This is a genomic window from Pseudonocardia sp., from assembly GCF_050250275.1.
Taxonomy (GTDB): domain Bacteria; phylum Actinomycetota; class Actinomycetes; order Mycobacteriales; family Pseudonocardiaceae; genus Pseudonocardia.
The window spans coordinates 1-113893 of sequence record NZ_JBFWOY010000022.1; the positions used below are offsets into that span (position 1 = coordinate 1).

At 72.9% G+C, this 113893-nt stretch carries 105 protein-coding genes, 4 tRNA genes and 3 pseudogenes (1 of these 112 cut by a window edge); 52 read left to right on the top strand and 60 right to left on the bottom strand.

What is annotated here, in order from left to right; all coding sequences use genetic code 11:
- Window positions 1–334 precede the first annotated feature (334 nt).
- Window positions 335–829 (bottom strand): N-acetyltransferase family protein, encoded by a 495-nt coding sequence (locus AB7F12_RS19760; RefSeq protein WP_428500001.1) that lies wholly within the window; start codon window positions 827–829, stop codon window positions 335–337.
- Window positions 830–1022: 193 nt separating this feature from the next.
- Between AB7F12_RS19760 and AB7F12_RS19765 the strand changes: the two genes are divergently transcribed.
- The 4 genes from AB7F12_RS19765 to AB7F12_RS19780 all read left to right on the top strand — a co-directional run bounded on the left by AB7F12_RS19765 (window position 1023) and on the right by AB7F12_RS19780 (window position 4965).
- Complete coding sequence (locus AB7F12_RS19765) at window positions 1023–2195, top strand: serine hydrolase domain-containing protein (protein WP_428500000.1); 1173 nt, start codon at window positions 1023–1025, stop codon at window positions 2193–2195.
- A gap of 23 nt (window positions 2196–2218) precedes the next feature.
- Window positions 2219–3178: an alpha/beta hydrolase gene (locus AB7F12_RS19770; RefSeq protein WP_428499999.1), complete on the top strand. Its 960-nt coding sequence runs from the start codon at window positions 2219–2221 to the stop codon at window positions 3176–3178.
- Window positions 3179–3217: 39 nt separating this feature from the next.
- Window positions 3218–4276, top strand: coding sequence for a helix-turn-helix domain-containing protein (locus tag AB7F12_RS19775; RefSeq protein ID WP_428499998.1), 1059 nt, complete (start codon window positions 3218–3220; stop codon window positions 4274–4276).
- A 74-nt stretch (window positions 4277–4350) separates the two neighbouring features.
- Window positions 4351–4965 (top strand): GNAT family N-acetyltransferase, encoded by a 615-nt coding sequence (locus tag AB7F12_RS19780; RefSeq protein ID WP_428499997.1) that lies wholly within the window; start codon window positions 4351–4353, stop codon window positions 4963–4965.
- Window positions 4966–5260: 295 nt separating this feature from the next.
- Here AB7F12_RS19780 and AB7F12_RS19785 read toward each other — a convergent pair whose 3' ends face one another.
- Window positions 5261–5611: an MmcQ/YjbR family DNA-binding protein gene (locus AB7F12_RS19785; RefSeq protein ID WP_428499996.1), complete on the bottom strand. Its 351-nt coding sequence runs from the start codon at window positions 5609–5611 to the stop codon at window positions 5261–5263.
- Window positions 5612–5649: 38 nt separating this feature from the next.
- Here AB7F12_RS19785 and AB7F12_RS19790 point away from each other — a divergent pair, with 38 nt between their 5' ends.
- From AB7F12_RS19790 to AB7F12_RS19800, 3 genes are all read left to right on the top strand, one after another.
- Window positions 5650–6390 carry a metallophosphoesterase gene (locus tag AB7F12_RS19790; RefSeq protein ID WP_428499995.1) on the top strand — a complete coding sequence of 247 codons (741 nt, stop codon included), beginning with the start codon at window positions 5650–5652 and terminating at the stop codon, window positions 6388–6390.
- 160 nt (window positions 6391–6550) lie between these two features.
- The gene (locus AB7F12_RS19795; protein WP_428499994.1) at window positions 6551–6745 is read left to right on the top strand and encodes a hypothetical protein; all 195 of its coding nucleotides are present in this window, start codon (window positions 6551–6553) and stop codon (window positions 6743–6745) included.
- Window positions 6746–7012: 267 nt separating this feature from the next.
- Window positions 7013–8005 carry an LLM class flavin-dependent oxidoreductase gene (locus AB7F12_RS19800; protein WP_428499993.1) on the top strand — a complete coding sequence of 331 codons (993 nt, stop codon included), beginning with the start codon at window positions 7013–7015 and terminating at the stop codon, window positions 8003–8005.
- Window positions 8006–8068: 63 nt separating this feature from the next.
- Here AB7F12_RS19800 and AB7F12_RS19805 read toward each other — a convergent pair whose 3' ends face one another.
- A complete protein-coding gene (locus AB7F12_RS19805) occupies window positions 8069–8467 on the bottom strand; it encodes a nuclear transport factor 2 family protein (protein WP_428499992.1) in 399 nt (132 codons plus the stop codon).
- A gap of 208 nt (window positions 8468–8675) precedes the next feature.
- Here AB7F12_RS19805 and AB7F12_RS19810 point away from each other — a divergent pair, with 208 nt between their 5' ends.
- From AB7F12_RS19810 to AB7F12_RS19820, 3 genes are all read left to right on the top strand, one after another.
- The gene (locus tag AB7F12_RS19810; RefSeq protein WP_428499991.1) at window positions 8676–9692 is read left to right on the top strand and encodes an alpha/beta fold hydrolase; all 1017 of its coding nucleotides are present in this window, start codon (window positions 8676–8678) and stop codon (window positions 9690–9692) included.
- Window positions 9693–9755: 63 nt separating this feature from the next.
- Window positions 9756–10418 carry a class I SAM-dependent methyltransferase gene (locus tag AB7F12_RS19815; RefSeq protein WP_428499990.1) on the top strand — a complete coding sequence of 221 codons (663 nt, stop codon included), beginning with the start codon at window positions 9756–9758 and terminating at the stop codon, window positions 10416–10418.
- Window positions 10419–10792: 374 nt separating this feature from the next.
- Window positions 10793–12070: an APC family permease gene (locus tag AB7F12_RS19820; RefSeq protein ID WP_428499989.1), complete on the top strand. Its 1278-nt coding sequence runs from the start codon at window positions 10793–10795 to the stop codon at window positions 12068–12070.
- A gap of 311 nt (window positions 12071–12381) precedes the next feature.
- Here AB7F12_RS19820 and AB7F12_RS19825 read toward each other — a convergent pair whose 3' ends face one another.
- A complete protein-coding gene (locus AB7F12_RS19825; RefSeq protein WP_428499988.1) occupies window positions 12382–13086 on the bottom strand; it encodes a FadR/GntR family transcriptional regulator in 705 nt (234 codons plus the stop codon).
- A gap of 64 nt (window positions 13087–13150) precedes the next feature.
- Here AB7F12_RS19825 and AB7F12_RS19830 point away from each other — a divergent pair, with 64 nt between their 5' ends.
- From AB7F12_RS19830 to AB7F12_RS19840, 3 genes are read left to right on the top strand one after another with little or no spacing between them, the layout of a single operon-like run.
- Window positions 13151–13888, top strand: a complete 738-nt coding sequence (locus AB7F12_RS19830; protein ID WP_428499987.1) for a (Fe-S)-binding protein — start codon at window positions 13151–13153, stop codon at window positions 13886–13888.
- A complete protein-coding gene (locus AB7F12_RS19835; protein ID WP_428516759.1) occupies window positions 13885–15351 on the top strand; it encodes a LutB/LldF family L-lactate oxidation iron-sulfur protein in 1467 nt (488 codons plus the stop codon). The genes AB7F12_RS19830 and AB7F12_RS19835 overlap by 4 nt, the downstream gene beginning before the upstream one ends.
- Window positions 15348–15965, top strand: coding sequence for a LutC/YkgG family protein (locus tag AB7F12_RS19840; protein WP_428499985.1), 618 nt, complete (start codon window positions 15348–15350; stop codon window positions 15963–15965). Before AB7F12_RS19835 ends, AB7F12_RS19840 begins: the two co-directional genes overlap by 4 nt.
- A 53-nt stretch (window positions 15966–16018) precedes the next feature.
- Here the strand turns inward: AB7F12_RS19840 and AB7F12_RS19845 are convergent, their stop codons facing one another.
- Window positions 16019–16735: a TetR/AcrR family transcriptional regulator gene (locus AB7F12_RS19845; RefSeq protein ID WP_428499984.1), complete on the bottom strand. Its 717-nt coding sequence runs from the start codon at window positions 16733–16735 to the stop codon at window positions 16019–16021.
- 154 nt (window positions 16736–16889) lie between these two features.
- Between AB7F12_RS19845 and AB7F12_RS19850 the strand changes: the two genes are divergently transcribed.
- Both AB7F12_RS19850 and AB7F12_RS19855 read left to right on the top strand, forming a co-directional pair.
- The gene (locus tag AB7F12_RS19850) at window positions 16890–17627 is read left to right on the top strand and encodes an SDR family oxidoreductase (RefSeq protein WP_428499983.1); all 738 of its coding nucleotides are present in this window, start codon (window positions 16890–16892) and stop codon (window positions 17625–17627) included.
- Between the two features lie 146 nt (window positions 17628–17773).
- The gene (locus tag AB7F12_RS19855) at window positions 17774–18316 is read left to right on the top strand and encodes a dihydrofolate reductase family protein (protein WP_428499982.1); all 543 of its coding nucleotides are present in this window, start codon (window positions 17774–17776) and stop codon (window positions 18314–18316) included.
- A 191-nt stretch (window positions 18317–18507) separates the two neighbouring features.
- Here the strand turns inward: AB7F12_RS19855 and AB7F12_RS19860 are convergent, their stop codons facing one another.
- Window positions 18508–18996: a nitroreductase/quinone reductase family protein gene (locus AB7F12_RS19860; RefSeq protein WP_428499981.1), complete on the bottom strand. Its 489-nt coding sequence runs from the start codon at window positions 18994–18996 to the stop codon at window positions 18508–18510.
- 240 nt (window positions 18997–19236) lie between these two features.
- Here AB7F12_RS19860 and AB7F12_RS19865 point away from each other — a divergent pair, with 240 nt between their 5' ends.
- The 4 genes and pseudogenes from AB7F12_RS19865 to AB7F12_RS19880 all read left to right on the top strand — a co-directional run bounded on the left by AB7F12_RS19865 (window position 19237) and on the right by AB7F12_RS19880 (window position 23109).
- Entirely contained in the window at window positions 19237–19572 is a 336-nt protein-coding gene (locus AB7F12_RS19865; protein ID WP_428500003.1) for an ArsR/SmtB family transcription factor, read from the top strand.
- 317 nt (window positions 19573–19889) lie between these two features.
- Window positions 19890–20299, top strand: a pseudogene (locus AB7F12_RS19870) (hypothetical protein); the annotation flags it as partial.
- A gap of 42 nt (window positions 20300–20341) precedes the next feature.
- Window positions 20342–20902, top strand: coding sequence for a hypothetical protein (locus AB7F12_RS19875; protein ID WP_428499980.1), 561 nt, complete (start codon window positions 20342–20344; stop codon window positions 20900–20902).
- 374 nt (window positions 20903–21276) lie between these two features.
- Entirely contained in the window at window positions 21277–23109 is a 1833-nt protein-coding gene (locus AB7F12_RS19880; protein WP_428499979.1) for an alkyl/aryl-sulfatase, read from the top strand.
- Window positions 23110–23537: 428 nt separating this feature from the next.
- On the opposite strand, the gene AB7F12_RS19885 is transcribed toward AB7F12_RS19880, so the two are convergent.
- The 7 genes from AB7F12_RS19885 to AB7F12_RS19915 all read right to left on the bottom strand — a co-directional run bounded on the left by AB7F12_RS19885 (window position 23538) and on the right by AB7F12_RS19915 (window position 27948).
- Window positions 23538–23621, bottom strand: a tRNA-Leu gene (locus AB7F12_RS19885).
- A 290-nt stretch (window positions 23622–23911) separates the two neighbouring features.
- The gene (locus AB7F12_RS19890; protein ID WP_428499978.1) at window positions 23912–24232 is read right to left on the bottom strand and encodes a hypothetical protein; all 321 of its coding nucleotides are present in this window, start codon (window positions 24230–24232) and stop codon (window positions 23912–23914) included.
- A 187-nt stretch (window positions 24233–24419) separates the two neighbouring features.
- On the bottom strand, window positions 24420–24638 hold the full coding sequence (locus AB7F12_RS19895; RefSeq protein WP_428499977.1) for a ribbon-helix-helix protein, CopG family: 219 nt from the start codon (window positions 24636–24638) through the stop codon (window positions 24420–24422).
- Between the two features lie 250 nt (window positions 24639–24888).
- A complete protein-coding gene (locus tag AB7F12_RS19900) occupies window positions 24889–25719 on the bottom strand; it encodes a hypothetical protein (RefSeq protein WP_428499976.1) in 831 nt (276 codons plus the stop codon).
- Entirely contained in the window at window positions 25716–26366 is a 651-nt protein-coding gene (locus AB7F12_RS19905; RefSeq protein ID WP_428499975.1) for a hypothetical protein, read from the bottom strand. Before AB7F12_RS19905 ends, AB7F12_RS19900 begins: the two co-directional genes overlap by 4 nt.
- A gap of 56 nt (window positions 26367–26422) precedes the next feature.
- Window positions 26423–27109, bottom strand: a complete 687-nt coding sequence (locus AB7F12_RS19910; protein ID WP_428499974.1) for an HAD family hydrolase — start codon at window positions 27107–27109, stop codon at window positions 26423–26425.
- Complete coding sequence (locus tag AB7F12_RS19915) at window positions 27106–27948, bottom strand: GntR family transcriptional regulator (protein ID WP_428499973.1); 843 nt, start codon at window positions 27946–27948, stop codon at window positions 27106–27108. Before AB7F12_RS19915 ends, AB7F12_RS19910 begins: the two co-directional genes overlap by 4 nt.
- Window positions 27949–28076: 128 nt before the next feature.
- Here AB7F12_RS19915 and AB7F12_RS19920 point away from each other — a divergent pair, with 128 nt between their 5' ends.
- The 7 genes from AB7F12_RS19920 to AB7F12_RS19950 all read left to right on the top strand — a co-directional run bounded on the left by AB7F12_RS19920 (window position 28077) and on the right by AB7F12_RS19950 (window position 34281).
- The gene (locus AB7F12_RS19920) at window positions 28077–28508 is read left to right on the top strand and encodes a plasmid replication, integration and excision activator (protein WP_428499972.1); all 432 of its coding nucleotides are present in this window, start codon (window positions 28077–28079) and stop codon (window positions 28506–28508) included.
- Between the two features lie 109 nt (window positions 28509–28617).
- The gene (locus tag AB7F12_RS19925; RefSeq protein WP_428499971.1) at window positions 28618–29016 is read left to right on the top strand and encodes a hypothetical protein; all 399 of its coding nucleotides are present in this window, start codon (window positions 28618–28620) and stop codon (window positions 29014–29016) included.
- On the top strand, window positions 29013–29306 hold the full coding sequence (locus tag AB7F12_RS19930) for a WhiB family transcriptional regulator (RefSeq protein ID WP_428499970.1): 294 nt from the start codon (window positions 29013–29015) through the stop codon (window positions 29304–29306). The genes AB7F12_RS19925 and AB7F12_RS19930 overlap by 4 nt, the downstream gene beginning before the upstream one ends.
- A 157-nt stretch (window positions 29307–29463) precedes the next feature.
- On the top strand, window positions 29464–30966 hold the full coding sequence (locus AB7F12_RS19935) for an FtsK/SpoIIIE domain-containing protein (protein WP_428499969.1): 1503 nt from the start codon (window positions 29464–29466) through the stop codon (window positions 30964–30966).
- Between the two features lie 29 nt (window positions 30967–30995).
- Window positions 30996–32654, top strand: coding sequence for a replication initiator (locus tag AB7F12_RS19940; protein WP_428500002.1), 1659 nt, complete (start codon window positions 30996–30998; stop codon window positions 32652–32654).
- Window positions 32651–32839: a helix-turn-helix transcriptional regulator gene (locus tag AB7F12_RS19945; RefSeq protein ID WP_428499968.1), complete on the top strand. Its 189-nt coding sequence runs from the start codon at window positions 32651–32653 to the stop codon at window positions 32837–32839. The genes AB7F12_RS19940 and AB7F12_RS19945 overlap by 4 nt, the downstream gene beginning before the upstream one ends.
- The gene (locus AB7F12_RS19950; protein WP_428499967.1) at window positions 32839–34281 is read left to right on the top strand and encodes a tyrosine-type recombinase/integrase; all 1443 of its coding nucleotides are present in this window, start codon (window positions 32839–32841) and stop codon (window positions 34279–34281) included. The genes AB7F12_RS19945 and AB7F12_RS19950 overlap by 1 nt, the downstream gene beginning before the upstream one ends.
- A 44-nt stretch (window positions 34282–34325) precedes the next feature.
- On the opposite strand, the gene AB7F12_RS19955 is transcribed toward AB7F12_RS19950, so the two are convergent.
- The 4 genes from AB7F12_RS19955 to AB7F12_RS19970 all read right to left on the bottom strand — a co-directional run bounded on the left by AB7F12_RS19955 (window position 34326) and on the right by AB7F12_RS19970 (window position 37618).
- Window positions 34326–34399, bottom strand: a tRNA-Leu gene (locus tag AB7F12_RS19955).
- 45 nt (window positions 34400–34444) lie between these two features.
- Complete coding sequence (locus AB7F12_RS19960; RefSeq protein WP_428497324.1) at window positions 34445–35830, bottom strand: NAD(P)/FAD-dependent oxidoreductase; 1386 nt, start codon at window positions 35828–35830, stop codon at window positions 34445–34447.
- Window positions 35831–35949: 119 nt separating this feature from the next.
- Window positions 35950–36663 carry a uracil-DNA glycosylase gene (locus AB7F12_RS19965; RefSeq protein WP_428497325.1) on the bottom strand — a complete coding sequence of 238 codons (714 nt, stop codon included), beginning with the start codon at window positions 36661–36663 and terminating at the stop codon, window positions 35950–35952.
- A gap of 1 nt (window position 36664) precedes the next feature.
- Window positions 36665–37618 carry an exopolyphosphatase gene (locus AB7F12_RS19970; RefSeq protein ID WP_428497326.1) on the bottom strand — a complete coding sequence of 318 codons (954 nt, stop codon included), beginning with the start codon at window positions 37616–37618 and terminating at the stop codon, window positions 36665–36667.
- A 332-nt stretch (window positions 37619–37950) separates the two neighbouring features.
- Here AB7F12_RS19970 and AB7F12_RS19975 point away from each other — a divergent pair, with 332 nt between their 5' ends.
- Entirely contained in the window at window positions 37951–39564 is a 1614-nt protein-coding gene (locus AB7F12_RS19975) for an acyl-CoA dehydrogenase family protein (protein WP_428497386.1), read from the top strand.
- Here AB7F12_RS19975 and AB7F12_RS19980 read toward each other — a convergent pair.
- The 3 genes from AB7F12_RS19980 to eno are packed head-to-tail and all read right to left on the bottom strand — an operon-like array spanning window position 39548 to window position 41907.
- On the bottom strand, window positions 39548–40075 hold the full coding sequence (locus AB7F12_RS19980; RefSeq protein ID WP_428497327.1) for a DUF501 domain-containing protein: 528 nt from the start codon (window positions 40073–40075) through the stop codon (window positions 39548–39550). The genes AB7F12_RS19975 and AB7F12_RS19980 overlap by 17 nt on opposite strands.
- 7 nt (window positions 40076–40082) lie before the next feature.
- Window positions 40083–40613 carry an FtsB family cell division protein gene (locus AB7F12_RS19985; RefSeq protein WP_428497328.1) on the bottom strand — a complete coding sequence of 177 codons (531 nt, stop codon included), beginning with the start codon at window positions 40611–40613 and terminating at the stop codon, window positions 40083–40085.
- Between the two features lies 1 nt (window position 40614).
- Complete coding sequence (gene eno / locus AB7F12_RS19990; protein ID WP_428497329.1) at window positions 40615–41907, bottom strand: phosphopyruvate hydratase; 1293 nt, start codon at window positions 41905–41907, stop codon at window positions 40615–40617.
- A gap of 163 nt (window positions 41908–42070) precedes the next feature.
- Here eno and AB7F12_RS19995 point away from each other — a divergent pair, with 163 nt between their 5' ends.
- A complete protein-coding gene (locus AB7F12_RS19995) occupies window positions 42071–42508 on the top strand; it encodes a tetratricopeptide repeat protein (protein WP_428497330.1) in 438 nt (145 codons plus the stop codon).
- 649 nt (window positions 42509–43157) lie between these two features.
- Here AB7F12_RS19995 and efeB (AB7F12_RS20000) read toward each other — a convergent pair.
- The 3 genes from efeB (AB7F12_RS20000) to efeU (AB7F12_RS20010) are packed head-to-tail and all read right to left on the bottom strand — an operon-like array spanning window position 43158 to window position 46416.
- On the bottom strand, window positions 43158–44390 hold the full coding sequence (efeB, locus tag AB7F12_RS20000; RefSeq protein ID WP_428497331.1) for an iron uptake transporter deferrochelatase/peroxidase subunit: 1233 nt from the start codon (window positions 44388–44390) through the stop codon (window positions 43158–43160).
- Window positions 44391–44395: 5 nt separating this feature from the next.
- Entirely contained in the window at window positions 44396–45538 is a 1143-nt protein-coding gene (gene efeO / locus AB7F12_RS20005; RefSeq protein WP_428497332.1) for an iron uptake system protein EfeO, read from the bottom strand.
- A gap of 44 nt (window positions 45539–45582) precedes the next feature.
- Window positions 45583–46416 (bottom strand): iron uptake transporter permease EfeU, encoded by an 834-nt coding sequence (gene efeU / locus AB7F12_RS20010; RefSeq protein WP_428497333.1) that lies wholly within the window; start codon window positions 46414–46416, stop codon window positions 45583–45585.
- 395 nt (window positions 46417–46811) lie between these two features.
- On the opposite strand from efeU (AB7F12_RS20010), the gene efeU (AB7F12_RS20015) reads away from it, so the two are divergent.
- The 3 genes from efeU (AB7F12_RS20015) to efeB (AB7F12_RS20025) are packed head-to-tail and all read left to right on the top strand — an operon-like array spanning window position 46812 to window position 50101.
- A complete protein-coding gene (gene efeU / locus AB7F12_RS20015; RefSeq protein WP_428497334.1) occupies window positions 46812–47636 on the top strand; it encodes an iron uptake transporter permease EfeU in 825 nt (274 codons plus the stop codon).
- A 16-nt stretch (window positions 47637–47652) separates the two neighbouring features.
- Complete coding sequence (gene efeO, locus AB7F12_RS20020) at window positions 47653–48795, top strand: iron uptake system protein EfeO (protein WP_428497335.1); 1143 nt, start codon at window positions 47653–47655, stop codon at window positions 48793–48795.
- 13 nt (window positions 48796–48808) lie between these two features.
- Window positions 48809–50101 carry an iron uptake transporter deferrochelatase/peroxidase subunit gene (gene efeB / locus AB7F12_RS20025; RefSeq protein WP_428497336.1) on the top strand — a complete coding sequence of 431 codons (1293 nt, stop codon included), beginning with the start codon at window positions 48809–48811 and terminating at the stop codon, window positions 50099–50101.
- Here the strand turns inward: efeB (AB7F12_RS20025) and AB7F12_RS20030 are convergent.
- The 6 genes from AB7F12_RS20030 to AB7F12_RS20055 form a co-directional block, all read right to left on the bottom strand.
- Entirely contained in the window at window positions 50074–51030 is a 957-nt protein-coding gene (locus AB7F12_RS20030; RefSeq protein WP_428497337.1) for a MazG family protein, read from the bottom strand. The genes efeB (AB7F12_RS20025) and AB7F12_RS20030 overlap by 28 nt on opposite strands.
- Window positions 51031–51040: 10 nt before the next feature.
- Entirely contained in the window at window positions 51041–52006 is a 966-nt protein-coding gene (locus AB7F12_RS20035) for a SurA N-terminal domain-containing protein (RefSeq protein WP_428497338.1), read from the bottom strand.
- Window positions 52007–52047: 41 nt separating this feature from the next.
- Window positions 52048–52680, bottom strand: a complete 633-nt coding sequence (locus tag AB7F12_RS20040; protein ID WP_428497339.1) for an RDD family protein — start codon at window positions 52678–52680, stop codon at window positions 52048–52050.
- Window positions 52681–52774: 94 nt separating this feature from the next.
- Complete coding sequence (gene mfd, locus AB7F12_RS20045) at window positions 52775–56356, bottom strand: transcription-repair coupling factor (protein WP_428497340.1); 3582 nt, start codon at window positions 56354–56356, stop codon at window positions 52775–52777.
- A 123-nt stretch (window positions 56357–56479) separates the two neighbouring features.
- Window positions 56480–57229: a hypothetical protein gene (locus AB7F12_RS20050; protein WP_428497341.1), complete on the bottom strand. Its 750-nt coding sequence runs from the start codon at window positions 57227–57229 to the stop codon at window positions 56480–56482.
- The gene (locus tag AB7F12_RS20055) at window positions 57226–58233 is read right to left on the bottom strand and encodes an ABC transporter ATP-binding protein (RefSeq protein WP_428497342.1); all 1008 of its coding nucleotides are present in this window, start codon (window positions 58231–58233) and stop codon (window positions 57226–57228) included. Before AB7F12_RS20055 ends, AB7F12_RS20050 begins: the two co-directional genes overlap by 4 nt.
- A gap of 146 nt (window positions 58234–58379) precedes the next feature.
- Between AB7F12_RS20055 and AB7F12_RS20060 the strand changes: the two genes are divergently transcribed.
- On the top strand, window positions 58380–60203 hold the full coding sequence (locus tag AB7F12_RS20060) for a chloride channel protein (protein WP_428497343.1): 1824 nt from the start codon (window positions 58380–58382) through the stop codon (window positions 60201–60203).
- Window positions 60200–60718: a MarR family winged helix-turn-helix transcriptional regulator gene (locus tag AB7F12_RS20065; protein ID WP_428497344.1), complete on the top strand. Its 519-nt coding sequence runs from the start codon at window positions 60200–60202 to the stop codon at window positions 60716–60718. Before AB7F12_RS20060 ends, AB7F12_RS20065 begins: the two co-directional genes overlap by 4 nt.
- Before the next feature lie 55 nt (window positions 60719–60773).
- On the opposite strand, the gene AB7F12_RS20070 is transcribed toward AB7F12_RS20065, so the two are convergent.
- From AB7F12_RS20070 to AB7F12_RS20085, 4 genes are all read right to left on the bottom strand, one after another.
- Entirely contained in the window at window positions 60774–64091 is a 3318-nt protein-coding gene (locus AB7F12_RS20070) for a S41 family peptidase (RefSeq protein WP_428497345.1), read from the bottom strand.
- Between the two features lie 21 nt (window positions 64092–64112).
- Window positions 64113–64382, bottom strand: coding sequence for a DUF2277 domain-containing protein (locus AB7F12_RS20075; protein WP_428497346.1), 270 nt, complete (start codon window positions 64380–64382; stop codon window positions 64113–64115).
- Between the two features lie 32 nt (window positions 64383–64414).
- Window positions 64415–65089, bottom strand: coding sequence for a PIG-L deacetylase family protein (locus AB7F12_RS20080; protein ID WP_428497347.1), 675 nt, complete (start codon window positions 65087–65089; stop codon window positions 64415–64417).
- 210 nt (window positions 65090–65299) lie between these two features.
- Window positions 65300–66286 carry an acyl-CoA desaturase gene (locus tag AB7F12_RS20085; protein ID WP_428497348.1) on the bottom strand — a complete coding sequence of 329 codons (987 nt, stop codon included), beginning with the start codon at window positions 66284–66286 and terminating at the stop codon, window positions 65300–65302.
- 209 nt (window positions 66287–66495) lie between these two features.
- Between AB7F12_RS20085 and AB7F12_RS20090 the strand changes: the two genes are divergently transcribed.
- Window positions 66496–66566: transfer RNA gene (locus AB7F12_RS20090), tRNA-Gln, on the top strand.
- 290 nt (window positions 66567–66856) lie between these two features.
- Here the strand turns inward: AB7F12_RS20090 and AB7F12_RS20095 are convergent.
- Window positions 66857–67360, bottom strand: a complete 504-nt coding sequence (locus tag AB7F12_RS20095; RefSeq protein WP_428497349.1) for a L,D-transpeptidase — start codon at window positions 67358–67360, stop codon at window positions 66857–66859.
- A gap of 253 nt (window positions 67361–67613) precedes the next feature.
- Here AB7F12_RS20095 and glmU point away from each other — a divergent pair, with 253 nt between their 5' ends.
- From glmU to AB7F12_RS20110, 3 genes are all read left to right on the top strand, one after another.
- Complete coding sequence (gene glmU, locus AB7F12_RS20100) at window positions 67614–69170, top strand: bifunctional UDP-N-acetylglucosamine diphosphorylase/glucosamine-1-phosphate N-acetyltransferase GlmU (protein ID WP_428497350.1); 1557 nt, start codon at window positions 67614–67616, stop codon at window positions 69168–69170.
- On the top strand, window positions 69167–70147 hold the full coding sequence (locus tag AB7F12_RS20105; protein ID WP_428497351.1) for a ribose-phosphate diphosphokinase: 981 nt from the start codon (window positions 69167–69169) through the stop codon (window positions 70145–70147). The genes glmU and AB7F12_RS20105 overlap by 4 nt, the downstream gene beginning before the upstream one ends.
- Window positions 70148–70321: 174 nt before the next feature.
- On the top strand, window positions 70322–70747 hold the full coding sequence (locus tag AB7F12_RS20110) for a hypothetical protein (RefSeq protein ID WP_428497352.1): 426 nt from the start codon (window positions 70322–70324) through the stop codon (window positions 70745–70747).
- Between the two features lie 27 nt (window positions 70748–70774).
- Here the strand turns inward: AB7F12_RS20110 and AB7F12_RS20115 are convergent, their stop codons facing one another.
- Complete coding sequence (locus AB7F12_RS20115; protein ID WP_428497387.1) at window positions 70775–72358, bottom strand: PEP-utilizing enzyme; 1584 nt, start codon at window positions 72356–72358, stop codon at window positions 70775–70777.
- A gap of 201 nt (window positions 72359–72559) precedes the next feature.
- Window positions 72560–73413 (bottom strand): annotated as a pseudogene (locus tag AB7F12_RS20120) (PEP/pyruvate-binding domain-containing protein); the annotation flags it as partial.
- Between the two features lie 280 nt (window positions 73414–73693).
- On the opposite strand from AB7F12_RS20120, the gene AB7F12_RS20125 reads away from it, so the two are divergent.
- Both AB7F12_RS20125 and pth read left to right on the top strand, forming a co-directional pair.
- Window positions 73694–74353: a 50S ribosomal protein L25/general stress protein Ctc gene (locus AB7F12_RS20125; protein ID WP_428497353.1), complete on the top strand. Its 660-nt coding sequence runs from the start codon at window positions 73694–73696 to the stop codon at window positions 74351–74353.
- The gene (gene pth, locus AB7F12_RS20130; protein WP_428497388.1) at window positions 74350–74940 is read left to right on the top strand and encodes an aminoacyl-tRNA hydrolase; all 591 of its coding nucleotides are present in this window, start codon (window positions 74350–74352) and stop codon (window positions 74938–74940) included. Before AB7F12_RS20125 ends, pth begins: the two co-directional genes overlap by 4 nt.
- Before the next feature lie 79 nt (window positions 74941–75019).
- On the opposite strand, the gene AB7F12_RS20135 is transcribed toward pth, so the two are convergent.
- Entirely contained in the window at window positions 75020–76687 is a 1668-nt protein-coding gene (locus tag AB7F12_RS20135; RefSeq protein ID WP_428497354.1) for a fatty acyl-AMP ligase, read from the bottom strand.
- 38 nt (window positions 76688–76725) lie between these two features.
- Between AB7F12_RS20135 and AB7F12_RS20140 the strand changes: the two genes are divergently transcribed.
- The 3 genes from AB7F12_RS20140 (at window position 76726) to AB7F12_RS20150 (ending at window position 82439) form a co-directional block, all read left to right on the top strand.
- On the top strand, window positions 76726–78078 hold the full coding sequence (locus AB7F12_RS20140) for a dipeptidase (RefSeq protein ID WP_428497355.1): 1353 nt from the start codon (window positions 76726–76728) through the stop codon (window positions 78076–78078).
- Between the two features lie 83 nt (window positions 78079–78161).
- Complete coding sequence (locus tag AB7F12_RS20145) at window positions 78162–79211, top strand: DUF5925 domain-containing protein (protein ID WP_428497356.1); 1050 nt, start codon at window positions 78162–78164, stop codon at window positions 79209–79211.
- 72 nt (window positions 79212–79283) lie between these two features.
- Window positions 79284–82439: a BTAD domain-containing putative transcriptional regulator gene (locus AB7F12_RS20150; protein ID WP_428497357.1), complete on the top strand. Its 3156-nt coding sequence runs from the start codon at window positions 79284–79286 to the stop codon at window positions 82437–82439.
- Here the strand turns inward: AB7F12_RS20150 and AB7F12_RS20155 are convergent.
- The 11 genes from AB7F12_RS20155 to metG all read right to left on the bottom strand — a co-directional run bounded on the left by AB7F12_RS20155 (window position 82421) and on the right by metG (window position 96179).
- Entirely contained in the window at window positions 82421–83257 is an 837-nt protein-coding gene (locus AB7F12_RS20155; RefSeq protein ID WP_428497358.1) for an ABC transporter permease, read from the bottom strand. The genes AB7F12_RS20150 and AB7F12_RS20155 overlap by 19 nt on opposite strands.
- A complete protein-coding gene (locus AB7F12_RS20160) occupies window positions 83254–84234 on the bottom strand; it encodes an ATP-binding cassette domain-containing protein (RefSeq protein WP_428497359.1) in 981 nt (326 codons plus the stop codon). Before AB7F12_RS20160 ends, AB7F12_RS20155 begins: the two co-directional genes overlap by 4 nt.
- A gap of 298 nt (window positions 84235–84532) precedes the next feature.
- Window positions 84533–84940 (bottom strand): MmcQ/YjbR family DNA-binding protein, encoded by a 408-nt coding sequence (locus AB7F12_RS20165; protein ID WP_428517967.1) that lies wholly within the window; start codon window positions 84938–84940, stop codon window positions 84533–84535.
- Window positions 84941–85000: 60 nt separating this feature from the next.
- The gene (locus AB7F12_RS20170; RefSeq protein ID WP_428497361.1) at window positions 85001–86791 is read right to left on the bottom strand and encodes an ABC-F family ATP-binding cassette domain-containing protein; all 1791 of its coding nucleotides are present in this window, start codon (window positions 86789–86791) and stop codon (window positions 85001–85003) included.
- The gene (locus tag AB7F12_RS20175) at window positions 86791–87762 is read right to left on the bottom strand and encodes a 4-(cytidine 5'-diphospho)-2-C-methyl-D-erythritol kinase (RefSeq protein ID WP_428497362.1); all 972 of its coding nucleotides are present in this window, start codon (window positions 87760–87762) and stop codon (window positions 86791–86793) included. The genes AB7F12_RS20170 and AB7F12_RS20175 overlap by 1 nt, the downstream gene beginning before the upstream one ends.
- 62 nt (window positions 87763–87824) lie before the next feature.
- A complete protein-coding gene (locus AB7F12_RS20180) occupies window positions 87825–89354 on the bottom strand; it encodes a DHA2 family efflux MFS transporter permease subunit (protein ID WP_428497363.1) in 1530 nt (509 codons plus the stop codon).
- A complete protein-coding gene (locus tag AB7F12_RS20185) occupies window positions 89330–89905 on the bottom strand; it encodes a PadR family transcriptional regulator (RefSeq protein WP_428516761.1) in 576 nt (191 codons plus the stop codon). Before AB7F12_RS20185 ends, AB7F12_RS20180 begins: the two co-directional genes overlap by 25 nt.
- A gap of 446 nt (window positions 89906–90351) precedes the next feature.
- Window positions 90352–91206, bottom strand: a complete 855-nt coding sequence (gene rsmA / locus AB7F12_RS20190; RefSeq protein WP_428497365.1) for a 16S rRNA (adenine(1518)-N(6)/adenine(1519)-N(6))-dimethyltransferase RsmA — start codon at window positions 91204–91206, stop codon at window positions 90352–90354.
- A 33-nt stretch (window positions 91207–91239) separates the two neighbouring features.
- Window positions 91240–93252, bottom strand: coding sequence for a transglycosylase family protein (locus AB7F12_RS20195; protein WP_428497366.1), 2013 nt, complete (start codon window positions 93250–93252; stop codon window positions 91240–91242).
- A gap of 202 nt (window positions 93253–93454) precedes the next feature.
- Complete coding sequence (locus AB7F12_RS20200; protein WP_428497367.1) at window positions 93455–94345, bottom strand: TatD family hydrolase; 891 nt, start codon at window positions 94343–94345, stop codon at window positions 93455–93457.
- 43 nt (window positions 94346–94388) lie between these two features.
- Entirely contained in the window at window positions 94389–96179 is a 1791-nt protein-coding gene (metG, locus tag AB7F12_RS20205) for a methionine--tRNA ligase (protein ID WP_428497368.1), read from the bottom strand.
- A gap of 256 nt (window positions 96180–96435) precedes the next feature.
- Between metG and AB7F12_RS20210 the strand changes: the two genes are divergently transcribed.
- Window positions 96436–97308: a DUF559 domain-containing protein gene (locus tag AB7F12_RS20210; protein ID WP_428497369.1), complete on the top strand. Its 873-nt coding sequence runs from the start codon at window positions 96436–96438 to the stop codon at window positions 97306–97308.
- A 22-nt stretch (window positions 97309–97330) separates the two neighbouring features.
- Here AB7F12_RS20210 and rsmI read toward each other — a convergent pair whose 3' ends face one another.
- Window positions 97331–98179, bottom strand: a complete 849-nt coding sequence (gene rsmI / locus AB7F12_RS20215; protein WP_428497370.1) for a 16S rRNA (cytidine(1402)-2'-O)-methyltransferase — start codon at window positions 98177–98179, stop codon at window positions 97331–97333.
- A 42-nt stretch (window positions 98180–98221) separates the two neighbouring features.
- Between rsmI and AB7F12_RS20220 the strand changes: the two genes are divergently transcribed.
- Window positions 98222–99781 carry a dolichyl-phosphate-mannose--protein mannosyltransferase gene (locus tag AB7F12_RS20220; RefSeq protein ID WP_428497389.1) on the top strand — a complete coding sequence of 520 codons (1560 nt, stop codon included), beginning with the start codon at window positions 98222–98224 and terminating at the stop codon, window positions 99779–99781.
- A gap of 2 nt (window positions 99782–99783) precedes the next feature.
- Here AB7F12_RS20220 and AB7F12_RS20225 read toward each other — a convergent pair whose 3' ends face one another.
- The 3 genes from AB7F12_RS20225 to aspS form a co-directional block, all read right to left on the bottom strand.
- Window positions 99784–100749, bottom strand: a complete 966-nt coding sequence (locus tag AB7F12_RS20225) for an AsnC family transcriptional regulator (protein ID WP_428497371.1) — start codon at window positions 100747–100749, stop codon at window positions 99784–99786.
- Window positions 100750–100858: 109 nt separating this feature from the next.
- Window positions 100859–101392, bottom strand: a complete 534-nt coding sequence (locus AB7F12_RS20230; protein ID WP_428497372.1) for a hypothetical protein — start codon at window positions 101390–101392, stop codon at window positions 100859–100861.
- A gap of 136 nt (window positions 101393–101528) precedes the next feature.
- A complete protein-coding gene (gene aspS / locus AB7F12_RS20235; protein ID WP_428497373.1) occupies window positions 101529–103301 on the bottom strand; it encodes an aspartate--tRNA ligase in 1773 nt (590 codons plus the stop codon).
- Between the two features lie 146 nt (window positions 103302–103447).
- On the opposite strand from aspS, the gene AB7F12_RS20240 reads away from it, so the two are divergent.
- Window positions 103448–104470, top strand: coding sequence for a tryptophan--tRNA ligase (locus AB7F12_RS20240; RefSeq protein WP_428497374.1), 1023 nt, complete (start codon window positions 103448–103450; stop codon window positions 104468–104470).
- Window positions 104471–104600: 130 nt separating this feature from the next.
- Here AB7F12_RS20240 and AB7F12_RS20245 read toward each other — a convergent pair whose 3' ends face one another.
- Complete coding sequence (locus AB7F12_RS20245; protein WP_428497375.1) at window positions 104601–104819, bottom strand: hypothetical protein; 219 nt, start codon at window positions 104817–104819, stop codon at window positions 104601–104603.
- Here AB7F12_RS20245 and AB7F12_RS20250 point away from each other — a divergent pair.
- Together AB7F12_RS20250 and AB7F12_RS20255 are read left to right on the top strand one after the other, a co-directional pair.
- A pseudogene (locus AB7F12_RS20250) lies at window positions 104725–105330 on the top strand (MFS transporter); the annotation flags it as partial. The gene AB7F12_RS20245 and the pseudogene AB7F12_RS20250 overlap by 95 nt on opposite strands.
- Window positions 105331–105509: 179 nt before the next feature.
- Window positions 105510–106193, top strand: a complete 684-nt coding sequence (locus AB7F12_RS20255) for an MFS transporter (RefSeq protein WP_428497376.1) — start codon at window positions 105510–105512, stop codon at window positions 106191–106193.
- Between the two features lie 135 nt (window positions 106194–106328).
- On the opposite strand, the gene AB7F12_RS20260 is transcribed toward AB7F12_RS20255, so the two are convergent.
- The 5 genes from AB7F12_RS20260 to AB7F12_RS20280 all read right to left on the bottom strand — a co-directional run bounded on the left by AB7F12_RS20260 (window position 106329) and on the right by AB7F12_RS20280 (window position 110529).
- Window positions 106329–106401, bottom strand: a tRNA-Ala gene (locus AB7F12_RS20260).
- A 42-nt stretch (window positions 106402–106443) separates the two neighbouring features.
- Entirely contained in the window at window positions 106444–107517 is a 1074-nt protein-coding gene (gene sepX / locus AB7F12_RS20265) for a divisome protein SepX/GlpR (RefSeq protein ID WP_428497377.1), read from the bottom strand.
- 198 nt (window positions 107518–107715) lie between these two features.
- A complete protein-coding gene (locus tag AB7F12_RS20270) occupies window positions 107716–108390 on the bottom strand; it encodes a GNAT family N-acetyltransferase (protein ID WP_428497378.1) in 675 nt (224 codons plus the stop codon).
- A 9-nt stretch (window positions 108391–108399) separates the two neighbouring features.
- Window positions 108400–109626 (bottom strand): molybdotransferase-like divisome protein Glp, encoded by a 1227-nt coding sequence (gene glp, locus AB7F12_RS20275; protein ID WP_428497379.1) that lies wholly within the window; start codon window positions 109624–109626, stop codon window positions 108400–108402.
- A gap of 6 nt (window positions 109627–109632) precedes the next feature.
- Entirely contained in the window at window positions 109633–110529 is an 897-nt protein-coding gene (locus AB7F12_RS20280) for a UTP--glucose-1-phosphate uridylyltransferase (protein WP_428497380.1), read from the bottom strand.
- A gap of 36 nt (window positions 110530–110565) precedes the next feature.
- On the opposite strand from AB7F12_RS20280, the gene AB7F12_RS20285 reads away from it, so the two are divergent.
- From AB7F12_RS20285 to mscL, 4 genes are all read left to right on the top strand, one after another.
- A complete protein-coding gene (locus AB7F12_RS20285) occupies window positions 110566–111171 on the top strand; it encodes a 5-formyltetrahydrofolate cyclo-ligase (protein ID WP_428497381.1) in 606 nt (201 codons plus the stop codon).
- Window positions 111172–111227: 56 nt separating this feature from the next.
- On the top strand, window positions 111228–111602 hold the full coding sequence (locus tag AB7F12_RS20290) for an FmdB family zinc ribbon protein (protein ID WP_428497382.1): 375 nt from the start codon (window positions 111228–111230) through the stop codon (window positions 111600–111602).
- A 113-nt stretch (window positions 111603–111715) separates the two neighbouring features.
- Window positions 111716–112387, top strand: coding sequence for an SAF domain-containing protein (locus tag AB7F12_RS20295; RefSeq protein WP_428497383.1), 672 nt, complete (start codon window positions 111716–111718; stop codon window positions 112385–112387).
- 14 nt (window positions 112388–112401) lie between these two features.
- Entirely contained in the window at window positions 112402–112830 is a 429-nt protein-coding gene (mscL, locus tag AB7F12_RS20300) for a large conductance mechanosensitive channel protein MscL (RefSeq protein ID WP_428516763.1), read from the top strand.
- A gap of 8 nt (window positions 112831–112838) precedes the next feature.
- Here the strand turns inward: mscL and AB7F12_RS20305 are convergent, their stop codons facing one another.
- On the bottom strand, window positions 112839–113006 hold the full coding sequence (locus AB7F12_RS20305; protein WP_428497385.1) for a hypothetical protein: 168 nt from the start codon (window positions 113004–113006) through the stop codon (window positions 112839–112841).
- A gap of 111 nt (window positions 113007–113117) precedes the next feature.
- Here AB7F12_RS20305 and AB7F12_RS20310 point away from each other — a divergent pair, with 111 nt between their 5' ends.
- Window positions 113118–113627 (top strand): Rv0909 family putative TA system antitoxin, encoded by a 510-nt coding sequence (locus tag AB7F12_RS20310; RefSeq protein ID WP_428516765.1) that lies wholly within the window; start codon window positions 113118–113120, stop codon window positions 113625–113627.
- 88 nt (window positions 113628–113715) lie between these two features.
- Here the strand turns inward: AB7F12_RS20310 and AB7F12_RS20315 are convergent, their stop codons facing one another.
- Window positions 113716–113893, bottom strand: partial view of a MogA/MoaB family molybdenum cofactor biosynthesis protein gene (locus tag AB7F12_RS20315; RefSeq protein WP_428501710.1) — the 3' end only. 317 nt of this gene lie beyond the right edge of the window; 178 of the gene's 495 nt are visible here — the last part of the coding sequence; the start codon falls outside the window, past its right edge — the gene reads right to left on this strand; the stop codon is at window positions 113716–113718.

The window sequence follows — 113893 nt, forward strand, 5'->3', positions numbered from 1 at the left end:
CGAACGACGCCGCGCCCAGGGCAAGACCGACCCCGAGATCCGCCGCTGCCTCAAGCGCTACATCACCCGCCAGCTCTACCGACAGCTCGAACACCCACAAGCGACTTGACGAACCATAGGAGCGTCCCGGCCGGCCGCGCCCACCCCCCGATCGGGCGCGACCAGCCGGCGTCGAGCGCCCCGCGCCCACCGTCGGCAGGGCGTCTCGGACCCAACGACATGTTCGACCGGCAGGGTCCCGAGTCCTCACGCGGACGTGACGACCATCACATCGGCATCGCCGCGGGCGCACCCGCGCGGGACGTGCGCAGGAGACCGGCGGCGGCGTGCGGGATCACCGCCGGGGTTGGGGGAAGGTCGCCATCAGGACGTCGTCGACGAGGTGGCCGTCGACGCGGAACTCCCCGCGCAGCACACCCTCGACCTCGAACCCGCAGGCCTCGTAGACCCGGCGGGCGGCGGTGTTGGGCCCCAGCACCCGCAGCGTGACCTTGACCGTGCCGGCGCGGGCCTCGCGCTCGACCGCGGCCGTCACGAGGGCGCGACCGATCCCGTGGCCCGCGTAGTCGGGATCGACTGCGAGGCCGCGGATCTCGCGGACGTGACGGTGTGCGGGCACGCGCAGCGAGTTGCCGACCGCGACGTACCCGGCGACGACGCCGTCGGCCTCCGCGACGATGACCGCGCCGGGGGCGACGCGGCCGTCGAAGAACGGGGTGCCGGGCGCGGGTGGCGGCGCCGGGGTCACCTCCGGCCCCCAGGTGAGCCGGTCGATGCGGGCGAGCGCGACCTCGTCGTCCGCGCGGGCGGTCCGCACCTGGATCTGCATGCGCGCATCCTTCCCGGTGGGCGGCCTGCGGCGGCACCGTCGTCGTCGAGCGGTCAACGGTGCGCGCCCGGGGCCGGGCGCCCGCCACCTGGCGGGTCCGGAACCGGATGCCGCGCGTGATCGTCGGTACCGCACGGGCCCGCGGTCCGCGACGATGGCACCGACGACGAAGTCACGACCGACGGAGGTCAGGATGCGCACCATCGACGGCAGTGGGATCGACCGGGTACTGAGCGGGGCGGTGGAGGCCGGGCACGTCCCGCACGTGGCGGCGATCGCGGCCGACCGCGACGGCGTCTTCTACGAGGGCGGCGCCGGGGTACGCAGCGTCGGGGCCGACGAGGCCCCCGTCGACACCTCGACGCAGTTCCGGATCATGTCGATGACGAAGATGGTCGCGACGGCGGCGGCGCTGCAGCAGATGGAGCGTGGCGCGCTCGACCTCGACGCCCCCGTCGAGGAGTACTGCCCGGAGTTCGCCGAGGTGCAGCTGCTCGTCGGGTTCGACGGCGACACCCCGAAGCTGCGCCGACCGGCGACCCGGGCGACGGTCCGCCACCTGATCACACACACCTCGGGACTGAGCTACTGGTTCTGGAACGCCGACATGGTGCGCTTCGAGCAGGTCACCGGCATCCCGAACGTCGTGCCGGGGTCGGCCGAGGCGTTCAAGGCCCCGCTGGTGTCCGAGCCGGGGAGCAGGTTCGAGTACGGCATCAACACCGACTGGCTGGGCAGGGTCGTCGAGGCGGCCGCCGGGCAGACCCTCGACGTCGTCGTCAAGGACGGCATCACCGGCCCGCTGGGCATGGGCGACACCATGTTCCGGCTGGATCCGCAGCGCTACGGCAACTGCGTCGCGATCCACGTGAAGGACGAGAACGGCAACTGGACCTCCGCCGGGGAGATCCTCAACCAGGAGCCCGACTACTGGGCGGGCGGCCACGGCCTCTACTCCACGCCCCGGGACTACATCCGCTTCGAGCGCGCGCTGCTGCGCGGGGGCGAGCTCGACGGCGAGCGCATCCTGCGCGAGGACACGGTCGACGCCGCGTTCACCAACCAGATCGGCGACCTCGACTTCCCCGCCGAGATCCCGACGGCCGACCCGCCGATCACCGACACCCTGCGCGTCGGGCCGGGCTGGAAGTGGGGCTACGGGCTGCTGCTCAACACCGCCGACCTGCCGGGCGGCCGGCGCGCGGGGACGGGTGCGTGGGCGGGGCTGTTCAACACCCACTTCTTCGTCGACCGGGCGACGGGCATCTGCGCGTCGATCTACACGAACTCGCTGCCGTTCATCCCCGAACAGGAGGCGTGGAAGCTCTACGTCGACTTCGAACACGCGCTCTACGCCGCCCTCTGAGCAGGCCCGGGAGAGGTTCGCGGATGTCGGTCGCCCGGCCGGGGTTCGACCCGGAGCTCAAGGCCGGGCTGGCCGTCGTCGGCGGGGTCTTCCCGCCGACGATCACGCCCGACCTGATCGGCTTCATGCGCCGGTCGTATGCGTCCCCGCCGATCGAGGAGACGCTGCGCGCCAAGGCGATCGAGCGTTCGGACAGCACCATCGCCGGGCACGGCGGCGACGCGGTCGAGGTGTCGGTGCTGCGCCCGGCCGGGGCGGGCGACGCGCGCCCCTGCGTGCTGTTCGTGCACTCGGGCGGGCTGATGTTCGGCGACCGGTTCAGCGGGGTCGATCTCGTGCTCGGCTGGGTGGAGTCGCTGGGTGCGGTCCTGGTGACGGTCGAGTACCGGCTGGCACCCGAGTTCGCCGACCCGTACCCGCGGGAGGACTGCTACGCCGCGCTGGAATGGGTCGCGGCGAACGCGCAGCGGCTCGGGGTGCGCCGCGACCGGCTGCTCGTCGCCGGGGCCAGCTCCGGCGGCGGGCTCGCGGCGGGGATGGCGCTCGCGGCGCGCGACCGTGGCGGCCCGGCGCTGTGCGGGCAGGTGCTCGACTACCCGATGCTCGACGACCGCGGCGTCACGGCGTCGACGGCCCAGTTCGACGGCGTCGGCGTCTGGGACCGGGTCAGCAACGAGACCGGCTGGTCGGCGCTGCTGGGCGAGGCCCGCGGCGGCCCGGGCGTCTCCCCCTACGCGGCGCCGGCGCGGGCCGCGGACCTGTCGGGGCTGCCGCCGGCGTTCGTCGACGTCGGCGCCGCCGAGATCTTCCGCGACGAGGCGATCGCGTACGCGAGCCGCATCTGGGCGGCGGGGGGCGATGCCGAGCTGCACGTGTGGTCGGGCGGGTTCCACGCGTTCGACATCTTCGCCCCGCACACGGGACCGGCGCGTGGGATGGTCCGGACCCGCGACGCCTGGGTGGAGAAGGTCCTCGCCGACTGACACGCCGGAGAACGTGACCCGGACCACTAGGATGACCGTGTGCAGGAGCTGCTCGGCAGGCTCTCGGCCCTCGACCCGGGGGCGAGCCTCGGGCTGCGCGTGATCGCCTGCTTCGACGAGCTGGTCGTCGGCAACGTGAACTCCCGCGCGCTGCTCAGCGCGGCCGCGTCGCTGGCGGGTTGCAACGCCGGTTACTGCCAGGACCTGCCGGCGCGGACGATGCGTGTGACACCGCGCGGAGAGCTCGTCGACGGGCCGGTGGTGGTGCCGCCGCAGCCGTCGTCGGCCACGGCCGACGGGCTGACCGTCTGGATCGAGCGGTCCGGGCCGGCGCACGCCAACGACGCGATCATCCTCGAACGCCTGGCGCTGTCGATGCGCATCCGGCACGGCCGGGGCCACCGCGACCTCGACGGCCGCCGCGCGCTGGGGCTCGTCCTCGACCGGGCCGTGCCGGTGGAGGACCGGCGCACCGCCGCGGCCCGCCTCGGCCTGGTCCCGGGCACCCGGCACCGGGTCGTCGCCGCGCCGCTGTTCGCGGTGTGGGACGAGCACCCGACGGCGGCGGAGGACGTCGTGCCCACGCCGTACGGGCCGATCCACGCGCTGGTCGTGCCGCACGATCATCCGCCGATCGCGGCCGGCCCGATCGGGGTGGGCGTCGCCACGACCGTCGAGCACCTGCACCGCTCGTTCGCGACGGCGGTGGTCGCACTGCGCCTCTGCGCCCCACCGGGGACGCCTTCGGTCGACGCCGACCGCTACGGGGGCCTGATCGGGCTGCTCGCCGACCTCCCGCCCGACGCCGACCAGCCCGACGTCGACGCCCTCGCCGAGGTCATGGCGCATCCGTGGGGACCGTCGACGGTCGACGCGCTGGTCCGCGCGGGGTCGGTGCGGCAGGCCGCGCGGCTGGCCGGGGTCCACCACAGCACGCTGCAGCAGCGTCTCGACGGTGTCGGCGACATCTTGGGCTTCGACCCGTTCGACGACGGGATCGGCCGCACCCGCCTGGGCATCGCGTACCTGGGGTGGCGGTTGCGCACGTCGCGGGTGCTCGACCTGCCCGCACCCGGCCGGACCCCGGGAGGGCGCTGATCCCCGCCGGCCGCCGCGATCGTGGGCCGATCGACCGTCGCCAGGGCGCCTGATTACTCCTAGAATGTCCGGTTGTGGATCTCCGGGACGTGCCTCGGCTCGACGCCGGCGGCTGCGTCCTGCGTGCGTTCCGCGACGACGACGCGCCCCTGGTCCTGGCGGCGTCGGACGATGCGGCGATCACCCGTGTCACCACGGTGCCGCCGTGCGCCGACGAGTACCGGGCGCGCACGTGGATCCGGCTGCAGCACGCGCGCGTCACCGACCGGGTCGGACTGCCCTTCGCGATCGCCGACCCGGTGACCGACGAGGCCCTCGGCCAGATCGGGCTGTGGTTCAGCGGGGTCGGGGAGGGGCGGGCGCGCCTCGGCTACTGGGTACCGGCCCGCCACCGCGGCCGAGGCCTCGCCGGCCGGGCGCTGCGGACCCTGTGCCCGTGGGCCTTCGAGGTCGCGGGCCTCGCGCGGCTGGAGCTGTACGTGGAGCCGCACAACGTCGCCTCGCAGCGGGTCGCCGCGAGCGCCGGGTTCCGCTGGGAGGGCCTGCTGCGGGCGTGGGAGACGATCGGCGCCGAGCGTCGCGACATGGTCATGTACTCGCGGCTGCCGTCGGACGCGGCGCCCACCGTATGGCGCGCAACGCCTCCGGCGGCACCCGCCGCCGTGGCGTCGCCTGCGCGGGGTCGGTGACCGCAACCGGCACGCGCGTGCGCCCGCGACGACCGCGCCCACGGCGATCCCGGCGCGTGGGCGGCGGCCGGCCCCTACACGCGACGATGCGCGCCCGGGCGGCCCACGCCCGAACGCGCATCGCGTCTCACACCATCACCCGGTGACCGCCACCCCCCACGGATGCCGGTCACCACCCCCGCTCAGCTGCTGTAGGACCAGTCGTCGCACTTGCCGTACTTGCCGCTGTCGCAGTCGTCGTACTTGCACCCCCGGACCAGCAGGGGCAAACCCGACTTCCCCACCGGGGGCCGGCTCAGCGCGGGACGGGATCGCGGCGCATGTCCCAGGCGTCGACGACGAGCTCGGCGAGCCGGGCCTCGTCGACGGCGTCGAGACGCACCATCACCAGCGGGAACCCGTCGTAGCCCGGCGTGGTGAAGAACAGTTCGGGTTCGCCGAGCAGCAGCGCCTGCTTCTCCGCCTCGTCGCCGACGTAGAGCACCGCGATGTCGGTGCGGATCACGCGGCCCTTACCGGGCTCGCGTTCCGGATAGGACCAGACGAAGCCTTTGCCGTCGACGCGGAAGTCGAACCCGTCGCTCGGGTTCTCGACGACACCCTCGAGCGAGAGCGCCAGTCGGCGGACGTCGTTCTCGTCGCTCATCCACCCAGTATTCCCGGTGCTTGTGCTGCACTGGGGCGATGGCCGTCCTCGCACACCTGAGCGACCTGCACCTCGACGGCGGGACGCGCGCCCACGTCCGCGCCGCGCGCGTGCTGTCCTACCTGGACGGACTGCCCGGACCGGTCGACGCGCTGCTGGTCACCGGCGACCTCACCGACCACGGCACCGACGACGAGTACCGCGAGTTCCGCGACCTCGTGGGCGGTCGCGGCCCCCTGCTGGTGCTGCCCGGCAACCACGACGTGCGCGACCCGTTCCGCCGGGTGCTGCTGGGCGAGGCGGGCGGTGACGCGCCGATCGACGCGGTGCACGACGTGGCCGGGGTCCGCGTCGTCACCTGCGACTCGACGATCCCCGGCCACGGCGAGGGCCGGCTCGCCGACACGACGTGCGACTGGCTCGCCGCGGTCCTCGCCGACGAGCCCCGGCGGCCGACGCTGGTGGCGTTCCATCACCCGTCGGCGGCACTCGGCAGCCCGCCGCTCGACGCGATCCGCCAGCGCGACACCGCCCGCCTCGAGGCGATCGTCGCGGCGAACCCGCAGGTCCTGGGTCTGCTGTGCGGGCACGCCCACACGGCGTCGACGACCCTGGTCGCGGGTCGTCCGCTGCTGGTGGCGCCGGGGATCACCTCGGGTCTGCGGCTGCCGTGGGAGGGCGGGCCGCTGCTCGACCGGGACCTGCCGCCGGGGCTGGCGTTCCACGTCGTCGACGGGGCCCGGCTGTCGACGCACTACCGCGTCCTGCCCGGCGGGTGAGAACCCCGCGGCCGCGGGGCACGTCGGCGCCGGCCGTCGCCCGGTGCGACCAACCGCGCGGAGATGGCGTCCACCTGTACCGGAGGTTGCCGACAGGTGGCCGATCTCAGAATCACACAGGTACTGGCGGCGGCCCCGGCGCGTGTTGCAGGCTGACGCCATGGCGCTGTCCGTGCATTTCGTCAACGGTCCCGCGGACGGCCTCGACCACATATATCCCCACCTGACCCGGCCCCTGCCCAGCCTGTACATCACCGACGCCGACGACCGGTGGCGCGCGGTCTACCGGCTGGTCGAGGGCCGCCCCCTCGTGCACGGCCGTTGGCAGTACTGCGCGGTGCGCGACCGGCGCTGACGATCACCCGCGCGCCGACGTCGCCTAGCGTTTAGGGCAGGTCGCGACGCTCCACCCGGCGGCGTTCCCGGGGCGTCAGCCCAGGTCAGAGTGCTGGTCGTCGACCGAACGACGATCTCTGTCCGCGACGGCCCGCCCACCACCGGTGCCCTCGTTCGGCGCTAGACTCGACGCCTGTGGCCCAGGTCACCAGGCGCGGCAGCGTGCCCCTCGACCTCGGCGTTGGCAGTAGCGATCCGTTGTGCCCGGCAAGGAGGCCGTACTTTCATGAAGCTCGCTCTGTACCTGCCGAACTTCCGCACCGAGGTGACCGTCAAGGAGCTGGAGGACCTCACCGAGCTGGCCGAGGAACTCGACTACGACTCCGTGTGGACGCTCGACCGCATCGTCGTCCCGGAGTCGTCCGACCGCGGGGAGCTCACCTACCCCTTCGGCATGATGGAGGGGCTGCCCAACCAGCTGCCGGTCGCCGCCCGCGGCACCTTCCTCCAGGGCTTCCCGCTAATCCCCTGGCTCGCCGCGAAGACCAAGAAGGTCCGGATCGGCATGAGCATCATCGACACCCCGTTCCGCGCGCCCGGCGTCCTCGCCGCCGAGCTGGCGACGATCGACCACCTCTCGGGCGGGCGCCTCAACGTCGGTGTCGGGTCCGGCTGGATGCCCGAGGAGTTCGCCGCCGCGAGCGCCGCGCACATCTTCCCCAAGCGGCACAAGCACGTCCGCGAGACGATCGAGGTCATGCAGGGTGTCTGGACCAACGACATCTTCGAGTACCACGGCGAGTTCGCCGACTTCGAGCCCTGCGGCTTCGGCGCCAAGCCCGTCCAGAAGCCGTACCCGCCGATCTTCTTCTCCGGTCTGAAGGACCCGAAGCGGTCGGCGGCGCGCATCGCGAAGTACAACCTGTCGGGCTGGATCGGTATCCAGGACTCGCCCGCGGACATCAAGAACTGGCTCACCGCCATCCAGCGTGAGCTCGACGAGCTCGACACCCAGCGGTCGGTCGCCGACCTCGAGATCTGCACGATGCTGTGGACCGTCATCACCGACGAGGAGGTCGACCAGTCCGACCAGGGCCGCGTCACCAACCTGATGGTGGGCACCGCGGGTCAGATCACCGACCGGCTCAAGGCCTACAAGGAGGCCGGGCTGACCATGCCGCTGATCTGGCCGCCGTTCGCCGACGTGCCCGTCGCGAAGACGCTCGACGACATGAAACGCCTCAAGGAGGAGATCCTCCCGAAGGTCGACGCGGGCTGAGTTCGTCGGCCCGACGACGGGGTCCCGGCGCGGTGCCGGGGCCCCGTTCCCACGTCCCGAGGGTCAGCCGCGCAGGCCCGAGAACTCGTCGACCTCGTACGGGTCGCGGTGGTGCTCCCACACCTCGGCCATGCGACCTCCGGCCATCCGGACGACCAGCACGTTGTGGTCCTCCAGGGTCCGGCCCCGGGCCTCCGCCCGCCCGACGTGGTGCGCGATCGTCTCGCCGTCCCCACTCGCGACGTCCTGCAGGTCGGCGCGGAAGGTGCCGTCGCTCGTCTCGCCCACCCTGCCGAAGAACTGCAGCACCGCCTCGACACCGTCGTAGTCGCCCGCCAGGACGCTCCGCCCCGTCTGGTGCCACCGGATCTCCGGGTCGAAGGCGGCCATCAGCGCCGGGATGTCCTGCTCGTTGAACGCCTTGTAGGCACTGCGGACGACGTCCGCGTCCTGTTCAGACATCGTGGCTCCCTCTGCTCGGTGGGCGGACCGGGGCGGCCGTTGTACTCGCGATCGCTGCGCCCCACCGGGGCCACCTGCCCCGAACGGGACGAACAGGTGGAGCCGCACCGTCCCCCTCCGGTTCACCCCTGCCCGGCGGCCGTCCCCGGGCCGGAGCCGTGCGCCCGCGCTCGACAGGTCCGTCCCGCGGAGCGGGAGAATCGCGGGTGTGGAGCAGCGGCTCGGGCGCGTGGAGCTGGCCGACGGCACCGTCGTGGCGTGTGCGTCCGTCGGCAGCGGCCGGCCGCTGGTGTACGTGTCGGGCTGGCTCACGCACCTGGAGCTGGGCTGGGCGCTACCGGCCGAGCGGGCGCTCTACGAGGCGCTCGCCCACGGCTGCCGGCTGGTGCGCTACGACCGCGCCGGGTGCGGCCTCTCCCCCGCGACCGACCGGCCGCCGTCGCTGGAGTTCGAGCTCACCCACCTCGACGCGGTCACCGCGGGCCTCGACGCGCGGTTCGACCTGATGGGCATCTCGATGGGTGCCCCGGTCGCCGCGGCGTGGGCCGCCGCCCACCCCGACAGCGTCCGGCGCCTGGTGCTCTACGGCGGCTGGGCCCGCGGCGCCGAGGTGTCCCCGCCCGCCGTGTGCGACCACGTCCTCGGGCTGGTCGAGTCGCATTGGGGCCTGGGCTCCGACCTGATGACCGACATCTTCGCCCCCGACGCCGACGGCCCCACCCGCGCCGGCGCCGCCCGCTACCAACGGGCCTGTTCCACGGCGGCGACCGCGAGGGCGTTGCTGGCACTGAGCTACGACCTCGACGTCACCGGCCTCCTCGGCCGGGTCCGCGTGCCGACGCTGGTGGTGCACCGCCGCGACGACCGCGCCGCACCGCTCGCCCAGGCCGAGGTGCTCGCCGCGGGGATCGACGACGCCGAGCTCGTCGTGCTCCCCGGCCGATCACACCTGCCCTATGCCGGTGACCGCGACGCGCTCGTCCGCACCGTGCGCCGGTTCCTCGGTCTGCCCCTGGCCCGGCGCCGCGCCGACGGGCTGACACCACGACAGCGCGAGGTCGCCGCGCTCATCGCCCAGGGCTGCACAAACCGCGAGATCGCGGAACGGCTGGGGATCGACGAACGCTCCGCCGAAGGGCACGTCGAACGCATCCTGCTGCGCCTCGGGTTCCGCTCCCGCGCACAGATCGCTGCCTGGTACAGCGCCCGTCGCGACCTCGGCTGAGCGCGCGAAGGTGGGGTGGTTCCACGCCTGACCCGGCCCCGGTCCCGGCGCAGAGTGGCGGTCGTGACCAGCCTGTCGTCCCGTCCCGGCACCACGTTCGAGGTCCACCCTGGGCGCGGCGCGTTCAACGCCGCGTTCTTCGCCGTCATGGGTCCCTACATCGAGTGGAACGTCCGCGCCCACAAGCAACGCCTCTTCGCCGACCTGCCGCGGACCGTCGTCGAGCTGGGCTCCGGCGTCGGCGCCAACATGCGGCACCTGGCGCCCGGCTCGACACTCGTCGCCGTCGAACCCAACGCGCCCATGCACCGCCGGCTGCGCGCCGCCGCCGCCGCAGACCACGGCGTCGACCTCGACCTGCGCGAGACCGTCGCCGAGCACACCGGCCTGCCCGACCGCAGCGTCGGCTGCGTGATCTCCTCGCTCGTCCTGTGCACCGTCGCCGACCCCGCCGCGGTGCTCGCCGAGGTCCGCCGCATCCTGCGCCCCGGCGGCACGTACCGGTTCGTCGAGCACGTCGCCGCCCCCGCCGGCACGCCCACCCGGGCCCTGCAGCGGGCGCTGCGGCGCCCCTGGGCGTGGACGTTCGAGGGCTGCTCGTGCGAGCGCGACCTCGCCGTCCCGCTGCGTGCCGCCGGCTTCGCCCGCGTCGACATCGAGCCGTACCGGCTGCACAGCCCGTTCGTCCCGTTCAACACTCAGATCGCGGGCACGGCGTACGCCTGATCAACGCGGCGGGACCTCACCGCGTCCGGTGCAGACGGTGCAGCCGAGGGCGCCGCACCACGACGGTCGGCACCTGGTGGCCAACAACGGGTGCGCCGGCCTCCCCTGCTTCTCGGGCGAACGCTGCGGGGTGCTGACACGGCTGTCCGCCGACCCCCGCCCACCCGACGACAGCCGCTACGGCACCGTCATCGACGGCCTGCGGTTCGACGCCCTGCCCGTCCGCTACGACCACGACCGCTGGCACGCCGACTTCCTGCGCGCCTGGCCCCCGGCTCCCCCGGCCACGCCAACTACGCCGCCCGGATCGACGCCGGGACCTGGCCCACCGTCGCCCACGCCGCCCGCGGCACCATCCGCCACAATCGGGGATCGTGACGTCGCAGCCCCACCTGGCCCGCCAGCTCGGCACCACCGACGCCGTCGTCATCGGCCTCGGCTCGATGATCGGCGCCGGCGTCTTCGCGGTGTTCGCACCCGCCGCGGCCGTCGCCGGGCGGTGGCTGCTGGTCGGGCTCGCGCTGGCCGCGGTGGTCGCGTACTGCAACGCCACCGCCTCCGCACAGCTCGCGGCGCAGTACCCGACCTCCGGCGGCACCTACGCCTACGGCCGCGAACGCCTCGGCCCCTGGTGGGGGTTCCTGGCGGGCTGGGGGTTCGTCGTCGGCAAGACGGCGAGCTGCGCGGCGATGGCGCTGACCTTCGCCGCCTACGCGGTGCCGCCCACCTGGCAACGCCCGGCGGCGGCCGCGGCCGTCGTGCTCCTCGCGCTGGTCAACCTGCGCGGCATCACCCGGACCGCGCAGCTCACCCGCGTCCTCGTGGTCGTCGTGCTGACGGTGCTGGCGGTCGTCGTGGCGGCCGGGGTCGTCGCCGCGACCGGCATGCCCCCGGTGTCGACGCCCGCGGTGGGCGGGAGCGTCTACGGCGTCCTCCAGTCGGCCGGCCTCCTGTTCTTCGCGTTCGCCGGCTACGCCCGCATCGCGACGCTCGGCGAGGAGGTCCGCGACCCGCGACGCAGCATCCCGCGTGCTGTGACCGTCGCGCTCGGCCTGGTCGTGGCCCTCTACGCCGCGCTCGCCGTCGTCGTGCTGCTCGCGCTCGGGTCGGGCGCCCTCGCATCGTCCACCGCACCGCTCGCCGACGTCGCACGCGCCGCAGGGTGGGGCTGGGCCGTGCCGGTCGTCGCCGTCGGCGGCGCCGCCGGTGCCCTCGGCGCGCTGCTCGCCCTCGTCGCGGGCCTGGGCCGGACCTCGCTGGCGATGGCCCGCGAGGGCGACCTCCCCCGCCCGCTCGCCGCCGTCTCACCCCGCTTCCAGGTGCCGCACCGCGCCGAGATCACCGTCGCCGTCGTCGTGGTCGCCCTCGTGCTCACCGTCGACCTGCGCGAGGTCATCGGCTTCTCGTCCTTCGGCGTGCTGGTCTACTACCTGATCGCCAACGCCGCCGCCCGCACCCAGACCGGCGAGCACCGCCGGTACCCGCGGTGGCTGCAGGCCGCCGGCGCGGTCGGGTGCGTCGTCCTCGTCGTGACGTTGCCGTGGCAGTCGATCACGGTCGGCGCCGCGGTCTTCGTCGTCGGTATCGGGTACCGGCTCGTCGCGCAGCACGGGAGGCCCCTCCCACCTCCGGCGCACCGCGGCCCGAGCTGACCGACTTCGTCGGTCCCGACGCCCGTGCGCATCCGGAACGAGCGGCCGCCGCGCTCTCCCACCGCACGGCCGCGCCGCAGCCCCGACCGCATCACCGCGCTCGTCCACGACGGCAGGGTTCACGACGCCACCCGGTCCTGGGCAGGCGGTGTGAGCAGCGGCCGCGTCGACGTGCGCAGGTCGTCAGGGGCGACCCTGCAGCCCGCGGGCCGGCTGGTCGACGCCCACCGCCCGGGCCTCGACGCCGTCGACCTGGGGCAGCCGGGTTCGCGGCCCGCACAGCTGCGCCGTTCGTCCGAGTCGCTGCGTTCTCACCGGTGCGCGGGCGCGGTGTCGCGGTGAAAGCCCTCGATGTGTGCCACGACCACGGCCTCGGCGTCGTCGGCGCGCCCGTCACGGACTGCGTGCAGGATGGTGCGGTGCTCTGCGCGGAGCCGGTGGGCGAGCGTGGGCCAGTCGGCGGCGCGGGCGGCGCCCTCGTCGATGTAGGCGCGCACCGCCCCGCGGATCCCGGCGAGCACAGCGGCGTGCAGGACGTTGCCCGACATCGCGGCGAGCGTCACGTGGAACGCAGCGTCGAGGTCGAGGAAGCTCGTCGCGTCGATGCCGGGGGCGTCCATCGCGTCGAGCAGAGCCGTGGCCCGGTCCACGCCGTCGGCGGTCGGCCGTGCGGCGGCCCCGCGCACCGCGGCCCCTTCGACGAGCATGCGCAGGTCGACGATGTCCTTCACCGGAACGTGGTCGGTGGCGAGGTGCAGGCGCAGCGCAGCGCCGAGTCCGGCGGCCGGGTCGGCGACGACGGTCGCCCCGGCCTCGGGCCCCGACCCGGTAGCCGTCCGGATGACGCCGAGCGCCTCCAGGATCTTGACCGCCTCACGCACCGACGGGCGCGACACACCCAGCTGCTCGGCCAGCACCCGCTCCCCGGGCAGCCGGTCGCCGAGGCGGATGCGGCCGGCGGCGAGGTCGTCCTCGATGTGGGCGAGGACGACTTGGTGTGTGCGCACGGCACGCATCCTACGAGTGTGGTCTGACCACAGCGGCTACGCTGGTGCCGATCGATCCCGGAGGTCGCCCACGATGAAGATCGCCCTGTTCGTCACGTGTCTGTCCGATGCGCTGTTCCCCGAGGTCGGCAAGGCCGTCGTGACCCTGCTGGAGCGGCTCGGTCACCAGGTCGCGTTCCCCGCGGCGCAGACCTGCTGCGGGCAGATGCACGTCAACACCGGCTACCGCCGCGAGGCGCTCGGGCTGGTGCGCCACCACGTCGAGACGTTCGAGCCGTTCGACGTGGTCGTGGCGCCGTCGGGGTCGTGCGTGGGGTCGGTGCGCCACCAGCACGCCGACGTCGCCCGCACCGCCGGTGACGAGGCGCTGGCCACCCGCGCCGACGCCGTCGCCGCCCGCACCTACGAGCTGTCGGAGCTGCTGGTCGACGTGCTGGGGGTCGAGGACGTCGGCGCCTACTACCCGCACCGGGTCACCTACCACCCGACGTGTCACTCGCTGCGGATGCTGCACGTCGGCGACCGGCCGCTGCGGCTGCTGCGCAACGTGCGCGGCATGACGCTGCTGGAGCTGCCGGGTGCCGACCAGTGCTGCGGGTTCGGCGGGACGTTCGCGGTGAAGAACGCGGACACGTCGACGGCGATGCTGGCCGACAAGATGACCGCGGTGATCTCGACCGGCGCGGAAGCCGTCAGCGCCGGGGACAGCTCGTGCCTGATGCACATCGGCGGCGGCCTGTCGCGGCTGCGCACCGGGACCCGCGCGGTGCACCTGGCCGAGATTCTCGCGAGCTCGGAACGTTCCCGATGACCGACCTCGGGATGCCGGTCGTCCGGGCGCCGCGCGGGGTCGGGCACCTGCGCGGTGACAGGGACTTCCCCACCGCCGCCCGCGACGCACTCGCCGACTCCCAGCTGCGGCGCAACCTCGGGCACGCGACGTCGACGATCCGCGCGAAACGCGCCGCGGTGGTGGCCGAGCGTGGCGACTGGGAGGAGCTGCGCGCCGCCGGTGAGGCGGTCAAGGCCGCCACGATGGCCCGGCTCGACGAACACCTCGAACGCCTCGAGACAGAGGTGACCCGCCGCGGCGGGGTCGTGCACTGGGCCCGGGACGCGAACGAGGCCAACGAGATCGTCACGCGGCTCGTCGCGGCGACGGGCAGCCGCGAGGTCGTCAAGGTCAAGTCGATGGCGACGCAGGAGATCGGGCTCAACGAGGCCCTGGAGGCCGCGGGCGTCGCCGCGCAGGAGACCGACCTGGCCGAGCTGATCGTCCAGCTCGGCGGCGACCTCCCGTCGCACATCCTGGTCCCGGCCATCCACCGCAACCGCGCCGAGATCCGCGAGATCTTCCTGCGCGAGATGCCCGGCGTCGATCCCGCACTCACCGACGAACCCCGCAAGCTGGCGATGGCCGCGCGCGCCTACCTGCGGGAACGGTTCCTGCGCGCCGACGTCGCGATCTCCGGCGCCAACTTCGCCGTCGCGGACACCGGGTCGCTGGTCGTCGTCGAGTCCGAGGGCAACGGCCGCATGTGCCTCACGCTGCCGCGCACGCTGATCACGGTGATGGGCATCGAGAAGGTCGTGCCGAGCTGGGCCGACCTGGAGGTGTTCCTGCAACTGCTGCCGCGCAGCTCCACCGGCGAGCGGATGAACCCCTACACCTCGGTGTGGACCGGCGTCACCCCTGGCGACGGGCCGCAGGAGGTCCACCTCGTCCTGCTCGACAACGGCCGCACCGCCACCCTCGCCGACGACGTCGGCCGCGCCGCGCTGCACTGCATCAAGTGCTCCGCGTGCCTCAACGTGTGCCCCGTCTACGAACGCACCGGCGGGCACGCCTACGGCTCGGTCTACCCCGGCCCGATCGGCGCGGTGCTCTCGCCGCAGCTCACCGGCGTGGAGGACAACGCGTCGCTGCCGTACGCGTCGTCGCTGTGCGGGGCGTGCTTCGAGGCCTGCCCGGTCCGGATCGACATCCCGTCGCTGCTCGTGCGGCTGCGCGCCCAGCACGTCGAGGCCCGGCGGGAGGCGTCGCGGGTGCCGAGCGCCGAGGCCGTCGCGATGGCAGCCGCTGCCTGGACGATGGCCGACCCCGCCCGGTTCGCCGCGGCGGAGAAGGCGTCACGGCTCGGGCGGGCGTTCGGACGGCGATCGGGACGGTTGACGACGCTGCCGCCCCCGCTCTCGGCCTGGACCGCCGGGCGCGACGCACCGAGACCGCCCGCGGAGACATTCCGCGAGTGGTGGGCCCGGGAGCGCGGATGACCGCCCGCGACCAGATCCTCGCCCGGATCCGCGCCGCCAACGCGACGGCGCACGCCCACGAGACGCCGGTCCCGCGCGGCTACGAACGCCGCAGCCCGCACGTCCCCGGCAGCCCGGAGCTGCTCGACCTGCTGACGGATCGGCTCGTCGACTACAAGGCGACCGTGGTGCGCGTCCGCCCCGGCGAGGTCGAGGCCGCACTCGCCGAGGCCCTGGCGCCGTACGCGACGGTGCTCCTGCCACCGGACGCGCCGTGGGGTCTCGCCGGCACGAGGGACGACGCCGGGCTCGGCCCGCACGACCTCGACCGGTTCTCCGCGGTCGTGACCGGCTGCGCCGTCGCGTGCGCCGAGACCGGCACCATCGCCCTCGACGCCGGCCCCGCCCAGGGCCGCCGCGCGATCACCCTGGTCCCCGACGTGCACGTGTGCGTCGTCCACGCCGACCAGGTCGTCGGCTCGGTCCCGGAGATGCTCGCCGCCCTCACCCCGACCCGCCCGATCACCTTCATCAGCGGCCCGTCCGCGACCTCGGACATCGAGCTGCAACGCGTCGAGGGCGTCCACGGCCCCCGGACCCTGATCGTCGTGCTCACCGACAGGCGCGACGCGTGACCGGTCTGCGTCGGCACGACAGCCCCGGTCACGTCCGCCGATCGCCGCCGGGCTCAGCCAGGGTCCGGGGCGGACTCCGCGCTGAGCCGGCCGAGCCACTTGAGCATCAGGTGTCGTTCCTCGTCACCGAGCTCCGCCGGAGGCGCCCCGCGTAGCTGCGCGGCGAGCTGGATCGCGGTCGGCGCGATGCCGCGTGTCACGTCAGGGGCGCCGGCTGTGTCCAGGCAGGCGGCGAAGACGGCGTCGCGGACACCCGCGGACAGCTGCGGGTCGGAGTAGATCTCGGGGTTGACGAGAATCGCCAGCGCAACGCCGACGTTGGCGGACAGGATGCGCTGAGCTGCCGGCCCGACCGGAAGTCGCAGGGTGCCGTCGCGGGCGCACCGCTCCAACGTGGCGGCCAGCAGGTCGAAGATCACCTGCGGCGCGGCGGGGCGGCGTGTGAGTGTCGGCGAGAACATCAGGCGGTACGTGGCGGGATTCTCACGCGCGAAGGCGATGTGGTCGTCCCAGCCCGCGCGCAGGTCGGCAACGGGGTCGTCGGTCTGCTCGAGGCTGCGTTTGCGGTCGACGTAGCGCTCGAACCCGTGGTCCACGAGCGCAGCGAGCAGCCCGGCCTTGTCCTTGAAGATGCGGTACAGCGCCGGCTGGCCGACCCCGACTGCCTCGCACACGGCACGGGTCGAGATGTCGTTGTCGGCCGATGCGGCCAGCTGCTCCTCGGCGGCCTGGAGCATCCGTGAGCGCAGCGTAGGGGCAGTGACAGTCACGGTTTCAACGCTACGCTCCGAGCGGTAGCACTGAACCGGACGTATCAATGATACTCATCACGTGGCCGCGCCGATACGGTCGTCGTATCGTCGATCGCGTTCAGAGATATCAGTGCTTCGGCCGTGGCCGGACGAACAGAACAGGTGGCCATCCATGTTGACCAACACTCCCCGCGTCGCGCTCGTGACCGGCGGAACCGGCGGCATCGGCGAAGCCGTCATCGACGCGCTCGTCACCGACGGATTCGCCGTCGGCGTGCACTACGCGGGCAACAAGGCGAAAGCCGACACCCTCGTCGAGAAGATCACCGGCTCCGGCGGTCAGGCCGTCGCCGTCGGTGGTGACGTCGCCGACGAGCACGCCATGGCCGCAGCCTTCGACACCGTCGAGACCGCCTTCGGCGGCATCGACGTGGTGATCAACACCGCCGGGATCATGGTCCTCGGGCCCATCGCCGAGTACGACCTGGACCAGTTCGACCAGATCGTGCGCACCAACCTCCGCGGCGCGTTCGTCGTGTCCCAGCAGGCGGCCCGCCGCGTCCGCGACGGTGGCGCCATCATCAACTTCTCGACCTCGGTGACCCGCACCCGGCTGCCCAAGTACGGGCCCTACGTCGCCACCAAGGCAGCCGTCGAGGGACTGACCCTGATCCTCGCCCGGGAACTGCGGGGCCGCGACATCACCGTCAACGCCGTCGCCCCCGGCCCGACCGCGACGCCGCTGTTCTTCGACAGCAACAACGACCAGACCATCGCGGCGCTCACCAAGGCCACCCCGCTCGAGCGCCTCGGCCGCCCCGAGGACATCGCGACCACCGTCGCCCAGCTCGCCGGTCCCGCACGCTGGATCAACGGCCAGACGATCTTCGTCAACGGCGGCCTCGCCTGAGCGGTCCGCACCCTCACCCCCGCCCGTGGAACTCACCGGGACCGCGCCGCCCGCCGAGATGCACATCAGGGTCGTGCGTCCGGCGCTCGACAGCGCTGATGTGCATCTCGCCGATGAGTTCGCGCCCTGCCGCCGGTCCTACCGGCATGACTGAAACGGACGCCGGCAGGGGCAAGGTCGTCGTGAACAGGGCGATGTCTCTCGACGGGTTCATCGCGGGCCCCGACCACGCGATGGAATGGATCTTCGAGTACCTGAACAACGACGCGTTCCCCGAGGTCATGCCGGCCACCGGTGCCATGCTCGTCGGCCGGGGCACCCACGAGGTGGGCAAGCGGATCGCGGTCGAGGACATCGACTACGAGGGCGGCCCGGTGTTCGTCCTGACCCACCGCCCGCCTGCCGAGCCCGAGCGAGGGGTGACGTTCCTGAGCTGTGAGCTCGCGGAGGCCGTCGAGACGGCCCGCGCCGCGGCGGGCGGGAAGAACCTCGAGATCCTCGGCGCCGACCTGGCGAGCCAGTGCCTGCGCGCGGGCCTCGTCGACGAGGTCCTCGTCTACGTCGTGCCCGTGCTGCTCGGCGACGGTGTCCGCTTCTCGACCTCCGGGCTGGGCCGGATCGACCTCGAACCGTTCGACAACCAGCAGTCGGGCGCCGTGACCATGCTCCGCTTCCGCGTGCGGAGGTAGACCCGTCACGACCACGGAACGGGAGGGCGGACGCGCTCCTGGCCGCCGGCCCGGCGCCCCGACCGTGTCGGCACTCGATCAGCGACGGCGCGAACTCGCTGGACCCGCCGTGTGCCCGAACCCGCACGCCGCGGACAGCGCCGCTCGGGCGGCATCCCGCGCAATCGCCTGAACGCACTCGGCCGTGACGATCACGGCGGTGCGTCGACCCGCGGACTGAGCCGGATCACCGGGATGACCCGGTCCGTCGCAGCCCGGTAGCCGGCGAATCTGCGACGCATCACCGCGTTCGAGGTCGCCAGCAACGCGGCCATCTTCGCGTCGGCAGCGCCGGCGTCGAGCTGCGTCGCGGTCACGGGTATCCGCCGGCCGGCCACCTCGATGACCGCGGAGTCGCGATCGGCGGCGAGGTTGAAGTACCAGGCCGGGTGGTTCTTCGCGCCGGCCGCGGTCGCCCAGATGATCCACCCGTCGCCGTCGACGAAGTAGCCGACCGGGCTCGTGCGTTGCAGCCCGGTCCTCGCGCCGACCGTGGTGAGGGCGAGCACGCCGTTGCGGGCGACCGATCTGCGGCGCCTGCGCGCGAGGCGGACCAGCCAGCGACCGACAAGCCCTTCGATGCCCTTGTTGGCGGGCTGCTTGCTGCCGTAGGTGCCGTTCGGGCTCGGCCGGAAACCCATCCGCCCGCCTCCTCGTCGTGACGCAGCAGCATCCGCCCGCCACGGGGCGTGTGTCGAGCCGCGTCGGAGGCGCGGTCCCGGCGGGGTCGGACCGGATCGGTTCCCGGCGCCCACCGGGAGGGTCAGCCGCAGCACTGCACGGAGGCATCCGTGCACACGCCGACCGGGGCGCCGCACTCGCACGATGCGTCCGGCGAGACCCCGAAGGGATGGATCGTCGTGGCGCCCGGGGCGTCGGCCTTGACCGTGTCGACCTCCCACTGCTCCCCGCTGACCAGCGAACCCTTCGGCGAGCAGCGCGCGGCCGAGCTCGCCCCCGTGTTCAAGGCGATGGGCGACCCCGTGCGGCTGCGACTGCTGTCGCTGATCGCCTCCCACCAGGGCGGCGAAGCCTGCGTGTGCGAGCTGACCGGCGTGTTCGACCTGAGCGGCCCGACGATCTCCCACCACCTCAAGGTGCCGCGGGAGGCCGGCCTGATCACGGGTGAGCGACGCGGGACCTGGGTCTACGACCGCGTCGTACCCGGACGGTTCGCGCAGGTGTCGACGCTGCTCGACCTCACCCCGACGACCTGACCCGGCCACGAGCCCGCTCGCCCGCCGCCTGCTCGCCGAAGCGGTCGGACCGCACTGCTCGTGACGATCGTGGTCGGCGCCGGAATCGCCGCATCCCGGCTCACCCCGGGGACGCCGGCCTGCAGCTCCTGCAGAACCCGATCACCACCGCGCTGGGCCTCGCCGCGCTGATCCTGATGTTCGGCCCCGTCTCGGGCGCCCCATTTCAACCCGGTGGTCACCGCGGCGGCATGGCTGCTCGCCCGACGCCGCGCCGACCGTCTCCCCGTGACATCGCTACCCACACGCTGGCGCAGACCGTCGGGGCCATTCCCGGCGCAGTTCTGACCAACGCCACGTTCGGCCGCGTCCGGGTCACCTCCGCCGGCTCCGCACCGGCCGCCGCGATCGACCCCGCCGTCCGCGCCGTCATGGCCGAGCTCGGGATCGACCTGGCCCACGAGTTCCCCGAGAAGCTCACCGCGGACGCCGTGCAGGCAGCCGACGTCGTCGTCACCATGGGCTGCGCGACGCCTGCCCGGTCTTCCCGGGGGAGCGGTACCTGGACCGGCCGGTCCCCCACCCCGCCGGCCGCGCCGTCGACGAGGTCCGGCCCATCCGATCTACGGGCGCGTCCGCGACCTCCGCACGCTCGCCACCGAACCGCCCGCGCCCCGGCAGGTGGGCCGGTAGCCGTCTCGGTGCCGGGAGGAGGTCGGTGCCGGGTTCCGTTGGCGCCCGTGCCTGAAATGGGAGGTCGACACAGCCATACGTGGCTACGGTCCGACACGTGGCATACGACCTGCTCGCGGAGAGCATCCGCCTCATCGAGTCGGGCCTGGAGGCCGACCCCGTCCGGCTGAGCCGCCGACGCAGGTTCGCGGCGGTGGCGTACGACGTGCGGGACGACGTGGCAGCGACATGGTTCGTCCGCCGCGGTCACAACACCTTCTGGCACGAGTTCCACACGTTGACCCGGCGGGACGGGACCTGGACATACCTCGGCGGTGGAGGCCACTCCGACGCCGAGGACGGTCTCGCGGATCGGCCGCGCGCTGCCGAGCTTCCGGGCGTGCTCGTGTCCCGGGGAGGTGGCAGCACCAGTCTCGGCCGATGGTCGCCCCGTGCGCTCACCGATTCGTTCGTGAACCATGCCGGGCTGCTGGTCGCGGCGGAGGCGACGACAGTCGTCGTCGGCGACGATCGCAGAACCGTCCCGCGACACGGGCGCCTGCTCGTGGTCTGGACGACGCGACCGCCTCAGGTGCGCGCTCTCGCTCCGGGCGGCGCCGAGCTGGCGACGCTCGATCTGGCGTCCGGACGGAGAGCCGCCCCGAGACGCATCCTGTGAACGAGCCGAGGACCGGGCCGCTGGGGCCGGACAGCACCGGAGCAAGCGGACGAACGAGCGTCTGCACAGCTCAGGGGCACGCACGCAACGCCGTGAGAGCAGGCCATCGCGCGCGCCGATCATGGGAGACCGTGGCCGTCCTCGTTCAGGGCGTGCACGGCACCGACGTCGTCTACTTCGGAGAGATCGGACCGCAGCGCAGGGCGGTGAAAGTCATCAACGACGGATGAGGCGGCGGCCGGGCCGCGGCGCGATCCTGAGCGTGCCGGCGTCACCGGGACTGCTTCTTCGGAGGTATCAGGATGTCGTATCAACCAAAGGAAGCCACGCAGGCGACCAGGCGCGGCAACCGTGAAGCGGTCGACTTGTACGACATGGACAACCGGCAGGACTTCCTCGACGCGGACCGTGGGTTCATCGCCCCGATCCCTGGCCCGTTGACCGGCCCGGATGGTCACACGATCTTCGACCCGAAGTGGTTCGACTTCCTCGCCGAAGACGCTGAACGGCCGGACACGGTGAACCCGAGCCTGTGGCGGCAGTCGCAGGTGATGGCCAAGAGCGGCTTGTACAAGGTCGCCGACCGGCTGTACCAGGTCCGCAACAACGACATCGCCAACCTCACGATCGTGGAAGGCCCGGACGGCCTGGTGATCGTCGACTGCACGATGACCGTGGAGGCCGCCGCTCAGGGTCTGGCGCTGTTCCGCGAGCACGTGAGCGACGAGCCGGTAGTTGCGGTGATCTACACCCATACGCACATCGACCACTACGGGGGGATCAAGGGCCTGGTCGATCCGGCAGACGTGGCGTCGGGCAAGGTGCCGATCATCGCTCCGGGCACGATCGCGTCGTTCGACGAGCATGCGATCGGCGAGAACGTCGTGGCGGGCAATGCGATGTCGCGCCGGGCGTTCTACGCGTTCGGCAGCCTGCTGGAGTTCCAGCCCAAGGGCATGCTCACGTGCGGCATCGGCATCGCCACCCCACACGGTCCGAGCATCTCCTACCTCTCGCCCACCGACGGGATCACCGAGACCGGGACCAGGCGTGAGCTGGCTGGGCTGGAGTTCGAGTTCCTCTATGCCCCGGACACCGAGGCCCCGGAGGAGATGCACATCTGGATACCCCAGCTCAAGGCCCTGACGTGCGCGGAGAACGCAAACCACACGCTGCACAACATCCAGACGCTGCGCGGGGCGCGAACCCGCGACGCCCGCAACTTCGCCCGCTACCTGGACGAGACCCTAGAACGATGGGGCGACGACGTCGAGGTGCACTACGGCACCCACACCTGGCCGGTCTGGGACAACACGAAGGTCACCGGGTTCCTGGAGTCCCAGCGCGACACGTACAAGTACATCCACGACCAGGCGCTGCGGCTGGCCAACCTCGGCTACACGCCGTTGGAGGCCGCCGAGCACATCGAGCTGCCCGAGCAGCTGCGGCGCGCCTGGTACAACCGCGGCTATCACGGCACGCTGCACCACGACGTGCGCGCGGTCTACACCAAGGAACTGGGCATGTGGGACGGCGACCCGGTCTCGCTGCACCCCCACCCGCCCGTCGAGACGGCCAACCGTTACGTCGACCTGATCGGCGCCGACCGGATTCTCGCCGAGGGCCGCCGGGCCATCGAGGTGGGTGACTACCGCTGGGCCACCCAGATCCTGCACCACCTCGTGTTTACCCAACCGGACAACCACGAGGCCAGGCAGCTCCAGGCCGACGCCTACGAGCAGCTCGGCTACCAGATCGAGGGCCCGCAATGGCGCGGAATCTACCTCGGCGCAGCCCTGGAGCTGCGCGAAGGGGTGCAGCCCCCGCCGTTCGAAACAGCCAGTCCGGACACCATCCTCGCCATGCCGGTCGGAATCCTCTTCGACTTCGTCGCCGTGCACCTCAACGGTCCAGCAGCAGCCGACGTCGACCTGCGCATCGACCTCGACTTCACCGACCACGGGCAGACGTGGACGATGTGGATCAAGAACGGGGTGTTGCACGCTCGTCGAGGCAGATCCTCGGCCGCGCAGCTGACGATTCGTGGCCCCAAGGCCGAGCTCGTCACGGCCCTGCTGCAGCCGGGCACCGCAGAGAGACTGGCGAAGGAGGAGCGGATAACCGTCACCGGCGACACGACCACGCTCACCGACTTCGCGGGCCTGCTCGACCAGTTCGCACCGACGTTCGACATCGTCACGCCCTGACGACGCGAGCTGGAGGGTGCCTCGGCGTGGAGCGGGCTACGGACCTCCCCGCACCGGGACCTTCCCCTGATCACCGAGCGGTGTCGGGTTCGGCGGAGCCGGGCCGCCGGGGCTCGGCCTCTCCGGTGAGCAGCTCGACCGGTGTGGGGACACCGGAGGTCCCGATGACGTCGGCGTGGCGGGCCGGTCGAATCTCGCGCTCCCGAGGCCCGGCTGGGGAACTGCCGCCGCTCCCGCCGCCGGAGATTTCATGGATCGGCAGCGGTACCCGGCGCGAGGAGCCCCAGCTGGAGCACCGGGCGAGAGCGGACACCCGGGCGTGGACAGTCGGAGAACGCCGGATCCGGCCGGACTCAGCCGGACAGCACCGGAGCGGACGAGTGAGTGTCTTCGCAGCTCAGGGGCATGATCACCCTGGTGCGGCCCGGTGCCCCCGGTGGGATTCGAACCCACACTGTGACCCTTTTAAGGGGAACCATGATCAACGCACGAAAGCGCCTCTGACCTGCGGCTAAGTTGCCGTCTGCGGGCTCGTCGCCCGAACTTTGGCACGTGTTCGGCGCAGACCACTCGACCGGACCACCTCGTCGCCCTTCCAACGCTGGGTCCTAGTGCTGATCTCCTCGCGGCGCGGGTTCCACCCTTCCGGCCCGTCGGTCGGGGTGCAAGGCAAGTAGTCCCGCCTTGTGCCCCGACCGACGGGCCGGTAGCCGTCTCGGCGCGCCGTGAGGAGATCAGCACCCCGCCGCACCCGACTGATCTCTGAGCGGTGCCGGGTTCGGGCGGAGCCCGGGGCACCTGTCTAGTGCTTCGGCCGATAACGATGCCTCTTTCGCCAAACTGTCCAGCAGAGCAACCCGGCGATGTAGCCAGCCAACGGCCCCCAAAGAAGAATCGGCGGTACCGCACCATCGGACACCCCCGAGCCGTAGAGCGTCGCCAGCGGCACGAACGTCAGAAACACGAGTGTTGCGCTTGCCCCTACGGCTGCATCGCCGGCGATCATTCGACGCGTGGTCGCGAGCCGCTCTTCTGCAGTCCAGTAGGGCCTGTGAGGAATGCTGAAGACACTCAGCGAGCCACGCCTCGCCACCAGGATCGCCGCGACGCCGGTCACCGCCACCGCCCCGCCGATACAAGCCCAGATGGTGGTCGCAGCCTTGCGCGTCCCGAGTCGGTCAGCGGCGCCTGACCCCGCGAAGTGGAGCGGCACACCCGAGGCCGGGAGCTGTCCCGCAGCCCATACCGCGACGAGCGCATAAACAACGCTCCCAGCTGATAGCGCGATCCACGCTCTCATGCGGCGCGCCTCAACTGACCTTGTTGATCCAGTCCAGCAGATCGCTGGCCCACGGTGCAGGGTTCGCCCGTGCAAGCTCGATGGCGTGCTTGCGACCGTTGAGACTCAGCTGGTCGCGGAGCACTCCCAGCGCGACGCGGATGACCTCGGATTGTTCGAGGCCGAGCGCGTCGGCTGCGGCGTCGAGGAACGCGACTTCGTCGTCGGGCAGCGTCACGGTGGTGTCCATGACGCGACGATATCTAGCCGTTCGGCTCCGCACATCAAGGTGCTCCCTGAGCCGGTAGGCCGGGTAGCCGGACCCACCGGCCGCGCGCGGGCCGGAGGCAGGAGCGCGCGAGCCGAGCGGGGCCGGCGTGGCCGGCCCGCGCCGCCGGAGGCGGCGCCTTGATCTCATAGAGCCGGATTCGGCAGTACAGCGGATCACAGAGCGGATAGCGGGCAGGACCGATTGCCGGCAGTAAAAAGCGGGCTTCCTGCTAAGCCGTCACGGGGTCGCTGCCGCCTTCATGTCCGACCTCGGTGTCTTCGAGCGGAGGTCCCGGAAGCGCCAGGTCGTGCACGAACCGGTTTCCGTCGTCGTCGAAGCCGAACAGCCCCATGCGTGGGGCGGTCATTTCCTCGAGTGCTGCGCCACGCCTAGACACCTCCTCTGCGATCTTCGAATCAAGCCACTCTGACTTTTCGCGTGTCACCGGCAGCATTCCCGCCATAGCCAGCACCACGCTTCCATTCGCCAGTCGAAATCCGTCGAACGGGCATGCACCATCGACGGAGAATTCGGCCTCGTCCGGCCTGGCAATCGCGATGTGTATGCCGATGCCGAATCCCGGTGGCGGAGCGGGGAGCCAAGTCACGCTCGCCGGGAGTCGGACTTCCTCGAAGATGGGGGCAACATCTTCGCTTCGGACATAGATCGAAATTGCCTTGGTCACACTTCCAGCAAGCTCCGGACCCCGTGGCCATCGGTCAAGAATTCGGCCTTCCGTCCCGCCGTACTCCCGTGCAAGGTTCGGACGAATCCATTGATACCGCCAGTCGCCAGATTCATGAAGGCTCCACTTCTGAAATCCTGCAATTGGCCTGGCGGTGATGTAGATGTCACTCTTCCTAGAGCTAGGCTTGTTGGCCCAAATTCGCCATATCTCGGATCGCAACCCTGGACGACCAACCGAGACATATATAGGCTTCTTCGGGTCCGCTTCTCGAATCTCGTGATTCTCCGTCGTCCCATCCTGGGCAGAGAGTCGCAACGTAACCGGTGAGCGAGGAGCAGCGCTCTCATTGGGAGCGGCGTTGTCGGCGCTCACGAATGCGTCTCGTCGGACCGAGTGAGCGTCAGCCCGAATTTGATCGCGTACTCGCGCAGTAGATGACTCATTGCCTCAGCTAATTCGCAGACCCACGCGCAGCAGTAGATCTTGTCAGATTCGGACCGGAAGGTTGGAGTGGATGACCACGAAAGTCTCCCAGCTTCAGTAATGTCGAATGCCGCAAGCAATGAGCCAGAGTGCGGATGCGCATACTGGCTGAGCTGTGAGTAGATCGTGCGGAAGTTTTCCATTCGCCGTAATGCGTGGTTGGTGATCTTCCCAATGGCCACTCCACGCGTATCGCGCTCACGCCAGAATTTGTCAAGGCTTTTCGGGTTGTCGATCACGTAGAGCACCGCAGCGACGTTCTCACTCAGCGCGCGGAGCAAAGTAAAGGCTGCGTACGGATTGTCTTCACGGACCGCACTGATAGTGCCCTCATGGAGACCCTGCGCTCTGACCAGAAACCCAGAGAAGACCATGCTTGCAGTTGTTACGTCCGACCAACTCTTAAGGGCTGCGAACGCCGGCTCCTGTATGATCGACCAGGATTTCTCGGCTACGTCCACCGCAGAGTCAACATCTCGGATTCCGAGCCGCTCTACCCATACGGGCAGACCTGCCGACGCGTCCATGTTGCTCATGGTGCCAGGCCTTGACGGCTCGATAGCGTCGACCCCAGAGATGGGAGGACGCTGACCTACCCTCGGAGACCTTGTCGAGCCGCGACCGCGATCTCGTACATTGAGTCCATGACGAAACTCGGTGCAGCAGCTTCGAGCCGCGCGCGCTTGACGGGACGGTTGGCGTAGCCGATCGAGGGGACTCCGGCCGCCTTCGCGGCTTCGATGTCGCTCACCGAATCGCCGATCATGACGCATGAGGTCGGCTCCGCGCCACGCTCTGAGACGGCGGCGAGAAGCAGATCCGGCCGCGGCTTCATGCGCGTCGGCTCGTAAGCGATTCGCCCAACAACGCCAGCGACGTGACGACGAAGGCAAGTGCGGTCGAGGTACGCCCTGATGGCTCGCTCAGAGTTGTTGCTCACGATCGTCACCGTTCGGTCTGCATCTGTCAGCGCTTCCAACGCTTCCCTCAGGCCAGGTGTCGGCGTCGCGGCCCCGACGGCTTCGATCTCCCGAGCGGTGAATTCATCCTCGATGAGTCGCAGCGGCGTCGCACCCAGGCTGGCCGAATAGCGTAGAATTTCGAGAGGGTCGCTCGTTGCCTTCACATCGCCCGACAGTTCCCAACCGGATGTACTGATCAGGCCGCGTAAATGCTCGGCGACGACGCGATCCGAGGTGCCGCCATACACGGCGCAAACAGGGCCGTCGAAATCCAGGAGAATGTGTCGAGCGTCGTCGAGCACCTCGGCGAGCTTCACAACGAGAACGGGCGCGCGACGTTGTCCCACAGGCTCTCGAACCACAACCGTGACTGACGGACATACTGCGACGCCATCGACTCGGGATCCGAGTCGGCGTTGTGCTGGAACAGGACGGCGTCCTTGCCCATCAGGTCCCACATGGGCGTCTTCTCGCCGTCGAGCGTGAGGTCGTGGCGCTCGACCGGGTAGTAGCCGAAGAACACCTCATCGTTGTTGATCACATAGAGCTTGAACATCGGGACGGCAGGACTCGCCCGGACTTCGGCACGGGCGTCCTCGACCAAGCCCAGCTCGCCCAGCTCGTTCACCGCTTCGACGACCGCCTCTGTGTGGCGGCGGACGATCTGCGATGCACGAGCGCGGAAAGCCGGGCTGTCCGCGAGGTCGTCGACTTGTGCCGGCAGAGCCCACGGCACCGACGGGTCCGGCACGAGCAGGCGGACCGAGATCGATGTCGGACGCAGCCGGCCGGCCCGAATCTTGTCGAGCGGTTCGGCGATCGCGCCGTGGAGGGTCTCGCCGGAGAAGCCGGCGAAGTCGACTGACACTCGCGTCTGCTCGAAGGCTCGTTCGAGGTGCGGACGAAGTCCGACGGGCCGCTCGGTGCGCTCTCGGACGAACACCCCGCTGCCCTGTCGTGAGACGACCAGGCCCTCGTCGCGGAGCACGCGGATCGCCTGCTGCACGGTCATGCGAGCAACGCCGTAGTGCTCGGAGAGCTGTGGGCCCGATGGCAGCTTGTCCCCCGGCGCGAGCTTGCGCGTGAGGATCGATGCCCGCAGGGCGTTCGCCACCTGCTGGTACGGCGGTCGCGGGTCGTCCGGATCGAGGGCCATTTGCAGATGCTACGGCCAATCTGCCCAGCTCAGCTAACCGACCTAGCCAGCCTCTTGCTTGACTAGCCATGTTGTCCTACTCTCAACCTGGCTAGCCAAGCTGGCTAAGCTGGAGCAGAGGAGCCGACATGGCGATCAAGAGCAGGTTCACGGTCACGATGGGCGACGTTTTCCCCCACGGCGCCTACGTGGTGTCCGAGGTCGAGCCGGTGCGTGACTTCGACAAGTCCAGCGCCGGGCGGCCGGTGCAGCAGACCGATAAGGAGTCGGGTCTGCCGGTGTGGTCGGTGTCGGTGCTGGACGCGGACCCGGAGGCGCGGCGGGCGGACAAGACGGTGGTCGTGAAGATCGCCGCCGTCCATCAGCCGGTGCCCCCGGAGGCGGCCGCCGGCCTTCCGTTCCGGCCGGTCGAGTTCGACGGCCTGACCGTCACCCCGTACGTCGCGGAGAACGGTGGACGGCCCCGGGTGGCCTACAGCTTCCGCGCGTCCGGGATGCGCGCTCCTGGCAATCACGGTGCGAAGCCGGCGCCGCACAAGGCCAATCAGGACGCGGCCTGACCGGCGCTGTTGGTGGGGACGAGCCGGCGAAGGACCAGCTCGTCCCCGATCTCCCTCGATCCGCGGATGCCCTGGCAGGCAACAGATTCCGGAAGGACACGAACCCTAGATGAGCACCCACACCACCCACCAGCACCACCGGCCGCATAACCGGCCTCCCGTCGCCGACCGCGTCACGACCGCCCTCGACGACCTGACCGACCGGTTCTCCGCGGTCGCGTCCGAACAGCCCGACTCCGACCTCGCGCACGCGGTCCGCGCCGATCGGCTGGCGATGATCTGTGCCCGCCGCGCCGCCTGGTGGCAGCTGCTCCTGACCCGCCGCCACCGCTCTGGCATGTCAATGCTGTTTACCCGCGCTGTCATCCACGCCGCGAACCAGGAGCAGGACCGCGCCCGGTTCTGGCGCGACGCCGCCACCGACTGGCGCGCCCGCGCGCAGCGCCGCCCCACCTCCGACGCCGCCGGCGCCATGTCCAACCACCACGACCTCGGGATCGCGTCATGACCGGCCGTGAGTGGCGCGCTGCCGCCGCCTGCGCCCGAGGCGTGGACCCGGAGCTGTTCTTCCCGCTCGACCTCGACCCCACCTCCCCCACCGTCGCCACCGCACGCCAGGTCTGCGCGGGCTGCCCCGTCCGGGCACTGTGCTTCGACGACGTCATGAGCTGGGAAGACCCCGCCCGCCGCTGGGGTGTGGTCGCCGGGTTCACCCCCGACGAACGCACCGCATTGGCCACCCGCTCCGCGAGCGTCGTCGTGTTGCGCCCGACCGTGCGGGGCGGTGCCGCCGCATGACCGCCAAGCCCGTTCCGGTGCGCTGCGAGGTCTGCCGCGCCGTCCTGGTCGAGCGACCGGACCCGCACCGCCGTCGCTGCGCGGACCACCTCGACCAACACCCGCTGTTCCCGCTCTCGGCCGTCCCCGGCCGCCGACCTCGGAAGGCAGGTTCGCGATGAGCCGCAAGGACTGGACCGCACCCGCACCCCTGGAAGTCGAGCGCCCTCGCCTGCCCTGGTGGCTCATGCTGCCCAGCAAGGCGCTGTTCGTCGCGGCGCCGGTGATCGTCGGCTACCTCGCCGTGCGCCTGGTCGACCTCGTGGCGCGCCGGGTCTACCGCTACCCCGTCTCGCTGCTCGGCCTGGCTACGGCGCTGTGGGTCGGGCTCACCGCCTCGTGGTGGTGGGTCGCTCTCGCCGCCGGCCTGGTCATCGTGGCTGGGGCGGTGTGGCGGTGGCAGTGGCCGGACTCGTTCGATCGCGTCGCCCGCCGGCAGATCGCGTCGGAATGGCGCCGCGCCTGGGTCTACGGACGGGTGTGGCGTCGCACGACCCGGTTCGCGAACCTCGTCCGCAAGGCGGGGTCGACCCACTACTACCCCCGTATCCGCCGCGTCCGCGCCGACGGCTGGCGCGACCGTGTCTCGGTTCGCCTTCTTCACGGGCAGAGTCCCGAGGAGTTCGTGGCCCGCGCCGAATCGTTGGCCCACTCGTTCGGTGCCATGTCGTGCCGGGTGCGCCAGGACAAGCCGCGCCGCATCTGGCTTGACCTCATCCACACCGATCCGCTGCGCGAACCGATCGCACCGCCGGCCCTCGTCGAACTCGCTGCGGACGTCGATCTGCGCAAGGTGCCGGTCGGTGCGATCGAGATCGGACGGCCGTGGAACGCCCGCCTGCTCGGCAACCACCTCCTCGTCGTCGGCTCCACCGGCGCCGGGAAGTCGTCGGTGATGTGGTCGCTGCTCTGGCACCTCGCTCCCGCCATCGCCGCCGGGCAGGTGCAGGTGTTCGGGATCGACCCCAAGGGCGGGATGGAACTCGGGCGGGCACCGCACCTGTTCGAGCGCCTGGTCTTCGACAACGGACCCGACGCCGTCGACCTCCTCGACCACGTCGCCGGCCTCGTCCGGTCTCGCGCTGACGCCCTTCGGCGGGCCGGGTCTGCTGCCTGGACACCGGCGTCGGGGACGCCGTTCGTGCTCCTGGTGGTCGACGAGCTCGCTGACGTCGTCGCCTACCAGACCGACCGTGGGCTGAAGACCCGCGCCAACAACGCGCTGCAGGTCATCACCTCTCAGGGCCGCGCGCCTGGTGTGTGTCTGCTCGGGCAGGTCCAGGACCCGCGCAAGTCTGTTCTGGACTTCCGCCACCTCTTCCCGACGAAGATCGCGCTGCGCCTGGACGAGGCCGATCAGGTCGACCTCGCACTCGGCGACGGTGCTCGCACCCGTGGCGCTGCTGCGCACGAGATCAGCGAGGACACCCCCGGTGTCGCCTGGACGACGACCGAGGGGCGCAAGGCAGTCCAGCGCGGGCGCGCGTTCCATCTGACCGACTCGCACCTCGCCGAGCTGAACGGGTTCCTGCGTTCTGGCCGGCCGACTCCGCTCACCCTCGCCCCGACGGTCGGCCCCGCCGAGTCCATCGACCCGCCTGCCCTTGGGGAGGCCGCGTGACCGCCACCGAGGCACCTCCCCCGCCGCCGGTGACGCTGCCGGACGGCCCAATCGACCAGTCGACGCTCTCGCGGGCGCAGAAGGCGCTCCTGGCGCTGTCGGACGACGTCGCCGCCCAGCTCGCCGAGGACCACGGGGTCTGCGTCCGTCCGATCGCGCTGCGGCGGATCGAGCTGTCCACCGGCCGCGTTGACGTCGTCCCGGTGCCCTGTGGGTCGACGCGGGAGGACAAGTGCCGCCCGTGCGCGGAGAAGGCCCGGCGGTTGCGGATGGTCCAGTGCCGCCAGGGCTGGCACCTCGAGGACGAGCCCGTCACCGCGCCAGCTGATCCGACGGACGCGCAGAAGGAGCTGATGGCCGTCCGGGCAGACCGCCACGCCGCGCACGCCCTCGCTCGTGAGGCCGGGGACGAGACCGAGTGCGAGAACATCGCCGACACTGTCGCCGAGATCGACGCGGAGTTGCGCGCCCTCGGTGTCCGGGGCCGCCTCTCCCCGCTCGACCCGCCGGACCGGCTCCCGATCAAGCGCTCTACCCGCCGCCGGCAGGACGCGCCCAACCTGCCGCGCCGGCCTGTCGAGAACCGCACCGTCGGCACGATCTACGGCGGGAAGTACCGCCCGTCCACGTTCCTCACGCTGACACTCGACAGCTACGGCCGCGTCGACAAGCACGGCGCCGCCATCGACCCGGACCGCTACGACTACCGCCGCGCCGCACGCGACGCGATCCACTTCCCCAAGCTGCTCGACCGGTTCTGGCAGAACACCCGCCGCTGCGTCGGCTGGGACGTCCAGTACTTCGGCACCGTCGAACCGCAGAAGCGTGGAGCCCCGCACTTCCACGCGGCGATCCGGGGCACGATCTCCCGCTCCGAACTCCGCACGATCGCCGCCGCCACGTATCACCAGGTGTGGTGGCCGGCCCACGACGTCGCGGTCTACAGCGGCGACCACGTGCCGCGCTGGGACGCCCTCGCCGTCGCCTGGGTCGACCCCGACACCCGCGCCCCGCTCCCGACCTGGGATGAAGCCACCGACCCCGACGCCCTCGACGCCCCGGCGCATACGGTGACCTTCGGGGAGCAGGTCCACGTGAAGGGCATCCTCGGCGGCACCGAAGAAGCCGGCCGCCACATCGGCTACCTCACGAAATACCTCACCAAGTCCGTGGGCCAGGCCGCCGGCCTCGACGAGCACGCCACCACCCGACAGCGCGCACACGCCCGCCGCCTGGCCGCCGAGCTCGCGGTCACCCCCTGTTCGCCGCGGTGCCCGATCTGGCTCCTGTTCGGAGTCCAGCCCAAGGGCGCCCGCTCCTCGATGGTCCCCGGGGTCTGCAAGGGCAAGGCCCACCGACCCGAACACCTCGGCATCGCAGGACGGCGCGTCCTGGTCTCGCGGAAGTGGTCCAACAAGAGCCTGGCCGACCATCGCGCGGAGCGGTCGACCTTCGTTCGGCAACTGCTCGCGAAGGCCGGCGTGCAACCCGCCTACGCCGTGGATGACGGGCCGTTCGAGTGGGAGACCACCAAGCCCGGCGACCCCGACGTTCCCTCCCGGCCCGTCCTGCTGCTCCACGCGATCCATCAACGCCAACGCTGGCGCGCCGACTACGACGCCGCGGTCCTGGCCACCACAGAACCTGACACTGACGACTGTTCGGCAACCGAGAGCGAGGCAGCATGAGCCGGGCCAACGAGCGGCTGACCGTCGCCGAGCTGTGTGCCGACCTCGGTATCTCGCGATCGACCTTCTACGAGTGGCGGGCCAAGGGCCGCGCCCCCCGCTGCATCAAGCTCCCGAACGGTGATCTCCGCATCCGCCGGACCGAGCTGGACCGCTGGCTCGACGACCGCGAAGAAGCCGCCTGATGGACACCTCGTACGACGTCAAGATCTGGAAGACAGAGGTCTACACCGGCGCCCGGAAGACCACCTATCGCGTCCGGTGGACGGTCGCTGGCCGCCCGTTCAAGGAGTCCTACAGCACCGCTGCGCTCGCCGACTCGGTCCGATCCGACCTGGTCACCGCTGCCCGTCGCGGTGAGGCGTTCGAGGTCGAGTCCGGCCAACCGGTCTCGGTGGTCCGCAACGACCGCAAGGTCTCCTGGTTCGACTTCGCTCGGGAGTACTCGGCGATGAAATGGCCGCACCTGGCTCCGAACTCGCGTCGCAACACGGCCCGCGCTCTCACGAACGTGACGCTCGCGCTGCTCACCACCGACCGGGGCCGGCCGGACGACGAGGTCCTGCGGAAGACGCTCACGGCCTGGGCGTTCAACCACCGCACCGACCCGGCCGAGGCGTCCGACGACGTGTGTAGCGCCCTCACGTGGCTCTCGCGCAGCACGCGGCACGTCGGTGACCTCGGGCAGCCGACCGTGGTCCGTGGCGCCCTCGACGCCCTCACGCGTAAAGCTGACAAGACGACCGCAGCGCCGGCCACGATCCAGCGGCAACGTGGTGTGCTGGTCAACGTCGGCGAGTACGCAGTCGAGCGGGGTCTCCTCTCCCGCAACCCGGTGACGGCCCTGGCCTGGAAGGCACCTCGGACGGTCAAGAGCGTCGACAAGCGCGTGGTCGTCAACCCTGGCCAGGCACGCGGTCTCCTCGATGCCGTCCGCACGCAGAAGCCCAGCGGGCAGCGTCTGGTGGCCTTCTTCGGGGCGCTCTACTTCGCGGGCCTGCGCCCGGCCGAGGCCGCGACGCTGCGGACGTCGAACCTGTCCCTCCCCGCGGAGGGCTGGGGTGAGCTGCTGTTGGAGGCCTCCACACCGTCGGCCGGCGCCTCCTGGACCGACTCGGGTCAGCGCCGCGAGGAACGTCAGCTCAAGCACCGTGCCCGCGGTGAGACCCGCGTCGTCCCGTGCGCGCCCGAGCTGGCGGCACTCCTTCGCGAGCACCTCGACGCGTTCGGCAACGGCCCGGACGGGCTGCTGTTCCGTGGTCTGCGTGGCGGTCAGCTCTCGGAGAGCACCTATTGCCGGGTCTGGCGGAAGGCGCGTGTGGACGCCCTGGGCGAGGACGAGGCCCGGACACCTCTGGCTCGGCGGCCCTACGACCTCCGGCACGCCGCCGTCTCGACATGGCTCAACGCGGGCGTTCCGGCCACCCAGGTCGCCGAATGGGCCGGGCACAGCGTCGCCGTCCTGCTGCAGATCTACGCCAAGTGCATGGCCGGCCAGGAGGACGCCGCCCGCCAGCGCATCGCGACCGCTCTCGGCGGTCAAACTTTGGCGCGTATTGGGCGTGAGCAGTCGGAGGACGCCGGATCCGACCGGAGACAGCCGGACAGCACCGGAGCGGGCGAGTGAGCGTCTTCGCAGCTCAGGAGCATGATCACCCTGGTGCGGCCCGGTGCCCCCGGTGGGATTCGAACCCACACTGTGACCCTTTTAAGGGGCCTGCCTCTGCCGGTTGGGCTACGGGGGCGTGGGGTGCAGCCAACGGGCGGCACCCCACGCCTCCGGGACGTCCTCAGGCCCCGCTGGTGACCTTCTGCTCCGCCGGCAGGTCGGCCTCGTCGGCCTCGACGGCGGGCAGGGGCCGCGGCTGGGGCGGGCCGGCGACGCGGCTGAACTCGGCGCGGGGCTCGTGGATCTGGCCGAGCGCTACGACCTCGCGACCGAGCACGAGGGCGCCGGTCCAGTCGAAGACGATCCGGATCCGCCGGTTCCAGGTGGGCATGCGGCTGACGTGGTAGGTGCGGTGCATGAACCAGGCCACGATGCCGCGGAGCTTGATGCCGTAGATCTCGGCGACGCCCTTGTAGAGCCCGAGGCTCGCGACCGAACCGGCGTAGGAGTGCCGGTACTCGGTGAGCTTGCGGCCGCGGATGTGGGCGGCGAGGTTGTCGGCGAGGACCTTGGCCTGGCGGACGGCGTGCTGGGCCGAGGGGCTGGTGCGGGCCTCGGGGTCGTCCTTGGACAGGTCGGGCACCGAGGCGCAGTCACCGGCGCTGAAGACGTCGGGCATGCCGACGACCTGGAGCATGGCGGTGCAGTCGACGCGGCCGCGGGCGTCGCGGGGCAGGTCGGTGTTCTCGAGCATCGGGCTGGGTTTGACGCCTGCGGTCCAGATGATGGTGTCGGCGTCGAAGGACTGGCCGTCGTCGAGCTCGACGTGGCCGTCGACCATGGAGACGACGCGGGTGTCGAGGTTGACCTCGATGTCGGCGTCGAGGAGGCGTTCGACGGTGTAGCGGCCGAGGGTGGGGCCGACCTCGGGCATGATCCGGGCGGAGGCCTCGACGAGGACCCAGCGGATGTCCTCGCGGTTGACGTTCTCGTAGTACTTGCTGGCGTGGCGCGCCATGTCGGCGAGTTCGGCGAGGGCCTCGATGCCGGCGTAGCCACCGCCGACGACGAGGAACGTCAGCAGCTTGCGACGCATCCGCGGGTCGGTGGTGGTGGCCGCGGCGTCGAGCCGCGACAGGACGTGGTTGCGCAGGTAGATGGCTTCGCCGACGGTCTTGAAGGCGATGCCGCGCTCGGCGAGCCCGGGGACGGGCAGGGTCCGGGCGACGGAGCCGGGGGCGACGACGAGGACGTCGTAGCCGATGGTCGTCGTGGTGCCGCTGACGAGGTCGACCGCGACCTCGCGCTTCTCGTGGCTGATGGCGGTGACGCGGCCGTTGACGTGGTGGCACTTGCGCAGGACGCGGCGCAGCGGCACGACGACGTGGCGGGGTTCGATGGACCCGGCGGCCGCCTCGGGGAGGAAGGGCTGGTAGGTCATGTGGGACTGGGGGTCGATCACCGTGATGTCGGCCTCGCCGCGGCGAAGCTTCTTCTGCAGGCGCAGGGCGGTGTACATGCCGACGTAGCCACCGCCGACGATGACGATCCTGGTGGTCCGAGCCATGCCCCAATGCTCCCACCCGAGCTGCTCAGGACGAAACCAGAACGACCGATCGTGTTAGGGCACACCCCTGTGATGGTCAAGACGCCCATTCGGGTGAACATAGGGACAACGGGTGGTGGTCAGCCGGCGAGGATTCCCGCGGCACGCCCGGCCGCCGTGAGCACGTCCTCGAGCATCGACGACGTCAGCGTCCCGGTGAAGGTGTTCTGCTGGCTCACGTGGTAGCTGCCGAAGAGCCGCAGCGTTCCGGCCTCTCCGGTCAGGTCGACCTGGGCGCCGTGCCCGAACTTCGGTCGCGGCCGCGGCACGGTCCAGCCGTTGGCGTGGAGGACTGGCAGGAGCGACTGCCAGCCGAAACCGCCGAGGACGACGACGGCGCGCAGGTGGGCGGCGAGCAGGGCGAGCTCGGCGTCGAGCCAGCGCCGGCAGGTGTCGCGTTCCTCGGGCGTGGGCTTGTTGGCGGGCGGGGCGCAGCGCACGGGCGCGGTGATGCGGGTGCCGACGAGGGTGAGGCCGTCGTCCGCGGAGACGGCGGTGGGCTGGTTGGCGAGACCGACGGCGTGCATGGCGGCGTAGAGGAAGTCGCCGGAGCGGTCGCCGGTGAACATGCGGCCCGTGCGGTTGGCGCCGTGCGCCGCCGGGGCGAGGCCGACGACGAGCAGCGACGCGTCGGCCGGGCCGAAGCCGGGGACGGGCCGGCCCCAGTAGGTCTGGTCGCGGAACGCGGCACGCTTCTCGGTGGCCACCTTCTCCCGCCACGCGACCAGCCGGGGGCAGGCGCGGCAGCGGGTGACCTGCTCGTCGAGCAGGTCCAGCGTGGCGGGAGCGGGCACGTCAGGCGATCGAGCGGGCGATGCCGTCGAGGATGTCGTGCTCGGAGACGACGATCTCCTCGATGCCGGTGCGCGCGGCGAGCTCGTCGGCGAGGACGGAGACGATGATCGAGCCGGCCGCGATGACGTCGACCCGGCCGGGGTGCAGGGCCCCCATGGCCTCGCGCTCGGGGCGGGTCGACGTGACGAGCCGTTGGGACAGCGCATGCAGGTCGGCGCGCGAGAGCCGGGACAGGTGGACGGCGTTCGGGTCGTACTCGGGGAGGTCCTGCGCGATGCCCGACAGCGTCGTGATGGTGCCGGCGACGCCGACCCAGGTGGTGGCGCCGTCCAGGGGGACGGCGGCGAAGGCGTCGGCTAGGATGCCGGCGGCGACGTCGTGTGCGGCCGCGACCTGCTCGGCCGAGGGCGGGTCGCCGGGCAGGCAGCGTTCGGTGAGCCGGACGCTGCCGACGTCGACGGAGCGCGCGGCGCGGACGGTGGCGGTGCCGTCGTCGGCCAGGTCCCCGATGACGAGCTCGGTGGACCCGCCACCGATGTCGACGACGACGAACGGCCCGTCGGCGGGGTCGAGGTCGCCGACGGCGCCGACGAACGACAGCGTGGCCTCCTCGTCGCCGGAGATGACCTCGGCGTCGCTGCCCAGGACGTCGCGGACCATGCCGAAGAAGTCCTCACGGTTGGACGCGTCGCGGGTCGCGGAGGTGGCGACCATACGGACGCGTTCGGTCCCCTTGCGGCGCAGGATCGCCGTGTAGTCGACGAGCGCGGCGCGGGTGCGTTCGATGGCCTCGGGATCGAGGCGGCCGCTGGCGTCGACACCTTTGCCCAGGCGCACGATCCGCATCTCGCGGTGCACGTCGCGCAGGTCGAACCCGTCGGGCCCGGCGGTCACGTCGGCGACGAGCAGCCGGATGGAGTTCGTCCCGCAGTCGATGGCGGCCACGCGGGGCATCGGGTCTCCTCAGGGATCACGGACCGGTCCCGGGCAACCGTACGCGGCGCGCGGGAGCGGATCGTCCGCGGACGGCCCCGTCACCGGGTCGGCGCGGTTACCCTCGCAGCGTGGTCAGCGGAGAGCGGGGGGCCTCGGGCACACGGGGTGCCGCGGAGAAGGCCGGTGCCGCACGCACCGCGGTCCCGTCGCCGCGCCCAGCGGACGCCGGGTCGTCCGAGCACGACGAGCAGGACGGGGCGCCCCAACCCGGCGAGGCGATCGCCGGCCCGGCCGTCGTGCGCCGCCCCCGGCCGACGACCACGACGAGGCCCGCCGAGCCCGGCACCGATCTGGGCACCCACGAGGTCACCAACCAGCCTCCGCCGCTCGCCGGGTTCGACCCCCTTGCCTGCGACCCGGCCCTCGTCGACGCCGTCGAGCGCGAGGGGGCGGGCGGCGCGCTGCCGACGTTGGCGCTCCTCGGCGACAAGGTGGCGTCGGAGGAGTTCCGCGAGCACGCCCGGCTGGCCAACGAGAACTCCCCCGTCCTGCGCACCCACGACCGGTACGGCCACCGGATCGACGAGGTCGAGTTCCACCCGTCGTGGCATGCACTGATGGGGTTGTCGGTGGGCTGGGGGTTGCACGCCGCGCCGTGGCAGGCGGCACCCGGCACGGGCGCCCACGTGGCCCGCGCGGCCGGGTTCTACCTGGTCAGCCAGCTGGAGCAGGGGCACTGCTGCCCGATCTCGATGACCTACGCGTCGGTGCCGGCGCTGCGCCACGACCCGGCGCTGGCAGCGTCGTTCGAGCCGGGCCTGACGGCGCGGATGTACCAGCCGGGCCTGGCCCGCCCGGGCAGCAAGACGGGGCTGCTCGCGGGCATGTCGATGACCGAGAAGCAGGGCGGCTCCGACGTCCGGGCCGGCACGACCGTCGCCAGCCGGTCCGCCGACGGCACGTACCGGCTGACCGGCCACAAGTGGTTCACCTCCGCCCCGATGAACGACCTGTTCCTGACGCTCGCGCAGGCGCCGGGCGGGCTGACGTGCTTCGTGCTGCCGCGGGTGCTGCCCGACGGGTCGCGCAACGCGATCCGGCTGCAACGGCTGAAGGACAAGCTGGGCAACCGGTCCAACGCGTCGGCGGAGCTGGAGTACGACGACGCCGTCGGCTGGCGGCTCGGCGAGGAGGGGCGCGGCGTCGTCACGATCATCGAGATGGTGTCGATGACGCGGCTGGACTGTGTGCTCGGCGCGGCCGGGACGATCCGCGCCGCACTGTCGGAGGCGGCGCACCACGTCGCGCACCGCTCCGCGTTCGGCGAGCGGCTGGCCGACCAGCCGCTGATGCAGTCGGTGGTGGCCGACCTGGCGCTGGAGTCGGAGGCGGCGACGGCCCTCGCGCTGCGGCTGGCCGGTGCGGTCGACCGTGGCGAGACCGAGCTGCTGCGCCTCGCCCTCCCGGCGTCGAAGTACCTGGTGTGCAAGCGCACGCCGACGGTCGTGGCCGAGGCGATGGAGTGCCTGGGCGGCAACGGTTACGTCGAGGAGTCGGGGCTGCCCCGGCTCTACCGGGAGGCGCCGCTGAACTCGATCTGGGAGGGGTCGGGCAACGTCACGGCACTCGACGTGCTGCGCGCCGTCACGAAGGAACCGGACTCGGTCGACGCGGTCCTGAAGGAGATCGACGCGGCGGCCGGCGCCGACTCGTGGTTCGACCGGGCACGCACGGAGCTGCGGACGGAGCTGCGCTCACGTGAGCAGCGCACCGCGCGGCGGCTCGCCGAGCTGCTGGCCCTGTGCCTGCAGGGGTCGCTGCTGCTGCGCCACGCCCCCGAGGAGGTGTCGACGGCGTTCGTCGCGTCCCGCTTCCTGCCCGACGGGCCGTGGCGCACCGCCGGGACGTTGCCCGCGTCGGCGCACACCGAGGCGCTGCTGGAGCGGGTCAGCCCTCGTCGCTGACGCAGACGCAGGGGCCGGCCTTCCACCACTCGCCGACCTCGTCGAGGGCCTCGTCGCCGAACGGGTTGACGCCGCGCCCGCGGGCGAGCGCATGCCCGGCGTGGACGTGCAGGCACTTGACCCGGCTCGGCATGCCGCCCGCGCTGACGTCGGTACCGAGGGGCTCGATCGCGTCCCGCTCGGCCAGGTACGCCTCGTGGGCGCGGTGGTAGGCGGCGGCCAGCTCGGGGTCCTCGGCGAGCCGGTCGGTCATCTCCCGCATCCGGCCCTCGGCCTCCAGCGTGCCCAGGCGCGACGCGAGCCGCGGGCACGTCAGGTAGAACAGCGTCGGGAACGGGGTGCCGTCCTCGAGGCGCGGCGAGGTGGCGACGACGGTGGGCAGCCCGCACGCGCAACGGTGCGCGACCTCCCGGACCGCCCGCGGCGCCCGCCCGAGCTGGGCGGTGACGGCGGCGAGGTCGGCGTCGGAGATCGTGGGAGCGGGGGTGCCCCCCGGTACTGCGGGTGTCACTGTGCGGTCATGACTGTGCGGGAGAACCTTCCGAGACGTTGTTCCAGAGCCGCTCGAACCAGGGTTGTCCGGCGGCGAGCTCCTCGGGGCTCGGCGGTGGGACGGGCAGCTCGACGATGTAGGGCACCTCGCCGGGCTTGACGTAGCCGAGCCTGCTGCGGGCGTCGGCCTCGACCTGCGAGGGATCGGAGAGGCGGGCCCGCTGCTCGTCGAGCCTGCTGACCTCGGCGGCGATCTGCTGCTGCCGGTCCATGAGGTCCGACAGCTGCTGGCGCTGGGCGACGAAGTTGCGCAACGGCACCGCGACCGTGAGGGCCAGCGCACAGACGACGACGGCGAGCACCGCGGCGCGCCGGGTCGACGAGACGCCGAGGAACCCGGTGGTCGCCGCGACGACACCGGCCGCGCGGGAACGGCTGCGCGTGAGCTGGGGTTCGCGGGTGCGGGCCCGCCGCCCTGCGGCACCGGGCCGGGCCGGACCGGCGCCGCGGCCCCGGTCGCCCCGGGTCCGCGCGCGCTCGTCGGCCGCGGCGGGCACGTCAGCCCTGCGGCACCGCGTAGCGGGGGAAGGCCAGCTCGCCGGCGTAACGCGCGGCGTCGCCGAGGGCCTCCTCGATGCGCAGCAGCTGGTTGTACTTCGCGACCCGCTCCGAGCGCGCGGGCGCGCCCGTCTTGATCTGGCCGCAGCCGGTGGCGACGGCCAGGTCGGCGATCGTGGTGTCCTCGGTCTCGCCGGAACGGTGGCTCATCATGCAGCGGTAGCCCGCCGACTGCGCCAGCGTCACCGCGTCGAGGGTCTCCGACAGCGTGCCGATCTGGTTGACCTTGACCAGCAGCGCGTTCGCGGCGCCGCGCAGGATGCCGTCCTCGAGCCGCTCCGGGTTGGTGACGAACAGGTCGTCGCCCACGAGCTGGACCTTGTCGCCCAACGACTTCGTCAGCTCGATCCAGCCGTCCCAGTCGTCCTCGGACAGCGGGTCCTCGATGGAGACGAGCGGGAACGCGTCGACCAGCTCGGCGTACACCGCGGACAGCTCGGCCGAGGTCAGCTTCTTGCCCTCGTAGCTGTAGGAGCCCTTGTCGAAGAACTCGGTGGCCGCGACGTCGAGCGCGAGGACGACGTCGGTGCCGAGGGTGAAGCCGGTGGTCTCGATCGCGGTGGAGATGAGCTCCAGCGCGCCGCGGGTGCCGCCCTTGACGTCGGGGGCGAAGCCGCCCTCGTCGCCCAGGCCGGTGGCCAGCCCGTTCTTCTTCAGGACGGACTTCAGCGCGTGGTAGACCTCGGTGCCCCAGCGCAGCGCCTCGCGGAACGACTCGGCGCCGATCGGGGCGATCATGAACTCCTGCACGTCGACCGACGTGTCGGCGTGCGCGCCGCCGTTGAGGATGTTCATCATCGGGACGGGCAGCACGTGCGCGTTGGGGCCGCCGACGTAGCGGAACAGCTCCAGGCCCGACGACTCCGCCGCAGCCTTCGCGACGGCCAGCGACACACCCAGCAGGGCGTTCGCGCCGAGGCGGGACTTGTCGGTGGTGCCGTCGAGGTCGACGAGGCGCTGGTCGACGAGGCGCTGGTCGACGGCCTCCATGCCGGTCAGCTCGGGACCGATCTCGTCGAGCACCGCGGCGACGGCCTTCTCGACACCCTTGCCGCCGTAGCGCTTCGCGTCGCCGTCGCGAAGCTCGACCGCCTCGTGCTCGCCCGTGGACGCACCGGACGGGACCGCGGCCCTGGCCAGCGTCCCGTCGTCGAGGGCGACCTCCACCTCGACCGTCGGGTTTCCTCGCGAGTCGAGGATCTCGCGCGCGCCGACCTGCTCGATGACCGCCACCACAACTCCCGTTCCGGATTCGACTGTTGGACCCGGTGCGCCACCCTATCCGCCGCAGGGCCCGCGGCCGTGCACCGCGGGCGAGGTGTCGCGGCCGTCACCGGTGCGGGCCGCGCTGTCAAGCCTCGCGAATCCGTGCGACGGGGCCTACCGTGGAACGACCATGACGACGCCGCACGGATCAGCCGCAGAGGAGCCCGACGCAGCCCGGTCCGGGGACGTCCCCGACGTCTTCGCGTCGTTCCGCCGGGCGGAGCTGCTGCTGTCCGACCGGCGGCCGCTCGACGCCCTGCAGGCGCTCCGCCCGGTGCTCGACTGCGAGCCCGACGACGTCTCGGTGCAGCTCCTCGCCGGCCGCGCCTACTTCGACTCGGCGCAGCTGCGCCGAGTCGAACAGGCGTTCACCCGCGTCCTGGAGCTCGACCCGGCCGACCACTACGCGCGCTTCGCGCTGGGCAAGACGTTGCAACGTCAGGCGCGGCTCCCGGAGGCGTTGGCGCAGTACAAGATGGCCGCCGCCATGGACCCGCGCCCGGAGTACCAGGAAGCTCTGGGCGAGCTGCGGGCCCGCGTCGCGATGGACCGCGCCGAACCCGCCTGATCCGGGCCAGGCCGCTGATCCGGGCCAGGCCGCTGATCCGGGCCAGGCCGCGAGCGTGTCGTCAGCGCGCCCGCGCAGCCCCCATGACACCCCCGATCCCGGACCCGCCGCCGACCGTGTCACCAGCGCGCCCACCCGACGCTGATCGCACGCTGGGTGAGGAGGCGCCGGCTGCGCACCCGCCCGACCGCTCGGCCGACGAACGTGCGATCAGCGCACCCACGCAGCCCCCATGACACCCTCGATCCCGGACCTCGCGCCGACCGTGTCATCAGCGCACCCACCCCGACGCTGATCACACGCTGAACGACGGCGGCCTCGCTCGCTCCAGCCGCCCCGGACCGGCCGGCTCGCGTCGGCCGTCGAGGGCGGCGGGCGACCGCGTCGAGGCTCACGCCGCTCCTCCGCACTCCCGCGGACGTGTCATGAGCGCCCCGACCCAGCACTCACGACACCCTCGGTCCCGGACCCGCCGCCGACCGTGTCACCAGCGCGGCCACCCGACGCTCATCACACGCTCGGTGACGGTGGCCGCGCAGCCGCGCCCGGCCCCGCGCGCTCGCACAGCTCCCAGGACACACGCGCGGTGCCGGGGAGACAGCTGGTCGGACGTCCGAGCAGCGATCGTCGCCGTCGCGACCGGCGCCGCTCAGGGGGTGAAGAGGGCGCGGCCCCACCAGTCGTCGGGGCCCGTCGTCCCGGGCGGGCAGGCGTAGAGGCCCGAGCCGACGTGGCGGATGTACTCGTTGAGGGCGTCGCCGGTGCCGAGCTTGCGCTGCAACGTCACGAACTGGTCCGGGTCGCGCATGTAGGCCAGGAAGAACAGGCCGGCGTCGAGCGTGCCGGTGCGGGCGTCGATGCCGTCGGTGTACGAGTAGCCGCGGCGCAGGATGCGCAGGCCCCCGTTGTTCTCGGGCGCCGCGAGGCGGATGTGGGCGCGGTCGGCGATGACCGGGCCGTCGGGGCCGACGGCACCGAAGTCGGGGGTGTCGAACTCGTCGGTCCCGGTGAGCGGCGCCCCGGAGGTCTTGAAGCGGCCGAAGACGGCTTCCTGGTCGGCGAGCCGGTCCCGGTCCCAGGGCTCGACGAACATCCGGATCCGGCGCGCGACGAGGTAGCTGCCGCCGCCGAGCCAGCCCGCGCCGTCGCGGTCCGCGACCCAGACGTGCTGTCCGAGTGCGGCGTCGTCGGTGCCCTGGATGTTGCGGGTGCCGTCCTTGAACCCCAGCAGGTTCCGCGGTGTGCCACCGGCGTTCCCGGTCGACGACGTCTTGCCGAACCCCAGTTCGGCCCAGCGGGCGACGACGGTGCCGCGACCGAGGCGGGTCAGGTTGCGGACGGCGTGGAAGGCGACGGTGGGGTCGTCTGAGCAGGCCTGGACGGCGATGTCGCCGCCGCTGCGGGTGGCGTCGAGGAGCTCGCCGGGCAGGGCGGGCAGCGGGGCGAAGGCCGCGGGGCGGCGGGCGGCGAGGCCGAAGCGGTCGGTGCCGTCGGCGGTGGTGAACAGGCCGGGCCCGAACCCGATGGTGATCGTGAGCCGGGCGGCGGGCAGGCCGTCGGCTTCGCCGGTGTCGGCGGGCGGGAGGGCGTCGGACGGGGTGGGGCCGGGGACGGGGGCGCCGCGGGTCATGGCTTCGGCGGCCGCGGTCCACGTGGTCAGCATCGTGACGAGGTCGTCGCGGCGGGTGGTGGTGACGTCGAAGGCCGTGAACGCGAGGCGGTCCTGCACCGGGGTGGCGATGCCGGCCTGGTGCGGGCCGTGGAAGTCGACGACGTCGGTGGCGGCGACCGCCGGCGGGGCGCAGCCGGCGAGGGTCAGTGCGGCGCCGGCGGCGCCGGCCCCCGCGATGCCGTGCAGGAGTCGGCGCCGGGAGAGTTCCATGGGGGTCAGACGACCTTCCCGGCGACCTGCGACAGCGGCTCGGCGAGCGCGTTGACGGAGTCGGCGAGCGAGCGCTTGTCGGTGTCGGTCACGGCGCCGTAGTCCTGGTAGCCGTCGCCCGACCTGTACTTGGCCAGGCCCTGGGTGACGTCGGTGAACCGGGCCTCGAGCTGCTGGGCGAGGTCGGGGTCCTTGGCCGCGAGCGCGGGCTGGAGCAGCTCGAACGCCTTGCGGGCGCCGTCGATGTTGGCGGCGAAGTCCCAGAGGTCGGTGTGGGAGTAGCGGTCCTCCTCCCCGGTGACCTTGCTGGTGGAGACCTCGGTGAGCAGGTCGGACGCGCCGTTGGCGAGCTCGGCGGGCTGGTAGGTGTTCGTCGCGGCCTTGTCCTCGAGGGTCGCGACGTCGGCGTCGAGCTTGTCGGCGATCGCCGTCATGCCGTCGAGGTTCCCGTCGGCCCACAGCGCCTTCTCGATGCGGTGGAAGCCCGTCCAGCGGGTGGGGTCGTCGACGTCGTCGATGCGGGCGTCGATGGCGGGGTCGAGGTCGCCGAAGCTCTCGGCGACGGGCTCGATGCTCTCGTAGTGCACGCGGGCGGGGGCGAAGGCCTTCTCGGCGGCGGCGACGTTCCCGGCGCGGACGGCGTCGGTGAACGTCTTCGTGGCCTTCTGCAGCTGGGCGGTCTCGGAGACGACGTAGTCGTGGTAGCCCTGGGTGGCGGCGGCGAGGGAGGTGTCGGCGGCGGCGGTGGGGGCGGTGCCGCCGGTGCCGCTGACGGTGAACGTCCAGGTGTCCTTGGCGGCGCCGGGGCAGTACACGCTGTAGGTGCCGGGCTCCATGCGCAGCGAGAACGAGCTGTCGAGGCCGGCGGTGATGTTCTCCTTCTCCCCCAGGATCTTCCCGCCGCCCTGCACCTCCGCCTCGGTGACCTTGGCCGATGCCGCGTTGGTCACGGCGAAGTTCACGGGCCCGGTGGGGACGGTGGCGGGGTTCGGGCCGCAGCCCGCGTCGCTGATCTCGATGGTGACCGCGGTGGGGGCCGGGTCGCCGGGCGCGGCCTGTTGCCCGGAACCGGAGCAGGCGGAGGCGAGCAGCCCGGCGGTGGCCAGGGCGGCCACGCCGCAGGCGACGCGGGTTCGGGTGGGGGTCACGGGTCGTGCTCCTCGGTGTTTCGGCGAGACGGTGGGGTACGGGGTCAGGCCGCGGGAACGGGTTCGGGCGTGCGCCGTTTCGTGCTGGGAAGGAGTACGTAGACGAGGAGCGGAACGACGTAGACGAGCCAGACGACGACCTCGAGGAGCACCGGGTAGGGCTGGATGCCGAGAACACCGGTGAGCAGTGACGACACGGGCGTGCCGGGCAGGACGAGCCCGGACAGGTCCAGCACCCGGGTCTGGCCGACGTTGATCCAGCCGGCTTCGTGGGCGGTGTGCGCGGCCGTCGTGAGCAGCCCGCCCGCCACGATCACGAGGACGACGCCGGTGATGCGGAAGAAGCGCGCCATGTTCAGCTTCACCCCGCCGCGGTAGATGCCGTAGCCGAGCCCGATGGCGACGAGTACGCCGAGCAGGGCGCCGAGACCGGCGAGCAGCGGCGAGGTCGAGGCCTGGAACGCGGCGAGGAGGAACACCGCCGTCTCGAAGCCTTCCCGGAGCACGGCGAGGAACGCCATCACGACGAGTGCGGTCGTGGAGCCGGCGGCCAGCGCCGCCCCGGCCGACGACTCCAGTTCGGCGCGCATGTCGCGGGCGTGCGAGCGCATCCACACGACCATGTATGTGACCATCGCCACGGCGAGCAGGCCGATGACCGTCTCGAGGCCCTCCTGGGCGGCCTGCGGCAGGTCGGCGGTGACGATCTCCAGGACCACGCCGACGGTGAGGCAGATGGCGACGGCGATACCGACGCCGAACCAGACCGAGCGCAGCGCGTCGCGGCGCCCGCGGGCGACGAGGAAACTCGCGACGATGCCCACGACGAGTGAGGCCTCGAGCCCCTCGCGCAGTCCGACGATGAACGTTGCGAGCACCCGGAACCCTCTTTTCGCGACACCGGCTCCCACGGCCGGGCCACCAAAAGTTAGGTATCGCTTCAATTGCCTGTCAATAGGCTCGGATAACACCGCCGGAATACGTTCCCCGTCCTTATCGGGAATTGTCGGACCGAATATCCGAAAAGGCTCACCGAGTGGGCGGACGATCCCGTTCGGACGGTTCCGCCGGTGGTGGGGCCCAGGTCCGATCATGTGCGTCAAATGACTGATAAGTCCGATTCGCGAATTCGCCGAACGCTCCAGGCGAGATCAACCGGCGCTCGGTAACGAAACGGCACTACCGCCCCGGACACGACAGAGGCTAGCCTCGCTGCGCACGTGTACAGGCTGGCCTAAGAAGCGGTACGAAACGGACTGGAGACGTCGGGAACGTGCTCGGCAACGCGTTGATCGGATTGCGGGAAGGCCTCGAGGCCGCGCTCGTGGTCAGCATCCTGGTCGCCTTCCTCGTGCGCACCGACCGGCGCTCCGAGCTGCCCAAGGTGTGGCTCGGCGTCGGCATCGCCGTCGCCGTCTCCGTCGGCGTGACGCTGGCCCTCACCCTCACCCAGCAGGCGCTCACCTTCGAGGCCCAGGAGGCGCTCGGCGGGACCCTGTCGATCGTCGCGGTCGCGTTCGTCACCTGGATGATCTTCTGGATGCGGCGCAACGCGCGGGCGTTGTCGGCGGAGCTGCAGGGCAAGCTCGAGGACGCCCTCGAGATCGGGCCGGTCGCCGTCGTGGTCGTGGCCGCCCTCGCCGTCGGCCGCGAGGGCCTGGAGACGGCGGTGTTCTTCTTCTCCGCCGCCGAGGCGGCGGGCCAGACGCTGGAGCCACTGATCGGCTTCCTGATCGGCATCGCGATCGCGATCGCGCTCGCGTACCTGATCTACCGCGGTGCCGTGAAGATCGACCTCGGCAAGTTCTTCACCGTCACCGGCCTGCTGCTGGTCTTCGTCGCCGCGGGGATCCTCGCCTACGGCGTCCACGACCTCCAGGAGGCCGGCATCCTGCCCGGCCTCAACACCCTGGCCTTCGACGTCAGCGCCGCCATCCCCGCCGACTCCTGGTACGGCACGTTGCTCAAGGGGATCTTCAACTTCTCCCCGCAGACCACCGTGCTCGAGGCGGCCGTCTGGGTCGCCTACGTCGCCGTGGTCCTCACGCTCTTCCTGCTCCCCGGCCGACGCCGTGCCGCCGTCGCCACCACCGGATAGAAACTCGAGGAGAACCATGTCACGCAGGACCGCGGCAGCAGTGCTGGCCGCAGCCGCGGCGGCCGCCGTACTCGCCGGATGCACCAGCACCGCCCCACCTGCCGAGAACGTCTCCGGCGGGCAGGGTGGGCCGATCAAGGTCTCGGCGGCCGACTCGTCGTGCGACGTCGCGACCAGGGAGGCCCCTGCGGGCACGATCTCGTTCACCGTCACCAACACCGGGAGCAAGGTCACCGAGTTCTACCTCTACGCCACCGGCGACCGGATCATGGGCGAGGTCGAGAACATCGGCCCCGGACTGACCCGCGACCTCATCGTCGAGGTCCCCGACGGGGGCGCCTACACCACCGCCTGCAAGCCCGGCATGGTCGGCGACGGGATCCGGGCCGCGTTCACCGTCACCGGCAACGCGCAGCGCTCCGTCGACCAGAACACCCGCCTCGCCGAGGCCACCGCCGGCTACAAGCGCTACGTCAACTCCCAGCTGGAGGCCCTGGTCCCCAAGACCCAGGAGTTCGCCGACGCCGTCAAGGCGGGCGACGTCGCCAAGGCCAAGGCGTTGTTCCCGGTGTCGCGCACCTACTGGGAGCGGATCGAGCCCGTCGCCGAGTCGTTCAGCGACATCGATCCCAAGGTCGACGGCCGTGACGACGGTGAGCCCGGCGTCCCCTTCACCGGCTACCACCGCCTGGAGAAGGACCTGTGGGAGTCGGGCCTGCAGCCCGACTCGGCCGCGATGGCCGACGCCCTCGTCGCCGACATGAAGGACCTGCAGAACCGTGTCGCGACCCTGGAGCTGACCCCGGTCCAGCTGGCCAACGGCGCGAAGGAGCTGCTCGACGAGGTCGCCACCGGCAAGATCACCGGCGAGGAGGACCGCTACAGCCACACCGACCTGTGGGACTTCAAGGCCAACGTCGAGGGCTCGCAGGCCGCGGTCGCCGCGCTGCGCCCCGTGATCGACGAGAAGGACAAGGCCCTCGGCCCGCTGCTCGACGAGCGCTTCGCCGCCGTCGACACCCTGCTCGAGCAGTACCGCGTCGGCGACGGCTTCAGGCTCTACACGGACCTGACCGACGAGGACAAGAAGAAGATGACCGACGCCGTCGACGCCCTGGCCGAGCCGATCAGCCAGGTCGCCTCCGTCGTCACCAGCTGATCGGACACCGTGCATGACCGACACCGGCCAGACCGAACGCGCCGTCTCCCCGCCCCCCGCCGCGGAGGCGGGTGGCGGGCTCTCCCGGCGGGCGCTGTTCGGGCTGGCCGGTGCCGGCGTGGTCGTCGCGGGCGGCGCTGCGGCGATCGGCTACGCCGCAGGCACGTCGGGCGGGCCCGCCGGCGGTCCGGGCGTCGTCCCGTTCCGTGACGTCCATCAGGCCGGCATCGCCACCCCCGCGCAGGACCGGCTGCACTTCGTCGCCCTCGACCTCACCACGACCGACCGCGTCGCCGTCGCCCGCCTGCTCGCCCGCTGGGCCACCGCCGCCGAGCGGATGACCGCCGGGGAGGAGACCGCGGCGAACGGTGCCGTCGGCGGCAATCCGCTGGCCCCGCCCGCCGACACCGGTGAGGCGCTCGGGCTGCCCGCCGCGTCGCTGACGATCACGGTCGGTTTCGGCGGCTCGTTCTTCGACAAGCTGGGGCTCCAGGACCGCCGCCCACCCGCGCTCGCCGACCTGCCGCCCTTCGCGGGCGACAACCTCGATCCCGCCCGCTCCGGCGGCGACCTGTGCATCCAGGCCTGCTCCGACGACCCCCAGGTCGCCGTCCACGCCGTGCGCAACCTGGCGCGCATCGGGTTCGGGACGACGTCGGTGCGCTGGTCGCAGCTCGGGTTCGGGCGCACGTCGTCGACGTCGACGGCGCAGACCACACCGCGCAACCTGTTCGGTTTCAAGGACGGCACGAACAACGTCAAGGCCGAGGAGCCCGACCAGCTCGACGACCACGTCTGGGTCCAGCCCGGCGACGGCCCCGACTGGATGACCGGCGGCACCTATCTCGTCGCCCGGCGGATCCGGATGCACGTCGAGACGTGGGACCGGACGTCGCTGCAGGAGCAGGAGCAGATCGTCGGGCGCAGCAAGGGAGAGGGCAACCCGCTCAGCGGCAAGGCGGAGTTCGACGTCGCCGACCTCGACGCGCGCGGCGCCGACGGGCAGCCCGCGATCGCCGCCGACGCCCACATCCGGCTCGCCTCGGCCGAGACCCTGAACGGCGTGCGGATCCTGCGGCGCGGCTACAACTTCGTCGACGGCACCGACGGCCGCGGCCGCCTCGACGCCGGGCTGTTCTTCATCGCGTTCGTCCGCGACCCGCAGACCCAGTTCGTGCCGATGCAGCGGGTCCTCGCCCAGCAGGACCCGATGATGGAGTACCTGCAGCACACCGGGTCCGCGATGTTCGCGTGCCCGCCCGGGCTGGCCGGCTCGGACTACTGGGGCGCAGCGCTGCTCACCTGATCGTCGACGGCGCGGGCCCACGCGGCGCGCCACGCGTCGCCGTCGAGGGCGTGCGCGTCGGCACCCGTGGCCGCGGCGGCCCGCTGGGCGCGGCGCACCCGGTCCGCGAACGCGCGTGCCGTCGTGCGCAGCTCGGCCTCCGGGTCGACCCCGGCCAGCTTGGCGCGCGCGGCGAGGGCGAAGAGCTGCTCCCCCACCCCGGGCCCGGACGGCAGCAGCTCCGCGGGGAAGCCCGCGCGGGCCGTGCGGCTGGTCAGCTTGGCCGCGAGCGCGACGGCGGGCTGCCCCATCGGCACCCCGTCCACACTGGACTCACGCTGCTTCTCGGCCCGCTTGAGCTCCTCCCAGCGGTGCTCCTGCCGCTCGGCGGTGTCGATGCGCTCGCTGCCCGCGAACACGTGCGGGTGCCGTCCCACCAGCTTGGCGACGAGATCGCCCGCCACGTCGTCGACGTCGAACGGGGCGGCGTCCTCGGCGGCGACGCGGGCGTGGAACAGCACCTGCAGGAGCACGTCGCCGAGTTCCTCGCGCATCGCCGCCCGGTCGCCGTCCTCGATGGCCTCGTACAGCTCGTAGGCCTCCTCGACCAGGTACTGCAGCAGGGAGTCGTGGGTCTGCTCGGCGTCCCAGGGGCAGCCGCCGGGCGAGCGCAGCCGGTCCATGACCGCCACGGCGTCGAGCAGGGCCGCGCCGGCGGGCTCCGCGGTGACGATCACGGCACCGGCCGCGGCGACGACGGGGTGCCCGGGATCGGTGGTGAGCACGACCGCCCCCGCGGGCGGGTCACCGTCGAGCGGCTCGGCACCCCAGGCCGCAGGGTCGGTGACGTCGGGCGTGGCGACGACGGTGTCGGCCGCACGCAGCGCGCCCACGGCCGCCGCGGGCAGGACCGCGCCGAGACGGGCGGAGAGCAGGACGACAGTCGTCACGAGAGTCCGGTCAGGGGGTCGCGGCGGCCGGGGCGAGGACGGTGCCGGGCACCTGGTCGGCCTGGACCACACCCATCGACAGCGGGTCCCACACCCCGTAGCGGGGGTTGACGCGGATGTCGGTGGCCATCGCGCGCGGCTGCAGCAGGTGTGTGCCGAACGTCAGCAGCAGCGCCTGGTCGACCTCGTCGGCCGACTGGCCGGCGTCCTGGCCGCGGGCGGGCGGCGGGGGCTCCGTGCTGGTGCGCGACTGCACCTTCGCGACGGTCCACGTGGTGTCGCCCTGCTGCGGCTTCACGATGATCACGCCACCCTGCGGGGTGCCGAGCAGCGACCACGCGTACGGCGGGGCCTGCGCGAACCCGGGCACGATCTGCGACGCCGGGACGGCACGGGCGGGGCCGCCGAAGAACTGGTCGGCCGCCGGGCCGCCCGCGAGGGCGATCTGGGCCTTGGCCTGCGCGTCGGCCTCCGACGACGTCTGCCCGACCTGCACGGCGACGTTGAGCCGGTCGAGCTCACGCCTGCCCAGCTCGACCATCAGCAGGTCGTCGCGGACCGCCTCGCGCCGCAACGCCGGGTCGCCGAACTGGGCGATCGGCGACTCCAGGGCTGCCGCGGCGGGCTGGTTGTCGTCGGTGGTGCGGTCGTCGGCGGCGATGGTCTCGTCGACCTGCGCGTCGGTGACGACGAGGCCGGTCTCGGCGGCCTCGGCGCGGATCAGGTCGTGCAGCACGGAGCGGCTGACCAGCTCACGCGCGACGAGGTCGGGGGTGACCCCGGACTGCGTCATCAGCTGCTTGAGCCGGGGCGACGCGAGCAGGGTGCCCAGCTGCGACTCGACGCTCGACAGCGCCACCGACGAGTCGCCGACGATGGCGGCCGACCCGACCTGGCTCGGTCCGCTGCCGCATCCCGCGACGACCGCGCCGAGGATCGACGTCACGGCGATGGCCCGGATCACCCTGCTACGCACGGCCCCACCCTCTCACGTGGCTCCGGCCACCCCGCCGAGGGTCACGTGTCGACGCGCACGACCACCGTGTCGCACACCTTGTCGGCGAAGGTCTGGCGCCGCTCGTCCCACAGCGGCCACAGGTAGCCGAGGTAGAAGGGGATGCTGTCGAGGACGTGCGCGAGCTGGCGGACGAACGCCATGCCGAACCCGATCGACTGCCCGTCGCGCACCCGCACGAGCTTGGTGCCGACGACCTTCTTGCCGATGCTCTGCCCGGTGGTGCCCTGGCGGTAGCAGGAGTTCCACAGCACGAACCCGAACACGGCCAGGTAGACCACGACCATGATGATCATCATGGGGCCGAGGCCGCTGCCGTCGCCGCGGGCGATCGCCGGGATCATCAGCAGCGAGCCGACGACGGCGACAGCGGCCGGGACCAGCGCGTCGATCAGGTAGGAGCCGACGCGGACACCCCACGGCGCGTAGGGCGGCGCCCCGAAACCGGGCTGCTGCGGGTACCCGGGCGGCGGGTAGCCGGGGGCGCCGTACCCCGGCAGCGGGTACCCGCCGCCGGGCTGGGGATACCCCTGCTGGGCGTACCCCGGCTGGGCGTATCCCGGATGGCCCGGCTGCTGCGGGGGCGGGGGCGGGTAGGCGTTCGGGTCCCAGTTGCCCTGCTGCGGCGTGGTCACGGTCGTCTCCCGAGGATCGGTGGCGGGCCGCGCGACCGCGCGCCCCCGACTCGGGAGTCGCCCGTGCGCCGCCCGCGTTACACGCGCGGCACGCTCAGCCGACCGGCACCGGCGTCCCCGTCAGGTCGGTCAGCAACCGCTTCGCCCAGTCGAGCAGCTCGACGTCGCGCAGCGGTGCCCCACCGATCCGGTCGCCCTCGGCCGGGCGCGGCACCGTGACCAGCCGGGCCGCGGGCTTGTAGACGGCCTTCGGGTACAGCCGCTTCAGGCGCATCTGGGCGGAGTCGGCCAGCTCGACCGGGCCGACCCGCACCGCGTTGCCCGCCACCGCGACCTCGCCGACCCCCAGCTCGCGGCAGGCCTGCCGGAACGCGGCGACCGCGAGCAGGTTGCGCACCGGCTCCGGCGGCTCGCCGTAGCGGTCGGTGAGCTCGTCGACGATCGCGTCGAGCGCCGCCTGGTCGGGCGACTCCGCGATCTTGCGGTACACCTCCAGGCGCAGCCGCTCGCCGGTCACGTAGTCGTGCGGGACGTGGGCGTCGATGGGCAGGTCGATCCGGACCTCCGCGAGCGGCTCGGGTTCGTCGGAACCCTGCGACCCCGCCTGCTTGCGGAACGCGGCGACGGCCTCGCCGACGAGCCGGATGTAGAGGTCGAACCCGACGCCCGCGATGTGGCCGGACTGCTCGGCGCCCAGGATGTTGCCGGCGCCGCGGATCTCCAGGTCCTTCATCGCGACGGCGGCGCCCGAGCCCAGGCCCGAGTGCTGCGCGATCGTCGCCAGCCGGTCGTGCGCGGTCTCGGTGAGCGGGTTCTCCGGCGGGTAGAGGAAGTAGGCGTAGCCGCGCTCGCGGCCACGCCCGACGCGGCCACGCAGCTGGTGCAGCTGCGAGAGCCCGAGGGTGTCGGAGCGCTCCACGATCAGCGTGTTGGCGTTGGAGATGTCCAGGCCGTTCTCGACGATCGTCGTGCAGACCAGTACGTCGTACTCGCGGTGCCAGAAGCCGTTGACGGTGCGCTCCAGCACCTCCTCGTTCATCTGGCCGTGCGCGACGGCGATGCGTGCCTCGGGCACGAGGTCCTGGATCGTCTTCGCCGCGCGGTCGATGCTCGACACCCGGTTGTGGACGTAGAAGACCTGCCCGTCGCGCAGCAGCTCGCGGCGGATCGCGGCGCCGACCTGCTTGGGGTCGTAGGCGCCGACGTAGGTCAGCGTGGGGTGCCGCGACTCGGGCGGAGTCGTGATCGTCGACATCTCGCGGATGCCGGCGAGGCTCATCTCCAGGGTGCGCGGGATCGGCGTCGCCGACAGCGTCAGGACGTCGACGTGCGCGCGCAGCGCGGTGATGTGCTCCTTGTGCTCGACGCCGAAGCGCTGCTCCTCGTCGACGATCACCAGGCCGAGGTCCTTCCAGCGGACCCCGGTCTGCAGCAGCCGGTGGGTGCCGACGACGACGTCGACCGTGCCGCCCGCCAGCCCTTCGATGGTCTCCTTGGCCTCGGCGGCGTCGGTGAACCGGGAGAGCCCCTTCACCGTGACGGGGAAGGCGCGCATGCGGTCGGCGAACGTCGCGAGGTGCTGGGTGGCCAGCAGCGTCGTCGGGACGAGGACCGCGACCTGCTTGCCGTCCTGCACCGCCTTGAACGCGGCCCGGACCGCGATCTCGGTCTTGCCGAAACCGACGTCGCCGGAGATGACGCGGTCCATCGGGACCGCGCGCTCCATGTCGGCCTTGACCTCGTCGATCGCCGCGAGCTGGTCGGGGGTCTCGGTGAACGGGAACGCGTCCTCCAGCTCGCGCTGCCACGGGCTGTCCTTGGCGAACGCGTGCCCGGGCGAGGCCTGCCGGGCCGCGTAGAGCTGCACCAGCCCGGCGGCGATGTCGCGGACGGCCTTGCGCGCCCGACTCTTCGTCTTCGACCAGTCCGCACCGCCCAGCTTGTTCAGCGTGGGCTGCTCGCCACCGACGTAGCGGCTGATCTCGTCGAGCGCGTCCGTCGGCACGAACAGGCGGTCGGCGGGCTGGCCGCGCTTGGACGACGCGTACTCCAGCACCAGGTACTCGCGCGTCGCACCCTGCACGGTGCGCTCGCGCATCTCGACGAACTTCCCGATGCCGTGCTGGTTGTGCACGACGAAGTCGCCGGGCTGCAGGACCGCGAGGTCGACGGCGTTGCGCCGGCGCGCGGGCATCTTGCGGGCCGTGGCCTCGAGCCCCGCGCGGCTGCCCGTCAGATCGGCCTCGCTCAGCACGACGAGCCCGATGCCGGCGGCGGTGAACCCGTCGGCGACCCGGCCGCAGCACACGGTGACCAGGCCCTTCTCGGGCTCGTCGGTGAGCGTCTCGACCAGCGACGCGGGCACCTCCGCCTCGCGCAGCTGCTCCAGCGACCGCTGCGCCGTGCCCTGCCCGGCCACGACCAGCACCGCGGCCCCGCCCGTGGCGGCGTGGGCCCGCAGATCGACCAGCGCCCGGTCGGTGTCGCCCCGGTAGGACTCGATCTCGTGCACGGCGGGCACGAGGGCCTCGTCGGACCCGGACAGCAGCGGCGACAGCGTCACGACGGGGTGGCCCGACACGGTCGCGTGGGTCAGCACCTCGCCGAGGTCGCGGTAGGCCGACGCGCCCAGGTCGATGGGGGCGGCCGCACCGGCCGCGGCGTCGTCGGTCCCCAGCGACGCGGCGAGCCACGACGCCTCCAGGAACTCCTGCCCGGTGCGGACGAGATCGTGTGCGCGGGTGCGGATGCGCTCGGGGTCGGCCACCAGCACGACCGACCCGGCGGGCAGCAGGTCCGTGAGCAGCTGCATCTCGTCGCCCACCAGGACCGGGACGAGCGACTCCATGCCCTCCGCCGGGATGCCCTCGGCGAGCTTCTCCAGCAGCTCCCGCAGCTGCGGGGTGTTCTCGTGCGTCTTCGCCAGGGCGGCGGCCCGCGCGCGCACGGGCGCGGTGAGCAGCAGCTCCCGGCATGCGGGCGCCACGACCTCGTCGACGGCCTCGACGGAGCGCTGGTCGGCGACCGCGAACGCGCGGATCTCGCTGACCTCGTCGCCCCAGAACTCGATACGGACCGGGTGGTCGGCCGTCGGCACGAAGAGGTCGACGATGCCGCCGCGGACCGCGAACTCGCCACGCTCGGTGACCATCTCGACGCGCGTGTACGCCAGCTCGACGAGCCGCTCCAGCAGGTCCTCGAAGCCGTACTCGGTGCCGACACGAAGCCGGACGGGGTCGAGGGTGCCCAGCCCGGGAGGGATCGGCTGGATCAGGCTGCGGGCCGCCGCCGCGACCAGCCGCACCGGCGAGTCGCCGCCCGCCAGCGCGCGGAAGATCGTCAGCCGCCGCCCGACCGTGTCGGGGCGCGGGGAGAGCCGCTCGTGGGGCAGCGTCTCCCACGAGGGCAGCACCGCGACCGCGTCGGGACCGAGCAGGTCCGACGCCGCGGCCGCGAGGTCCTCGGCCTCCCGGTCGGTCGCGGTCACCACGAGCACGGTCCGGCCGCCCTCGGCGACGACGGCCGAGGCCAGGAACGGGCGTAGCGCGGCGGGCCCCTCGACGGCGAGCGCCGGGGTGTCGGCGGCGCGGGGATCGATGGTGGCGACGGAGTCGAGGACCCCGACCAGAGCGGGAACGGTGGCGGTGAGCAGGCCGGACAGCGGGGCCGCGGACACGACGGGGCAACTCCTCGGAGAGGAACGGGAGCACGCGAGACAGACCCTCCCCCGGAAACTGCGCCCGGGTCGGGGCCTGTCGTCAAGCGTACGCGCCGCTCCCGCGCGCCCTGAGAGCGACCGCTAGGCGTCGCGGCGGTTCGCCACGGCCAGCGCGATCCCCATCAGCACGACGGCGATGCCCGCGAACCACGCCAGGGAGCCCCACGGCCCGAAGGCCACGGCCGACATCGACGGCGGCCCGTCGCCGCCGTTCCCGCCGGTGAGGAAGTTCGTGGCGTTCACGAACGGCAGCCACCCCTGGATGTCGGTGCCGACCCGCGGGATCAGCCCGATCAGGTTCTCGACCAGCAGCACCCAGACCAGCAGCAGTGTCACCGCGCCCGCGGTCTGGCGGACGAGGATGCCGACGGCCAGCGCGATCACCGCGCCCACCGCCCACACCAGCGCGGTGCCCGCGACGACCCGCCACTCGGCATCGGTCGACAGGCTCATGGACGCCGGTGAGATCAGCCAGGCCACCGCCCAGGCGCCGAACCCGGCGACCAGCCCGACGATCCCGGCGACCGGCACCACGACCGCGGCCTTGGCCAGCAGCGCCGACGTCCGGTTCGGGACGGCCTGGAACGTGGTGCGGATCGTCCCGAAGCGGTACTCCGAGGTCACCGCGACCGCCGCCATCACCATGACGACGACCATCCCGAACGTCGCGAAGTAGCCGCTGACGGCGAACGGCACCGGGCCGTCGTCGGGGCTCCAGGTGGCGACGACGATCGCCGTCATCCCGATGACGATCACCACCGCGACGGCGCTCGTCCACCACGGCGAGCGTGTCGACATCAGCTTGATCCGCTCGGCGGCGACGGCGCTCACGACTGCACCTCCGAACGGTGCTTGCCCGCACCCGGCGCCGGCGCGGCCGGCGCCGGTGCGCCCGGGACCGGTGCGCCCGGGACCGGAGGCCGTGGCGGCGGCCCGCCCGCGGAGAACTCGACGTCGCCACCGGTGATCTGCATGAACGCTTCCTCCAGCGAGCCACGTACCTGGGTGAGCTCGTGCAGCACGATCCCGGCGGCTGCGGCCAACTCGCCGATCTGCTCCGTCGTCGCGCCGGTGACGCGGGCCCCGCCCGTCGGGTCGGGTGTCACGCCGAAGCCGGCACCCTGCATCGCGGGGACGAGGTCGCCGATCGCGGGGCTGCGCACCAGCACCGACGATCCCGATGCGCCGTCGACGAACGCCGCCGTCGGGCCGTGGGAGATCAGCCGGCCGCGCCCGATCACGACCAGCTCCGTGGCCGTCAGCGCCATCTCCGACAGCAGATGGCTGGACACGAACACCGTCCGGCCCTCGGCGGCCAGCCCCTGCATGAGCGTGCGGATCCAGCGGATGCCCTCGGGGTCGAGGCCGTTGACGGGCTCGTCGAACATCAGCACCGGCGGGTCGCCGAGCAGCGCGCCGGCGATGCCGAGCCGCTGCGCCATGCCGAGGGAGAAGGTGCCCGCGCGCTTGCCCGCGACCGCGGTGAGGCCGACGAGGTCCAGCACCTCGTCGGCACGTGTGGCGGGCAGCCCGGTCGCGGCGGCCATCCACTGCAGGTGTCTGCGGGCCGAGCGGTTGGGGTGCACCCACTTCGCGTCGAGCAGCGCGCCGACCGTCCGCATCGGGCGGGGGATGTCGCGGTAGCGGCGGCCGCCGATGCGCACCTCCCCCGCGTCGGGGCGGTCCAGGTCGAGGATCATCCGCATCGTCGTCGACTTCCCCGCGCCGTTGGGCCCGAGGAACCCGGTGACGACGCCCGGCCGTACCTCGAACGTCAGGTCGTCGACCGCGAGCGTCGAGCGGTAGCGCTTGGTGAGACCTCTCACCTCGATCATGGGCGTCCTCCTGCTCCGTCCCGTCCATTCCACCGCGATTGCGCCGGTCGTGGCACCGGGTCATCCCTGGGAACGGTCAGGGGCGACCCTGAACCACCCGATCTGTGTGGATGCGCAATCGTTGCGTGACAGGCATCATCTCGGGCGTGTCACGCCCCTCCCCGCCCGTCCGCGGCCGCGCCCGCCACCTCGGCGACTTCACGCTCACCCCGCGGGTCCTCGTCACGATCGCCTGGGCGCTGCCCATCGGAGCGCTGGGCGCCGTCGCCGCCTGGGCGCTGCTGCGGCTGATCGGTCTGATCACCAACCTCGTCTTCTACGGCCGCGCCGACACCGCACTCGTCGCGCCCGGCGCCGCACCGCACCCCGCGTGGCTGGTCCTGCTCGCACCCGTCGCGGGCGGGCTCGTCATCGGGCTGATGGCCCGCTACGGCTCCGAGAAGATCCGCGGGCACGGCATGCCCGAAGCCATCGAGGCGATCCTGATGCGGCGCAGCACCGTCGAGCCGCGGGTCGCCGTCCTCAAGCCCGTGTCGGCCGCCGTGAGCATCGGCAGCGGTGGCCCGTTCGGCGCCGAAGGACCGATCATCATGACGGGCGGCGCGATCGGCTCCATCCTCGCCCAGCACCTGCACCTGTCGGCCGACGAACGCAAGGCACTCATGGTCGCCGGCGCCGCCGCCGGGATGGCCGCGACGTTCGACGCGCCCTTCGCGTCGGTCCTGCTGGCCGTCGAGCTGCTGCTGTTCGAGTGGCGCCCGCGCAGCTTCCTGCCCGTCGTCGCGGCCGTCTCCGTCGCCACCGTCGTGCGGGTCCCGCTGCTCGGCGCGACCCCGCTGTTCCCCGTCGACCTCGGCACCTTCGCACCGTCCGCCCCCGTCGACGCGCTGTGCGTCGTGGCCGGTGTCGTCGGCGGGCTGCTCGCCGTCGCCGTCACCGGGCTCGTCTACCTCTCCGAGGACACCTTCGCCCGGCTCCCGCTGCACTGGATGTGGTGGCCCGCGATCGGCGGCCTGATCATCGGCCTGGGCGGGCTCGTCGAGCCGAGGGCCCTCGGCGTCGGCTACGACGTGATCGACGAGCTGCTCACCGGGCACGCGACGATGTCGCTGATCGTCGGCATCCTCGTGGTGAAGAGCCTGATCTGGGGCCTGTCCCTCGGATCGGGGACCTCCGGCGGCGTCCTCGCCCCCGTCTTCATGATCGGCGCCGCGCTCGGCGCCCTGGAGGGCGTGGTGTTCCCCCAGACCGCCCCCGGGTTCTGGGCCATCGTCGGGCTGGCCGCCGTGGTCGGCGGCGTGATGCGCTCACCGATCACGGGCGTCGTGTTCACCCTCGAACTGACCCACGCGTGGGCCGCGATGTTCCCGCTGATGATCGCCGCCGCCGCCGCGTACGGCACCTCGGCCCTCGTGCTGCGCCGGTCCGTGCTCACCGAGAAGATCGCCAGGCGCGGGTACCACCTCACGCGCGAGTACGAGATCGACCCCCTGGAGGTCCTCATGGTCGACGAGGTCATGCACGCCGACCCGGCGACACTGCGGACCACCGACCCGCTGCCCGTCCCCGCGGCCACCCTCGCCGCCGGTGTCCCCCGCCGCGGCCGCCCCTGCGACGACCCGCCCCGGCAGCGGCTGTTCCCCGTCGTCGACGACCACGGCGCGTTCGCCGGGGTCGTGCCCCGGCGCGCCCTCACCGACCCGCCCGACGGCGCCCGCTGCGTCGTCGACGTCCTCGTCGACGACCCGCTCGTCGTCCGCGCCGACGACACCCTGCGCGCGGTCGCGTCCCGGTTCGCGGAGGCCGCCGTCGGCGCCGCCCCGGTCCTCGACCGCGACGACCCGGACCGGCTGGCCGGGCTCGTCACCGTGGAACAGCTCCTCGACGGTCGGCTACGCGACCTCACCGAGGAGCACCACCGGGAGCGGCCGATGCGCCTGCTCGGGCGGCGCGCGACGATGCCCTCGTGAGCAACGCACAGCCGGTCGACCCGACCGAGGCAGAGATCGAGTCCGTCATGCGGGCCGCCCGGGTCCTCGTCGGGGTCTCCGCGCAGTCGTTCGCGGTCGTCGAGGACCGGCTGACGCTGCCGCAGCTGCGGGTGCTGGTGATGGTCACCAGCCGCGGTCCGCTGCGCCTGGCCGCGGTCGCCGACGGGCTCGGCGTGCACCCCTCCAACGCCAGCCGTGCCTGCGACCGGCTCGTCGTCGCCGGGCTGCTCGACCGCACCGACGACCCCGCCGACCGCCGCCAGCTCGTCCTGCGCGTCACGCCGAAGGGCGAGGCGCTCGTCGACGAGGTCATGAGCACCCGCCGCGCCACGATCGACCGGTTGCTGTCGCGGATGGCGCCGGCCGACCGGGCCGCGCTCGTCCCCGCCCTGACCGCTCTCGCCGACGCGGCCGACGACGGGTTCCTCCGTGCCGTCTGGTCGATGGGGTGGACGACCGGCGACGACGCCGACCCGTCCACACCCCGGTCGTGACACCGGCCCGCGCGGGCGGCGGCCCCGCGCTTCCGCGGCCCGGCACGGCCGCAGCTCAGCGCGGCGGCAGGTCCGGACGGCGGCGTGACGGGCGCGTCGCCGGATCCGGTGGGCGGACAGCCGGGGTGCGCTCCAGCGCCGCCACCGCCAGCCGCACCGCCTCCTCCAGCTGCGGGTCCCGGCCCGCGGCCCAGTCCTGCGGCGTGATCACGACCTCCACGTCCGGCTCGACCCCGTGGTTCTCCACGTCCCACGCCACGTCGTCGAACCAGAACGAGTACCGCGGCTGCGTCACCCGGGTGCGGTCGACGAGGCCGTAGCGGCTGTCGATGCCGATCACCCCGCCCCACGTCCGGGTGCCGACGACCGGGCCCAGCCCCAGCCGCTTGAACGCCGCCGTGACGATGTCGCCGTCGGAGCCGGAGTGCTCGTCGGCCAGCGCCACCAGCGGGCCGCGCGGCGCGTCACCCGGGTAGGTCTGGGGCTGGCGGTGACGCACCACGTCCCAGCCGATCACCTTGCGGGCGAGCTTCTCGATCACCAGCTGCGACGTGTGCCCGCCCGAGTTGCCCCGCACGTCGACGACCAGCCCGTCGCGGCTGGTCTCCCGGCCCAGGTCGCGGTGCAGCTGCGCCCAGCCGCTGGCCACCATGTCCGGGACGTGCAGGTAGCCCAGCCGCCCGCCCGACGCCTCGGCCACGAAGGCACGCTTCGTGGCCACCCAGTCCTGGTAGCGCAGCGGCAGGTCGTCCTCCAACGGCCGGACGACGACCCGGCGCACCTCCCCGTCGCCCGTGCGCACCGTGAGCTCGACGAGCTGGTCGGCCGTCCCGACCAGCAGCGGCGCCGGCCCCAGCTCCGGGTCGACGGGCCGGCCCGCGACCTCCAGCAGCACGTCGCCCTCGCGGACGTCGACACCCGGGTCGGCCAGCGGGCTACGCGCCCGGGTCGCGGACGTCTCCGGCGGCAGCACCCGCGCCACCCGCCAGCCGTCGTCGCTGTGTTCGAGATCGGCACCCAGCAGACCCGGACGACCCGTCCAGTCGCCCCCGCCGCCACCCCCGATCACGTACGCGTGCGACGAGCCCAGCTCGCCCTGCAGCTCCCACAGCAGGTCGACCAGGTCGTCCTTGCTGCCGACGGCGTCGACCAGCGGCCGGTAGCGGGCCAGCTCGGCGGCCCAGTCGACGTCGGCCATGTCCTCGACCCAGAAGTGGTCGCGCATCAGCCGACCGGCCTCGTCGAACATCTGCCGCCACTCCGCGGCGGGGTCGACCGTCACCGTGATCCGGGACAGGTCGATGTCGAACTCGTCGGCGTCGTTCTCCGACGGTGCCGACGACCCCGACCGGTCCGACCGCAGCACCCGCACCGTCGACCCGTCGCGCACCACCAGCCGGTTGCCGTCGCCGCTCACCTCGTAGGACGTGGCGGGGTCGGCGATGACGTCGAGCCGCCGACGCACCAGGTCGTAGCGTTCCAGCACCGGACGCGGCCCACGGTCGCCGGTCAGCTCCCGGCCCTCGCCCAGCACCCCCGAGATCGGCCGCCGGAACCACAGCAGGCAGTCCTTGGCCGCACCCAGACCGCCGAGCCGCCCCTCGGCGACCGGGATCGGCACCACGCGGGCGGCCAGACCCTCGACGTCGACGACGACGGCGTCCTCCCCGGCCCCCTCCTCGTCGTCCTTCCCGGTCGCGTCGTCCGCGGGCGGCTCGGCGTCCGCGGTGCCTTCGGTGTCCGTCGCAGGCAGGTCCTCCGGGCCCTCGTCCGCGCTCGTCGTGGGGCGGCCGTCCGGTGACGCCCCGAACGGCGACGGCGTCCGCGCCGCCAGCGGCACCAGGAACGGCCGCCACGACGCCGGGAACGTCAGGTCGAAGGAGTGCTCGTCGTAGATCGGGTCGAACGTGCGCAGCGACAGGAACGCCAGGTACTTGCCGTCGGTGGTGAACACCGGGTGCCGGTCGACGAACCGCGGCGGCGTCACCTCGACCAGCGTGTCGTCCGCCAGCCGGGCGATCATGATCCGCGACAGGCCGGACTCGACCGGGTCGGCGAACGTCAGCCACGCGCTGTCGGGCGAGTACGCCACCCCCGACACCTCGCCGTCCGCCCCCCGGGTCAGCTCCCGCAGCGCACCCGTCGCCGTGTCCATCACCAGCAGCCGGCCGTCGTGGGTGGCCAGCGCGACCGTCGACGCGTCGGGGGCGGCGGCCAGCTCGAGGACCCGCCCGACCTCGCCCGCCCCGTGGCGGACGAGCGCCGCGGCGCCGTCGGCCCGCGGGTCCAGCGGCGCCACGACGACGGCGTCCTCACCGTCGGCGTCGTCGATCCAGATCGCGCGGTCGTCGCCCAGCGGCTGCGCGAGCCGCGCCCGCACCCCCGGCTCCGCCAGCAACGTCCGCGCCGGGCCGTCACGATGGGTGAGCCGGTGCACCGTGCCGCGGACCTGCGCGATGCTCGCCCGGCCCGTCCGGTCCGGGGCGGCCCGGTCGAGCCAGCCCGCCGCGTGCACCCGGAACGGCTCCCGCGCGGTCCGCGGCCCCGCGAGCACCACGTCGATGCGGCGCGGCTGCGAGTCCGGCGCCAGGCCGTCGAGCAGGAACAGCTCACCCGCCGACTCGTACACGACCCGCGTCCCGTCCGTCGCCGCGTGCCGGGCGTAGAACGCGGGCGACCCCTGCGCGCCGTGGTCGCTGTGCCGGCGCAACCCGCCGACGTCACCGTCGCGCGGCAACGAGTACACGTTGGCCCAGCCCTCGTGGTCGGACAGGAACGCGATCCGGTCGCCCACCAGCATCGGCGAGTCCAGCTGCCCGGCCAGCTCCGCGGCCAGCCTGCGGAACTCCCCCGCACCCTCCGGGTCCCACCACAGCTTCCCCGCCGTGCCGCCGCGGTAGCGCTTCCACCAGGCCATCTCGCGCGACATCGTCGTCCCCAGCAGCACCGCCGGACCGTCGGCCGACGTCGCGACGTCCGACACGGGCCCGAAGTCCAGCCTGCGGGGCGCGCCACCCGTCGCGGGGATCGCGTACGCCCACGTCCGGCGCGCCGACGGCTGCCCCGACGCGCTCACCGCCACGACGTCCGCACCCTGCCAGCCGACCGTCCGCGCCCCACCCATGAACGTCAGCCGGCGCGCGCCGCCACCGTCGAGGTCGGACACGAACACCTCGGGCGCGCCCTCGCGCACCGACGTCCACGCCACCCGCCGACCGTCCGGCGACAGCCGTGGCCGCGACACCGGAACGTCGTCGGCCGTCAGCCGGTACGCCCGGCCCCCGGCGAGCGGAGCCGTCCACACGTCGTCCTCGGCCGTGAAGACCAGCGTGTCACCGTGCAGATGGGGAAACCGGAGGTAGCTGCGGGGCACACGCAGACGGTAGTCAGCGCATCAGCTGCCGTAGCGGGCGGCCGCGCGGGCGCGGGCCTTGGTCGCCTCCACCTCGCGGTCGCGCGGCGGCGCGGTCGTCACCAGGGCCTCGAGCAGGTGCCGGGTGGCGTGCTCGACGGCCGCGACGGCCTCCCCGAACGCCTCCTCGTTGGCCTTCGACGGCTTCGCCGCACCGCTGATCTTGCGCACGTACTGCAGCGCGGCGCCGTGGACCTCGTCGTCGGTCGCGGGCGGCTCGAAGTTGTGCAGGGTCCGGATGTTGCGGCACATGCGTCCGATACTCCCCCGTCTCCGTCCCCGGGTCACTGCAGGACCGGGTCGCCCCCGGTCAACGGCGCCACCGCCAGCACGATCCGCGGCACGTGGAACGCCTCCGCGTACCGCGCCCGGCACTGCACACCCCGGATCCGGGCCAGCCCGCCGAACGTCTCGCCGTCGAACCACGCCCGGTCGCGCTGCGACCCGTAGTGCTCGTGCAGCTTCGCGACCTTCTCCCGCAGCACCGGCTCCGCCAGCGGCAGGTACACCGACGGCACCGTCAGGTCGTTCTCCCACTTCACGATCTCGTAGCAGAACGTCAGGTGGTCGCGGAACACCGTCGGCACCATGTCGGCGAGCGTCCGCAGGTCGGGGTCGGTGTCCACCGGCGACGGGGCGAAGATCAGATCCGGGTCACCGTGGGCGCCCATGTCCTCGACGGCCTGCTTCGCCCGCTCCCAGCGCGTCGTCAACCGGCCGTCGGGCAGGTCCAGCACCGTGACCTCGAGCTTCGCGCCGGGGCAGAAGGCGGCCAACGCCGCGCGCTCCTCCTCCTCGCGCAGCGACCCGCCGCCGGTCAGGACCAGGGCGCTCACCTGCACACCCGGGTGCGCCCGGCACAGCTCCAGCAGCGCCCCGCCTGCCCCGATCGCGATCTCGTTGCAGTGGACGCCGAGCAACAACATCCGGTCCAGACGCTCCGGGAGCAGGCTCAGCATCAGGGGCCACCTCTCCGGTGACCGGCGGGGTGACGCACGCCGACCCGGGGGCGCGGGGACGGCGCGCACACCTCGGGCCACCTCGAACGAACGGGACGGGAGGACCAGCGCTCGATCAGTCTTCCACGGACCGCCCCGCGACACCCGCACACCGGGCGTGACCACGGCGCGTCGCATCCGGGTGAGCCATCTCGCCCGGACGCGTGACGGTCAGCCCGTCTTGAGCTTCTCCAGCCGGCGCGGTGTCGGCCACCGCACGTCGGAGGCCCAGCCCAGCTTCTCGAAGAACCAGATCACCCGCGCCGAGATGTCGATCTGGCCCCGCAGCACGCCGTGCCGCGCACACGTCGGGTCGGCGTGGTGCAGGTTGTGCCACGACTCGCCCATCGACAGGATCGCCAACGGCCAGAAGTTCCGCGACCTGTCCCGCGACCGGAACGGCCGCTCCCCGAACATGTGGCAGATCGAGTTGATCGACCACGTCACGTGGTGCGACACCGCCATCCGGACCAGGCCGCCCCAGAAGAAGCCCGTCAGTGCTCCCGCCCACGACCACGTGACCAGGCCACCGATCAGCGCCGGCAGCCCCAGGCTGACCAGCACCCACACCCCGAACAGCTTGCTGACGGTGCGGATCGCCCGGTCGGCCAGCAGGTCCGGGATGAAACGCTGGTAGTTCGTCTTCTTCCGGTCGAACAGCCATCCCGTGTGCGCCCAGAAGAAGCCACGCGCCACGGCCGCGAGCGACGTCCCGAACCGCCACGGCGAGTGCGGGTCGCCCTCCTTGTCGGAGAACGCGTGATGACGCCGGTGATCGGCCACCCACGCGAACACCGACCCCTGTACGGCCAGGCCGCCACCGATCGCCAGCACCACCCGCAGCCACTTCTTGGCCTTGAACGAGCTGTGCGTGAAGTGCCGGTGGTAGCCGACCGTCACACCCAGGATCCCGACGGTGTAGAACACCGCGCCGATCACCACGTCGTGCCAGCCCAGACCCCAGCCCCACACGACGGGGACCGTGGCCAGCAGCGCCAGCATGGGTCCCACGACGAACAGCCACACCAGCATCTGCTGCCAGCCGCTGCGGGTCTCGCCGATGATCGGTTTCGCGACACCCGGCCGCGGTGTCGCCGCGGCCTCCGGAGTGCTGGGGGGAGCGTCCGTCGCGGGCGCGTCGGCGGCCTCTGCGGTCATGCGTCACCTCTCGGTTCGGGATCGGTCGGCGACGACCGTTGCCGTCCGAGAGTAACGAACGCGTTGCGGCCCCCGGACGTCGAACCGGAACGAAGTCCGTGAACCAGACACGAACCGATGACGACGCCGCCACCACCCCGGGACCCCCCGTGCGGGCCGTGTCCGCCCGTGCGTGGCCGCTCCGGGCGTCGTGCCAGGATGGGGGCCTGTCCGCCGTGGTGTAATGGCAGCACCTCGGATTTTGGTTCCGATGGTTCAGGTTCGAATCCTGGCGGCGGAGCAGCACCCCGACGCGCCCGCCCACCCGTGGCGACGGCGGCACGCCGGTACTCCCGGCCACGATCATCGTCTCTGGTCCACCAGCACCTCATGTGGTGCCCAGTACCCGGAAACGACGGTGATCACCCGAGGTGCCCGGCCCAGCAGCAGGCGCCTGCCCCCCGGCGGGCCGCTCGCGGCGCCGACGTCGCCGGGCACCCCTGCCCGGCACGCCCCTGCCCGGCACGCCCCTGCCCGACACGTCCCCGCCCGGCGCGCCCCCGCCCGACTCGCCACCGCGGCCGCCGGCCGTCAGACGATCTCGACCCGGTCGCCGACCTGCAGGTACTCGTAGAAGTGTGCGGCCTCGGCGCGCGGCAGCCGCACGCAGCCGGCGGAGGTCGTCTCGGTGTTGCCCTCGTGGAACGCGATGCCGCCGGGAGCGAAGAAGACCGCGTACGGCATGGGCGCGTTGTTGAACTCGGCGCTGCGGTGGTGGCGGTTCTTCCACTCGACACCGAAGGCGCCGCGCGGGGTCTCCATGCCGGGTCCACCGGAGCTGACGGGGACCGGTCCGTGGACGACGACCCCGTCGTCGATCAGCCAGGCCTGCTTGCCGTCGACGGACACGCAGGCGGCGGCCGCGATGGTGCAGGGGGTGCCGTCGACGAGGGGGGCCTCGACGGGGCGCAGCGGTTCGGCGTGGGCGACGCCGGCCCCACCGAGGGCGCTCAGGCCGGTGAGACCGGCGGCCGCGACGGCTCGCGCCTTCCTGCCGAGGGTCCCTGCGGTCGACGACGCTCTGTGCCTACCCACGCCCGTACTCCTGCCTCGCCGTTCGCGGGCCGACGGGGCCCGCGGACCGTCTCACCCGACCGGGTGGTCCAACGACGGTGCGCGACGAGGGTTACGAACCGGTCGCCGGGGACGGCCGGGGAGCCTTGCGACGAGTCGGTGCGCGCCGGGGGCGGTGGCCGCCACCCCGTAGGATTCGGCCGTCCGGGCGCCGGTCCTGCACGAACGGCCTGGCCGCGCGACAGCCGAGAGCGACGACCGAGGAGTACGGCTCATGCCCGATCGTCCCGCCGGGGACGCCCCGCCCCCATCGCCGCCACGGCCCACCGCGGCCGTCGTGCTCGCCGCGGGCGAGGGCACCAGGATGCGGTCGGCGACGCCGAAGGTCCTGCACGAGATCGGTGGCCGGAGCCTGCTGGGTCATGCGGTGCACGCGGTCGCCGCGTTGGAGCCCGAACACCTGGTGGTGGTCGTCGGGCATGCGCGGGAGCGGGTCGCCGAGGCGGTCGCCGTGATGGCCGGGGAGCTGGCCCGCCCGGTGGCCGCGGCGGTGCAGGAGCAGCAGAACGGCACGGGCGACGCGGTGCGGTCGGGCCTCGCGGGCCTGCCGGGCGAGCCCGTGGGCACGGTGCTGGTCACCTACGGCGACGTCCCCCTGCTCGACACGGCGACGCTGTCGGCACTGCACTCCGAGCAGGTGCGCAGCGGTGCGGCGGTCACCGTCCTCACCACGGTGCTGGCCGACCCGACCGAGTACGGGCGCATCGTGCGCGACGCCTCGGGCGCGGTGACCGGGATCGTCGAGCAGCGCGACGCGACGCCGGCGCAGCAGGCGATCACCGAGGTCAACTCGGGTGTGTACGCGTTCGACGCGGCGTTCCTGACGGCGGCGATCGGCCGCCTGACCACGGACAACGCCCAGGGCGAGCTGTACCTGACCGACCTGCTGGCGATCGCGGCGGCCGACGGCGCGGGGGTGTCGGCGCTGGTGTCGGACGACGTGTGGCAGGCCCGCGGCGTCAACGACCGCGCGCAGCTGGCCGAGGCCCGGGCGGAGCTGAACCGCCGCGTGGTGCACCGCTGGATGCTCGACGGCGTGACGGTGGTCGACCCGGCGACGACGTGGATCGACGTCCAGGTCCGTCTCGAGGCCGACGTGACGGTCCACCCGGGCACACAGCTGCACGGGACGACGTCGGTGGCGGGCGGCGCGCAGGTCGGGCCGGACACGACGCTGACCGACGTCGAGATCGGCGCGGGCGCGAGCGTGGTGCGCACCCACGGGAGCGGGGCGGTGATCGGCGCGGGCGCGTCGGTGGGGCCGTTCGCGTTCCTGCGCCCCGGCGCGAACCTGGGTGAGCGCGGCAAGATCGGCACGTTCGTCGAGGTGAAGAACGCCGACATCGGGGCGGGCAGCAAGGTGCCGCACCTGACCTACGTCGGCGACGCAACGATCGGTGAGATGAGCAACATCGGCGCCTCGTCGGTGTTCGTGAACTACGACGGCGTGACGAAGCGGCGGACCGTCGTGGGGTCGCACGTCCGCACCGGTTCCGACACGATGTTCATCGCCCCGGTGCAGGTCGGGGACGGTGCGTACACGGGCGCGGGCACGGTCCTGCGCGACGACGTCCCGCCGGGGGCGCTCGCGGTGTCGGCCGGGTCACAGCGCACCATCGACGGGTGGGTCCGGCGCAAACGCCCGGGAACGCCGGCGGCCGAGGCCGCGGAGCGTGCCGAGGCGGCCGCGACCCAGCTCGACGGAGCGGCCACCGCCGCGCCCGCCACGGACGACGCCGGCCGACCCGGCCGAGGAGGCACACGACGGTGAGCGCGATCTTCGCGACCCCGAAGAAGAACCTGATGCTCTTCTCCGGACGGGCACACCCCGAGCTGGCCGAACAGGTGGCCAAGGAGCTCGACGTCACGATCACGCCGCAGTCGGCCTACACCTTCGCGAACGGCGAGATCTTCGTCCGGTTCGAGGAGTCGGTCCGCGGGTGCGACGCGTTCGTCCTGCAGTCGCACTCGGCGCCGATCAACGACGCGGTGATGGAGCAGCTGATCATGGTCGACGCGCTCAAGCGCGCGTCGGCGAAGCGGATCACCGTGGTCATGCCGTTCTGGGGTTACGCCCGTCAGGACAAGAAGCACCGCGGCCGTGAGCCGATCTCGGCCCGGCTGATCGCCGACATGTTCCTCGTCGCCGGTGCCGACCGGATCATGACGGTCGACCTGCACACCGCGCAGATCCAGGGCTTCTTCGACGGCCCGGTCGACCACCTGTTCGCGCTGCCGGTGCTCGCCGACCACATCAAGCAGAAGTACTCGGGCCGCGACCTCGCCGTCGTCTCCCCCGACTCGGGCCGGGTGCGGCTGGCGGAGCGCTGGGCGGAGACCCTGGGCGGCACGCCGCTGGCGTTCATCCACAAGACCCGTGACCCGCGCAAGCCGAACGAGGCGGTCGCCAACCGTGTCGTCGGTGACGTCGAGGGCCTCACCTGCGTGGTCATCGACGACATGATCGACACCGGTGGCACGGTCGCGAAGACGGCGGAGGTGCTGCTGCGCGAGGGTGCACGCGAGGTCGTCATCGCGGCGACGCACGGCGTGTTGTCCGGGCCGGCCGTCGAGCGGTTGTCGACGTGTGGCGCCAGCGAGGTCATCTTCACCGACACGCTGCCGATCCCGGAGGAGAAGCGGTTCCCCGGCATGACGGTGCTGTCGATCGCGCCGCTGCTGGCCGAGGCCGTCCACCAGGTGTTCGACGACGGTTCGGTCACGAGCCTGTTCGACGGCAACGCCTGACCCGCCCGCCCGGCGGCAGCGGAATCCGGCCCGGACGGTGGTCGCGCGATCGGCCCCGGCTGAGCACAATGCCCGAACGGTCCGGTTCTGTGAGGTGAACCGAGCGGCGCCGGCAACCGTCTGACGGTCAGGGGCATCGGAGCAGCCGGTGCCCGGCTGTGCGGGGAGGTCGACATGTCATCGCGGACCGGGGGCGTCACGACGGGCGCCGGCACACGGTCGTTGCCCGCCTGGCGGTGGGCGTCGGCGATCCTGCTGCTGGTGATGGGCGGGATCCACCTCTATCTCGTGCTGTTCAGCGGGTTCGACGGGCTGGTCGGGACGCTGTTCGTGATCAACGCGATCGGTGCACTGGTGCTGGCGGTGGGGATGGTCGCGGTCCCGGACCGGCTGCTGACGATCACGAGCCTGCTGAGCCTGGTGTTCACGGCGGGGACGTTGCTGTCGCTGGTGCTGTCGCTGACGTTGCCGGGTGGGTTCCTGGGTGTGCGCGAGCAGATCTCAGCCGAGCTGGTGCCGACGACGCTGGTCGCCGAGGGCCTGGGCACGCTCGTCCTGCTGGGCGCGACGCTGCTGGCGGCGCGGCTGCGCCGCTCGTGAGTGGGGCCTGTCACCACCCACCGGGGGTCAGCTGCGGCGGCGCCTGACCGCGACGACGACCGCGGCGAGCGCGGCACCACCGATCAGCAGGCCGGGCCGCGACGGGCGCCGGCCCACGGGAGCGCCGGGCGGCGTTTCGTCGGAGTCGAGCAACGTCACCGTGCCGGCGTCACCGTCGACGAGCAGCCGCTCGCCGTCGGTGATCCGGCGCGTCGCGACGGCGGTGCCCAGCACGGCGGGGATGCCGTACTCGCGGGCGACGATCGAGCTGTGGCTCAGTGGCCCGCCGACGTCGGTGACCACGGCCGCGGCCATGGCGAACAGCGGTGTCCAGGCGGGCGTGGTGATGCTCGCGACGAGGACGTCGCCGGACTGCATGCGGCCGAAGTCGGCGGGCCCGCCCAGCACCCGGGCTGGCGCGGTGACCCGGCCCGCGCCGGCCCCGACACCGCGGATGACGGGCCCGGTCTGGTCGGTCGTGGCGGTCGGCATGAAGCGCTCCACGAGGTCCCAGCGCGAGCCCTGCGGGAGCAGGCCGGGCGGGGTGGCGCGCCGGCGTCCCCGCCAGAGGGCCTTGCGGGCGTCGACGTCGACCGACCCGTCTCCCGCCAGGATCTCGGCGGACCGCAGCCAGTAGACGTCGTCGACCTCGCGGAGGGTGCCCGCGCCGACGAGGCGGCGGCCGATCTCGCGCAGCAGCGCCCGCAGGTGCGGCCAGGCGAGGCCGATGTCGGCCAGGGCGTCCTCGCGCAGCGGCGCCGCCGACTGCGCCCACGCCAGCAGCCGGTCGAACACCTTGCGGCGCACCGGGTCCAGTCGCGTCCGCACCGTCTCGGCCAGCTCGTCGCGACGCACCGCCGACCGTCGCTGCCGCTCCACCGGGTCGGCGCCCTCGCCGCGCAGGAAGAAGCGCAGCGCGTCGAGGAGCGGGGCGGGGTCGTCGGCGGGGACGGCGTTGGCGAAGTCGAGGTTGTAGACGGTGTGGCCGTGCGCGGCGAGGTGCGCGTGGAAGCGGTCGGTCCACTCCCGCCAGGTGCCGGCGTCGACGCCGACCAGCGGGTGCGCGGGATCGAGCAGGGCGTCCGGCGTCCAGGGGCCGAGCAGTACCGCGACCAGCCGCGCGTCGCCGCGCGCCCACTCGGCGATCCCGTACAGCGAGCGTTCCGCGCGGATCGGCGCGCTGTCGAAGCCGAGCAGCAGCGTCGCGGCGGGCGGGTCGCCGTCGCGGCGGACGAACGTCTCGTAGAACCTCGTCAGCAGGATCTCGCTCGACGCCGCGATCGGGATGATCGTCTGCACCGCGGTGTAGTAGGTGGTCCCGGCCGCCAGGAGCCTGCGCACGCCGTCGAGCAGGTCGGGGGTCGTCAGGCCCTCGAGCGGGCGGCCGGTCCACGCCGCGACGGCCGCGACGTAGGCGGGGTGGGCCCTGGTGCGCCAACGGCCCTGGGCCCCGGCCTCACCTCGGGCGAGCAGCAGCCGCATCGCGGTCGGCGTCCGTGCCGTCATCCGCGCCATCGCCGACCGGGTGTAGCGGTAGTAGGCGTAGCCGTTGACCGTCGGGAGGGTGACGTCGCCGTCCCGCACCGCGCCCTCCCCCAGCAGCTCGCGCATCAGCGCGCCCAGGGAGTGTGCGACCGCCGGGCCGATCAGCTCCTCGAACAGCGGCGTCAACGGGTCGGGCAGCTGCTCGACGATGCTCGCCCGCGCGTAGAGGGCGTCGTCGGGCACCGACCAGTCCGTCGGCGGGGCCGTCTCCGGCTCCGGCAGCGCGGTGATCGGGCGCGCCTGCACGATCGCGAACCCCCGGGGCCCGCGCGCCCATTCGACGTCCTGCGGCACGCCGAAGTGCTCCGCGATCCGGGCACCCAGCGCGGCGAGGGCGACGGCGTCGCCGTCGGAGAGGACGGCACGACCACGGTCGGCGTCGGGCACGGGCCGTTCGACGGTGCCGTCGGCGCCCGGGACCGTCATCACGGCCTTGTCCGCGGTCGCGCGCGAGGTCACGCGCCCGTCGGTGACGACGACGTCGTCCGTGCTCACGGTCCCGCCCACCACCGACTCGCCCAGCCCCCACGCCGCGGAGAGGACGGTCTCGTCGCGACGGCCGGTGGTCGGGTTCGCGGTGAACATGACACCCGCGGCGTCGGCCTCGACCATGCGCTGCACGACGACGGCGAGGGCCACGTCGGCGGGCGCGATGCCCTGGCGGGCGCGGTAGGCCATGGCGCGGCCGGTCCACAGCGACGCCCAGCAGTCGCGGACGGCGGCGAGCAGCGCGTCGTCGCCACGGATGTTCAGGTAGGTGTCCTGCTGCCCGGCGAAGCTCGCGCCCGCCAGGTCCTCCGCCGTCGCCGACGACCGGACGGCCACGGGCCCCCGCCGAGCGCCCGGTAGGCGTCGCGGATCTCCTCGGCCATGGCGGTGGGGAGATCGGCGGTGAACAGGGCCCGGACGGCGCCGGCGTCATCGGGTGTCACCGCGAGCTGCAGGATCCGGGGGCCGATGCCGGTCGTGTCGACGAACGCCCGGTAGGCGTCGGTCGTGAGCACGAAGCCCGGCGGGACGGGCAGGCCCGCGCGGGTCAGCTCCCCCAGGTTGGCGCCCTTGCCGCCGGCGACGTCGACGTCGCCACGGCCGATCTGCGAGAAGCCGCGGATGTGCCCCATGCGCGGCAGTCTGCTCCTCGTCCCGACCCCCGACACGCCGCTCGCGGCCTTCACCCCGGCGTGTCACGGGGACGCGCCGACCCGGTCGCGGTCCGGGGGCTGCGCGGGGCCGACCCGGGCAGCGGGGTCCGTGCGGTGCGGCGTAGTCTCTCGGACAGTTCCGCGGCGAGGGCGGGCGGACAGTGAGCCCGCCGTGATCGACGCTGGACCGGTCCGACCGGTTCCACGCCTTCCTCGCCGCGCGCTCACACACACCGCGTTCGTATCGAGGAGTAGTCCCGTGGCCCAGGCCCGTATCGACGCCGAGACCCGCACCGAGTTCGGCAAGGGCGCCGCCCGTCGCACCCGTCGTGCCGGCAAGATCCCCGCCGTCCTCTACGGGCACGGCACCGACCCGCAGCACCTCGCGCTGCCGTCGCTGGAGTTCGCCCGCGTCGTGCGCGACCAGGGCCGTAACGCCGTGCTCGAGATCAACATCAGCGGCACCCCGCAGCTGGCGCTGACCAAGACCGTCGTCGTGCACCCCATCCGCCCGTACATCGAGCACGTCGACCTGCTCGTCATCAAGCGTGGCGAGAAGGTCGTCGTCGAGGTGCAGGTCGTCGTCGCCGGCGACGCGCAGCCCGGCAGCATGATCACCCAGGAGCTCAACACCATCGAGGTCGAGGCCGACGTCCTCAACATCCCCGAGTCGATCGAGGTCTCGGTCGAGGCGGCGGCGATCGGCACCCAGTTCCTCGCCGGCGGCGTCCCGCTGCCCGAGGGTGTCGAGCTGCGCACCGACCCCGAGGCCCTGGTCGTCAACGTCGTCGCCTCGCCCACCGAGGCCGACCTCGAGGGCGAGATCGACACCGAGGGTGCCGGCGTGGTCGAGGACGCCCCCGCCTCCGCCGAGGCCGCCCCGGCCGCCGAGGGCGGCTCCACCTCCTCCGAGGGCTGACAGCCGTGCCGGGCCCCGCCCTGGTGGTCGGGCTCGGCAACCCCGGCCCCGAGTACGCCGAGACCAGGCACAACGTCGGGTTCCGCGTCGTCGAGCTGTTGGCGGCGCGGGCCGGCGGTGGCCGGTTCTCGAAGCACAAGAGCAACGCCGACGTGCTGGAGGGCCGGCTCGCCGGCCGCAAGGTCGTGCTCGCGAAGCCCCGGACGTACATGAACGTCTCGGGCGGGCCGGTCGCCGGGCTGCTGCGCTACTTCTCCGTCCCCGCGACCGAGCTGGTCGTCGTGCACGACGACCTCGACCTCGGGTTCGGCGTCATCCGGCTCAAGCAGGGTGGCGGCGAGGGCGGGCACAACGGGCTGCGTTCCATCAGCCAGTCGTGCGGCACCCGCGACTACCTGCGGGTCCGCTTCGGCATCGGGCGTCCGCCCGGCCGTCAGGACCCGGCGGACTTCGTGCTCAAGCGGTTCTCCTCGGTCGAGGCCAAGGAGCTGGAGTTCGCGGTCGACCTGGCCGCCGACGCGGCCGAGGCCCTGCTGTCCGACGGGCTGGAACCGACGCAGAACAGGTTCCACGCGCTGTCGGGCTGAGCTCTCCCTCTTCTGCAGGAACGGCACTTTCCCGCAACCGGGTTGCGGGAAAGTGCCGTTCCTGCATGTCGGGGCGGGGTCAGGCGCGCGCCGCGATCAGGTCCCCCGTCGCGGACCGGCGCAGCTTGCCCGACGGCGTCTTGGGCAGCGTCCCCGGCGCGAGGACGACGACGTCGGCGGGCCGCACCCCGCAGGCCGCGACGACCTTCGACGTGACGTCCTTGCGGATGACGTCCTCCGCGGCCGGGTCACCGGCCCGGCGCGACTCGACGGCCACCAGGAACGACTCGCGGTGGCGACCCGAGCCCGCCTCCAGCCGGACGGCGACGACGTTGCCCGCCCGCACGTCGGCCGCGAGGGCGGCGGCGCGCTCGATGTCGGTGGGGTAGATGTTGCGGCCGCCCATGATGATGACGTCCTTGCGCCGCCCGCACACGACGACCTCCACCCCGGCGAGGTAGCCCTCGTCGCCGGTGTCGAGCCAGCCGTCGGCGTCCTGGGCGGGGCGCGGCCCGTCGACGGTGAGGTACCCGGGCGTCACGGACTCGCCGCGCAGCTGCAGGATCCCGACCCCGCGCTCGGGCAGGACGGTCCCGTCGTCGCCGACGACCCGCACCTCGATGCCGGGCAGCGGCGGGCCGAGGCGGGGGAAGCGGCGGCTGGGGCCGTAGAGCGCGGGCCGCGCGTGGCGCTTCTCCTCGAGCCATTCGGCGTCGACGTGGTCGATGACCATGCCGGTGTCGCACGGTGCGAACGACACCCCGAGCGCGGTCTCGGCCATGCCGTAGGCGCAGACGACGGAGTCGGCGCCGAGCCCGAACCGGGCGCCGGCGTCGGTGAGGGCGATGACGGCGTCGGGGTCGATGGGCTCGGCTCCGTTGAGCGCGAACCGCATCGACGACAGGTCGAGGGAGCCCTCCTCGGCGCGGGCGAGCTGGCGGGCCAGGACCGCGTAGGCGAAGTTGGGGGCGGCGGTGACGGTGCCGCGGTACTTCGAGATCAGCTCGGCCCACAGCAGCGGGCGGGTCAGGAAGTCGAGGGGCGTGACCGTGACCAGTTCGAGGCCGGTGACCATGGGGACGGTCATGAACCCGACCATGCCCATGTCGTGGAACAGCGGCAGCCACGACACCATCACGTCGCGCTCGGTGTCGAGCTGGGCCGCGGCGACCATGCCGGTGATGTTGGCGAACAGGTTTCGGTGGGTGATCCGCACGGCCTTCGGGTCGGCGGTCGAGCCGCTCGTGAGCTGCAGCAGCGCGGTGTCGTCCTCGTCGGCGACGGTCACGTCGACGGTGATCGGCTCGGTGCCGTCGGAGAGGTCCGCCAGGAGCCGGTAGGCGATGCCCTTCTCGTCGAGGACCGGGGCGAGCGCGTCGAACGGCGCCCCGAGCAGCACGAGCCTCGCGTCGATCATGCCGAGCGTCGTCACCGTGTCCTCGGCCCAGACGGCGAGGTCGGTGCGGGCGGTCGGCTGGTGCAGCATCGTCACGCTGCCGCCGAGCAGCCAGACGGCCTGCGCGGCGGGGGCGATGACGGCGGGCTCGGCGGCGAGGACGGCGACCGCGGACCCGCGTGCGACGCCCGGGACCGACCCCTCCCCCGCGCTGAGCGCGGCGGCCAGCCTGCGCGCCTTCTCGTGCACGTCACGCCACGGTGTGCGGACGGGCTCCTTCGGCTCCCCGGTGATCATTGCCTTGGCGGACCGGGCCGCGCTGTCCGTCAGCATCTGGAGGAACCGCGACATACCGCCGAGACTACGACCTGCGCGTAGCATCCGGCTCCGTGGCCGACCCGCTCTCGAACGACGCCCTCGCCGCCGCCGTCGACGCGCAGCTCGCCCCGGCGCGCGCCGACCTCGAACGCCTCGTGCGGATCCCCAGCATCTGGGCCGATCCCACGCATGCCGACGACACCCGCCGCAGCGCCGACGCCGTCGCCGCGCTCGCGCGCGACGCCGGTGCGGCCGACGTCCAGATCCTGCAGGCCGAGGGTGGGGCGCCCGCCGTCGTCGCCCGCTTCCCCGGCCCGGCCGGGACGCCGACCGTGCTGCTCTACGCCCACCACGACGTGCAGCCCACCGGCGGCGACGAGCACTGGACGAGCCCGCCGTTCGAGCCGACCGAGCGCGACGGCCGCCTCTACGGACGTGGCGCCGCCGACGACAAGGCCGGCGTCATGACCCACCTGGCGACGTTGCGCGCCTTCGGTGGCACGCCGCCCGTCGGCGTCACGCTGTTCATCGAGGGCGAGGAGGAGTCGGGCTCGCCGACGCTCACCGCGCTGCTGGCCGAGCACCGCGACCTGCTCGCCGCCGACGTGATCGTCATCGCCGACGCCGCCAACCCCGCGACCGACGTCCCCGCCCTGACGACGACGCTGCGCGGGCTGGTCGACGTCGTCGTCGAGGTGTCGATGCTGGAGCAGCCGGTGCACTCCGGGGTGTTCGGCGGACCGGTCGGCGACGCGCTCACCGCCCTGTGCAAGGCCCTGGCCTCGCTGCACGACGACAAGGGCGAGGTCGCCGTCCCCGGGCTGGTGCGCACCGAGTCCGAGGCCCCCGACATGGACGAGGCGACGTTCCGCTCGACCGCCGGGCTGCTCGACGGTGTCGAGCTGCTCGGCTCGGGGACGATCCCGGACCGCACCAACCTCAAGCCCGCGATCGCCGTCCTGGGCATCGACGCGCCGCGGGTCGCCGACGCCTCGAACGTCCTGCTGCCGCGGGCGCGGGCGATGGTGAGCATGCGGCTCGCCCCCGGTGAGGACGCCCTCGCCGCGCAGCAGACCCTCGCCGAGCACCTGCGCGCGCACGTGCCGTGGGGGGCGCACGTGTCCGTGGAGCCGGGCAGCGGCGTCGCGGAACCGTTCGCCCTGCAGAGCACCGGTTCCGCCTACGACGCCGCCCGCTCCGCGTACTCGCGCGCGTACGGCAACCCGGTGGTCGAGATGGGAATCGGCGGTTCGATCCCGTTCATCGCGGAGTTCGCGCGGACGTTCCCGGGTGCCGCGGTGCTGGTGACGGGCGTCGGCGACCCGGCCTCCCGCTGGCACGGCATCGACGAGAGCCTCGACCTCGCCATGTTCGGCCGCGGCGTCCTCGCCGAGGCGTACTTCCTGCAGACCCTGGCCGGGTGACCCGGTGAGTGGCCGACCCCGGGGCGGGACCCAGGGGTGATCCTGCTGCGCCGGACGGCCGGGTCGCCGCATGCTCAGCTGCGATGACCCTTGAATCAGACACGGCGCTGAGCCGCATCCAGTTCTTCGCACCCAACGTGCCCGCGGAGGCGCAGCTGCTGGGGATCGCCCAGCACGCCTTCATCGCCGGCACCCAACCGCACTGCGCGGCCGTCGCCCTCGCCGAGGTGCCCGACGGCGCCACCCTGCTCCCGCCGGGAGCGACACCCGGACGCACCGTGCGCAGCGGGCTGAGCCGCGCGCACCTCACCACCGGCCCCGGCTGGACCCTCTACGCGTCCCGACGCCCGGACGGCAACGCCTCGATCTGGGTCGGTGCGGTGACCGCCGAGCTGGCCGACGAGGTCGCCGAGCTCGCCGCCGCCTCCGGCCGCGGACCGGCGACGGGTCCCGGCTCGGTGACCGTCGGGTTCTGGCACTCGACGTCGTGCCGTACCGAGGGCACCCGCACCCCACGGCAGCTCGACGTCCCCGGCTGGGACGACATCCGGCGCAACTACACCGCTGCCGCCCGCCCCGAGCTGGAACGGCTGATGGCGTTGCGGCCCGGGGACATCACCGGCCGCCTCGTGCTGCTGCACGGGCCCGCGGGCACCGGGAAGACGACGGTGCTGCGCGCACTCGCCCGCTCGTGGCGCGACTGGTGCCGCATGGAGTACATCCTCGACCCGGAGTCGCTGTTCGCCCGCCCCGACTACCTGATGGCCGTGGCGCTGGGCGAGGTCGCGTCGGTCCGGCCCGGCGCGGAGGCTGCGCCGTCGCGACACCGCATGATCGTCCTGGAGGACTGCGACGAGCTCGTCCGGGCCGAGGCCAAACAGGACTCGGGCCAGGCGCTGTCGCGGCTGCTCAACCTCACCGACGGTCTGCTCGGCCAGGGCCTCGACGTGCTCGTCTGTCTGACGACGAACGAGGACGTCGCCCGTCTGCACCCGGCGGTCGTGCGTCCCGGCCGGTGCCTGGCCGAGATCGAGATCGGCCCGCTGCCCGCGGCGGAGTCGGCGGCATGGCTGGGCGTGAGGGAGTCCGACGGTCCCGGCCCCGCGACCCTGGCGGAGCTCTACCGGTCGTGAGCGGCGCTCATTTCGCCCGGCCACCAGGGGTGTTCGCTGCGGCGGCCCGACGCGGCACGGCAGACTGACGCCATGCGCATCGGGGTGCTCGGGAGCGTGGCGGCGTGGCCGTCGGCGAACGGCGTCCCCGACGGCGACGCCGCGCCGGCCGGCCTGCGGCTGCGCGGGCTGCTCGCCCGGCTCGCGCTCGACGCCGGCCGTCCGGTCACCACCGAGGCGCTGGTCGACGACCTGTGGGGCGAGGAGTCACCGGACGCGGTGGGCAACGCGTTGCAGTCGCTGGTGTCGCGGCTGCGGCGGGCGCTGGGCGCGCAGCTGGTCGTGACGGTCCAGGGCGGCTACCTGCTCGACCTCGCCCCCGACGCGGTCGACGCCGTGCGGTTCGGCCACCTGCTGGCCACCGCGAAGGCGGGTGGCGACCCGGCGGTCGCGGCGTCCACGTTGGCGGAGGCGCTCGGGCTGTGGCGCGGCCCCGCGCTGGCCGACGTGCGCCGGCTCCCGTTCGCCGACGCCGCCGCGGCCCGGCTGGAGGAGCAGCGGGCGGTGGCCGTCGAGGCACGCGCCGCGCGGGGGCTGACCGCGGGCGACCCCGGAGCCGGACTCGACGCGGTCGGCGACCTCCTTGCGGCGCAGCCCCTGCGGGAGAGCGCCGCGGTCGTGCTGGCCCGCGGGCTGCACGCGACGGGCCGGCAGGCCGACGCGCTCGCCGTGCTGGACCGGACGCGGGAGCGGCTGGCGGGCGAGCTGGGCGTGGACCCGGGCCCGGAGCTGGCGCGGGCGCGCCTGGACGTCCTGCGCGGCGCACCCGCACCCACGACCCGCCGGAGATCCGAGCCTCTGCCCCGCAACGGGTCTGCTGCGCTGACGAGCTTCGTGGGCCGCGACGCGGACATCGAGCGGGTACGCAGCCTGCTGGGCACCGCCCGGCTGGTCACGCTGCTCGGGCCCGGAGGAGCGGGGAAGACCCGGCTGGCCAGGGAGATCGTCGGGGGACGGGCCGAGGCCCCGGTCGCCGAGCTCGCGGCGCTCACCGGGCCGGAGCAGCTCGCCGGCACGGTGCTCGCGGCAGTCGGTGAGCCGGACCTGGTGGTGCGCAACCCCGACGACGGTCCGCCCGACGTCACCGGCCGGCTGCTGGCCGCGCTCGGCGACCGTGACGTCGTGCTGGTCCTGGACAACTGCGAACACCTCGTCGACGACGTCGCCGCGCTCACGCAGCGGATGCTCGAGGCGGCGCCGCGGCTGCGGGTCCTCGCCACCAGCCGCGAGCCGCTGGCCGTCCCCGGCGAGGTGCTCCACCCCGTCGAGCCCCTGGCCGCCGCCGCGGCGGTCCGGCTGTTCGCCGACCGCGCCGCGGCCGTCGCCCCCGGCTTCGTCCTGGACGCGACGACGGAACCGGTCGTCGCCGAGATCTGCACGCGTCTCGACGGCCAGCCGCTGCCGCTGGAGCTGGCGGCGGCCCGGCTGCGGACGTTGTCGCTCACCGAGATCGCCGCACGTCTCGACGACCGGTTCCGGCTGCTCACCTCCGGTGCCCGCACCGCGCTGCCGCGGCACCAGACGCTGCGCGCCGTCGTCGACTGGAGCTGGGACCTGCTGGCCGAGCCCGAGCGGACCCTGTTGCGCCGCATGGGCGTGTTCGCGGGCGGGGCGACGGCGGCGACCGTCGAGCAGGTCTGCACCGGCGGCGACGGCCCTGCCCCGGCCGACGCGTTCGACCTGCTTGCGGCACTCGTCGACAAGTCACTGGTCGTGGCGGTGCCCTCCGGCGGGCCGGAGCCGACGCGCTACCGGCTGCTCGAGACGATCCGCGACTACGCCGCCGAGCGTCTCGACGAGGCGGGCGAGGCCGACGCGGTCGTCGCGGCGCACGCCGCCTGGGTCGTCGACCTGGCCGAGACCGCCGAGCCGCACCTGCGCCGGGCCGACCAGCTGCGTTGGCTCGGGCCGCTGCGCGCCGAGAACGGCAACATCGGTGTCGCGCTGCGCCGCGCGGTGACCCGTCGCGACGGCCCGACGGCGCACCGGATCGTCGCGGCCATGGGTTGGTCGTGGTTCATCCGGGGACGCTACGAGGAGTCGATCACCTGGGTCGCGGAGGTCGCGGAGCTCCCGCCGCCGGACGAGCCGGCCGTCGCCGCGCGCACGCTGGCCTACCTGCTGCTGACCTACATCGCGCGCGGGCACGTCGACGCGGCGATCGCGCGCCTCGACGAGGCCGTCGCCGCGGCGGCGGCCGCACCCGAGCCGCGCCATCCCGCGCTGCAGCTCGTCGCGCCGCTGGGCCGGGGCTTCACCGGCGACACCACGCTGCTCGACGAGGTGTCCGCGACGTCGGACGATCCGTGGGTCCGCGCGTTCGCCACCCAGGTCCGGGCCCAGCTCGCGGAGAACGAGGGGGACATCGAGCTCCAGCGCCGCCTCGTCCGCGTCGCCCACGAGCTGTTCACGACGACCGGGGACCGCTTCGGGCTGGGCATGACGCTCGGGACGCTTGGCGAGCTGGAGGACCTCGCCGGCAACGTCGACGCCGCCGCCACCGCCTACGACGAGGCCATCGCGCTGGCCGCGGAGCTGGGCAACGACGACGACCTGCCGCAGCTCATGCTGCAGCAGGCCCGGCTCTGGATCCGGCGCGGCGACCACGAGCGGGCCCGCGAGATCGCCGCGAGCGCCGCGGACATCGCGTCGGGACCCTTCGGGGTGCAGACGATGGCGCGGGCCACGCTCGCCGACGTCGAACGGCTGTCGGGCAACCTCACCGCGGCGCGCCGGCACCTCGCGGCGGCCGCGCGCGATGTGGGGCACGGCCTCGCGCAGGAGCAGCGGCGGGCGCTCGTCGAGATCGTCCGGTACCGCATCGAGGTCGCCGCCGGGGACGTCCCCGCCGCCGCGGCCTCGCTCGACCGCGCCCTCGACGAGGCGATCGCGAGCCACGACGGCCCGGTCGCGGCGCTCGTCGTCGAGTACGGCGCCCAGTTCGCCCTGGCCGCGGGCGACGCCGACACCGCAGGACTGCTGCTCGGGGTCGCGCTCGCCCAGCGCGGCACGCTCGACCACGGCAACCCCGACGTCGTCGCGGTCGTCGACGGGGTCCGCAACGCAATCGGCCCCGCCGCAGCCGATGATGCGCTGCGGCGGGGCCGGGACCTCCCCCGTCCGGAGGGCCTCGCGGCCGTCCGGGACCGTCTCGGGCTCCTGTCCGGGGATCAGGCCCGCTTGCGGTAGAGCGTCACCGCGATCGGCGCGAACACCGCCGTGATGACGGCCGCGGCGATGAGCGCGGTCGTCGCCGGGCCGGCGACCGGACCGCCGGTGAGCATGCCGCGCACGGCGTCGGCGACCTTGGAGACCGGGTTGATGTCGACGAACGCCTGCAGCCAGCCGGGCATCGAGTCCGACGGGACGAACACGTTGCTGCCGAAGGTGAGCGGCAGCATGATCATCGCGCCGATGCCCTGCACGGAACGGGGCTGGCGGACGAGCATCGCGAGCGCCGTGAACACCCAGCACAGGGCGAAGGCGAACACCATGACCAGCCCCAGCGCACCGACGACCGCGAGCGGGTTGGTGTGCATCCGGAAGCCGAGGATCGCGCCGAGGACCAGCATGATCACGCCGGAGGTCAGGTAGCGCACGAGGTCGGCCATGATCGCGCCGACCAGCGGCGCCGACCGGGAGATCGGGAGGCTGCGGAACCGGTCGAAGATGCCGGTGTGCAGGTCCTCCGCGAGCCCGACGCCGGTGCCCGCCGACGCGAACACCACGGTCTGCACGAGCACGCCGGGCAGCGCGAACTGCAGGTACTCGGTGGTGTTGCCGGCGATCGCACCGCCGAAGACGTAGACGAACAGCAGCAGGAAGATGACCGGCTGCAGCGTGACGTCGATCAGCGCCTCGGGCGAGTGGATCGTCTTGACGACGCCGCGCCACGCGAGCGTGAGCCCGTGGCGCAGCGTCGAGGGCCCGTGTCTACCGCGTTCGATCTCGGGTATCGGCATCGGCGGGCGGGGCTTGGTTCCGGGTGCGACGGCGGTCGTGGTCATGCCGCCACCTCCTCGTCGGTCGTACCGGCCTGCTTCTCGGCGTCCTCCGCCGTGCGGCCGGTGAGGGTCATGAAGACGTCGTCGAGGCTGGGCAGGCGCAGCCCCAGCTCGGCGATCGCGAGGCCTGCCTCGTCGAACCGGCCGCCTGCGACGTGCAGCAGGCCGGGCTCGTGCGCGGCGACGGTGAGCTCGCCGGAGGCGTCGACGACCGGGGTCTCGTCGGTGAGGCCGCCGAGGATCGTCGAGACGGCCGGGATGTCGGTGCGGTGCAACGGACGCACGTGCAGCCGCTGCCCGCCGACGTCGGCCTTGAGCGACGCCGGGGTACCGCTCGCGATGACGCGGCCGGTGTCGATGACGACGAGGTCGTCGGCGAGCTGGTCGGCCTCCTCCAGGTACTGCGTGGTCAGCAGCACGGTGACGCCGTCGGCGGCGAGCGCGCGGACCTGGTCGAGCACCTCGTTGCGGTGCCGCGGGTCCAGGCCGGTGGTGGGCTCGTCGAGGAACAGGACGTCGGGGCGGCCGATGAGGCTGGCCGCGAGGTCGAGACGGCGGCGCATGCCGCCGGAGTAGGTGCGAACGCGGCGCTTGGCCGCGTCGGAGAGCCCGAAGCGCTCGATGAGCTCCGCGGCCCGCACGCGGGCGGCGCGGCGCGGCATGTCGAGCAGCCGGGCGATGAGCATCAGGTTGTCGGTGCCGGAGAGCGCCTCGTCGACGGCCGCGTACTGGCCGGTGAGGCCGATGCGGGCGCGGACGGCCGCGGGTTCGGCGACGACGTCGTGGCCGAGGACCGTGGCCCGGCCGGCGTCGGGGCGCAGCAGGGTGGCGAGGACGCGGACGGTCGTGGTCTTGCCCGAACCGTTCGGGCCGAGCAGTCCGAGCACCGTGCCGCGCCGGGCGCTGAGGTCGACCCCGGCGAGGGCCTTCGTGGTGCCGAAGGACTTCTCGAGTCCCTCGACGTGAATGACGGTGTCCATGCCGAGAACTCTGATCCTCGCCGCTGATGCCGCGCTGTCACGACGCTGACATCACCTGAGACGGGTTCTGACGTCACCGTGACGTCGTCTCAACCGGTGCGGTACCGGCGGTGGGCGGTGGTGGTCACGGGTCGCCTCCGGGTGAGGACGAGGACGGGCCGGCCATCCCCCCAGCGGCCGGCCCGCCGTGCGGCATCCCCCGGGGCCCTCCCCGACCCGTCCGCACACCCTCGACGCTACGGGCGTGGGCGGCGCCGCCGGGTCGGTCGATCGGTTGATCCCGGGTCGACCGGCCGTCTCAGCCGGGGCCCGGCCCGTCGGGATGGGCGAGGTCGTAGGCGCGCACCAGCTTCTGCGGGACGACCATGCGCCACGCGTCGACGACGAGCTCCCGGGCCTCGGTCGCGTCCAGCGCCGCGAGGTCGGCCTCGACCCAGTTGAACCGCATGTCCGACGCCGACGGCATCCGGAACTTCCGCGGCTCCCCCGCGACCAGCGACTCCCGCTCCACCTTGGGGAACGCGAAGCCCATCTCCGTCTCGTCGAGGGAGAACGCGACGTAGACGATCTGCCCGACGCGGAACTTCAGCCGGCCGCGCACGTACACCTCGTACGAGCGCTCCAGCCCGGCCCCGAGCGACCGGAGGTCGTCGACGACCGCCATGCCGACGATCCTGGCCCGCCCGACCCGCTGCAGGAAGGGCACTTTCCCGCAACCGGGTTGCGGGAAAGGGCCGTTCCTGCAGAACGCAGGGGCCGCCGGGCCTCAGGTCTCGGCGAGCTCCGCGGCGGCCAGCCACTCGATCTCGACGGCCTCGCGTTCGGCGGTGACCGCCTTGAGCTGCGCGCCGAGCTCCATCAGCTTCGCGGGGTCGGTGGCGGCGGCGGCGAGGGCGTCGTGGAGCTGGGACTCCTTGGCCGACAACGACTCCATCTTCCGCTCCAGCCGCGACGCCTCCTTGCGGGCGGCGCGCTGGTCGGCCGCCGACACCGTCGGCGTTGCCCTGGGCGCGGACGCCGACATCGCGATCGTGGCGACGTCGTCGCCCGCCGCGGCCCGCCGCGCCAGGTACTCCTCGATCCCGCCGGGCAGGTGGGTGATGCGGCCGTCGCCGAACAGCGCGACGACCGTGTCGCACACCCGCTCGACCAGGTACCGGTCGTGGCTGACGACGACGAGGGTGCCGGGCCAGCCGTCGAGCAGGTCCTCCAGGTTGGACAGGGTGTCGACGTCGAGGTCGTTGGTGGGCTCGTCGAGGAGCAGGACGTTGGGCTCGGCCATCAGCAGCCGGGTCAGCTGCAGCCGGCGCCGCTCACCACCGGAGAGCTGCCCGACCGGTGTCCACTGCCGCGCCGCGGGGAAGCCCAGCCGCTCCAGCACCGACGACGCCGTCAGCTCCAGCTTCCCGAGCCGCACGAACTTGGCGACGTCCTCGGTCGCCTCGAGCACCCGCATGTCGCGCGGCAGGTCGATGAGCTCCTGGGTGAGCTGCGCGAGCTGGACGGTGGTGCCCTGGACGCGTCGGCCGCCGTCGAGGGGGCGCTCGCCGGTGAGCGAGCGCAGCAGCGTCGTCTTGCCGGAGCCGTTGATGCCGACGATCCCGATCCGGTCGCCGGGGCCGAGCCGCCAGGTGACGTCGTCGAGCAGGGTGCGCTCGCCGACCTTCACGGTGGCGTCCTCGAGCTCGAGGACGGTGCGGCCCAGGCGGTTCGTCGCGAACCCGAGGAGCTCGACCTTGTTGCGCGGCGCCGGCACGTCGGCGATCAGGGCCTCGGCCGCCTCGATGCGGAACCGCGGCTTCGACGTCCGCGCGGGCGCCCCGCGGCGCAGCCACGCCAGCTCCTTGCGCGCCATGTTCTGCCGACGGGCCTCCGCCGCGTCGGCCTGCCGGGTCCGCTCGGCGCGGGCGTAGACCCAGTCCGCGTAGCCGCCGAGGTAGCTCTCGACGTTGCCGTTCGCCACCTCCCACGTCCGGGTGCAAACGGCGTCGAGGAACCAGCGGTCGTGCGTCACGACCACGACGCCGCAGCGCCGTCCGAGCAGGTGCTGGGCGAGCCAGCCGATGCCCTCGAGGTCGAGGTGGTTGGTCGGCTCGTCGAGGACGACGAGGTCGGGCTCGCCGATGAGCGTGGCCGCGAGCCCGACGCGGCGCTTCTCGCCGCCGGAGAGGCCGTCGACGGTGCGGTCGAGGTCGGTGACGCCGAGCCCGGTGAGGACGTCGCGCACCCGCGGGTCGGACGCCCACTCGTGTTCGGCGCCGTAGTCGGCGAGCACGATGTCGCGGATCTTCGCGCCCGCGGGCAGCGGGTCACCCTGCGCCAGATGGGAGAGCTTGAGCCCGCCGACGCGGCTGATCCGCCCCGCCTGCGGTGTCCGGCGGCCGGCGAGGATGTCGAGCAGCGTCGTCTTGCCGCCGCCGTTGAGGCCGACGACACCGATCCGCTCGCCCCGTTCGACACCCAGCGACACGGAGTCGAGCAGGACGCGCGAGGCGTCGCCGGGGACGTGGGCGGTGACGGACTCGAGGTTGACCAGGTTCTGTCGAACCGGGGGCATCAGGCACGCACTTTCGGCCAGGAGCCGGTCGGGGGACCCGACGGCGGCTCGTTGTCGTCGACGATCCGGGCCCCGGGGACGGGCCCGTGGGCGACACGGACGGTCCGGCACACTCCCGCGCCGGCCAGTTCGGCGGCGACCCCGACAGCGGAGTCGGCGCCGTCGCACAGGAACGCGCAGGTGGGTCCCGACCCCGACACGAGCCCGGCCAGCGCGCCGGCCGACACCCCCGCACGCAAGGTGCGGCGCAGGTCGGGGACGAGGCTGACGGCGGCGACCTGCAGGTCGTTGCCCAGCGACAGCGCGAGCTGGCGGGGGTCGCCACCCGCGAGCGCCTCCAGGACGGGTTCGACCGCCCGGACCGGGGTGTCCCCGTCGGACGCGGCGCGCAGCCGGTCGAGCTCGGCGAACACCGTCGGCGTCGACAGTCCCTGCCGGGCCAGCGCGATCACCCAGTGCTGCGGGTGACGCGACAGGACGGGCACGATCCGCTCCCCTCGACCGGTGCCGACGGCCGTACCACCGTGCAGGGCGAAGGTGACGTCGCTGCCCAGTTCGGCGGCCATGACGGCCAGCTCCTCGCGGGTGAGGTCGAGCTTCCACAGCCCGGCGAGCGCGACGAGGGTGCCGGCGGCGTCGGCGCTGCCACCCGCCATCCCGCCCGCGACCGGGATGCCCTTGCGCAGGACGACCTTCACGTCGGTGTCGTGGTCGGCGTGGCGGCCGAGGAGCTCGACGGCCCGCCACGCGAGGTTGCTGCCGTCGGTGGGCACCTCGGCCGCGCCGTCACCGGTGACCTCGACGCCCGGGGCGTCCGACGTCGCCACCGTGACCTCGTCGAACAGGCTCACGGCATGGAACACCGTGACCAGCTCGTGGTACCCGTCAGCACGCACGTCGCCCACGGCGAGATGCAGGTTGATCTTCCCGGGGACACGCACGGTGACCGGGACGGGGACGACGGCGAGCACCTGACAACACTACGTGCCCCGGGCGCGCGGCCGTCCGTGGACGGGCCACGCGCCCGGCCGTGTCAGGCGGGGGCGGGCTCCGGCTGCGCCGCCGCGGTCCGGCGCGCCGCCAGGTGGCGCGGTACCGCGAACGACGCCACCGCGACGAACCCGATCAGCAGCACCGCGGCCGGCAGGTAGAGCGCCTGCCCCATCGCGGTGGCGAAGCCCTCGTGCAGCGCGGGCGGCAGCTGCGCGACACCCGTTTCGGCTCTGCCCCCGCCCGCCGCGGCGGCGGCGGGCAGGTTGGCCGCGATGCGGGACGCCATCAGCGTCGCGATCGCCGCGGAGCCGAGCACCGCGCCGACCTGCCGGGTCGTGTTGTAGATGCCGGCGCCGCTGCCGGCGCTCGACATCGGCAGGTTGCGGGTCGCGGTCGTCGCGATCGGCGCCCACACGAACCCGTTGGCCACGCCGAGCAGCGCGATCGGCAGCAGCAGCTCCCAGACCGGCAGCCCCGGCCGCAGGATGGCGCCCGCCCAGAACAGTGACGCCGCGAAACAGAGCATCCCGAAGCCCGCGAGCCAGCGCGGGTGCACCTGGTCGGTCTTGCGGCCGACCCACAGCGCGAGCACGCCGGAGATCACGGCCATGGGCACCAGGAGCAGCGCCGCCCGCGTCGGCGACAGCCCCATGACGCCCTGCGCGTAGAACATCAGCGGGAACGCCATCGCGGTGATCGCGAAACCGACCGTCGTGATCGCGACGTTGGCCAGGCTGAAGTTGCGGTCGCGGAACAGCGCGAGCGTGACCAGCGGCTCACCCTTGTTGCGCGCCTGCCACCACAGGAAGACGGCCATGACGACGATGCCGGCCCCGATCAGCGACCACACCGAGATCGGGCCCGCGATCGTGCCCCAGTCGTAGGCCTGGCCCTCCTGCAGCCCGAAGACCAGCAGGAACATGCCGATGGCGCTGAGCACGACGCCGAGGATGTCGAACTTGTGGACGTGCGTCTCCAGCGCGGGGACCAGCCGCACCGCGAGCACGAACGCGATGACGCCGACGGGCACGTTGATGAAGAAGATCCACTCCCAGCCCAGGCCGTCGACCAGGACGCCGCCCAGGATCGGGCCGACCAGCGTCGCGACACCGGCGACCGCACCCCACAGGCTCATCGCCCGGCCACGGGTCTCGGCCGGGAAGGTCCGGGTGATGACGGCCATCGTCTGCGGCGTCATCAGCGACGCGCCGAGGCCCTGCACGACCCGGGCGGCGACGAGCGCGCCGATCGAACCCGTGAGCCCGCACCACAGCGACGCCAGCGTGAAGATCGTCAGACCGACCAGGTAGACCCGGCCCGGGCCGAACCGGTCGCCCAGGCGACCGGTGATGAGCAGCGGGACCGCGTAGGCCAGCAGGTAGGCGCTCGTGACCCAGACGACGGCGTCCACGTCGGCGTCCAGGTCGGACATGATCGCCGGGGTGGCGACCGACACGATCGTCGAGTCCACCAGGATCATGAAGAACCCGATGACCATCGCCCACAGCGCGGGCCACGGGCTTGCGGGGAGGGCCTTCCCCGCGGTCACAGCCGATCCTCCGACGGCCATGTCAGCTCCTTCGTCTCGAGCCGTTCCACCAGCCGGGTCAACCAGCCGATCTCGGCTCGCGCCATCTCGATGAGGTAAACGGAGTCCAGCAGGTACGCCTCGAGCGTGCGGCTCGTCGCCGCCGCGATCAGGGGCGCCGCCGTGTCGACGTCGGCCTGCAGCGCGTCGATCCGCGTCCGCAGCAGCGCGATCGCCTCGTTCAGCGGGAGGTTGTGGGCCTCGCCGAGCGCCACCGGGAAACGGGGGTACTCGTTGACGGGGGCGCCGAGGTTCTCGGCGATCCACGACCGCAGCGCCTCCCGGCCGGCCGGGGTGACCCGGTAGGTGGTGCGCTCGGGGCGCCCGCCCTCGCGGTCGGTGCCGACGGTCTCCACCAGCGACGCGTCGGCCAACCGGGCCACCGTGTGGTAGAGCGACCCGGGCCGGACCTTGACGATCCGGTCCTCGTGCCGGTCGAGCATCAGCCGGTACATCTCGTAGGGGTGCATCGGCTTCTCGCACAGCAGGGCGAGCACAGAGGTCCCGAGCGCCGTCATCGTCACTGCACTCACTCCGCTCCGATCGTTCCAGCCGAACTATTCCGCGTGGAATATAAGCCGGGCTCCCCTCTCGTGTCACCCGACGGTGGCACGCACCACCGACAGTTCCGTGACGAGTCTCCGCAGCTCACGGGCATTGCGGACGAACCGGACACGCACCCGGTCCCTACCCTGACGACGATCGGGAACCGCCGAGATCGACCACCCCGCGGTTGCCACCTGCCCCGGCATGCCCCCGCGGCGAGCCCCCACGTCGACCACGCCGCGGCTGCCATCCGTCCCCGGCACGCCCCCGCGAGCCCCCCACAGATCCCGCGCGCAACCTCACGGTCCTCCCGCCGCCCGAACACGACCGTGAGGTTGCGCCCGGAAGGCCTGCGCGCGTCGCCCCCTGCCACCCGCCGAGCACCGGACCACCGCCGGGCGCTCCCCGGCCCGGACAGGAAGGCAGGCCAGGGTCAGGCGGGGCGGGCGGCGGCGAGGCGGGCGAAGTCGGCGATCCCCAGCCGCTCGGCCCGGGTCAGGGGGTCGATCCCCGCGGCGCGCAACGCCACCTCCGCCGCGGCCGGCGAGCCCGCCCAGCCCGCCAACGCCGAGCGCAACGCCTTGCGTCGCTGCGCGAACGCGGCATCGACCACCGCGAACACCTCGCTCCGCGCCGCGCCGGAGGGCGCCGGACGGCACGTGAACGACAACAGACCGGAGTCGACGTTGGGCACCGGCCAGAACACCGTGCGCGGCACGGGACCGGCCCGGCGGGCCTCGGCGAACCAGGCCAGCTTGGCGCTCGGCACGCCGTAGGTCTTCGACCCCGGCGCGGCGGCGAGCCGGTCGGCCACCTCCGCCTGCACCATGACCAGGCCGCGGCGGATACCGGGCAGCTCGGCGAGCAGGTGCAGCAGCACCGGCACGCCGACGTTGTAGGGCAGGTTCGCGACGATCGCCGTCGGCTCCGGGCCGGGCAGGTCGGCCGCGTGGACGCGCAGGGCGTCCGCGGGCGTGACGCTGAGCCGGTCGGCGAGCGCGGGCGCGAACTGCGCGACCGTCGCGGGCAGTCGCTGCGCGAGCACGGGGTCGATCTCGACGGCGTGCACCGCCGCCACCGCGGGCAGCAGCGCGAGGGTGAGGGAGCCCAGCCCCGGGCCGACCTCGACGACCACGTCGTCCTGGGTCAGCTCCGCCGACTTCACGATGCGCCGCACCGTGTTCGGATCGTGCACGAAGTTCTGGCCGAGCTTCTTCGTCGGCCGGATCCCGAGGTCCTCGGCGAGGCCGCGGACCTCGGCAGGGCCCAACAGCCTCGCGTCGCTCACCCGCAGATCATGCCCGGCCGGATCGGCCGGGGCTCACAGGCCCAGCTTGCGCGAGCAGGCGGGCCAGGCGCTGTAGCCGCCGCGGGCGTCACGCATCTTGGTGGCGACGGCGATCTGCTGCTCCCGGGTGGCCTGGTGCGGCAGCGGCGCGTACTGGGTGCCGCCGTAGGCCGCCCAGGTGCGGGCGTCGAACTGCAGGCCGCCGTAGTAGCCGTTGCCGGTGTTGATCGCCCAGTTGCCGCCGGACTCGCACTTGGCCAGCGAGTCCCAGGCGCCGCCCGAGCTGACCGCGGGCGCGGCCGGGATGTCCTTGTTGGTGCCGACCTTCACGATCTTCGGCTTGGGGGGCACGGTCGAGCCGGCGCTGACCTGCTCGCGCCGGACCTCCTTGCCGTTCTCGGTGAAGACACGCATGACCGAGGACTGCTCGCCCGCCACACCCGGGTCGACGACGACCTTCTTGCCCTGCGCCATCGTCGGGTCCTCGACGACCTGCTCGGGCGGCGGGATCTTGCGGGTGACGACGATGTCGTTCACCGCGTTGCGGACGACCCGGATCTCCATGCCGTCAGTGAGCGGAGCGTCGAGGCCCGGGGCGGCGACGTCGTCGGTGCCGAGCTGGACACCGCGCTCGGCGAGCAGCCCGCCGACGGTGCCGGCCATGGTCGTGACCTGCGTGGGGACGCCCGCGCCGTCGACGATCGACACGGTGCGCTGGACGTTGACGATCAGCGACATCCCCGAGAGCGGGATCTCCGAGTCGGGTGACACCGACATCTGGATGGGCTGCGCGCTGAGCCCCATGCCGGCCAGCGCCTCGGAGACGACGTCGGAGGTGGTCCACACCTGGCGACGCTCGCTGCCCTCGATGAGGGTGATCTGCCGGGCCCGGTCGACGACGATCTCGTCGCCGCTGGAGACCTCGCTGCCCAGGCCGGGGGCGACGCGGTCCTGCGGGTTGGTGGCGATGCCGGCGGCCTCGAGGGCGCCCGCGACGTCGCCGGAGAAGGTGTGGACGACCTGCGACTTGCCGTCGACCGTCACGGTGACGGCCTTGTCCATCGCCAGCGCGGTGCCGCTGCCGGCGGTGAGGGTCACCAGCGCGGCGAGGGCGGTGGCGCGCACGACCGTACGGTTGTGGCCGCGGGTGGCCTCGTCGAGCTCGGCGGCGTCGGCCTCGGTGAGCCCGGCCGGCGCGGTGGACCGGTGCGGGGCGCGGGTGCGGGTCGCGGCCTCGGCGGCCGGCGCGACCTCCGCGGCGGGCCCGTCGCCGACCGCGGGCTCGTCGACCGCGGGCGCTGTGGGCTCGGCGGGTGCGACCGGCGCCGCGACGGCGGCCCGGACGTCCTGCACGTCGGTGTCGGCCACCGGCTCGTGCGTGAAAGTGTCGCCGACGGGCTCGTGGGTGACCGTGTCGGCGACCCGGCCCGCGGGCGGCAGGCCCGCGAGGGCGGACAGGCCGTCGACGGTGGGCGGGTCGACGACCCGGTCGCGGCCGGTGAACGCCTCGACGGTCGGTACGGCCGGGCTCTGCCGGACGGCGGGGAAGCGGTCCGTGCGCGGCGGGGCGTCGACCGGACCCGCCTGGGCGGGGACGGCGAACCAGTCGGTGCGGTAGGCGGCGTACGTGTCGTCGAGCGCCGGGTAGGCGGGCTGCTCGGAGCTGACGACGGGGAACCAGCGCGTCGCGGGCTCGTCGGGGTCGTAGGTGGCCTGCTCGTCGGCGTCGGCCGGGGAGGTGTGGGCGCCGGTGTCGACGGCGTGGCGCGCGTCCGCCCAGAACGACTCGACGTCGGAGTCGTCGGACTCGTCGTCGAGGTAGCCCAGGTAGGGCTCGCGGCGCGGCTCGGCGAACCAGCCGCCGGTGGGCGGGGTGTCGGTCGCGGTCAGCCGCGCCAGCAGCGCGTCGGCGCGGGCGCGGGGGTCGAGCTCGTCGTCGAGCGGGCCGTCCGGGTGGGGGAAATGGTCCGCGACAGTGTCGTCGGAGGCATACCCGAGGCGCGCACGGGCGGCACGCCGTTGCAGGTGCGAGGAGACGTCGACCACTGCAATCCAGACCTCGACGGACCGGGCAGGAGCTGCTGCGGTGACGGTGGCCCGAGGGCCTGTAGATCAGGGGAGCGCCCCGAGCCACCGTTGCCGCGTGTGCTGGGGAGCGTCACCCCATCCCGGCGATCACGGAACCGTAACGGGCACGGGTGATCCACTTCCTGTCGCGACACGCTGTGAGCGCCGAACGGCCTCCCGGCTACGCCGAGCGACGACCGCCCGCGCCGAGAGCGAGGTCCGGCACGACCGGCGGCAGCTCACCGAGCCGGAAGACCCGTTCGGCGTTACGCCCGGCGACGCTCGCCAGCCGCTCGTCGGACACACCCCGGACGGCAGCCAACCCGCGCACCGTCCACGGCAGGCAGTACGGCTCGTTCGCCCGGCCGCGGTGCGGGTGCGGGGTGAGGAAAGGGGCGTCGGTCTCGACGAGCAGCTGCTCCTCGGGCACCAGCGCGGCGGCCTCCCGGAGGTCGTGCGAGTTCTTGAACGTGACCGGCCCGGCGAACGACAGCACGTACCCGGCGTCGGCGCACTCGCGCGCCATCGTGGCGTCACCGGAGAAGCAGTGGAACACCACGGTCTCCGGGGCGCCCTCCGACCGGAGGACGCGCAGCACGTCGGCGTGCGCGTCGCGGTCGTGGATCATGAGCGGCTTGCCGAGACGTTTCGCCAGGTCGACGTGGCGCCGGAACCACGTCTCCTGCGCATCGGGCGGGGAGTGGTCCCAGTAGAAGTCGAGGCCCGTCTCCCCCACCGCGACCACCCGCGGATCGGCGGCGAGGCGTTCGATCTCGGCGAAGTCGTCCTCGGAGACGGCCGCCGTGCGGGTGGGGTGCAGCGCGACCGCCGCCGCCACCCGCGGGTCGGAGTTCGCGGCGGCCACGGCCCAGCGCGCGGCGTCGAGGTCGTCGGCGATCGTCACAACCCGCGTGACCCCCACCGCCTCCGCGCGGTCCAGCGCCGCGGCGACGTCCGCCGCCGTCACGCAGCCGCACGCGTCGAGATGGGTGTGGGCGTCGACGGTCGGGGCCGGCAACGGCTCCGGCGGCTCGGGCCGCGGCCTGCGCCCGTACGCCCCGGTATCCGTCATCGGGCGGCGGACCGAGGTCGTGAGCCGCTCACAGGGGCCGGGCTCACTTCTCGATCGGGGCCCACTCCGGCCCGGTCTCCCCCAGCTCCGGGTCGAGCTTCGCGAAGATCGGCGACGGCTTGGCCAGCGGGCGGCCCGTCTCGATCGGCGTGGACTCCCAGCGGGCCGACTGCGTCTCGTAGTCGCCGGTCAGCACCTTGTAGGCCGGCCCGTCACCCAGGTCGTCGACGTCGCGGATCTCCGGCTGCGCGGCCCAGACGCCGGTGCCGCCCAGTGCCTCGTGGACCTGCTGGGAGGCGTGCGGCAGGAACGGCGTCAGCAGGGTGTTGGCGTCCTGCACGACCTGCAGCGCGGTGTGCAGGATCGTGTCCCGGCGCTCCGGGTCGTCCTTGCGCTTCCAGGGCTCCTGGTCGGACAGGTACCGGTTGGCCGCGGTGACCACGCGCATCGCCTCACCGGCCGCCTGCTTGAACCGGTTGCGCGCCAGCAGCCCGCCGACGGTGTCGAACCCGGCCTTCGACACGGCCAGCAGCTCGGCGTCGGCGGCCTCTGGGGCCAACGGCTTCGGGATGGCGCCGACGTTCTTGTGCGCCATCGAGATCGACCGGTTGACGAGGTTGCCCCACTCGTTGGCCAGCTCGAAGTTGGTGCGCCGGACGAACTCGTCCCAGGTGAAGTCGGTGTCCTGGTTCTCCGGGCCGGCGACGGCGATGAAGTAGCGCAGCGCGTCGGGGCCGAACTCGCGCAGGAAGTCGCCGACGTAGATGACGCGGCCGCGGCTCGTCGAGAACTTGGAGCCGCTCATCGTCAGGTACTCCGACGACACGATCTCACTGGGCAGGTTCAGCGTGCCGAACGCGCCGGGCTCGCCACCGCGGTCGCCCGCACCGTTCTGGCCCAGCAGCAGCGCCGGCCAGATCACGGAGTGGAAGACGATGTTGTCCTTGCCCATGAAGTAGTAGGCCTCGGCCGACGGCTCGGTCCACCACTGCTTCCAGGCGTCCGCGTCGGGCCCGCGCCGCGCCCACTCCACCGACGCCGACAGGTAGCCGATCACGGCGTCGAACCACACGTAGAGGCGCTTCATCGGCTGGTCGCGCCAGCCGTCGAGCGGGATCGGGACGCCCCAGTCGAGGTCGCGGGTGATGGCGCGCGGCTTGAGGTCCTCGACGAGGTTGGCCGAGAACTTCAGGACGTTGGGCCGCCAGTCCGTCCGCGTCGACAGCCACGAACCCAGCGACTCCGCGAACGCCGGCAGGTCGAGGAAGAAGTGCTCGGTCTCGACGAACTTCGGGACCTCACCGTTGATCTTCGACCGCGGGTTGATCAGGTCGGACGGGTCGAGCTGGTTGCCGCAGTTGTCGCACTGGTCGCCGCGGGCGCCGTCGTAACCGCAGATGGGGCAGGTGCCCTCGACGTAGCGGTCGGGCAGCGTGCGGCCCGTCGACGGGCTGATCGCGCCCATCGCCGTCTTACTGACGACGTAGCCGTTCTTGTGCAGCGCCAGGAACAGGTTCTGGACGACCTCGTAGTGGTTCGACGTCGTCGTCCGCGTGAACAGGTCGTACGACAGCCCGAGGCCCTGCAGGTCCTGGGTGATGACCTCGTTGTACTTGTCCGCGAGCTGACGCGGGCTGAGGCCCTCGGCGTCGGCCTGCACCTGGATCGGGGTGCCGTGCTCGTCGGTCCCCGACACCATGAGCACCTGGTCGCCGACCATCCGCCGGTAGCGGGAGAAGACATCGGAGGGCACACCGAAACCGGATACGTGGCCGATGTGCCGCGGGCCGTTGGCGTAGGGCCACGCAACGGCGGTCAGCACGCGGGAGCTCATGTGGCCAGCGTATTCCCCGCCGGGAACCGACCCGTGAGCGGAGTTGCCCGGCCGCTCCCGATCGACCAGGGCTGCCCGTTCGACGGCCGCAAGTACTTCGCCGTCCGCGCGGGCCGATGCATCGGCGTCGTGCCCTGAGCGCTCGGGTCGACGTGAGGGTCCGAATTGCATGATCATCCGACCCTGCTGTCGAACCGACGTGTCTGCTTTCGTGAACGGCCCACGGCGGACGGGTCCGTCAGGCGAGGCTTCCCGCGTGAGTTCCGTGTTCCGGGGATCCGACGCGATCGCCGCCGGGCGGGTGACCCGAGGGTTGCTGCGCAGCACCCGCTACGTGCGGCTCTTCCCCGACGTGTATGCCCCCGCCGGGGTCGATCTCGACCTCGGGCTCCGGTCGCGGGCCGCATACGCACTCGTCAGCCGGCGCGGCGGAATCCTCGCGGGTCATTCAGCGGCCGAGTTGCTCGGAGCCGGCTGCGCACCTCCAGGCGCGCCCGCTGAGGTCCTGGTCGACCACGATGTCCGGCCGCACCCCGGACTGCTCGTGCACCGGGCGGCGGTGAGCCCTGACGACGTCGTCCTCGTGCGGGGCTGCCGGGTGACCTCGCCCGAACGGACAGCCTGGGACCTCGCCCGACGGCCCGGCCTCACCGACTCCGTGGTCGCCGTCGACACGCTGGCCGCACGGTGGGCGTTCGACCCGTCCGTACTCCTCGGCAGACGCCGACCCCGTGTACGCGGCGGTCGACGGGTCGAGCATGTCGTCGCGCTCGCCGACAGGCGCTCCGAGTCGCCGATGGAGTCACGACTACGCCTGCTGCTCGTGCTCGGCGGCCTGCCGCAGCCGGTCGTCCAACACCTGTTGCGTGATCGCTCGGGTGTCGCGGTCGCTCGTTTCGACCTCGCCTATCCGCACGCCCGGCTCGCGATCGAGTACGACGGCGGCACCCACCTGGAGGCCAAGGGCCGCATCCGGGACCGGGAGCGCGACGCGGCGGCCTCCCGGCTGGGCTGGATGACCCTGCGGTTCGGCCCGAAGGACGTCCTCGCCGAGCCGACTCGGACGCTCCGCACCGTCACGGACGTCCTCCGATCCCGCCAGTTCGACACCACGGTTCGAATCTCATGATCATCCGACCGTCACGTCGAACTCAACCCCGGGCCGCGAGAGCCGCGTTGTACAGGTCGCGTTTCGGGACGTTCGTCGCTTCCGCTACCGCCGCCACGGCGTCCTTCAGGCGTTCCCCCTCCGCGACGCGGGCCTCCACCTCCGGCACCAGCGACTCGGCGGACGGCGTCTCGGCGGCCTCGGCCCCCGCGAGGACGACGGTGATCTCGCCGCGCACCTCCCCCGACGCCCACTCCGCGAGCTCGGCCAGCGAGCCGCGGACGACCTCCTCGTAGCGCTTCGTCAGCTCCCGGCAGACGGCGGCGGCGCGCTCCCCGCCCAGCACCTCGACGGCGTCGCGGAGGGTGTCGGCGAGCCGGTGGGGCGACTCGAAGAAGACGACGGCGCGGCGCTCGGCGGCGAGCTCTGCGAGCCACCGCTTGCGCTCGCCGGAGCGGCGCGGGGAGAAGCCCTCGAAGCAGAACCGTTCGCAGGGCAGGCCGGAGAGCACGAGCGCGGTGGTGACGGCCGAGGGGCCGGGCAGGCAGGTGACGGGCAGGTCCTCGGCCGCGGCCGCGGCGACGAGCCGGAACCCCGGGTCGGAGACGGCGGGCATCCCGGCGTCGGTGACGACGAGGACGGTCGAGCCGCCGCGGACGGCGTCGAGCAGTCCGGGCAGGCGGGCGGCCTCCACGGAGTCGTAGTGGCTCACCACCTTCCCCGTCACGGTCACCCCGAGCGCGGCGACCAGGGACCGGAGCCTGCGGGTGTCCTCGGCGGCGATGACGTCGGCCTCGGCGAGGGCCTCGCGCAGTCGCACCGAGGCGTCGCGGGCGTCGCCCAGCGGGGTCGCGGCGAGGACGAGTCGGCCCGCCGGGGAGTCGGTGCTCATGCCGGGAGCCTACGATCGGCTCGCGTGGGGGTTCGCGGTGAAGTGTTGACGCCCGTCGCGGACGTCGTGGGCACACCGCCGCCACTGCGGCCGCCGGTGCAGACCGATCCGCGGCGCAAGCTGGGCGTCGACGGCCTCGACGACAGGCTCCGCGGCTGGGTCCTGACCATCGCGGTGGGCCTGTTGGGCGGGGTGCTGCGGTTCGCGGGCCTGCGCTTCCCCACCGACCAGGGCACCCCGGTCTTCGACGAGAAGCACTACGTCCCGCAGGCGTGGCAGATGCTGCGCAACGGGGGCGTCGAGGACAACCCCGGTTACGAGCTGGTGGTGCACCCGCCGCTGGGCAAGCAGCTGATCGCGCTGGGCGAGTGGCTGTTCGGCTACGACGCGCTCGGCTGGCGGGTGGCCGCCGCGGCGGCGGGGACGTTGTGCATCGTCCTGATCATCCGCGTGACGCGGCGGCTGACCCGGTCGACGATGCTGGGTGGGGTCGCCGGCCTGCTGCTGATCTGTGACGGGCTGTCGCACGTGCAGTCGCGGATCGGGATGCTCGACGTGTTCGCGGCGCTGTTCGTGCTCGCGGCGTTCACGACGCTGGTCCGCGACCGTGACGACGTCCGGGAACGGATGGCCGTCGTGATGGCCGAGGGCCGGGTCGACGACACGCTGTACGGGCCGCGGCTGGGATTCCGCTGGTGGCGCTTCGGCACCGGGGTGCTGCTCGGCCTGGGCTGCGCGGTGAAGTGGTCCGGCATCTACTGGGTCGTCGCGTTCGCGGTGCTGATGGTGATCTGGGACGTGACGGCCCGACGCGCGGCGGGGGTGCGTCGCCCGTGGGTGGGGACGATCCGGCGCGACCTGCTGCCGGGGGTGTGGGCGCTGGCCGTGGTGCCGGTGCTGGCGTATCTCTCGGCGTGGTGGGCGTGGTTCGGCAGCGAGACGTCGGTGGACCGGCACGCCGTGGGGACCATGGTGGGTTCGGGCGGGCCGTTCTCGTTCGTGCCCGACGCCCTGCGCTCGCTCTGGTACTACAGCGGCCACGTGCTGGCGTTCCACGAGGGGCTGGACACGCCGCCGGGGAACCCGCACCCGTGGGAGTCGAAGCCGTGGACGTGGCCGATGGGGCTGCGCCCGATGCTCTACTACTACGCGGGCGGCGACGACGTCGGCAGCTGCGGCGGGACCGACTGTGTGTCGGCGGTGATGCTCGTCGGCACGCCCGCGCTGTGGTGGCCGGCGCCGCTGGTGCTGGGCTGGGCGCTGTGGCGGACCGTCACGCGGTTCGACTGGCGGTACGCGGCCGTGCTGGTCGGCTACGGGGCGGGATTCCTGCCGTGGTTCCTGAACCTGAACCGGCAGATGTACTTCTTCTACATGGCGCCGGTGGTGCCGTTCCTGGTGATCGCGACGGTGCTGGTGATGGGCGAGGTCCTGGGCCGGGCGCGGGCACATCCCGAGCGCAGGCAGACGGGTCTGCTCGTGGTGGCGTTGTGGGTCGGGCTGATCGTCGCGAACTTCGCGTGGCTGTGGCCGATCCTCAACGGGGTGCCGATCACGCAGGCGCAGTGGCAGGCGGAGCTGTGGCTGCCGTCCTGGAAATGAGCTCAGTGCTCCGACGGGAGCGTGAACAGCCCGTCGCGCTTGAGGGTGCCGACGACCGGTGACGCCTCGGCCTCGGTGACCCGGTCGAGCCAGGCGGCCGACGTGAGCAGGTCGTGGAGGGCGTCGACGGTCGGGAGGGCGACCTCGGCCACGATCTGCCGGTCGCCGGTGACGCAGGCGGCGTGGCGCACCGCGGGTTCGCGCGAGAGCGCCGCGGCGACGGCGGCCGTGTCGCGCGGGGCGCACCGGACGGAGACGACGGCCCGTACCGCGAGGCCGAGCAGCGCCGGGTCCACGACGACGCGCAGCCGCAGGCCACCTTCGCGGCGCAGCCGTTCGACGCGGCGACGCACCGCGGCGGCGGACAGGCCGGTGACACCGGCGAGCTCCTCGACGTCGCGGCGGCCGTCGTGGGCCAGGGCGGCGAGCAGCAGCGCGTCGGGCCGGTTGACGCCCTTGGCCTCGCCGAACGGCGCGTACTCGGGCGGGGGTTCGACGTCGACGAGTGCGTCGTGCTCGGCGTCGGTGAGCAGGCCGGGGCGCCAGTGCGCGGAGGTGCGGACGTAGCGCAGCACCGTCCAGACGCCGGAGCCGGCGAGGGCGGGCAGCAGCGGCAGCTCGTCGAGTGTGAAGGCGGCGAGCCGGGCGGGGTCGCAGTCGATCTCGGCGAGGCAGCCGTAGGGGCCGGCGAGGACGTGGGCGTTGCGGGTGTCGCGGCGGTTGGCCAGGGCGAGGGCACCGATGCGTTCCTTGCCGGGCTCGCAGCGCAGCGCGACGAACGCGCCTGCCGACGGGGCGGGGGCGCCGGTCACGCGGACGGCGCCGCCTGCGAGGAGCTCGGTTCCGTGGCGGTCGACGACGCCGTCGGGTTCAGCGAGTGCGGCGGCGATCCGCGGCCACGACGCGCGGCCGTCGACCTGGAGGGCGCCGACGATGCGACGGTCCAGCTCCGTCAGGGTGCCCCCCACGTGCGCACCCCGCCGTTCGTGTCGTGCCCGTGCTCACGATCATCCTGCCCGATCGCGCATCGTCGGTACGGTCGGCCGGTATCACCTGGTTGGGGATCACCCCGTCGGGTCAGCAGCCGTCGAGTCGCAACGGTCTGTGTACCGGATCGACGCCGAGAGTAAGGGAATCGAAGGTCGACCGGTAGCCACAACCGGGCCCGGCGATGATCTCGACGGCGTGGTCGGTGGCGGGGTCACCGGGGAAGCGGACCTGCGCGGGCGGGGCACCCTCGGCGAGGCCCTGCCAGACCAGCGAGTCCTGGGTGAGCGGGCCGGAGCCGCGGCGCAGGTGGACCGAGTACGCGATGTCGGCGAACGCGTGGCCCTGCACCACCACGAGCCGGTAGTCACCGCCGTCGACGACGGTGATGTCGCGCTGCGGGCCGGAGAACCGCAACCCGACGATCGAGACGGCGCACCAGGCGGCGAGCAGCACCACACCGACCAGCGCGGTGAAGACGCGGTTGGCCCGCCGGCGCGGGACGACGGCCGCGGCCGCCGTGATCAGCGCAATCGTCACCCCGACGAGAACCGCGGTCACCGGGCCGCCCCAGGCCAGGTGGAACGGGTTGACCGCCGTGAACGCGGCGAGCAGCGCCGTCACGAATGCGCAGGCCGCGCAGACCACAGACCTCCGACGGACCGCGAACACCCCCCACGTGCAGGCGACGCACTCCGGCGCCGCCGGGCGACCGTACACCCGGCCGGACCCGCTGCGACGCAACGGGTCCGGGCCGGGGTCAGGGCTTCGGCGCCTTGGCCGGGGGCTTGCGCACGCTCAGGTGCAGCTCCTTGAGCCGCGCCTCGTCGACCTCCGACGGCGCGCCCATGAGCAGGTCCTGCGCATTGCCGTTGAGCGGGAACGCGATCGTCTCGCGGATGTTGGGCTCGTCGGCCAGCAGCATCACGATGCGGTCGACGCCGGGCGCGATCCCCGCGTGGGGCGGGGCGCCGTAGTGGAAGGCCCGCACCATGCCGCCGAACTCCTCGTCGACCCGCTCCTTGGCGTAGCCGGCGATGCGGAACGCCTCGTACATGACCTCGGGGCTGTGGTTACGCACCGCGCCCGACGACAGCTCCGTGCCGTTGCAGACGATGTCGTACTGCCAGGCCAGGATGTCGAGCGGGTCCTTGGTGCGCAACGCCTCCAGCCCGCCCTGCGGCATCGAGAACGGGTTGTGGCTGAACTCGATCTCGCCGTCGTCGTTGCGCTCGTACATCGGGAAGTCGACGATCCAGCAGAACCGGAACGGGGCCTCGTCGAACAGGTCGGCGCGCTTGGCCGCCTCGACGCGGACCTCCGCCATGATCTTGCCGACCTCGGACTCCTCGCCCGCGCCGAAGAAGATCGCCGTACCCGGCTCGCCCTTGACGTCGGCCACCAGCCGGGACACGACGTCCTCGGTGAGGAACTTGGCGATCGGGCCGGTGAGCGTGCCGTCGTCGGCGATGCGCACCCAGGCCAGGCCCTGCGCCCCCTTCTCGACGGCGAACGCGCCCATCTGGTCGAAGAACGACCGCGGACGCCCGCCACAGCCCGGCACCGGCAGCGCGCGGACGTGCTTGCCGGCGAACGCGCGGAAGTCGCTGTCGGCGAACAGGTGCGAGACGTCGACCAGCTCCAGGGTGGCACGCAGGTCGGGCTTGTCGGTGCCGTAGCGGGCCAGCGCGTCGCGGTAGGCGATGCGCGGGAACGGCGACGTCGTCTCCCGCTCCGGCGCGAACTCGGTGAACAGCTCCGTCATGACGCCCTCGATGACGCCGAAGACGTCCTCCTGCTCGGCGAAGCTCATCTCGACGTCGAGCTGGTAGAACTCGCCGGGCGAGCGGTCGGCGCGGCTGTCCTCGTCGCGGAAGCACGGCGCGATCTGGAAGTAGCGGTCGAAGCCCGACACCATCAGCAGCTGCTTGAACTGCTGCGGCGCCTGCGGCAGCGCGTAGAACTTGCCTGCGTGGATGCGCGACGGCACCAGGAAGTCGCGCGCACCCTCGGGGCTGGTGGCCGACAGGATCGGCGTCTGCAGGTCGAGGAAGCCCCGCTCGGTCATCTTGCGGCGGATGCTCGCGACGACCGCCGAGCGCAGCTGGATGTTGCGGTGCATCCGGGCGCGGCGCAGGTCGAGGAAGCGGTAGGTCAGCCGCGTCTCCTCGTTGACCTTCTCCTCGGGGAACACGCTGAACGGCAGCGGGTCGCAGGTGCCGAGCACCTCGATGTCGCCGACCTGGACCTCGATCTCCCCCGTCGGCAGCTCGGGGTTGACGTTCTCGGCGTCGCGACGCAGGACCCTGCCGTCGGCGCGCAGCACCGTCTCGCGGGGCAGGCTGCCCAGCGCGTCGTAGGCCGGCGAGTCGGAGCGGACGACGAGCTGCACGACCCCGGAGTTGTCGCGCAGGTCGACGAAGACGACACCACCCAGGTCCCGCCGGTTGTGCAGCCAGCCCGACAGCCGGACGTCGGAGTCGACGTCCGTCGCGCGCAGCTCGCCGCAGGTGTGAGACCGGTATCGATGCATCGTCCGTCCATGTCGTCGACTCGGGGGCACCCGGCCCGGGACGCGCCGATCGACGGCCCACGACCCCTCTGACCAGGGTTCCCGCAGCGTACCGCGCGGCCCTGGGTCGCCTTCGCCCCGCCGTCCGGGCCCCCTACGATCGGAGGATGACGACGCCCGGCCGGAAGGTCTCCCTCACCGGCATCAAGCCGACCGGCGAGCCGCACATCGGCAACTACATCGGCGCCATCCGGCCCGCCCTGGAGCTGGCCGGGCAGTACGAGGCGATGTACTTCATCGCCGACTACCACGCCCTGACCACCGTCCGGGACCCCGAGCTGCTGCGTCACTGGTCACGGTCCGTCGCCGCCACCTGGATCGCCGCCGGGCTCGACCCCGAGCGCATCACGATGTACCTGCAGTCCGACGTGCCCGAGACGTTCGAGCTGACGTGGATCCTGTCCTGCGTCACCGCCAAGGGCATGATGAACCGCGCCCACGCCTACAAGGCGGCCCGCGACCGCAACGCCGAGTCCGGCAAGGACGACCTCGACGTCGGCATCAACATGGGCACCTACAACTACCCGGTGCTCATGGCCGCCGACATCCTGCTGATGGACTCCGACGTCGTCCCCGTCGGCAAGGACCAGAGCCAGCACGTCGAGTACGCCGCCGACATCGCCGGCACCTTCAACCACCTCTTCGGCGGCGGCAAGCCCGTCCTCAAGGTGCCCGCGCTCGTCGTCCCCGACACCGACACCGGCAAGACGCTGCCCGGCACCGACGGCCGCAAGATGAGCAAGAGCTACGACAACACCATCCCCCTGTTCCTGGAGAGCGCGAAGCTCAAGAAGCTGGTGCGCCGCATCCCGACCGACTCCACCCCGGTCGAGGACCCGAAGGACCCGGACAGCTCGTCGGTGTTCCAGATCCTGGAGCAGTTCGCCTCCCCCGACGTCACCGCCGACGTCCGCAAGCGCCTCGAGGCCGGCGGCGTCGGCTGGGGCGAGCTGAAGAACACCCTCTTCGAGGTCCTCGACGAGAAGCTCGGCCCGCTGCGCGCCCGCTACGACGAGCTGATGCTGCCCGGCAGCGAGCTCACCGACCTCCTCGCCGCCGGCGCCGACAAGGCCCGCGTCCGCGCCCGCGAGGTGCTCGGCCGCGTGCGCGAGGCCACCGGCATCCAGTAGCAGCCACCCACCGCGCGCAACCCCACTGCTGTCCGTGCCGCCGCGGACGACCGTGGGGTTGCGCGCCGCGGCCGCGCGCGACGTCACGTCCGGGCCGCTCCGAGCGACATCACCGGGAACGCACCTCACGTCACCGGTGACGATCGGAGAGCGGCATGGCGGAGCAGTCGGTCACGGCCGGGTCGGCGGGTCCCGGCAGGCTCGCGGCCCGGTCGAAATGGCTCGCGCTGACAGCGATGATGTTCGCCGTCGCGATGACGTTCATCGACCAGACAATCGTCGCGATCGCGGCCCCGAACATCCAGTCCGAGCTGGGCCTGACCAGCAGCGGCGTCACCTGGGTGGTCAACAGCTACCTGCTGGCCCTCGCGGCGGGCTTCGCACTGGGCGGGCGGCTGGCCGACGTCCTCGGCTCGCGGCGCATCGTCGTCATCGGCATCGTCGGGTTCGCCGTGACCTCGACGCTGTGCGGGCTCACCCCCCGCGGCCCCCTCGCCGAGGCGTGGATCATCGTCTTCCGCGCGCTGCAAGGCCTGTCGGCGGCCCTGATGATCCCGGCGGCGCTGGCGGTCGTGGTGTCGTCGTTCCCGGTACGTGAGCGCGGGAAAGCCCTGGCGATCTTCTTCGGGGTCAGCGGCGGCCTCACCGCCATCGGCCCGATCGCGGGCGGCTACCTCACCCAGTGGACGTGGCGGGCGATCTTCTGGATCAACGTGCCCGTCGCGGTCGTCGCCCTGGTGCTGACGATCACCGCCGGCATCGCCCCCTCGGCACGGCGCGAGCGGATCGACTGGCGCGGCGCCCTGGTGATCGCCGTCGGCATGGCACTGTCGGTGCTCGGGTTCGAGCAGGCCCGCAACTGGGGCTGGGACAACCCGCTGACGTGGGTGTGCATCGTCGGCGGCCTGGCCGCGCTGGCCCTGTTCGTCCGGCTGGAGCAGCGCACCGAGGTGCCGCTGATCAACATGCGGATCTTCCGCGGTCGCGCGTTCCTGTCCGACAACCTGGTGCTGTTCTTCTCCATGATCGCGTTCGTCCCGTGTTCTTCTTCGCCAGCATCTACTCGCAGGTGTCGCTGGGGTACGGCGCGAGCAGCGCGGGCCTGTACCTGCTGGTGTTCTTCGCGGGCTTCGCCCCGGCCGCGCAGATCGGCGGCCGCATCCTCGACCAGCGGGGCGCGAAACCGTCGGTCGTCGCCGGCTGTGTCGTGGCGACGGCCGGGTTCCTCTGCTGGGCGTGGAAGATCACCGACCTCAGCCTCGGCGCGCAATGGTGGTGCATCGTGCTCGCGGGCGCCGGGGTCGGGCTGCTCCTCGGCCCGGCCAGCACCGACGCCACCAACCGGGCCATCGACGCCTCCTACGGCGAGGTCACCGGCATCACCCAGACCGTCCGCAACTACGGCTCCGCCCTCGGCCTCGCCGTGCTGGGCACGGTGCTGGGCAACGTGTTCGCCTCACGGATGGAGACGAGCCTCGCCGGTTTCGGGGTGCCGCCGTCGGCGGCGGCGTCGCTGGCCTCCTCGGCGGGGGGCGACCCGTCGGCGCTCGCGAACGTGCCGGCGCAGCTCCGCACGCAGATCGAGGCGGCCGTCGCCGCGGACTTCGCCGTCGCGACCCGGGCGGTGCTGATCGGCATGGCGATCGCGCTGCTCGTCTCGCTGGGCGCCGCGCTGCTGCACCCCGGCGGCCGGGTCACCGACGAGGCGGAACCCACGGGCTGACGGCCCGGACGTTCGTGCGGTGGATCGGGTTGCTGCGGGCTCGGAACGCACGGCGCGACTGCCGTACCCGGAGAACCGGCGGAGACCCGAAGAGGAGGCGACCGACGGTCGCGAACCTGACTCAGGAAGATGAAGTGGAGCTGAGGGGAATCGAACCCCTGACCTTCTCGATGCGAACGAGACGCGCTACCAATTGCGCCACAGCCCCGTACCGCCGTTCCCGGCGGGACTTCCGAAGCCTAGCAGGGGCTCACTGGCCCACCGCACGGCGGTACCCGGGTCGCTCCCGGCTGTCGAGTTCGCCCAGTTCCAGCTCTTCCTCGTCGACCTCGACCAGGCTGGTCCCGGCGGGCAGCGGGGGCGGCGGGGTGGGCGAGAGGCGGGGCAGGGCGGTCTCGGGTTCGGCGTCGTCGTCGGTCTCGTCGTCGGCGGGGCGGACGGTGCGCCGCTTGGCGGGGAGGATGCCGACGGGTTCGCCGACGCCCTTGACCCGGGTGGGGTCGCCGTCGTCGTCGAGGCCCCCGGCGGGTTCGTCCGCTGTGGACGCGGTGTCGGCGGCGGAGGCGTCGACCCAGCCGTCGTCGGTCCCGAGGTCGGCCCCGGTGTCGTCGAGGTCGCGTTCGTCGTCGGGGCGGCCCACGGCGCGGCCGCGGGCGGCCCACTCGTCGAGGGCGGGGTCGTCGGCGGCGGGGGCGCGGCGGGTACCGGCGGCGCGGGCGGCGCGCCGGGCGCGGATGGCGTCCTCCATCCGGACCTGGCGGCGCAGGTAGACGAGGTAGCCGGCGAGGGAGGCGCCGAAGAGGCCGGTGAGCCACCAGATGCCGGTGGCGAGGAAGAGCGCGAGGAGCGCGGAGACGACGATGGCGCCGAGCAGACCGAGCACGATGCGCTGGCGGGCGGCGTAGCGGGCGCGGGCGGCGAGGGCGGCGGCTTCGGGGTCGAATCCGCCGCGGCCGGGCCGGAACCGTGCGGGCGGACGTTCCCAGTCCTCCTCGTCGGTGTCGTCGTCGGAGTCGTCCCAGCCGTCGAGGCGGCCGGGGTCGTCGTCGACCCGCAGGTCGGCGGACTCCTCGGACGTCCTGGCCCGTGGGGCGCCGTCGGCGTCCTCGTCGGCCGCGTCGACCGTGGTCGTGACGCGTTCGTCGGTCCGGTCCATCAGTGCCACCTCCTGGTCAAGGCGCTCGCGGCCCGGTCGTGCGAGTACCCGGCCGGACAGTGAGGCGGCGGTGGGCCGCGCCACCTCCTGCCGGCGTCGCGCGACCGTCGGTACGAGGATCAGCAGCCAGATCGCCACCAGGCTCACGAAGATCATCGAGCTCGGCAACGGCCGCTCCTCTCCCCCGATCGGCGCAGTCGAGCGTGTTCCTGCTCCCCCGAGCAAGATCGCGCCCTCGACAACGGTAGCCAGCGCGATCGTGGGATCCCGGAAGCGACGCGCCGTGTCCACCCAGATCGAGGAACGTTTCCTCCGATACGGGTGTGACGCTTGTGAGCTGAGAGGGTCACCCTCCGTCGGCGATGGTCACGCCTCGTGGTCGACGGGATGGGCGAGTCCGTGGCGGACGAGTGCGGCGACCATCCCCCCTGCGGGGACGTCCTCGACAGTGAGGGCGAAACAGAGGTGGTCGCGCCAGTCGCCGTCGACGTCGAGGTAGCGCCGGAACAGCCCTTCGTGGCGGAACCCGAGCTTGGCGAGCACCCGGAGGCTGCCGACGTTCTCCGGGCGCACGGTCGCCTCGATCCGGTGCAGGCCGACCGCGTCGAAGCAGTGGTCGACCGCGAGCGCGACCGCGGCCGTCGTCACCCCTCGGCCGGTGACCGTGGCGTCACACCAGTAGCCGACGTAGGCCGACAGCAGTGGCTCCCGGACGACGTTGCCGATCATGACCTGTCCGGCGAGCCGGTCGTCGACGGTGATCGCGAACGGGAGCGCGGCGCCGCGGCGGGCCGCCGAGCGCAGCAGCATCCAGCGGGCCGGCCACTCCGCGGCGGAGTGGCGCTGCGCCCAGCTGCCGGGCGCGGTGGGCTCCCAGCGGGCGAGGTGTTGCTCGTCGCGGATCCTGATCGCGGACCAGGTGGTGGCGTCACGCAGGCGGACCGGGCGCAGCGCGACGACGCCCGCCGCGGTGCGCAGGCCGCCCGTCCGCGCGGGCCAGCCGGGATGGCGGCCGAGGCGTTCGGGAACCGCGTGTGACATGTGCGGTGATCAGCGTCTGTTGGACAGGAACGCGACCGACACCTGCTCGTCGACGGTCAGGTCCTCCACGTCGTCGGGGACGATGAGCAGGCCGTTGGCCTCGGCCAGCGACGTGAGCAGGTGCGTGCCGGCCGTGCCGAGGGGCTGCAGCAGGTAGTCGCCGCTGCCCTGTTCGCGCAGAAGCCGGCCACGGACGTAGCCGCGCCGGCCCTTGCGGGACACGACCGGCGACGTCAGCCGCGCCTGCAGGACCCGGCGGTGCGGGTCCGCCAGGCCCAGCCCGAGCCTGACCAGCGGCCGGGTGAGCACCTCGAACAGCAGCAGCGCGGTGGCCGGGTGTGACGGGAACAGGAACGTCGGCACCGCGTCGCGCCCGACGACGCCGAAGCCCTGCGACGAGCCCGGGTGCATGGCGACGCGGGTGTCGTCGATCTCCCCGATGCCGTCGAACGCGGACCGCAGCTCGGCCCCCGGGCGGCCGGCGACCGCACCGCACACCACGAGGATCTCGCTGAACGGCAGCATGTCCTCGAGCGCGGACCGGACCTCGCGGACGTCGGCGCGGACGAGTCGCAGCCGGGACACGGCCGCCCCGGCCTCGCGGGCCGCGGCGGCGATCGCGTGGGTGCAGACGTCCGGCACCTGGCCGGCTCCGGCGCCGCGCGAGACGTCCACCAGCTCGTCGCCGACGGCGAGCACCGACACCCGCGGCTTGGGGTGCACCAGCACCTGCCCGCGGCCTGCGGCGGCGAGCATCGCGACCTGCGCGGTGCCGATGATCTCGTCGCGGTTGACGGCGACGTCGCCGGGCTGGACGTCCTCACCGATGCGGCGCACGAACACCGCCGACGGCACCGCGCGGTGCACCGCGATGCGGGCCGAGCCGGAGTCGGTGTGGTCCGAGGGCAGGACGGCGTCGGCCAGCGTGGGCAGCGGCGCTCCCGCGACGACCCGGACCGCCTGACCGGGCTGCAGCCGCAACGGCTGCCGGGACCCGGCCGGGATCTCCCCCACGACCGGCAGCGACACGGGCGCCGCCTCCGATGCGCCGACGACGTCGATGCTGCGGACCGCGTAGCCGTCGATCGCCGCCTGGTCGAAGCCCGGCAGCGGACGCGACGCGCTGACCGACTCCGCTGAGCGCAGCCCGTGGGCGTCGGCGATCGCGACGCGGACCGGTGCCGGGCGCACCGCCGCCGCGAGGACCCGTTGGAGCTGCTCGTCGACCGACCGCACCGTCGCCTAACCCTCCAGCCGCGCGGCCAGCCAGCTGCGCAGGTCGTCGCCGTAGTCGGGGTGGCGGAGCGCGAAGTCGACGAACGCCTTCGCGTAGCCACCCGGGTTGCCCAGGTCGTGGCGCCCACCGCGGTGCACCACCACGTGCACGGGGTGGCCCTCGTCGATCAGCAGCGCGACGGCGTCGGTGAGCTGCAGCTCGCCGCCGGCTCCCGGGGTGATGCGGTCCAGCGCGTCGAAGACGGCACGGTCGAGCAGGTAGCGCCCGGCGGCCGCGTAGGTCGACGGCGCCTGGTCGGCCGGGGGCTTCTCGACCATCCCGTGCACCCGTTTGACGTCGGGGTCGGCGGTGTCGGCGACGTCGAACACGCCGTAGGCGGAGATCTCGGGCCCCGGGATGTCGAAGGCGCACAACACGGTTCCGCCGTGCTCGGCGCGTACCGCGGCCATCCGGTCGAGCACGTCGCCGGTCCGGTCGGGCAGGACGATGTCGTCGGGCAGCAGAACCGCGACGGCGTCCTCGTCGTCGTCGAGCACCCCGGCCACGCAGCCGACGGCGTGGCCGAGGCCCTTGGGCTGGTCCTGGGTGACGGTCTGCACCTCGATCAGCTCCGCCGCCCGGCGGACCTTGGCCAGCAACGCGTCCTTGCCGCGCGCCTCGAGCGTCTTCTCCAGCTCGGGCTGCGGCGCGAAGTGCGCGGCGATCGCGTCCTTGCCCGGTGAGGTGACGATGAGCAGCCGTTGCGCGCCCGCCCGGGCGGCCTCCTCGGCCACAAGCTCGATGCCAGGGGTGTCGACGACGGGCAGCAGCTCCTTGGGAACCGTCTTGGTCGTCGGCAGGAAGCGGGTGCCGAGACCGGCGGCGGGCACGACGGCGGAGCGGAACGCGCGGGACTCGCTCATGGTCGGCGAGCCTATCGGCGCCGGTAACGTGCCCGCGTGACGGCACACGGAGACATCGATCCCAAGATCTCGCTGCGCCGCAGGCTGCTGGCCGCGCGCAGGGGCGTCGACGCCGGCCGGCGGGCCGCGCGTGCCGCCGCGCTCACCGACGGCGCGGTGGCCCTGGCAGCGTCCCGGGGCGCTGGACTGGTCGTGTGCGCCTACCTGCCGGTCGGCAGTGAACCGGGCTCGCCGGCGATGCTCGACGCCTTGCGCGCGCAGGGGCACGTCGTGTTGCTGCCGGTGGTCCCCGACGTGCCCGGCGGCCTCGACTGGGCCGCCTACGACGGCCCCGGCTCGCTGGCCGACGGGCCGCTCGGGCTGCGCGAACCGACCGGCCCACGGCTGGGTGTGGCAGTTATCACATCGGCCGACCTGGTGCTCGTCCCCGCGCTCGCGGTCGACCGTGCCGGGAACCGGCTGGGCCGCGGCGGCGGCTACTACGACCGGACGCTGCCCCTCGCCGGCGCGGACACACTGGTCATCGCCGTGGTCGACGACGACGAGCTGCTCGACACCGTTCCCGCGGAGCCGCACGACGTCCGGGTCGCCGGGGTGCTGCGGCCGGGCACCGGTGTGACCACACTCGGCACAGCTGGGTGATCCGGCAGGTTAAACTTGGCAGTCCCTGTATGGGAGTGCCAGCTCCGGAGGATCCCTTGCCGACCTACCAGTACGCGTGCACCGCCTGTGACCACCGGTTCGAGGCAGTGCAGTCCTTCTCCGACGACTCGCTGACCGTGTGCCCCGAGTGCGGCGGCCCGCTCCGCAAGGTGTTCTCGTCGGTCGGGATCGTCTTCAAGGGCAGCGGCTTCTACCGCACCGACAGCCGGGGCAGCAACGGCGTCGCCGCGGCGGAGCCGAAGTCCGACGCGTCGTCCACCCCGTCCACCGCCTCGTCGGACTCGTCGTCCGCCTCCGGGTCCTCCACCCCGCAGACGGTGTCCGGCAAGCCGCCCAAGCACGGCGAGCTGGTCAAGACCGCGGGGCCGTCGAAGTCGTCCAGCTCGTCGGGGTCCACACCCGCCGCCTGACCGGCCGGTTGTCCCCATCCCGCGGAACCATCCACAGGCCCGCGGGACGGGGACCGCACGACCTCCCGCGCACCTAGCGTCGGAACCGATCGTGGTTCCGACGGGAGGTCCGCATGCCCACCCCCTCCGCAGCACCGTCCCGCCCCTGGGACGCGCTGCTCGCACGGCTGCCCGCCACCCGCTGGCGCCGCGGTGTCCTCGCCCGCCGCGCCCTGGCGGGAGCACTCGTCGTCGCCGCGGCGGTGCTGGCGTTCCGGCCCGCCGCGGCGGGCGACCCCGTCCTCGTCGCCACCCGCGACCTGCCGGCCGGGAGCGTCCTCGGCCCTGCCGATCTCGCCGTCCGCACCTGGCCGGAAGGTCTGGTGCCCGCGGGTGTGCTGCACGACAGCGCCGACGCCACCGGACGCACCCTCGCCGGACCCGCCCGGGCCGGTGAACCCGTGACCGACCTCCGGCTCGCCGGACCCGCCCTGGCCGCCGCCGCCACCGGGCTGCCCGACGCGGTCGCCGTCCCCGTCCGGCTGGCCGATCCCGGGGTCGCGGGGCTGCTCGTCGCGGGCAACGTCGTCGACGTCGTCACCCCCGGCGCAGGTGCCGACGAGGCGGTCGTCCTGGCCGAGAGCGCTGTCGTCACCGCGGTCCTGCCCGCCGACGCGGGCGGCGCCACGGCCGGGTCGCGCGGCCGGATCGTGCTGGTCGCGTTGCCGCCCGCACAGGCGACGCGCCTGGCCGCTGCCGCGCTCACCCAGCAGGTCGCCGTTACCCTGCGGCAGCAGAACCGGTGATCGGAGGGGGATCAATGTTCAAGGGGTTCAAGGACTTCATCTTGCGCGGCAACGTCGTCGACCTCGCAGTCGCCGTCGTGATCGGTGCCGCGTTCGGTGCGATCGTCACGTCGTTCACCGAGAAGATGATCCAGCCGCTGTTGAACGCGATCACGCCACCGACCGCGACCGGGCTCGGTGTCAACATCATCGCCGACAAGCCCAGCACCTACATCGACTTCGCGGCCGTCATCACCGCGGTCATCAACTTCGTGATCGTTGCCGCGGTCGTCTACTTCGTGATCGTGCTGCCGCTCAAGGCGCTCAAGGAGCGCCGCAAGCGCGGCGAGGAGCCGGGTCCGGCCGAGCCCACCGACGTCCAGCTGCTCGCCGAGATCCGCGATCTCCTGGCCGCGCAGGCCGGCACGTCCGACGGCAAGCACTCACCGTCGCGCGACACGTAGCGGGACCGTCAGTCCTGGTCGTGGTGCGGGGGGCGGTTGGCGCGCAGCCATTCGTCGCCCGCCGCGTCGCCGGGGCGGGGGTCGTCGTCGCCGCGCTCGTCGCTGGTCGTGGCGGGCAGCACGTCGCCGAAGATCTCCTCGATCCGACGCCGCATCTGCTCGGACAGCTCCGCCATACCCTCCATGGTGCCATCCGCGGGCGCTGTGCCCTGCGGGAACACCCTCCGCGGTGCCACCATGGACGGACCGGGCCTCGGTTCGCGCCCGGTCAGGGATCGGGGGACCACATGGGACTGCTGGACAAGGCCGTCGAGATCGTCGAGGACGTCATCGAACGGGCCACGCCGTACGCGAAGGGGGCCGCCGAGAAGGCGGCCCCGCACGTCGAGAACGCCAAACGCAAGGCCGGGCCCTACCTGGAGCAGGCCCGGGAGAAGGCCTCGCCCTACCTCGACCAGGCGAGCAGGAAGGCCGGCCCGGTACTCGACCAGGCCAAGCAGAAGGTCGACAAGGCGACGGGCGGACGGTTCCACGACCAGCTCGACTCCGTGGGCAGCGTCGTCGGCGACGTGCTCGACCGGACCGCCGCGGCCGCCCGCCGCGGCGGGACCGCCAGCGGCACCGGCGCGGGCGGCACCGGCGAGGGCGGCACCGCACCCGCCGACGCACCGACCGTCGCCACCTCGACGCCACCCGCGAGCACGCCGACCTCCGCCCCGACGGCGCCCGGTCCGTCCGCGACCCCCGGGACAGCGCCGACGACACCCACCGAGCCGGGCAAGGGCCCCGGCGCCTGACCGCCGCTCCGCCGGGTTCGGCACCACGCGGGTCCGACCCGTCGGACCACGAACCGGTCGAACTCGGCGGGGACGCGGCCGGATACAGCTAGTCGGGGTCGAGGTCCGACAGCTGCGCGATCACGTGCGTGACGAGTGGGGTCAGCGTCGCCATGCCGTCGCGCACCGCGGCCCGCGACGACGCCAGGTTGACGACCAGCGTGCTGCCCGAGACGCCGACCAGCCCGCGGGAGAGCCCCGCGTCGACCGCACCGGCGGCGAGGCCG

Bases quoted from the DNA above. Each gene is read 5' to 3' on its own strand.
- AB7F12_RS19760 (WP_428500001.1), bottom strand. From the start codon at position 829: ATGCAGATCCAGGTGCGGACCGCCCGCGCGGACGACGAGGTCGCGCTC.
- AB7F12_RS19765 (WP_428500000.1), top strand. From the start codon at position 1,023: ATGCGCACCATCGACGGCAGTGGGATCGACCGGGTACTGAGCGGGGCG.
- AB7F12_RS19770 (WP_428499999.1), top strand. From the start codon at position 2,219: ATGTCGGTCGCCCGGCCGGGGTTCGACCCGGAGCTCAAGGCCGGGCTG.
- AB7F12_RS19785 (WP_428499996.1), bottom strand. From the start codon at position 5,611: ATGAGCGACGAGAACGACGTCCGCCGACTGGCGCTCTCGCTCGAGGGT.
- AB7F12_RS19790 (WP_428499995.1), top strand. From the start codon at position 5,650: ATGGCCGTCCTCGCACACCTGAGCGACCTGCACCTCGACGGCGGGACG.
- AB7F12_RS19795 (WP_428499994.1), top strand. From the start codon at position 6,551: ATGGCGCTGTCCGTGCATTTCGTCAACGGTCCCGCGGACGGCCTCGAC.
- AB7F12_RS19800 (WP_428499993.1), top strand. From the start codon at position 7,013: ATGAAGCTCGCTCTGTACCTGCCGAACTTCCGCACCGAGGTGACCGTC.
- AB7F12_RS19805 (WP_428499992.1), bottom strand. From the start codon at position 8,467: ATGTCTGAACAGGACGCGGACGTCGTCCGCAGTGCCTACAAGGCGTTC.
- AB7F12_RS19825 (WP_428499988.1), bottom strand. From the start codon at position 13,086: ATGCGTGCCGTGCGCACACACCAAGTCGTCCTCGCCCACATCGAGGAC.
- AB7F12_RS19830 (WP_428499987.1), top strand. From the start codon at position 13,151: ATGAAGATCGCCCTGTTCGTCACGTGTCTGTCCGATGCGCTGTTCCCC.
- AB7F12_RS19835 (WP_428516759.1), top strand. From the start codon at position 13,885: ATGACCGACCTCGGGATGCCGGTCGTCCGGGCGCCGCGCGGGGTCGGG.
- AB7F12_RS19840 (WP_428499985.1), top strand. From the start codon at position 15,348: ATGACCGCCCGCGACCAGATCCTCGCCCGGATCCGCGCCGCCAACGCG.
- AB7F12_RS19850 (WP_428499983.1), top strand. From the start codon at position 16,890: ATGTTGACCAACACTCCCCGCGTCGCGCTCGTGACCGGCGGAACCGGC.
- AB7F12_RS19855 (WP_428499982.1), top strand. From the start codon at position 17,774: ATGACTGAAACGGACGCCGGCAGGGGCAAGGTCGTCGTGAACAGGGCG.
- AB7F12_RS19860 (WP_428499981.1), bottom strand. From the start codon at position 18,996: ATGGGTTTCCGGCCGAGCCCGAACGGCACCTACGGCAGCAAGCAGCCC.
- AB7F12_RS19880 (WP_428499979.1), top strand. From the start codon at position 21,277: ATGGACAACCGGCAGGACTTCCTCGACGCGGACCGTGGGTTCATCGCC.
- AB7F12_RS19895 (WP_428499977.1), bottom strand. From the start codon at position 24,638: ATGGACACCACCGTGACGCTGCCCGACGACGAAGTCGCGTTCCTCGAC.
- AB7F12_RS19905 (WP_428499975.1), bottom strand. From the start codon at position 26,366: ATGAGCAACATGGACGCGTCGGCAGGTCTGCCCGTATGGGTAGAGCGG.
- AB7F12_RS19915 (WP_428499973.1), bottom strand. From the start codon at position 27,948: ATGGCCCTCGATCCGGACGACCCGCGACCGCCGTACCAGCAGGTGGCG.
- AB7F12_RS19920 (WP_428499972.1), top strand. From the start codon at position 28,077: ATGGCGATCAAGAGCAGGTTCACGGTCACGATGGGCGACGTTTTCCCC.
- AB7F12_RS19925 (WP_428499971.1), top strand. From the start codon at position 28,618: ATGAGCACCCACACCACCCACCAGCACCACCGGCCGCATAACCGGCCT.
- AB7F12_RS19930 (WP_428499970.1), top strand. From the start codon at position 29,013: ATGACCGGCCGTGAGTGGCGCGCTGCCGCCGCCTGCGCCCGAGGCGTG.
- AB7F12_RS19935 (WP_428499969.1), top strand. From the start codon at position 29,464: ATGAGCCGCAAGGACTGGACCGCACCCGCACCCCTGGAAGTCGAGCGC.
- AB7F12_RS19945 (WP_428499968.1), top strand. From the start codon at position 32,651: ATGAGCCGGGCCAACGAGCGGCTGACCGTCGCCGAGCTGTGTGCCGAC.
- AB7F12_RS19950 (WP_428499967.1), top strand. From the start codon at position 32,839: ATGGACACCTCGTACGACGTCAAGATCTGGAAGACAGAGGTCTACACC.
- AB7F12_RS19960 (WP_428497324.1), bottom strand. From the start codon at position 35,830: ATGGCTCGGACCACCAGGATCGTCATCGTCGGCGGTGGCTACGTCGGC.
- AB7F12_RS19970 (WP_428497326.1), bottom strand. From the start codon at position 37,618: ATGCCCCGCGTGGCCGCCATCGACTGCGGGACGAACTCCATCCGGCTG.
- AB7F12_RS19995 (WP_428497330.1), top strand. From the start codon at position 42,071: ATGACGACGCCGCACGGATCAGCCGCAGAGGAGCCCGACGCAGCCCGG.
- efeB (WP_428497331.1), bottom strand. From the start codon at position 44,390: ATGGAACTCTCCCGGCGCCGACTCCTGCACGGCATCGCGGGGGCCGGC.
- efeO (WP_428497335.1), top strand. From the start codon at position 47,653: ATGTCACGCAGGACCGCGGCAGCAGTGCTGGCCGCAGCCGCGGCGGCC.
- efeB (WP_428497336.1), top strand. From the start codon at position 48,809: ATGACCGACACCGGCCAGACCGAACGCGCCGTCTCCCCGCCCCCCGCC.
- AB7F12_RS20055 (WP_428497342.1), bottom strand. From the start codon at position 58,233: ATGATCGAGGTGAGAGGTCTCACCAAGCGCTACCGCTCGACGCTCGCG.
- AB7F12_RS20075 (WP_428497346.1), bottom strand. From the start codon at position 64,382: ATGTGCCGCAACATCCGGACCCTGCACAACTTCGAGCCGCCCGCGACC.
- AB7F12_RS20080 (WP_428497347.1), bottom strand. From the start codon at position 65,089: ATGCTGAGCCTGCTCCCGGAGCGTCTGGACCGGATGTTGTTGCTCGGC.
- AB7F12_RS20085 (WP_428497348.1), bottom strand. From the start codon at position 66,286: ATGACCGCAGAGGCCGCCGACGCGCCCGCGACGGACGCTCCCCCCAGC.
- glmU (WP_428497350.1), top strand. From the start codon at position 67,614: ATGCCCGATCGTCCCGCCGGGGACGCCCCGCCCCCATCGCCGCCACGG.
- AB7F12_RS20110 (WP_428497352.1), top strand. From the start codon at position 70,322: ATGTCATCGCGGACCGGGGGCGTCACGACGGGCGCCGGCACACGGTCG.
- AB7F12_RS20115 (WP_428497387.1), bottom strand. From the start codon at position 72,358: ATGCGCGAGCTGCTGGGGGAGGGCGCGGTGCGGGACGGCGACGTCACC.
- AB7F12_RS20135 (WP_428497354.1), bottom strand. From the start codon at position 76,687: ATGTCGCGGTTCCTCCAGATGCTGACGGACAGCGCGGCCCGGTCCGCC.
- AB7F12_RS20145 (WP_428497356.1), top strand. From the start codon at position 78,162: ATGACCCTTGAATCAGACACGGCGCTGAGCCGCATCCAGTTCTTCGCA.
- AB7F12_RS20150 (WP_428497357.1), top strand. From the start codon at position 79,284: ATGCGCATCGGGGTGCTCGGGAGCGTGGCGGCGTGGCCGTCGGCGAAC.
- AB7F12_RS20155 (WP_428497358.1), bottom strand. From the start codon at position 83,257: ATGACCACGACCGCCGTCGCACCCGGAACCAAGCCCCGCCCGCCGATG.
- AB7F12_RS20160 (WP_428497359.1), bottom strand. From the start codon at position 84,234: ATGGACACCGTCATTCACGTCGAGGGACTCGAGAAGTCCTTCGGCACC.
- AB7F12_RS20170 (WP_428497361.1), bottom strand. From the start codon at position 86,791: ATGCCCCCGGTTCGACAGAACCTGGTCAACCTCGAGTCCGTCACCGCC.
- AB7F12_RS20180 (WP_428497363.1), bottom strand. From the start codon at position 89,354: ATGGCCGTCGGAGGATCGGCTGTGACCGCGGGGAAGGCCCTCCCCGCA.
- AB7F12_RS20200 (WP_428497367.1), bottom strand. From the start codon at position 94,345: ATGACGGATACCGGGGCGTACGGGCGCAGGCCGCGGCCCGAGCCGCCG.
- metG (WP_428497368.1), bottom strand. From the start codon at position 96,179: ATGAGCTCCCGCGTGCTGACCGCCGTTGCGTGGCCCTACGCCAACGGC.
- rsmI (WP_428497370.1), bottom strand. From the start codon at position 98,179: ATGAGCACCGACTCCCCGGCGGGCCGACTCGTCCTCGCCGCGACCCCG.
- aspS (WP_428497373.1), bottom strand. From the start codon at position 103,301: ATGCATCGATACCGGTCTCACACCTGCGGCGAGCTGCGCGCGACGGAC.
- AB7F12_RS20240 (WP_428497374.1), top strand. From the start codon at position 103,448: ATGACGACGCCCGGCCGGAAGGTCTCCCTCACCGGCATCAAGCCGACC.
- AB7F12_RS20270 (WP_428497378.1), bottom strand. From the start codon at position 108,390: ATGTCACACGCGGTTCCCGAACGCCTCGGCCGCCATCCCGGCTGGCCC.
- AB7F12_RS20280 (WP_428497380.1), bottom strand. From the start codon at position 110,529: ATGAGCGAGTCCCGCGCGTTCCGCTCCGCCGTCGTGCCCGCCGCCGGT.
- AB7F12_RS20295 (WP_428497383.1), top strand. From the start codon at position 111,716: ATGCCCACCCCCTCCGCAGCACCGTCCCGCCCCTGGGACGCGCTGCTC.
- mscL (WP_428516763.1), top strand. From the start codon at position 112,402: ATGTTCAAGGGGTTCAAGGACTTCATCTTGCGCGGCAACGTCGTCGAC.
- AB7F12_RS20305 (WP_428497385.1), bottom strand. From the start codon at position 113,006: ATGGCGGAGCTGTCCGAGCAGATGCGGCGTCGGATCGAGGAGATCTTC.
- AB7F12_RS20310 (WP_428516765.1), top strand. From the start codon at position 113,118: ATGGGACTGCTGGACAAGGCCGTCGAGATCGTCGAGGACGTCATCGAA.